105 protein-coding genes, 1 pseudogene and 1 riboswitch (1 of these 107 cut by a window edge) are annotated in these 114,019 nt (G+C 73.7%); of the genes and pseudogenes, 73 read left to right on the forward strand and 33 right to left on the reverse strand.

Annotated features, from left to right (window positions below):
• Window positions 1-198 precede the first annotated feature (198 nt).
• The gene (locus tag ABZ716_RS20465) at window positions 199-717 is read right to left on the reverse strand and encodes a hypothetical protein (protein WP_358960625.1); all 519 of its coding nucleotides are present in this window, start codon (window positions 715-717) and stop codon (window positions 199-201) included.
• A gap of 249 nt (window positions 718-966) precedes the next feature.
• On the opposite strand from ABZ716_RS20465, the gene fmt reads away from it, so the two are divergent.
• The 6 genes from fmt to ABZ716_RS20495 all read left to right on the forward strand — a co-directional run bounded on the left by fmt (window position 967) and on the right by ABZ716_RS20495 (window position 6,256).
• Window positions 967-1,911, forward strand: a complete 945-nt coding sequence (gene fmt / locus ABZ716_RS20470) for a methionyl-tRNA formyltransferase (protein ID WP_358960627.1) — start codon at window positions 967-969, stop codon at window positions 1,909-1,911.
• Between the two features lie 92 nt (window positions 1,912-2,003).
• A complete protein-coding gene (locus ABZ716_RS20475) occupies window positions 2,004-3,470 on the forward strand; it encodes a transcription antitermination factor NusB (protein ID WP_358813388.1) in 1,467 nt (488 codons plus the stop codon).
• 78 nt (window positions 3,471-3,548) lie between these two features.
• Window positions 3,549-4,235: a ribulose-phosphate 3-epimerase gene (rpe, locus tag ABZ716_RS20480; RefSeq protein ID WP_351888734.1), complete on the forward strand. Its 687-nt coding sequence runs from the start codon at window positions 3,549-3,551 to the stop codon at window positions 4,233-4,235.
• A gap of 138 nt (window positions 4,236-4,373) precedes the next feature.
• Complete coding sequence (locus ABZ716_RS20485) at window positions 4,374-5,390, forward strand: sugar-binding domain-containing protein (RefSeq protein ID WP_358813461.1); 1,017 nt, start codon at window positions 4,374-4,376, stop codon at window positions 5,388-5,390.
• A 54-nt stretch (window positions 5,391-5,444) separates the two neighbouring features.
• On the forward strand, window positions 5,445-5,888 hold the full coding sequence (locus ABZ716_RS20490) for a ribonuclease domain-containing protein (protein ID WP_358960630.1): 444 nt from the start codon (window positions 5,445-5,447) through the stop codon (window positions 5,886-5,888).
• Window positions 5,885-6,256 (forward strand): barstar family protein, encoded by a 372-nt coding sequence (locus tag ABZ716_RS20495; RefSeq protein WP_351888728.1) that lies wholly within the window; start codon window positions 5,885-5,887, stop codon window positions 6,254-6,256. The genes ABZ716_RS20490 and ABZ716_RS20495 overlap by 4 nt, the downstream gene beginning before the upstream one ends.
• A 52-nt stretch (window positions 6,257-6,308) precedes the next feature.
• Here ABZ716_RS20495 and ABZ716_RS20500 read toward each other — a convergent pair whose 3' ends face one another.
• From ABZ716_RS20500 to ABZ716_RS20520, 5 genes are all read right to left on the reverse strand, one after another.
• Entirely contained in the window at window positions 6,309-6,788 is a 480-nt protein-coding gene (locus ABZ716_RS20500; protein ID WP_351888725.1) for a group II truncated hemoglobin, read from the reverse strand.
• Complete coding sequence (locus tag ABZ716_RS20505; RefSeq protein ID WP_351888723.1) at window positions 6,785-7,114, reverse strand: antibiotic biosynthesis monooxygenase; 330 nt, start codon at window positions 7,112-7,114, stop codon at window positions 6,785-6,787. Before ABZ716_RS20505 ends, ABZ716_RS20500 begins: the two co-directional genes overlap by 4 nt.
• Window positions 7,115-7,193: 79 nt before the next feature.
• Window positions 7,194-7,685 (reverse strand): hypothetical protein, encoded by a 492-nt coding sequence (locus ABZ716_RS20510; RefSeq protein WP_358960632.1) that lies wholly within the window; start codon window positions 7,683-7,685, stop codon window positions 7,194-7,196.
• Window positions 7,686-7,756: 71 nt separating this feature from the next.
• A complete protein-coding gene (locus ABZ716_RS20515) occupies window positions 7,757-9,487 on the reverse strand; it encodes an FAD-dependent oxidoreductase (protein WP_351888718.1) in 1,731 nt (576 codons plus the stop codon).
• Window positions 9,484-9,756 carry a UBP-type zinc finger domain-containing protein gene (locus ABZ716_RS20520; RefSeq protein ID WP_351888715.1) on the reverse strand — a complete coding sequence of 91 codons (273 nt, stop codon included), beginning with the start codon at window positions 9,754-9,756 and terminating at the stop codon, window positions 9,484-9,486. Before ABZ716_RS20520 ends, ABZ716_RS20515 begins: the two co-directional genes overlap by 4 nt.
• Before the next feature lie 275 nt (window positions 9,757-10,031).
• Here ABZ716_RS20520 and ABZ716_RS20525 point away from each other — a divergent pair, with 275 nt between their 5' ends.
• From ABZ716_RS20525 to ABZ716_RS20660, 28 genes are all read left to right on the forward strand, one after another.
• On the forward strand, window positions 10,032-10,856 hold the full coding sequence (locus tag ABZ716_RS20525) for a type 1 glutamine amidotransferase domain-containing protein (protein WP_358960636.1): 825 nt from the start codon (window positions 10,032-10,034) through the stop codon (window positions 10,854-10,856).
• Between the two features lie 18 nt (window positions 10,857-10,874).
• Window positions 10,875-12,521: a thiamine pyrophosphate-binding protein gene (locus tag ABZ716_RS20530; RefSeq protein ID WP_351888710.1), complete on the forward strand. Its 1,647-nt coding sequence runs from the start codon at window positions 10,875-10,877 to the stop codon at window positions 12,519-12,521.
• A gap of 39 nt (window positions 12,522-12,560) precedes the next feature.
• Window positions 12,561-12,992: a nuclear transport factor 2 family protein gene (locus ABZ716_RS20535; RefSeq protein ID WP_358813392.1), complete on the forward strand. Its 432-nt coding sequence runs from the start codon at window positions 12,561-12,563 to the stop codon at window positions 12,990-12,992.
• 13 nt (window positions 12,993-13,005) lie between these two features.
• Complete coding sequence (locus ABZ716_RS20540) at window positions 13,006-13,461, forward strand: nuclear transport factor 2 family protein (RefSeq protein WP_351888704.1); 456 nt, start codon at window positions 13,006-13,008, stop codon at window positions 13,459-13,461.
• 16 nt (window positions 13,462-13,477) lie between these two features.
• The gene (locus ABZ716_RS20545) at window positions 13,478-13,861 is read left to right on the forward strand and encodes a nuclear transport factor 2 family protein (RefSeq protein ID WP_358813393.1); all 384 of its coding nucleotides are present in this window, start codon (window positions 13,478-13,480) and stop codon (window positions 13,859-13,861) included.
• A gap of 13 nt (window positions 13,862-13,874) precedes the next feature.
• Window positions 13,875-15,491 (forward strand): GMC oxidoreductase, encoded by a 1,617-nt coding sequence (locus ABZ716_RS20550; RefSeq protein ID WP_358813394.1) that lies wholly within the window; start codon window positions 13,875-13,877, stop codon window positions 15,489-15,491.
• Complete coding sequence (locus tag ABZ716_RS20555) at window positions 15,484-16,089, forward strand: DJ-1/PfpI family protein (protein ID WP_351888695.1); 606 nt, start codon at window positions 15,484-15,486, stop codon at window positions 16,087-16,089. The genes ABZ716_RS20550 and ABZ716_RS20555 overlap by 8 nt, the downstream gene beginning before the upstream one ends.
• An 8-nt stretch (window positions 16,090-16,097) precedes the next feature.
• Window positions 16,098-16,520 (forward strand): VOC family protein, encoded by a 423-nt coding sequence (locus ABZ716_RS20560; protein WP_358813395.1) that lies wholly within the window; start codon window positions 16,098-16,100, stop codon window positions 16,518-16,520.
• Between the two features lies 1 nt (window position 16,521).
• Window positions 16,522-18,345, forward strand: coding sequence for an AGE family epimerase/isomerase (locus ABZ716_RS20565; protein WP_358960639.1), 1,824 nt, complete (start codon window positions 16,522-16,524; stop codon window positions 18,343-18,345).
• Window positions 18,346-18,385: 40 nt separating this feature from the next.
• Window positions 18,386-18,730 (forward strand): STAS domain-containing protein, encoded by a 345-nt coding sequence (locus tag ABZ716_RS20570; protein ID WP_351888686.1) that lies wholly within the window; start codon window positions 18,386-18,388, stop codon window positions 18,728-18,730.
• The gene (gene glgX / locus ABZ716_RS20575; protein ID WP_358960641.1) at window positions 18,727-20,859 is read left to right on the forward strand and encodes a glycogen debranching protein GlgX; all 2,133 of its coding nucleotides are present in this window, start codon (window positions 18,727-18,729) and stop codon (window positions 20,857-20,859) included. The genes ABZ716_RS20570 and glgX overlap by 4 nt, the downstream gene beginning before the upstream one ends.
• Window positions 20,860-20,875: 16 nt before the next feature.
• Window positions 20,876-21,187, forward strand: coding sequence for an STAS domain-containing protein (locus tag ABZ716_RS20580; protein ID WP_351888681.1), 312 nt, complete (start codon window positions 20,876-20,878; stop codon window positions 21,185-21,187).
• A complete protein-coding gene (locus tag ABZ716_RS20585; RefSeq protein ID WP_351888678.1) occupies window positions 21,180-21,644 on the forward strand; it encodes an ATP-binding protein in 465 nt (154 codons plus the stop codon). The genes ABZ716_RS20580 and ABZ716_RS20585 overlap by 8 nt, the downstream gene beginning before the upstream one ends.
• Window positions 21,626-22,885, forward strand: coding sequence for a PP2C family protein-serine/threonine phosphatase (locus tag ABZ716_RS20590; protein ID WP_355971855.1), 1,260 nt, complete (start codon window positions 21,626-21,628; stop codon window positions 22,883-22,885). Before ABZ716_RS20585 ends, ABZ716_RS20590 begins: the two co-directional genes overlap by 19 nt.
• Window positions 22,885-23,631 (forward strand): MinD/ParA family protein, encoded by a 747-nt coding sequence (locus ABZ716_RS20595; protein WP_358813396.1) that lies wholly within the window; start codon window positions 22,885-22,887, stop codon window positions 23,629-23,631. Before ABZ716_RS20590 ends, ABZ716_RS20595 begins: the two co-directional genes overlap by 1 nt.
• A 69-nt stretch (window positions 23,632-23,700) precedes the next feature.
• A complete protein-coding gene (locus ABZ716_RS20600; protein WP_351888670.1) occupies window positions 23,701-24,441 on the forward strand; it encodes a type 1 glutamine amidotransferase domain-containing protein in 741 nt (246 codons plus the stop codon).
• A 41-nt stretch (window positions 24,442-24,482) separates the two neighbouring features.
• Window positions 24,483-25,967, forward strand: a complete 1,485-nt coding sequence (locus ABZ716_RS20605; protein ID WP_351888667.1) for an aldehyde dehydrogenase family protein — start codon at window positions 24,483-24,485, stop codon at window positions 25,965-25,967.
• A 37-nt stretch (window positions 25,968-26,004) separates the two neighbouring features.
• Complete coding sequence (locus ABZ716_RS20610; RefSeq protein ID WP_358960644.1) at window positions 26,005-26,613, forward strand: NAD(P)-binding domain-containing protein; 609 nt, start codon at window positions 26,005-26,007, stop codon at window positions 26,611-26,613.
• Window positions 26,604-27,107 carry a (2Fe-2S)-binding protein gene (locus tag ABZ716_RS20615; protein ID WP_358813398.1) on the forward strand — a complete coding sequence of 168 codons (504 nt, stop codon included), beginning with the start codon at window positions 26,604-26,606 and terminating at the stop codon, window positions 27,105-27,107. Before ABZ716_RS20610 ends, ABZ716_RS20615 begins: the two co-directional genes overlap by 10 nt.
• A gap of 5 nt (window positions 27,108-27,112) precedes the next feature.
• Window positions 27,113-29,515, forward strand: coding sequence for a xanthine dehydrogenase family protein molybdopterin-binding subunit (locus ABZ716_RS20620; RefSeq protein ID WP_358813399.1), 2,403 nt, complete (start codon window positions 27,113-27,115; stop codon window positions 29,513-29,515).
• Window positions 29,512-30,339, forward strand: a complete 828-nt coding sequence (locus ABZ716_RS20625) for an FAD binding domain-containing protein (RefSeq protein ID WP_358960646.1) — start codon at window positions 29,512-29,514, stop codon at window positions 30,337-30,339. Before ABZ716_RS20620 ends, ABZ716_RS20625 begins: the two co-directional genes overlap by 4 nt.
• Window positions 30,340-30,379: 40 nt before the next feature.
• Entirely contained in the window at window positions 30,380-31,639 is a 1,260-nt protein-coding gene (locus tag ABZ716_RS20630; RefSeq protein ID WP_358960648.1) for an MFS transporter, read from the forward strand.
• The gene (locus ABZ716_RS20635; protein ID WP_358813402.1) at window positions 31,636-33,102 is read left to right on the forward strand and encodes an ATP-binding protein; all 1,467 of its coding nucleotides are present in this window, start codon (window positions 31,636-31,638) and stop codon (window positions 33,100-33,102) included. Before ABZ716_RS20630 ends, ABZ716_RS20635 begins: the two co-directional genes overlap by 4 nt.
• 51 nt (window positions 33,103-33,153) lie before the next feature.
• Entirely contained in the window at window positions 33,154-33,495 is a 342-nt protein-coding gene (locus tag ABZ716_RS20640) for a nuclear transport factor 2 family protein (protein WP_358960651.1), read from the forward strand.
• Between the two features lie 90 nt (window positions 33,496-33,585).
• Entirely contained in the window at window positions 33,586-34,230 is a 645-nt protein-coding gene (locus tag ABZ716_RS20645) for a TMEM175 family protein (RefSeq protein ID WP_358813404.1), read from the forward strand.
• 121 nt (window positions 34,231-34,351) lie between these two features.
• Entirely contained in the window at window positions 34,352-35,596 is a 1,245-nt protein-coding gene (locus ABZ716_RS20650; protein WP_358813405.1) for a transposase, read from the forward strand.
• Window positions 35,596-36,738 (forward strand): XdhC/CoxI family protein, encoded by a 1,143-nt coding sequence (locus ABZ716_RS20655; RefSeq protein WP_358960654.1) that lies wholly within the window; start codon window positions 35,596-35,598, stop codon window positions 36,736-36,738. Before ABZ716_RS20650 ends, ABZ716_RS20655 begins: the two co-directional genes overlap by 1 nt.
• Before the next feature lie 138 nt (window positions 36,739-36,876).
• The gene (locus ABZ716_RS20660) at window positions 36,877-38,319 is read left to right on the forward strand and encodes a GuaB1 family IMP dehydrogenase-related protein (protein WP_358813407.1); all 1,443 of its coding nucleotides are present in this window, start codon (window positions 36,877-36,879) and stop codon (window positions 38,317-38,319) included.
• Here the strand turns inward: ABZ716_RS20660 and ABZ716_RS20665 are convergent.
• The 6 genes from ABZ716_RS20665 to ABZ716_RS20690 form a co-directional block, all read right to left on the reverse strand.
• A complete protein-coding gene (locus ABZ716_RS20665) occupies window positions 38,316-39,581 on the reverse strand; it encodes a histidine kinase (RefSeq protein WP_358960657.1) in 1,266 nt (421 codons plus the stop codon). The two genes, ABZ716_RS20660 and ABZ716_RS20665, sit on opposite strands and share 4 nt — an antisense overlap.
• Window positions 39,582-39,612: 31 nt before the next feature.
• Entirely contained in the window at window positions 39,613-41,349 is a 1,737-nt protein-coding gene (locus tag ABZ716_RS20670; protein WP_358960660.1) for a cation acetate symporter, read from the reverse strand.
• A gap of 95 nt (window positions 41,350-41,444) precedes the next feature.
• A complete protein-coding gene (locus ABZ716_RS20675) occupies window positions 41,445-41,720 on the reverse strand; it encodes a hypothetical protein (RefSeq protein ID WP_351888626.1) in 276 nt (91 codons plus the stop codon).
• Window positions 41,721-41,986: 266 nt separating this feature from the next.
• A complete protein-coding gene (locus ABZ716_RS20680; protein WP_358960662.1) occupies window positions 41,987-42,814 on the reverse strand; it encodes a LytTR family DNA-binding domain-containing protein in 828 nt (275 codons plus the stop codon).
• Window positions 42,815-42,848: 34 nt separating this feature from the next.
• Window positions 42,849-43,778, reverse strand: coding sequence for an SCO0930 family lipoprotein (locus ABZ716_RS20685; RefSeq protein ID WP_358960664.1), 930 nt, complete (start codon window positions 43,776-43,778; stop codon window positions 42,849-42,851).
• 127 nt (window positions 43,779-43,905) lie between these two features.
• Entirely contained in the window at window positions 43,906-44,919 is a 1,014-nt protein-coding gene (locus tag ABZ716_RS20690) for a GDSL-type esterase/lipase family protein (protein ID WP_358960666.1), read from the reverse strand.
• A gap of 310 nt (window positions 44,920-45,229) precedes the next feature.
• Here ABZ716_RS20690 and ABZ716_RS20695 point away from each other — a divergent pair, with 310 nt between their 5' ends.
• From ABZ716_RS20695 to ABZ716_RS20715, 5 genes are all read left to right on the forward strand, one after another.
• Window positions 45,230-46,699 carry an amino acid permease gene (locus tag ABZ716_RS20695; RefSeq protein WP_351888615.1) on the forward strand — a complete coding sequence of 490 codons (1,470 nt, stop codon included), beginning with the start codon at window positions 45,230-45,232 and terminating at the stop codon, window positions 46,697-46,699.
• Window positions 46,700-46,709: 10 nt separating this feature from the next.
• Complete coding sequence (locus tag ABZ716_RS20700) at window positions 46,710-47,165, forward strand: Lrp/AsnC family transcriptional regulator (protein WP_007262967.1); 456 nt, start codon at window positions 46,710-46,712, stop codon at window positions 47,163-47,165.
• Between the two features lie 52 nt (window positions 47,166-47,217).
• The gene (locus tag ABZ716_RS20705) at window positions 47,218-51,825 is read left to right on the forward strand and encodes a hypothetical protein (RefSeq protein ID WP_358960668.1); all 4,608 of its coding nucleotides are present in this window, start codon (window positions 47,218-47,220) and stop codon (window positions 51,823-51,825) included.
• 173 nt (window positions 51,826-51,998) lie between these two features.
• Window positions 51,999-52,799, forward strand: a complete 801-nt coding sequence (locus tag ABZ716_RS20710; RefSeq protein WP_358813414.1) for a carbon-nitrogen hydrolase family protein — start codon at window positions 51,999-52,001, stop codon at window positions 52,797-52,799.
• Window positions 52,800-52,860: 61 nt separating this feature from the next.
• On the forward strand, window positions 52,861-54,561 hold the full coding sequence (locus ABZ716_RS20715) for an NAD(P)/FAD-dependent oxidoreductase (protein ID WP_358813415.1): 1,701 nt from the start codon (window positions 52,861-52,863) through the stop codon (window positions 54,559-54,561).
• A 108-nt stretch (window positions 54,562-54,669) separates the two neighbouring features.
• Here the strand turns inward: ABZ716_RS20715 and ABZ716_RS20720 are convergent, their stop codons facing one another.
• The 3 genes from ABZ716_RS20720 to ABZ716_RS20730 all read right to left on the reverse strand — a co-directional run bounded on the left by ABZ716_RS20720 (window position 54,670) and on the right by ABZ716_RS20730 (window position 59,276).
• Window positions 54,670-55,335: a DUF5995 family protein gene (locus ABZ716_RS20720; protein ID WP_358813416.1), complete on the reverse strand. Its 666-nt coding sequence runs from the start codon at window positions 55,333-55,335 to the stop codon at window positions 54,670-54,672.
• Between the two features lie 76 nt (window positions 55,336-55,411).
• Entirely contained in the window at window positions 55,412-56,812 is a 1,401-nt protein-coding gene (locus ABZ716_RS20725; protein WP_358813462.1) for a solute carrier family 23 protein, read from the reverse strand.
• A gap of 94 nt (window positions 56,813-56,906) precedes the next feature.
• A complete protein-coding gene (locus tag ABZ716_RS20730; protein ID WP_358960671.1) occupies window positions 56,907-59,276 on the reverse strand; it encodes a chitinase C-terminal domain-containing protein in 2,370 nt (789 codons plus the stop codon).
• Window positions 59,277-59,579: 303 nt separating this feature from the next.
• Window positions 59,580-59,709: riboswitch (FMN riboswitch) on the forward strand.
• A 214-nt stretch (window positions 59,710-59,923) separates the two neighbouring features.
• On the opposite strand from ABZ716_RS20730, the gene ribD reads away from it, so the two are divergent.
• The 11 genes from ribD (at window position 59,924) to ABZ716_RS20785 (ending at window position 69,297) form a co-directional block, all read left to right on the forward strand.
• The gene (gene ribD, locus ABZ716_RS20735) at window positions 59,924-60,988 is read left to right on the forward strand and encodes a bifunctional diaminohydroxyphosphoribosylaminopyrimidine deaminase/5-amino-6-(5-phosphoribosylamino)uracil reductase RibD (RefSeq protein ID WP_358960759.1); all 1,065 of its coding nucleotides are present in this window, start codon (window positions 59,924-59,926) and stop codon (window positions 60,986-60,988) included.
• Window positions 60,989-61,639 (forward strand): riboflavin synthase, encoded by a 651-nt coding sequence (locus ABZ716_RS20740; protein ID WP_358813418.1) that lies wholly within the window; start codon window positions 60,989-60,991, stop codon window positions 61,637-61,639.
• The gene (locus tag ABZ716_RS20745; protein ID WP_351888595.1) at window positions 61,636-62,289 is read left to right on the forward strand and encodes a nicotinamide mononucleotide transporter family protein; all 654 of its coding nucleotides are present in this window, start codon (window positions 61,636-61,638) and stop codon (window positions 62,287-62,289) included. The genes ABZ716_RS20740 and ABZ716_RS20745 overlap by 4 nt, the downstream gene beginning before the upstream one ends.
• Complete coding sequence (locus tag ABZ716_RS20750; protein ID WP_355971827.1) at window positions 62,286-63,590, forward strand: bifunctional 3,4-dihydroxy-2-butanone-4-phosphate synthase/GTP cyclohydrolase II; 1,305 nt, start codon at window positions 62,286-62,288, stop codon at window positions 63,588-63,590. The genes ABZ716_RS20745 and ABZ716_RS20750 overlap by 4 nt, the downstream gene beginning before the upstream one ends.
• 77 nt (window positions 63,591-63,667) lie before the next feature.
• Complete coding sequence (gene ribH / locus ABZ716_RS20755) at window positions 63,668-64,153, forward strand: 6,7-dimethyl-8-ribityllumazine synthase (protein ID WP_042817356.1); 486 nt, start codon at window positions 63,668-63,670, stop codon at window positions 64,151-64,153.
• 78 nt (window positions 64,154-64,231) lie between these two features.
• Window positions 64,232-64,504 carry a phosphoribosyl-ATP diphosphatase gene (locus ABZ716_RS20760; RefSeq protein WP_351888748.1) on the forward strand — a complete coding sequence of 91 codons (273 nt, stop codon included), beginning with the start codon at window positions 64,232-64,234 and terminating at the stop codon, window positions 64,502-64,504.
• A 68-nt stretch (window positions 64,505-64,572) separates the two neighbouring features.
• The gene (gene hisG, locus ABZ716_RS20765) at window positions 64,573-65,421 is read left to right on the forward strand and encodes an ATP phosphoribosyltransferase (protein WP_351888589.1); all 849 of its coding nucleotides are present in this window, start codon (window positions 64,573-64,575) and stop codon (window positions 65,419-65,421) included.
• A 34-nt stretch (window positions 65,422-65,455) separates the two neighbouring features.
• Window positions 65,456-65,920, forward strand: coding sequence for a PH domain-containing protein (locus ABZ716_RS20770; protein WP_358960675.1), 465 nt, complete (start codon window positions 65,456-65,458; stop codon window positions 65,918-65,920).
• 203 nt (window positions 65,921-66,123) lie between these two features.
• Window positions 66,124-67,527, forward strand: a complete 1,404-nt coding sequence (locus tag ABZ716_RS20775; RefSeq protein WP_358960678.1) for a hemolysin family protein — start codon at window positions 66,124-66,126, stop codon at window positions 67,525-67,527.
• On the forward strand, window positions 67,524-68,585 hold the full coding sequence (locus ABZ716_RS20780; RefSeq protein ID WP_358813422.1) for a hemolysin family protein: 1,062 nt from the start codon (window positions 67,524-67,526) through the stop codon (window positions 68,583-68,585). Before ABZ716_RS20775 ends, ABZ716_RS20780 begins: the two co-directional genes overlap by 4 nt.
• Window positions 68,586-68,724: 139 nt before the next feature.
• Complete coding sequence (locus ABZ716_RS20785; protein ID WP_358960681.1) at window positions 68,725-69,297, forward strand: XRE family transcriptional regulator; 573 nt, start codon at window positions 68,725-68,727, stop codon at window positions 69,295-69,297.
• Between the two features lie 16 nt (window positions 69,298-69,313).
• On the opposite strand, the gene ABZ716_RS20790 is transcribed toward ABZ716_RS20785, so the two are convergent.
• Together ABZ716_RS20790 and ABZ716_RS20795 are read right to left on the reverse strand one after the other, a co-directional pair.
• A complete protein-coding gene (locus ABZ716_RS20790; protein ID WP_358813424.1) occupies window positions 69,314-71,278 on the reverse strand; it encodes an AAA family ATPase in 1,965 nt (654 codons plus the stop codon).
• Between the two features lie 366 nt (window positions 71,279-71,644).
• Entirely contained in the window at window positions 71,645-72,262 is a 618-nt protein-coding gene (locus ABZ716_RS20795; RefSeq protein WP_358960762.1) for a hypothetical protein, read from the reverse strand.
• 167 nt (window positions 72,263-72,429) lie between these two features.
• Here ABZ716_RS20795 and ABZ716_RS20800 point away from each other — a divergent pair, with 167 nt between their 5' ends.
• From ABZ716_RS20800 to ABZ716_RS20820, 5 genes are all read left to right on the forward strand, one after another.
• A complete protein-coding gene (locus ABZ716_RS20800; protein WP_358960684.1) occupies window positions 72,430-73,788 on the forward strand; it encodes a C39 family peptidase in 1,359 nt (452 codons plus the stop codon).
• A 91-nt stretch (window positions 73,789-73,879) separates the two neighbouring features.
• Window positions 73,880-74,320 carry an SPW repeat protein gene (locus ABZ716_RS20805; RefSeq protein WP_358813426.1) on the forward strand — a complete coding sequence of 147 codons (441 nt, stop codon included), beginning with the start codon at window positions 73,880-73,882 and terminating at the stop codon, window positions 74,318-74,320.
• Between the two features lie 129 nt (window positions 74,321-74,449).
• The gene (locus ABZ716_RS20810) at window positions 74,450-74,605 is read left to right on the forward strand and encodes an SCO1431 family membrane protein (protein ID WP_358813427.1); all 156 of its coding nucleotides are present in this window, start codon (window positions 74,450-74,452) and stop codon (window positions 74,603-74,605) included.
• 108 nt (window positions 74,606-74,713) lie between these two features.
• Window positions 74,714-75,406 (forward strand): TetR/AcrR family transcriptional regulator, encoded by a 693-nt coding sequence (locus ABZ716_RS20815; RefSeq protein WP_358960687.1) that lies wholly within the window; start codon window positions 74,714-74,716, stop codon window positions 75,404-75,406.
• 156 nt (window positions 75,407-75,562) lie between these two features.
• Complete coding sequence (locus ABZ716_RS20820) at window positions 75,563-76,735, forward strand: acyl-CoA dehydrogenase family protein (protein WP_358960690.1); 1,173 nt, start codon at window positions 75,563-75,565, stop codon at window positions 76,733-76,735.
• Between the two features lie 60 nt (window positions 76,736-76,795).
• On the opposite strand, the gene ABZ716_RS20825 is transcribed toward ABZ716_RS20820, so the two are convergent.
• From ABZ716_RS20825 to ABZ716_RS20840, 4 genes are all read right to left on the reverse strand, one after another.
• Window positions 76,796-77,668: a ribosome-inactivating family protein gene (locus tag ABZ716_RS20825; protein ID WP_358960693.1), complete on the reverse strand. Its 873-nt coding sequence runs from the start codon at window positions 77,666-77,668 to the stop codon at window positions 76,796-76,798.
• Between the two features lie 56 nt (window positions 77,669-77,724).
• Window positions 77,725-78,606, reverse strand: coding sequence for a Crystal protein ET79 (locus ABZ716_RS20830; protein WP_358960696.1), 882 nt, complete (start codon window positions 78,604-78,606; stop codon window positions 77,725-77,727).
• A 44-nt stretch (window positions 78,607-78,650) separates the two neighbouring features.
• Entirely contained in the window at window positions 78,651-78,914 is a 264-nt protein-coding gene (locus ABZ716_RS20835) for a hypothetical protein (protein ID WP_358813431.1), read from the reverse strand.
• Window positions 78,915-79,155: 241 nt separating this feature from the next.
• Entirely contained in the window at window positions 79,156-79,437 is a 282-nt protein-coding gene (locus ABZ716_RS20840) for a hypothetical protein (RefSeq protein ID WP_358960699.1), read from the reverse strand.
• Between the two features lie 173 nt (window positions 79,438-79,610).
• Between ABZ716_RS20840 and ABZ716_RS20845 the strand changes: the two genes are divergently transcribed.
• A complete protein-coding gene (locus ABZ716_RS20845; RefSeq protein WP_358960702.1) occupies window positions 79,611-81,251 on the forward strand; it encodes a LuxR C-terminal-related transcriptional regulator in 1,641 nt (546 codons plus the stop codon).
• Between the two features lie 55 nt (window positions 81,252-81,306).
• Here the strand turns inward: ABZ716_RS20845 and ABZ716_RS20850 are convergent, their stop codons facing one another.
• Window positions 81,307-81,576: a hypothetical protein gene (locus tag ABZ716_RS20850; protein WP_358960705.1), complete on the reverse strand. Its 270-nt coding sequence runs from the start codon at window positions 81,574-81,576 to the stop codon at window positions 81,307-81,309.
• 861 nt (window positions 81,577-82,437) lie between these two features.
• Here ABZ716_RS20850 and ABZ716_RS20855 point away from each other — a divergent pair.
• On the forward strand, window positions 82,438-83,571 hold the full coding sequence (locus ABZ716_RS20855; protein ID WP_358960707.1) for a hypothetical protein: 1,134 nt from the start codon (window positions 82,438-82,440) through the stop codon (window positions 83,569-83,571).
• 40 nt (window positions 83,572-83,611) lie between these two features.
• The gene (locus ABZ716_RS20860) at window positions 83,612-84,700 is read left to right on the forward strand and encodes a phosphotransferase family protein (RefSeq protein WP_358960710.1); all 1,089 of its coding nucleotides are present in this window, start codon (window positions 83,612-83,614) and stop codon (window positions 84,698-84,700) included.
• 15 nt (window positions 84,701-84,715) lie between these two features.
• Here the strand turns inward: ABZ716_RS20860 and ABZ716_RS20865 are convergent, their stop codons facing one another.
• A complete protein-coding gene (locus tag ABZ716_RS20865) occupies window positions 84,716-85,168 on the reverse strand; it encodes a hypothetical protein (RefSeq protein ID WP_358813437.1) in 453 nt (150 codons plus the stop codon).
• Between the two features lie 218 nt (window positions 85,169-85,386).
• Between ABZ716_RS20865 and ABZ716_RS20870 the strand changes: the two genes are divergently transcribed.
• From ABZ716_RS20870 to fxsA, 4 genes are all read left to right on the forward strand, one after another.
• Window positions 85,387-85,827, forward strand: a complete 441-nt coding sequence (locus ABZ716_RS20870) for an Lrp/AsnC family transcriptional regulator (RefSeq protein WP_030011705.1) — start codon at window positions 85,387-85,389, stop codon at window positions 85,825-85,827.
• Between the two features lie 38 nt (window positions 85,828-85,865).
• A complete protein-coding gene (locus ABZ716_RS20875) occupies window positions 85,866-87,491 on the forward strand; it encodes an amidohydrolase (protein WP_358960713.1) in 1,626 nt (541 codons plus the stop codon).
• Between the two features lie 328 nt (window positions 87,492-87,819).
• The gene (locus tag ABZ716_RS20880) at window positions 87,820-88,587 is read left to right on the forward strand and encodes a polyprenol monophosphomannose synthase (RefSeq protein WP_351888526.1); all 768 of its coding nucleotides are present in this window, start codon (window positions 87,820-87,822) and stop codon (window positions 88,585-88,587) included.
• 74 nt (window positions 88,588-88,661) lie between these two features.
• Window positions 88,662-89,273: an FxsA family membrane protein gene (gene fxsA, locus ABZ716_RS20885; protein WP_358813440.1), complete on the forward strand. Its 612-nt coding sequence runs from the start codon at window positions 88,662-88,664 to the stop codon at window positions 89,271-89,273.
• 90 nt (window positions 89,274-89,363) lie between these two features.
• Here fxsA and ABZ716_RS20890 read toward each other — a convergent pair whose 3' ends face one another.
• From ABZ716_RS20890 to ABZ716_RS20900, 3 genes are all read right to left on the reverse strand, one after another.
• The gene (locus tag ABZ716_RS20890; RefSeq protein WP_007262928.1) at window positions 89,364-89,738 is read right to left on the reverse strand and encodes an RNA polymerase-binding protein RbpA; all 375 of its coding nucleotides are present in this window, start codon (window positions 89,736-89,738) and stop codon (window positions 89,364-89,366) included.
• A 302-nt stretch (window positions 89,739-90,040) separates the two neighbouring features.
• Window positions 90,041-91,423 (reverse strand): MFS transporter, encoded by a 1,383-nt coding sequence (locus tag ABZ716_RS20895; RefSeq protein ID WP_358960722.1) that lies wholly within the window; start codon window positions 91,421-91,423, stop codon window positions 90,041-90,043.
• 67 nt (window positions 91,424-91,490) lie between these two features.
• Window positions 91,491-92,261 (reverse strand): glycerophosphodiester phosphodiesterase family protein, encoded by a 771-nt coding sequence (locus tag ABZ716_RS20900; RefSeq protein WP_358813442.1) that lies wholly within the window; start codon window positions 92,259-92,261, stop codon window positions 91,491-91,493.
• A 202-nt stretch (window positions 92,262-92,463) separates the two neighbouring features.
• Between ABZ716_RS20900 and ABZ716_RS20905 the strand changes: the two genes are divergently transcribed.
• On the forward strand, window positions 92,464-93,963 hold the full coding sequence (locus ABZ716_RS20905) for a PLP-dependent aminotransferase family protein (RefSeq protein ID WP_358960725.1): 1,500 nt from the start codon (window positions 92,464-92,466) through the stop codon (window positions 93,961-93,963).
• Between the two features lie 7 nt (window positions 93,964-93,970).
• Here ABZ716_RS20905 and ABZ716_RS20910 read toward each other — a convergent pair whose 3' ends face one another.
• Window positions 93,971-95,608 (reverse strand): ATP-binding protein, encoded by a 1,638-nt coding sequence (locus ABZ716_RS20910; RefSeq protein WP_358960728.1) that lies wholly within the window; start codon window positions 95,606-95,608, stop codon window positions 93,971-93,973.
• A 31-nt stretch (window positions 95,609-95,639) separates the two neighbouring features.
• Window positions 95,640-95,834, reverse strand: coding sequence for a hypothetical protein (locus tag ABZ716_RS20915; protein ID WP_030706611.1), 195 nt, complete (start codon window positions 95,832-95,834; stop codon window positions 95,640-95,642).
• Between the two features lie 356 nt (window positions 95,835-96,190).
• On the opposite strand from ABZ716_RS20915, the gene ABZ716_RS20920 reads away from it, so the two are divergent.
• Together ABZ716_RS20920 and ABZ716_RS20925 are read left to right on the forward strand one after the other, a co-directional pair.
• Window positions 96,191-96,592, forward strand: a complete 402-nt coding sequence (locus ABZ716_RS20920) for an ankyrin repeat domain-containing protein (protein WP_351892575.1) — start codon at window positions 96,191-96,193, stop codon at window positions 96,590-96,592.
• A gap of 340 nt (window positions 96,593-96,932) precedes the next feature.
• Window positions 96,933-98,330, forward strand: a complete 1,398-nt coding sequence (locus ABZ716_RS20925) for a HEAT repeat domain-containing protein (RefSeq protein ID WP_358960731.1) — start codon at window positions 96,933-96,935, stop codon at window positions 98,328-98,330.
• Between the two features lie 273 nt (window positions 98,331-98,603).
• Here ABZ716_RS20925 and ABZ716_RS20930 read toward each other — a convergent pair whose 3' ends face one another.
• From ABZ716_RS20930 to ABZ716_RS20940, 3 genes are read right to left on the reverse strand one after another with little or no spacing between them, the layout of a single operon-like run.
• A complete protein-coding gene (locus tag ABZ716_RS20930) occupies window positions 98,604-99,476 on the reverse strand; it encodes a biotin-dependent carboxyltransferase family protein (RefSeq protein WP_358813446.1) in 873 nt (290 codons plus the stop codon).
• The gene (locus ABZ716_RS20935) at window positions 99,473-100,102 is read right to left on the reverse strand and encodes an allophanate hydrolase subunit 1 (RefSeq protein ID WP_358960734.1); all 630 of its coding nucleotides are present in this window, start codon (window positions 100,100-100,102) and stop codon (window positions 99,473-99,475) included. The genes ABZ716_RS20930 and ABZ716_RS20935 overlap by 4 nt, the downstream gene beginning before the upstream one ends.
• On the reverse strand, window positions 100,099-100,878 hold the full coding sequence (locus ABZ716_RS20940; protein WP_358813466.1) for a 5-oxoprolinase subunit PxpA: 780 nt from the start codon (window positions 100,876-100,878) through the stop codon (window positions 100,099-100,101). The genes ABZ716_RS20935 and ABZ716_RS20940 overlap by 4 nt, the downstream gene beginning before the upstream one ends.
• 106 nt (window positions 100,879-100,984) lie before the next feature.
• On the opposite strand from ABZ716_RS20940, the gene ABZ716_RS20945 reads away from it, so the two are divergent.
• Genes ABZ716_RS20945 through ABZ716_RS20960 form a run of 4 tightly spaced genes read left to right on the forward strand, consistent with a single transcriptional unit; the run spans window position 100,985 to window position 108,395 of the window.
• Window positions 100,985-102,523, forward strand: a complete 1,539-nt coding sequence (locus tag ABZ716_RS20945; RefSeq protein WP_358813448.1) for a hypothetical protein — start codon at window positions 100,985-100,987, stop codon at window positions 102,521-102,523.
• Entirely contained in the window at window positions 102,520-102,723 is a 204-nt protein-coding gene (locus ABZ716_RS20950; RefSeq protein ID WP_358960737.1) for a hypothetical protein, read from the forward strand. The genes ABZ716_RS20945 and ABZ716_RS20950 overlap by 4 nt, the downstream gene beginning before the upstream one ends.
• Window positions 102,720-103,619, forward strand: coding sequence for a hypothetical protein (locus tag ABZ716_RS20955; protein ID WP_358960740.1), 900 nt, complete (start codon window positions 102,720-102,722; stop codon window positions 103,617-103,619). The genes ABZ716_RS20950 and ABZ716_RS20955 overlap by 4 nt, the downstream gene beginning before the upstream one ends.
• A 54-nt stretch (window positions 103,620-103,673) precedes the next feature.
• On the forward strand, window positions 103,674-108,395 hold the full coding sequence (locus ABZ716_RS20960) for a hypothetical protein (protein WP_358960743.1): 4,722 nt from the start codon (window positions 103,674-103,676) through the stop codon (window positions 108,393-108,395).
• A 183-nt stretch (window positions 108,396-108,578) separates the two neighbouring features.
• Here ABZ716_RS20960 and ABZ716_RS20965 read toward each other — a convergent pair.
• Window positions 108,579-108,896: pseudogene (locus ABZ716_RS20965) on the reverse strand (hypothetical protein); the annotation flags it as partial.
• Window positions 108,897-109,231: 335 nt separating this feature from the next.
• Here ABZ716_RS20965 and ABZ716_RS20970 point away from each other — a divergent pair.
• The 4 genes from ABZ716_RS20970 to ABZ716_RS20985 are packed head-to-tail and all read left to right on the forward strand — an operon-like array spanning window position 109,232 to window position 113,657.
• Window positions 109,232-112,165, forward strand: a complete 2,934-nt coding sequence (locus tag ABZ716_RS20970) for a nitrate- and nitrite sensing domain-containing protein (protein ID WP_358960746.1) — start codon at window positions 109,232-109,234, stop codon at window positions 112,163-112,165.
• Complete coding sequence (locus tag ABZ716_RS20975) at window positions 112,162-112,599, forward strand: roadblock/LC7 domain-containing protein (protein WP_100865124.1); 438 nt, start codon at window positions 112,162-112,164, stop codon at window positions 112,597-112,599. Before ABZ716_RS20970 ends, ABZ716_RS20975 begins: the two co-directional genes overlap by 4 nt.
• Window positions 112,600-112,609: 10 nt before the next feature.
• Entirely contained in the window at window positions 112,610-113,050 is a 441-nt protein-coding gene (locus tag ABZ716_RS20980; RefSeq protein WP_351892819.1) for a DUF742 domain-containing protein, read from the forward strand.
• Window positions 113,031-113,657, forward strand: a complete 627-nt coding sequence (locus ABZ716_RS20985; RefSeq protein ID WP_358813453.1) for an ATP/GTP-binding protein — start codon at window positions 113,031-113,033, stop codon at window positions 113,655-113,657. Before ABZ716_RS20980 ends, ABZ716_RS20985 begins: the two co-directional genes overlap by 20 nt.
• Window positions 113,658-113,886: 229 nt before the next feature.
• Here ABZ716_RS20985 and ABZ716_RS20990 read toward each other — a convergent pair whose 3' ends face one another.
• Window positions 113,887-114,019 carry the final stretch of a lipid-transfer protein gene (locus ABZ716_RS20990; RefSeq protein WP_358813454.1) on the reverse strand. 1,058 nt of this gene lie beyond the right edge of the window, so only the last 133 of its 1,191 coding nucleotides appear in the window; the start codon falls outside the window, past its right edge; it ends in the stop codon at window positions 113,887-113,889.

A 114,019-nucleotide genomic window follows, 5' to 3' on the forward strand; every position in this document is an offset into this window, starting at 1 on the left:
GGTCGCCGACGAGGGCGAACTGTCCAACGCCGTCCTGGTGCTGGAGACCTTCCTCGGCTGTTCCACCCAGCAGGCCGCCGAGACCACCAACGACCGGGGAACGGGGGAAGGGCGGGTAGGGGAGAGCCCCGCAGGGTTGGCCTTGGGGCGGGGCCTGCGGGGCTCGGTCGTCGGGGGTCGGCGTCCCGGCGGTGGGGGTCAGGCGTTGCGGGGGCCGGGGAAGGCGCCCTGGCGGGGGGTCGTGTCCTCGCGTACCGGTTGCGGCGGTACCGAACGGGCCGCCGGGATGGTGGGCAGGGGACCCAGCGTCCGCGTCGCGGCGGCGGCGGCCGCGCCCTCGGCCAGCGGATCCGCCGCCTCGGCGGCCTGCGCGCGCCGGGCCCCGTACCGGCGGTGCACGGCCTGCTTGGTGACCCCGAGCGCCGAGCCGACCGCGTCCCAGGAGAAGCCGAGGGACCGGTCGAAGTCCACCGCGGCGGTGACGAGCGTCTCGACGCTGTCCCGCAGCTCCTGGGCGAGCCGGACGGTCGGCGCGGGGGCCCGGCCGTAGACGACGAAGCCCGTGGAGGGCCCGGAGCGGCGCGGGCGGTACACGTTGCCGAGCTGGGCGGTGAGCGTACGCAGTGCGTCCACCTGCCGGCGAACCCGCTCGATGTCCCGCACCAGGAGGTGCAGGCTGGCCCGTGCTTGGGCGTCATGGGTGGCGTGGTCGGCCATGGAGAAGCCTCTCGAACCGGTGCTGAAGAGCGGATCGGGCCGCAGACACCGTTCAGATTCGCGGCCCGTTTCGGTCAATCTCTCTTGACCAACGCTCCGACATGCCCCCAGGTCACGCCCTGGGGGCGTGTCGGCATATGCGAGAGGCGCGTGTGTGTGCGTACGCCCCCGCCTCCCGCGGGCGGGCGCGCGGGGCCCCGCACCCTAGACTGGACCGTTGCTGATGCCGAGATAGCGAGGTAGGACCCAGTGAAGCTGGTCTTCGCAGGCACCCCCGAGGTCGCCGTGCCCGCCCTGGACGCCCTGATCGCCTCCGGGCGCCACGAGGTCGCGGCCGTCGTCACCCGGCCCGACGCACCGGCCGGCCGTGGCCGCCGGATGGTCGCCAGCCCGGTCGCCGAGCGCGCCGAGGAGGCCGGTATCGAGGTCCTCAAGCCCGTACGCCCGCGCGACCCGGAGTTCCAGGAGCGGCTGCGGGAGATCGCCCCGGACTGCTGCCCCGTCGTCGCCTACGGCGCCCTGATCCCCAAGAGCGCCCTGGACATCCCCGTCCACGGGTGGGTCAACCTGCACTTCTCCCTGCTGCCCGCCTGGCGCGGCGCCGCCCCCGTCCAGCGGTCGATCATGGCCGGTGACCAGGTCAGCGGGGCCTCCACCTTCCGTATCGAGGAGGGGCTCGACACCGGCCCGGTCTTCGGGGTCCTCACCGAGGAGATCCGCCCGACCGACACCAGCGGCGACCTGCTGACCCGCCTCGCCTTCGCCGGCGCCGGGCTGCTGACCGCGACCATGGACGGCATCGAGGACGGCAGCCTGCGCGCCGTCGAGCAGCCCGCCGAGGGCGTCTCCCTCGCGCCGAAGATCACCGTCGAGGACGCCCACGTCGACTGGAACGCCCCCGCGCTGCGCGCCGACCGCGTCGTGCGCGGCTGCACCCCGGCGCCGGGCGCCTGGACCGTCTTCCGCGGGGAGCGCCTCAAGCTGATCTCCGTCGGGCTGGTCCCCGACCGCACGGACCTCGCGCCCGGCGTGCTGGCCCCGGCCAAGAACAACGTGTACGTCGGCACCGGCTCGCACGCCGTCGAGCTGCTCTGGGTGCAGCCGCAGGGCAAGAAGCCGATGAAGGGCGCCGACTGGGCCCGCGGGGTGCGCATCGCTCCCGGTGAGCGCCTGGGCGCGGCCGACGTAGGCTGAACCCGTCCGCGTCCCCGCCGTGCCGGGGCGCCGCGGTACCCCGCAGGCCCGCAGTACCCCGTAGCACCTCGTACCTCCGGAGCACCTTCCACGTGAGCGAAAAGTCCCCCCAGCCCCGTCGCAGCCCCGCCGCGGGCGGCCGGTCGGCCAAGCCCTACCGCCGTCCCCAGAAGGACCCCGTCCGGATGCTCGCCTTCGAGGTGCTGCGGGCGGTGGACGAGCGCGACGCGTACGCGAACCTCGTCCTGCCCCCGCTGCTGAAGAAGGCCCGCCAGGACGAGAGCTTCCAGGCGCGCGACGCGGCCCTGGCCACCGAGCTGGTCTACGGGACCCTGCGCCGCCAGGGCACCTACGACGCGATCATCTCCGCCTGCGTCGACCGGCCGCTGCGCGAGGTGGACCCGCCGGTCCTGGACGTCCTGTCGCTCGGCGCGCACCAGCTCCTGGCCACCCGCATCCCCCCGCACGCGGCGGTCTCCGCGAGCGTGGAGCTGGCCCGGGTGGTGCTCGGCGACGGGCGGGCGAAGTTCGTGAACGCGGTCCTGCGCAAGATCACCGCGCATGACCTGGACGGCTGGCTGGAGCGGGTCGCGCCGCCGTACGAGGAGGACGCCGAGGAACACCTCGCCGTCTACCACTCCCACCCCCGCTGGGTGGTCAGCGCCCTCTGGGACGCCCTGGGCGGCGGCCGCGCCGGGATCGAGGACCTCCTGGAGGCCGACAACGAGCGGCCCGAGGTCACGCTGGTGGCCCGGCCCGGCCGGTCCACCCCCGAGGAGCTGGTGGAGGCGCTCGGCGAGGAGTCGGCGCTGCCCGGCCGCTGGTCCCCGTACGCGGTCCGGATGGCCGAGGGCGGCGAGCCGGGCGCGCTGGAGGCGGTCCGCGAGGGGCGCGCCGGCGTCCAGGACGAGGGCAGCCAGCTGGTGGCCATGGCCCTGGCGGCGGCCCCGGTCGAGGGCCGCGACGAGCGCTGGCTGGACGGCTGCGCGGGCCCGGGCGGCAAGGCGGCGCTGCTGGGCGCGCTCGCCGCGCAGCGCGGGGCCTTCCTGCTGGCCTCGGAGAAGCAGCCGCACCGGGCGCGCCTGGTGGAGCGGGCGCTGGCCGGCAACCCGGGCCCGTACCAGGTCATCGCCGCCGACGGCACCCGTCCGCCGTGGCGGCCGGGCTCCTTCGACCGGGTGCTGGTGGACGTCCCCTGCTCCGGCCTGGGCGCGCTGCGGCGCCGCCCGGAGGCCCGCTGGCGGCGGCGCCCGCAGGACCTGGAGGGCTTCGCGCCGCTCCAGCGCGGCCTGCTGCGCGAGGCCCTGGCGGCGGTGCGGGTCGGCGGCGTCGTCGGCTACGCGACCTGCTCCCCGCACCTGGCGGAGACCCGGGTGGTGGTGGACGACGTCCTCAAGGGCCGGGGCGCGGGCCGGCTGCCGGTGGCGGCCGAACTGATCGACGCCCGCCCGTACATGGAGGGCGTACCGGCCCTCGGTGACGGCCCGGACGTCCAGCTGTGGCCCCACCTCCACGGCACGGACGCCATGTACCTGGCCCTCCTGCGCCGCACCGCGTAACGGCGGGCGGCGCCGGGGGCCCGGCGGACTTGCGGGGGCGTGGCCTGAAGTGGCCGGGGGCATGGCAGGCTTGGGGGCATGGCCGTTCAGATCAATCCCAGCATCCTGTCCGCCGACTTCGCCCGTCTCGCCGAGGAGGCCAGGGCCGTCGCGGGGGCCGACTGGCTGCACGTCGACGTCATGGACAACCATTTCGTCCCGAACCTCACCCTCGGCGTGCCGGTCGTGGAGTCCTTGAGCCGCGCCACGGACATCCCGCTCGACCTGCACCTGATGATCGAGGACCCGGACCGCTGGGCGCCGCAGTACGTGGAGGCGGGCGCCGGCTCGGTGACCTTTCACGCCGAGGCCGCCGCCGCCCCGGTGCGCCTGGCCCGTGAGATCCGGGCCCTGGGCGCCCGGGCGGCGATGGCGCTCAAGCCGGGCACGCCGATCGAGCAGTACGAGGACATCCTCCCCGAGCTCGACATGGTGCTGATCATGACCGTCGAGCCCGGCTTCGGCGGCCAGTCCTTCCTGGACATCATGCTGCCGAAGGTCCGCCGGACCAGGGAGCTGATCGCCAAGCACGGACTGGACCTGTGGCTCCAGGTGGACGGCGGGGTCTCGGCCGGCACCATCGAGCGGGCCGCGGAGGCCGGCGCGGACGTGTTCGTGGCCGGCAGCGCGGTCTACGGGGCGCCCGATCCGGCCGCCGCGGTGCGGACGCTGCGTGACCAGGCGGGTGCGGCGATCGCCGCGGCGCCCTGGGCCTGCGACCACTGAGCCAAGCGTTGGTGAACAGCTCGGTGAACGGATGTCGTCCAGGCTGATCAATGGCCGTTGGATCTGACAGGATGAACGGCGAGTCGAGAGTGTGAACACGACAGTGTGAACAGCAGTGAGGAGAGCGCGGTGTCTGCAATGTCGGCGGGACGGTCAGCCCTGCGGATGGGACCCGCGGAGCTGGTGCAGGCGGCGGCCATGGCGCGCCGCTTCTACCTGGAGGGCAAGTCCAAGATCCAGATCGCCGAGGAGTTCGGCGTGAGCCGCTTCAAGGTGGCCCGGGTCCTGGAGACCGCCCTCGAACGTGACCTCGTGCGCATCGAGATCCGGGTACCGGCGGAACTGGACGCCGAGCGCTCCGACGCGCTCCGCGCCCGGTACGGGCTGCGGCACGCCGTCGTGGTCGAGTCCCCGGCCGACGCCAGCGAGGACGCGCCCGACCCGGAGAACCTCGGGGCGGTCGCGGCCGATCTGCTGGGCGAACTCGTCAACGAGGGCGATGTCCTCGGGCTGGCCTGGGGCCGGTCGACCATCCACATGGCCGCCTCCCTCCACCGGCTGCCGCCCTGCACGGTCGTCCAGCTGACCGGGGTGTACGACGCGGGCACCGCCGAGCGCGGCTCGGTGGAGGCCGTCCGGCGTGCCGCGCAGGTCTCCGGCGGGGACGCGCACCCCATCTACGCGCCGATGCTGCTGCCGGACCCGGCGACGGCGTCGGCGCTGCGCAGCCAGACGGGCATCGCGCGGGCCTTCGAGTACTTCGACAAGGTCACCGTGGCGGCCGTGTCCATCGGCTCCTGGGAGCCGGGCATCTCCACCGTGCACGACATGCTCACCGACGAGGAGCGGGCGCACTACGCCTCCCTGGGCGTGGCGGCCGAGATGTCGGCCCACCTGTTCGACGCGGAGGGCCGCCGGGTCGGCCGCGACCTCGGCGAGCGGTGCATCACCGTCGAGGCCGACCGGCTGCGCCGGATCCCCGAGGTCGTGGCGATCGCGGGCGGGCTGCGCAAGGCCGCCGCGATCGGGGCGGTGCTCCGCTCCGGGCTCGTGACCAGCCTGGTGACGGACACGGCGGTGGCGGACTACCTGCTGACGGAGTCCGCCCCGGGGCTGCGTCCGGCGCTGGAGCGGGCCGACCCGGACGACCTCTAGACGGGGCCCGCCCGGCGACTCGCCCGCCACCCGCATCTTTGGCACGATCGGCGCATGATGCTTCGGAGCGTGCCCCGGTCGGCGCTGCGCGTACTGGGCGCGCTGTTGCTGTGCCTGGCCCTGGCCGGGGTCGCCGCCTGCGGCGGCGGCTCCCGGCCGGCCGCGCCCGCCGGTACGCGGGCCGGCGCCAGCAGTGCTCCCGCCCCCGCGTGGGCGAAGGGGATGGCCACCGTACGGGCCGGCGCGCTGCCGCCGCAGGCACGCGAGGTGCTCGCCCTGATCGACCAGGGCGGCCCGTACGCCTACCGGCAGGACGGGACCGTGTTCGGGAACTTCGAGAAGGTCCTGCCGCAGCGCCGGCGCGGCTACTACCACGAGTACACGGTCAGGACCCCCGGGGAACGCGACCGGGGGGCCCGCCGGATCGTCACGGGCCAGGGCGGGGAGTTCTACTACACGGACGACCACTACCAGACCTTCAAGGCGGTTCTCCGATGACCCTCGACCCCCGGCCGCTCGACCCCGCCCTGGCCGCCGCCGAGGAGGCCGGCTGGAGCACCGTACGGCTGGACCTGGACGGCGTACGGAGCAAGGCGGCGCTGATGCGGCGCTGCGCGGCGGCGCTGCGCGTGCCGGAGTGGTTCGGCGGGAACTGGGACGCGCTGGCCGACGCGCTGGCCGACCTGTCCTGGCTGCCGGACGCCCCCGGGCGGCTGCTGGCGGTGACCTCCTGGCGCGGGTACGCCGCCGAACGCCCCGAGGACTGGGCCACCCTCCAGGAGATCCTCCAGGAGGCGGCGGAGTTCTGGCGGCGGCAGGACGGAGCGCCCGGGCTGACGGTGCTGCTCGCCGGCCCCCCGTCGTAGGACCGCGACGCCGGGCGGGGGCCGGCCACGAGGCCGGCCCCCGCCCGGGGCGTCACTCCGCCTGGGCCGCCTTCGGGATCCAGGGCGGGGTCTGGCCCCAGCCCCAGACCGGCACCTTGGCCGCGTCCACCGGCGGCGGGTTGGGTCCCGAGTAGATCAGGGCCATCCGGGTGCCCCACTCGATGTAGTAGACGAACACCGCCCGGAACTCGGGGTCCGTCGGGAGGCCGACCTCGTCGGCCGTGTCCAGCAGCAGGTCCACCCAGCGGCGTCGCTGCTGCTCGGTGATGCCGCGCCCCAGGTGCTTGGTGGCCATGTGCATGTGGCCGCCGTGGTGCGCGGAGTAGTCGGCCGGGCCGCCGAAGACCTCCGACAGCCAGACCGCGACGTGCTGCGGGTGCTCCGCGTCCATGCCCGCGAAGACCGGGGCCAGGATCTCGTCCTGCAGGGCGTGCGCGTAGAAGACGTCGGTGAGCCGCCGCATGGCCTGCTCACCACCCATCCACTCGTAGATCGTGGGCGTGGTGCTCATGACTGGCCGGCGGCCTTTCCCGGGCCGACGACGTCGGTGACGGAGTAGTGCTGCATCTCCTCGATCTGCGTCACGTACGGCCGGATCGCCTGGAAGAACGCCGGGAAGTGCTCGCCCTTGCGGAAGCCGTTGAGGTGGGCGTCGACCGAGGTCCAGCGGATCCGCAGGATGTACCGCTCGGTGTCCTCGGTGTTGTGGGCCAGCTCGTAGTCGATGCACTCGGGCGCGGCGGCCAGGGCCTCGGCCGCGCGCGCGTACGCCTCCTCGAACGCCTGCTGGTCCTGCGAGGCGATCCGGTAGCGGATGTACTCGACGGTGGTGGTCATGTGTGTGCGTGCCTCTCCCTGGGATCAGGTCGTCCCCCGGATCCTCTCCGGGATCATCGGTACCCGGTGCGCAATCGCGTCACTCCGGCTGAGACTTCTGGAGGTCGGGGCCCTGCGCGCGGACGCGGCGGACCTCGTCGAGGGACTCGCGCAGCTCCCGCAGCCACGCGTCGGTGTTCTCCCCGACGAGGCGGACGCACCAGGCCAGGGCGTCCGCCCGGCTGCGCGCCACCCCGCCGGCGACCAGGGTGTCGAGCACCTGGCGCTCGGACTGGCGCAGGCGGGTCATGACGGGGACCGCGAGGTGGGTGAAGAGGACGGTCTCCTCACCCGCCCGCACGCCCCAGGCGACCTTGCGCCGGTAGAGCTCCTCGGCCTCGCGGGCCACCTCCACGCGCTGCTCGCGGGTGCGCTCGCGGAACTCCGCGACCGACTCGGAGGCGGGGAGGGTCCCGACCACCGTGATCTCCTCCCGGTCGACGGTGACCGAGACGAGGGACTCGTAGACGTCCACCGGCAGGCGCTCGGCGAACCACGCGCGGAGCTTCTCGCTCTGTTCGGCTGTAATCATGTAATCAACGTTGCATCCGCTCTCCCTGTGATCGCAAGGGTCCGGCGCCGTACGGGTCCTCGCGTTCGCTCTCAGCCCATCGAGCGGTAGCGGTGGACCAGCGAGACCGCCATCGCCCCCTCGCCCACGCCCGAGGCGACCCGCTTGACCGAGTGGGCCCGTACGTCGCCCGCCGCGAAGACCCCGGGGACGCTGGTCTCCAGCGGGTAGGGCGCGCGCTCCAGGCTCCACTCCGCCGGGAGTTCCCCGCCGTTGGCGATCAGGTCGGAGCCGGTGAGGACGAAGCCGTACTCGTCGCGCTCGACCACCCCCGCCAGCCAGTCCGTGTGCGGGCGGGCGCCGATGAAGGTGAACATGAACCGGGCCGGGACCTCCCGGTCCTCGCCGGTGTCGGCGTCGTGCAGGGTGATCCGCTCCAGGTGCTCCCCGCCGTCCAGGGCGGTGACGGTCGTGCGGACCTTCACCTCGATGTTCGGGGTGCGCTCGATCTCGTCGATCAGGTAGCGGGACATGCTCGCGTCCAGGGAGGCGGCGCGGACCAGGATGGTCACCCGGGCCGCGTACTTGGCGAAGTGCACCGCCGCCTGGCCGGCCGAGTTGGCGCCGCCCACGATGAACACGTGCTGGGAGATGCAGGCCGAGCTCTCCGTGGTCGCCGCCCCGTAGTACAGGCCCGCACCCTCGAAGCGGTCCGCGCCGGGCGCCTGCAGCCGGTTGTACGAGACCCCGGTCGCCAGCAGCACCGTCTCCGCGCTGATCTCCGTACCGTCCGCCAGGGTCAGGATCTTCGCCGGGTCGTCCCGGGTGAGGGAGACCACCTCCACCGGGTGCAGGATCTCGGCGCCGAAGCGGGCGGCCTGGATGGTGGCCCGGCGGGTCAGGTCCCCGCCGGACAGGCCCGAGGGGAAGCCGAGGTAGTTCTCGATCAGGCTGGAGGTGCCGGCCTGGCCGCCCGGGGCGCGGGAGTCCAGCATCAGCGTGGACAGCCCCTCGGAGGCGGCGTACACGCCGGCGGCCAGCCCCGCCGGCCCGGCGCCGACGATCACGCATTCGTAGTGCGGGCGGGAGGCGGTGGTGGCCAGGCCCAGGTGGCGGGCGAGTTCGGTGTCGGTGGGGGCGGAGAGCACCGAGCCGTCCGGGAAGCGCACCAGCGGCAGCGCGGCCCCGGCCTGCGCGTCGGCGATCACGGTCAGCGCCTCGGGGTCCCGCTCGACGTTCAGGAAGCGGAAGGGCTGCCCGTTGCGGGTGAAGAAGTCCCGGACGGCGTGGGTGCCGGGGGAGACCAGGTGGCCCGCGACGATGATCCCGTCGTAGGCGGGGCGGTAGGTGGCCAGCCAGTCCGAGAGCAGGTCGTCCAGCACGGGGAAGAGCCGCTCGTGCGGCGGGTCCCAGGGCTTGAGCAGGTAGTAGTCCAGCCGGACCCGGTTGATGGCCGTGATGGCCGCGTCCGTCTCCGCGTACGCCGTCAGCAGCACCCGGCGGGCGTCCGGGAACCGGCTGACGGCCTCCAGCAGGAACTCCACCCCGGTGACGTCGGGCATCCGCTGGTCGACGAGGAACAGCGCGGGGTCGTGGCCGCGCTCGTCGAGGGAGTCCAGGATCTTCAGGGCGTCGGCCGCCGAGGAGGCGCCCAGCACCCGGTAGCGGTCTCCGTAGGCGCTGCGCAGGTCCCGGCGGACGGCCCGCAGTACCTGCGGGTCGTCGTCCACGGCCAGGATCACGGGCTTGCGGCTCTCGGCCCGCTCCGGGGAGGCCGCGGCGGCCCTGGCGGGGGAGGCGGGGCTCCCCTGGGCCGCGTTCACGCCGGCTCCAGCATCAGCTGGTCGGCATAGCACCAGGCCCAGTCCTCACCGGGCTCGTGCGAGGCCGCGATCGGGTGGGCGGTGGCCCGGTAGTGGCGGGTGGCGTGGCGGTTCCTGGAGGAGTCGCAGCATCCGACGTGCCCGCAGCTCAGGCACATCCGCAGGTGCACCCAGACGTCCCCCAGGCGCAGGCACTCCTCACAGCCCGCGGCCGATGGCTCCACCGCACGTATCTGGTCGACATGTGTGCACATCAGGTCCTTCGTCATCGTCCCCGTCCCTCTCCTGCCCGCTCCTGACCCAGCGCGCCCCCATCCTCATGGCGCGTCCAGACCATAAATCGGGGATCTTGAAATGGTTCAGCGATCCGGCCGAGGTCAGGAAGTCCGGCGGGTACTTCCTGACCTTCCCGGACTACTAGGTGAGGTGTCGTCACCACCTTGCCCGCTACCTCACGAAGTAGTGTTCGGGCCCTTTGACGCGGGCTCTTGCCGCACGCAGTGTGGGGAACGCAAACGACAACAGGCCGCGCCTGGAGGAATCTGTGAGCAGAAAGATTCTGGTCATTGTCTCCGAACACGGTTACTGGTCCGAGGAACTGATCGGTCCCGTTTCCACGTTCGACGAGCAGGGCTACGAGATCACATTCGCCACACCGACCGGAAAGCGCGCCCACGCGCTCCCGCCGAGCCTCGACCCGAGCTACGTCGACCCCCCGCTGGGCCGTTCGGTCACCTCGGAGGAGAACGCCCGGCTGGGCCGGGAGTTCGAGCAGTCCAACCGTCTCGACTCGCCCCTCGACATCGAGGCGTGGGTACCGGAGCGCCCGTACACGAGCGACCCCGACTACCTGCGCAAGCTGGAGCAGTACCACCGGGACCTGGACAGGCTCGAAGCCGATATCGCCGGCTACGACGCGGTCCTCATCGTCGGGGGCAGCGGTCCCATCGTCGACCTCGCCAACAACGAGCGGGTCCACGCCCTGATCCTGGCCTTCAAGAACGCCGGCAAGGTCGTGGCCGCCGAATGCTACGGCGTGGCCTGCCTGGCCTTCGCCCGCGACTGGGGCGACCGCAAGAGCATCATCTGGGGCAAGCACGTCACCGGCCACTGCAAGGAGTACGACTACAAGGACGGCACCGGATTCCTCGGCACCGACTTCAACATGGGGCCGCCGCCTTACCCGCTGGAGTACATCCTGCGCGACGCGACCGGGCCGCGCGGCGCCTATCACGGGAATTTCGGCCACCCGCTTTCGGTGATTGTCGACTATCCCTTCGTCACCGGCCGCTCCACCCCCGACTCGTACCTCACGGGGCAGAAGATCGTGGAAGTCCTGGAGAACGGTCTCACCCGTTACGGGTGGTAGGGGAAGAGGGGGAGTCCGATGAATTCCGAAGCCACTCCCGGACGGGAAAGGCTGATCGAGCAGTTCAAGGCCGACGGCCTGACGGTGATGTTCGGAAATCCGGGAACGGTGGAACAGGGATTCCTCGACGCGGTGGACGCGGCGGCGGACTTCCAGTACGTCCTGGCCCTCCAGGAGACCGTGGCCGCCGGCATCGCCGACGGCTACGCCCGGGCCACCGGGGGTGCGGCCCTGCTCCAGCTGCACTCCGGCGTCGGGCTGGGCAACGGCATCGGGATGCTGTACCAGTCGCTGCGCGGCCACACCCCGCTGGTCGTGGTCGCCGGCGACGCCGGGGTCCGCTACGACGCCATGGACGCCCAGATGGCCTGCGACCTGGTCGCCATGGCCAAGCCCGTCACCAAGTACGCGACCCGGGTCACCGACCCCCGGTCCGTACTGCGCACCATCCGGCGCGCCGTGAAGATCGCCCTCACCCCGCCGCGCGGCCCGGTGTTCGTGGCCCTGCCGATGGACGTGCTGGACGAGCTCAACTCCGAGCCCGTCCTGCCCGCCACGGTGCCCCTCACCGACGTCGCGCCCTCGCCGGCCTCCGTGGGGCGGGCGGCCGAGCTGCTCGCCGCCGCCGAACGCCCGCTCGTCCTCGTCGGGGACGGGGTCTCGCTCTCCGGGGCCCAGGCCGAACTCGCCGCCGTCGCCGAGCTGCTGGGCGCCGACGTCTACGAGGTCGACTCCTCCGAGGTCAACATCGCGGCCTCGCACCCGCTGCGACGCGGCCAGAGCGGCCACATGTTCGGCCCGCACAGCAAGGAGCTGGTCGCCGGGGCGGACGGGGTGCTGATCGTCGGCACCTACGTCTTCCCCGAGGTGTTCCCCGAACTGGAGAGCCCCTTCCGGCCCGGCGCCAAGGTCGTGCACATCGACCTGAACGCCTACGAGATCGCCAAGAACCACCCCGTCGACCTCGGGCTGGCCGCCGACCCGCGCCAGGCGCTGCGCGCGCTGGCCGGCGTACTGGAACAGCGGCTCACCCCGGCCCGGCGGGCGGCGGCGGCCGCGCGGCTGGAGGCACGCGTCCAGGAGCGGGACCGCGCCGCCCGGCAGCCGTCGCCGGACGACGACACGCCGATGGCCGTCTTCCTGCGCACGCTGGCGGAGCGCACCCGCGGGGACCTGATCGTCTTCGACGAGGCGCTGACCACCTCCCCGCTGGTCACCCGCTACCTCCCGCCGGAGCGCCCGGGCGACTACCACCTCACCCGCGGCGGCTCGCTGGGCGTGGGCTTCCCCGGCGCGGTCGGCGCCAAGCTGGCCCGCCCGGACCGGCTCGTCGTCGGCTTCGCGGGCGACGGCGGGTCGATGTACACCTACCAGGCGCTGTGGACGGCGGTCCGGCACGGGATCGACGCCAAGTTCGTGGTCTGCAACAACCGCAAGTACCGGCTGCTCGACGACAACATCGCCCAGTACTGGCGCGAACGGGACATCGCCGAACACCCCTTCCCGGGCTCCTTCGACCTCTCCCGTCCCGAGATCGACTTCGCGGGGCTGGCCCGGGCGCTGGGCGCCGACGGGACGCGGGTGGAGAAGCCGGACGAGGCGGCGGCCGCCGTGGACCGGATGCTGGCCCACCCCGGCCCGTTCCTCGTCGACGTCCAGATCTGAACCGACCGGACCCACCGAACAGGAACAGGAGGAGACCGCATGCCCGCCGAGCGGCTGACCGAGGACGCGATCCGCACCTTCGCCGAGAACTGGTACGTGGCCCTGGACCGCCACCTCCCGCTGGAGCAGGTCCTCGCCCTGATCACCGAGGACCTGGAGTTCAAGGTCCCCGAGGACACCTTCCTCGGACACCAGGGCTTCGGCCGCTGGTACGAGGCCGTCACCCACCGGTTCTTCGACGAGGTGCACACGGTCACCAAGGTGGAGCCGGTCATCGAGGGCGACCGGGCGATCGTCCGGGTCCTCGTCAACTGGCAGGCCAAGATCTGGGACCCGCCGGCCGCCCGCAGCCAGTGGCTCGGCTTCGACGCCGACCAGACCTGGACGATGGTCGCGGGCGCGGACGGACCGCTGATCAAGCAGTACACCGTCAACGAACTGGCGCCGATGCCCGGTTCCGGCTCGCTCTGAGGGGGCGGCGGAGATGACCGAAGTGACCCGCGAACGGGTCGAGGCGGCCTACCGCGCCCTCGGCTCCGGGGACCGCGCGCGCATCCTGGAGTACTACTCCGAGGACCTGCGCTGGCTGGTGCCCGGCAACCACCCGCTGGCCGGCTGGTACGAGAGCCTGGACGCCTTCCTGGAGCTGATGGGCCAGACCCACAAGCTCACCGGCGGCACCTTCCGCATGGAGCTGGAGGCCGTCCTCACCGGGGAGGACTGCAGCGCCGACGTCTGCCGCAACACCGCACTGCGGGACGGCGCGGACCCGTCCGGCACCTCCCCGTACGAGCGGATGGACTACCCGGTCTTCCACTTCATGCGGTGGCGGGACGGGCGGATCGTCGAGGGCCGCGACGGCCTCTTCGGCGACACGGCCAGTGCCTTCAGCCAGTTCTGGGCGCCCTTCGCGCCGGACGGCACCCGCAGGGACCGATAGGGGGATGAGAGACGCGATGGACGCCCGAGAGAGCACGACCGAAGTCCTTCGGAAGTACTACGAGTACGCCAACGCCGGCGACTGGGACCGCTGGTGCGACCTGTTCGCCGAGGACCAGGTCATGGACGAGCAGCTCGCCGGACACATCGAGGGCCTGGAGACCCTGCGCTCGATGATGAAGGGCATGGGGGCCATGTACCGGGTCTTCCGCAACGAGCCGGTGCACTTCCTGGTCGACGGGGAGAAGGCCGCGGCGGTCTCCCACATCACCGCCGTCAGCCCCTCCGGCCGGGCCATCGAGGCCGAGGTCATGAACTTCTTCCGGATCGTGGACGGCCGGATCGCCTACATGGCGAACTACCACGACACCGTCCCCTTCCAGGTGCTGAGCCAGGACTGAGGGGAGGCGACCCGTGGCCACAGAGCAGTACGACTACGTGATCGTCGGCTCCGGCACCGCCGGCAGCGTCCTCGCCCACCGCCTCTCCGCCGACCCGGACGTCTCCGTCCTGGTCCTGGAGGCCGGCGGCGACCGCATCCCGCCCGAGGTGGACGACCCGTCCTCCTGGTACAAACTGCTCGGCGGACCCGTCGACTGGGGCTACACCAGCGTCCCGCAGCCGGGCCTGGGGGGCCGCCGCACCTACGAACCGCGCGGCAAGGCCGCCGGCGGCAGCAGCAACCTCTACATCATGATGCACATCCGGGGCCACGCCTCGGACTTCGACAACTGGGCCTACCAGGGCGCGGCCGGCTGGGCGTACGAGGACGTGCTGCCGTACTTCGCGCTCCTGGAGGACCAGGAGGACGTCACCGCCCCGACCACCGGCACCGGCGGACCCCAGCGCGTCACCAACGCCGGGCGGCACGGCCCCAACCCGGTCTCCCGCGCCTTCATCGACGCCGCCGTGGAGCTCGGCCACGAGGAGATCGCCGACTTCAACACCGACGGCCCCCGGCGCGGCCTCTTCGGCGCCGGCTGGCACCACATCGACGTGGCCGACGGCCGCCGCCAGGGCGCCCTCGCCGCCTACCTGGAGCCGGCCCTCGACCGCCCCAACCTCACCCTGCGCACCCACGCGCAGTCCACCCGCCTGATCATCGACGGGGACACCTGTACGGGCGTCGAGTACGTCCAGCTGCGGCCCCCGGCCGCAGTCCCGGGCCGTACGGTCCGCGACGGGCACAGCACCGCCCCGGCGCCCGGGCCGCACACCGTACGGGCCCGCCGCGAGGTGATCGTGGCCGCGGGGGCGATCGAGTCGCCGAAGCTGCTGCTGCTCTCCGGCATCGGGCACCCCGAGCAGCTGCGCGAGCACGGCATCGCGGTGACCGCGGCCCTGCCCGGGGTCGGCGAGAACTTCCACAACCACGTCCTGACCGGGCTGATGGCCGAGGTCACCCAGGAACTCCCGGCGCCGGCGCAGAACCTGTCGGAGAGCGCGCTGTTCCTGTCCTCCCGGCCCGGGCTGCCCGCCCCGGACCTCCAGATCGCCTTCGTCCACGTCCCCTTCGACGTGATCGTCGGCCAGAACCACCCGAACACGGTCTCCATCCTCCCCGGGGTCGTCCGCCCGGTCTCCCGCGGCTGGATCCGGCTGGCGAGCGCCGACCCGCTCGCCCACCCCCTGATCCACCCCAACTACCTGGGCGACCGCTGGGACCTGGAGCGGATGGTGCAGGGCGTCAAGCTGGCCCGGGAGATCTTCGCCACCTCGGCCTTCTCGCCCTGGTACAAGCAGGAGCTCCAGCCGGGGCCCGGCTCCGTCACCGACGAGGACCTGCGGACCTTCGTCCGGCAGAAGGCGGAGAGCTACCACCACCAGGCGGGCTCCTGCCGCATGGGCGTCGACGACCTCGCCGTGGTCGACCCCGAGCTGCGCGTGCACGGCGTGCGGGGCCTGCGGGTCGCCGACGCCAGCGTCATGCCGGCCGTCCCGTCGGGCAACTGCCACACCGCCATCGCGATGATCGCCGAGCGCGCGGCGGACTTCCTCACCGGACACGACAGGGGGGCCCGACGTGCCTGACGCCGTACTGCGCGAGGGCGCGCTCAGCGGGACCCGGATCGCGGTCCTGGTCGAGAGCGACTTCTACGAGCCGGAGATCTTCTACTACCAGCACCGGTTCGCCGAGGAGGGCGCCGAGGTCGACTTCCTGACCCGGCTGTGGGGCAACGACTCCATCACCTTCACCGGCCACGAGTACCGGGCCCCCTTCACCGCGAACCGGTCCCTGGAGGGCATGGACGACGAGGAGCTGCGCGGCTACGCCGCCGTCATCGTCCCCTCGGGCATGGTGGCCGACCGGCTGCGCTACACCGAGGACGTGGACGTCCTGGCGCCGGCGACGGAGTTCCTGCGCCGGGCGTTCGAGGAGCCGACCGTCCTCAAGGGGATCATCTGCCACGGCATGTGGCTGGCCTCCTCCATCCCCGGGAAGGTCCGCGGCCGCAAGGTGGTCTGCCACAACAACCTCATCGGCGACGTCCGCAACATGGGCGCCGAGTACGTCAACGAGGACGTGGTGGTCGACGGGGACCTGGTCACCGGCCGCACCGGCGCCCACCACCACCTCTTCGCCCGCCGGATCATCGAGCTGATCGCGGCGGGCCGGGGGAACCGGTGACGGGCCGGATGGTCTGGTCGCACGTGGGCCTCAACTGCGCCGACCAGAAGACCACCGAGGAGTTCTACACCCGCTACTTCGGCTTCGCCCGGGCCCGGGTCGTCGACCTCGGGGAGACCCGGATCGTGTTCCTGCGCAAGGGGGACGCGTATCTGGAGCTCTTCGAGTCGGCGGCCGGCCCGGCGCGGCCGGCGAACGACGACGGCCCGCCGGCCCCGGGCCGGATACGCCACCTGGCCTTCCAGACCGACAGCGTCGACGCGTTCCTCGCGGAACTGGGCGACGCGGCCGACGTGACCCTGGGGCCGATGGACTTCGACGACTTCGTCTGCGGCTGGCGGACCGTCTGGGTCCGCGATCCCGACGGGGTGATCGTCGAGGTCAGCCAGGGATTCGAGGACGACCGCTCACACGACAAGGACGGTGCATGACATGGCGGGCACGCCTGGCTTCTCCTTCTCCGACACGATCGCGGGCTATGTCGTCCGCTTCGACTCCTCCTCACGGCTGCTGCGGCTGCGGACCGCCGACGACCGGGAGTTCGACATCTCCCTCGCCTCGGGCCCCAGCGCCGAGCTGGTGCGCAACCTGGACGAGCCGTACGTCGACGCCTCCGGGCACGTCGACGAGATGCTCTCCCCGGGCCGGCTGCTCTTCGCCTACGGGGTCCACTACCCCGACCAGGGCGGCACCTTCGACGCCAAGCGGCTGGTGTTCCTCGGCCGCAGCGCCGAGGACTACCGCTTCGAGGAGGCCGGCTGGTGGGTCAAGCAGATCGAGTCCCTCGCCGACTTCTACAAGCGGGCCCAGTTCGGTGACGGGCCGGTGGACTTCGACCTGTACCGCACCGAGATCCGGCTCGGCGGCGACAAGACCGCCAGCCACGTCCAGGAGACCGACACCATCTCCCGCCTGGTCTACGGCATGGCCTCGGCCTACCTGCTGACCGGCAAGGACGAGTACCTGGAGATCGCCGAACGCGGCACCGAGTACCTGCGCAAGCACATGCGGGTCGTGGACAGCGAGGAAGACGTCGTCTACTGGTACCACGGCATCAGCGTCGACGGGGACAGCGAACGCAAGCTGTTCACCTCGGAGTTCTCCGACGACTACGACGCGATCCCGATGTACGAGCAGATCTACGCCCTCGCCGGCCCGATCCAGACCTACCGGATCACCGGCGACGCCCGGATCAGGAACGACGCCGACGCCACCATCCGGCTGTTCGACAAGTTCTTCCACGACGCCGAGCAGGGAGGCTACTTCTCCCACATCGACCCGATCCTCTTCAGCCCCGACCACGAGTCCCTCGGCGAGAACGCCGAGCGCAAGAACTGGAACTCGGTCGGCGACCACGCGCCCGCGTACCTGATCAACCTGTACCTGGCGACCGGCGAGCAGAAGTACGCCGACTTCCTGGAGTACACCTTCGACACCATCGCGGACAAGTTCCCGGACTACAAGAACAGCCCCTTCGTCCAGGAGCGCTTCTTCCGCGACTGGTCGCACGACACCGCGCACAGCTGGCAGCAGAACCGCGCGGTCGTCGGGCACAACCTGAAGATCGCCTGGAACCTGATGCGGATGAACTCGCTGAAGGCCAAGCCCGCCTACGAGGAACTCGCCCGGAAGATCGCCGAGACCATGCCGGCCGTCGGCAGCGACCGCCAGCGCGGCGGCTGGTACGACGTCGTGGAGCGGGTCAAGGAGGGGGACCAGGAGACGTATCGTTTCGCCTGGCACGACCGCAAGGCGTGGTGGCAGCAGGAGCAGGCGATCCTCGCCTACCTCATCCTGAACGGCACCGTCGGCGGCGAGGCGAACCTGCGCGAGGCACGCCAGGCGCAGGCGTTCTACAACACCTTCTTCCTCGACCACGACGAGGGAGCCGTGTACTTCAACGTGCTCGCCAGCGGCACGCCGTACCTGCTCGGCACCGAGCGGCTCAAGGGCAGCCACTCGATGTCCATGTACCACTCGGCGGAGCTGTGCTACCTCGCCGCCGTCTACAACAACCTGCTCATCAACGGCCGGGAGATGGACTTCCACTTCCAGCCGGACCCCACCGACCTGCCCGGCCGGACCCTGCGCGTCTCGCCCGACCTGCTGCCCGCGGGCTCGGTGCGGATCGCGTCCGTGGAGATCGACGAGAAGCCGTACGAGGAGTTCGACGCGGACGAGCTGACCGTCCACCTCCCCGACGTCCAGGGGAGGGTCAAGGTCAAGGTCCGGCTCCGGCCGGTGGTCCGGAAATAGTGCCCAACGGGGGGCGCCCCAACCAGAGGGGAAGCACGACATGAGTCTGAACCTGAAGGAACGCCGCAACAAGGCGGCGACGGTGCTCGTCGCCACCGGCGAGATCAACAGCGAGACCTCCGGCGCCCTGCTGGAGACCCTCCTGCCGCTGGTCCGCGAGGGCCGGCCGCTGCGCATCGACCTGACCGCCGTCACCTACGTCTCCAGCGCCGGCCTGCGCACCCTGCTGGTCGTCTACCGCGAGGCCCAGCACGCCGGGGTCGCCGTCACCCTCTACGGGGTGAGCGAGGAGGTCCGGTTCGTCATGTCGGCCACCGGATTCCTCGACTTCTTCTCCACCGGCGAGGCCGCGGCCGCCGCCGGCCGGGCCAAGGCCGTGCGATGAGCGAGGCCCGCTCCGAACGAGTGCTGCGCGTGGACGCGTACCCGACCCACGAGGTGGGCGGGTACCGCGTCCGCGCGGGCAAGCCGTTCCCCTTCGGGGCCAACGTGGTCCCCGGCGGGGTCAGCTTCTCCGTCTTCTCCGACCAGGCCACCTCCATGACCCTGGTCATCTACAAGCGCGGAGAGCCCGAGCCGATGGCCGAGCTGCGGTTCCCCGAGGAGTTCCGCACCGGCAGCGTCTTCTCCATGACGGTCTTCGGCCTCGACCACGAGAACATCGAGTACGGCTACCGGGCCGACGGCCCCTACGACCCGGTCACCGGCCACCGCTTCGACGCCCGCCAGGTCCTCTCCGACCCCTACGCCCGGCTGATCGCCGGCCGGGACGTGTGGGGCGTGGAGCCGGACCGCAGCCGCGGGTACCAGTACCGCTCGCGGGTCTGCCTCCAGGACTTCGACTGGGGCGACGACACCCCGCTGGGGATCCCCGCCGAGGACCTCGTCGTCTACGAGGCCCACGTGCGCGGCTTCACCCGGCACCCCTCCTCGCAGGTCACCGCCCCCGGCACCTTCGCGGGGCTGCGCGAGAAGATCCCGTACCTCAAGGAGCTCGGGATCAACTGCATCGAGCTGCTCCCCGTCTTCGAGTTCGACGAGAGCGACAACCCGCGCAGCAACCCGGAGACCGGCGAGAAGCTCTACGACTACTGGGGCTACAACACCGTCTCCTTCTTCGCGCCCAAGGCCGGCTACGCGGCCACCGGACGCTACGGGATGCAGGGCGACGAGTTCCGCACCCTGATCAAGGACCTGCACGCGGCCGGCATCGAGGTCATCCTCGACGTCGTCTTCAACCACACGGCCGAGGGCAACGAGCAGGGCCCGACCATCTCCTTCAAGGGCCTGGACAACGCCACGTACTACATGCTCACGCCCGAGGGGTACTACTTCAACTTCAGCGGCACCGGCAACACGGTCAACTGCAACCACCCCGTCGTGCGCAACTACGTGCTCGACTGCCTGCGCCACTGGGTCGCCGACTACCACATCGACGGCTTCCGCTTCGACCTCGCGGCCATCCTCGGCCGGGACCTGGACGGCACCCCGCTGCCCAACCCGCCGCTGCTGGAGATGCTCGCCTTCGACCCCGTCCTGCGGCACACCAAGCTCATCGCCGAGGCGTGGGACGCGGGCGGCCTCTACGAGGTCGGCAACTTCCCGGCCTACGGACGCTGGGCCGAGTGGAACGGCAAGTACCGCGACACCGTGCGCCGCTTCCTCAAGGGCGACCCGGGCGTCACGGGGGAGCTGGCCACCCGGATCGCGGGCTCGCCCGACCTCTACTCCAGCCGGGGGACCACCGCCTCCGTCAACTTCCTGACGGCCCACGACGGTTTCACCCTGGCCGACCTGGTCTCGTACAACGACAAGCACAACGAGGCCAACGGCGAGGGTAACAACGACGGGGCCAACGACAACAACAGCTGGAACTGCGGGGCCGAGGGCCCCACGGACGACCCCGGCGTCAACGCCCTGCGGCTGCGGCAGATGAAGAACGCCCTGGCCATCCTCCTCACCAGCCAGGGCATCCCGATGCTGCTGTCCGGGGACGAGGTGGCCCGCACCCAGCAGGGCAACAACAACACCTACTGCCAGGACAACGAGCTGTCCTGGTTCGACTGGGACCAGGTCGACCAGAACGCCGAACTGCTCCGGTTCACCCGCGAGCTGATCGCCTTCCGCGGCCACCACCGCGAGCTGCGCTCCACCACCCACCCCACCGGCCGGCTCCGCGACGGCCTCGGGCTGCCGGACATCAGCTGGCACGGGGAGCGGGCCTGGCAGCCCGACTGGTCGGCCGACAGCCGCCTGATCGCGGTGGCCCGCTGCGGCACCTCCGACGAGGACGTGGTGTACGTGGCCATGAACTCCCACTGGGAGGCGCACGACCTGGAACTGCCCGCCCTGCCCCACGGCCGCAGCTGGCACCTGTTCGCCGACACCAGCGCCGAGGCCCCGTACGACATCCGCACCCCGGGGGCGGAGCAGGAGCTCGACAACGCCGGCAAGTACCTGATCGGCCCGCGCTCGGTCGTGATCCTGGTCGGCCGCGCCAACGACCCCGAGTGACCGAAGGAGACCTGACATGCCGCTTTCCGTGTCCCTGAGCATCGAGGGCGACACCACCGTGATCGAACTGACGGGCGAGCTGGACGCCAAGACCGCGCCGGAGTTCCACCAGACCATCGAGAAGGCCGCCGGTCACGGCACCAGCACCGTCGAGATCCGGATGGCCGGCGTCGGCTACATGGCCAGCGCCGGGCTGCGCTCCCTGGTCTTCGCCCAGCAGAAGGTCGCCGACCACGTCACCATCAAGGTGGTCGGCGCCATCGAGCCCGTCTCGCGGACCATCCGCACGGCCGGGCTCGACCGCAGCATCCTGCTCGCCGATGACTGAGAGGTCCGCACTGGCGAAGAAGCCCGCCGTACTTCAGGTGCCCGCCACGCTGGGGGCACTGGGCGAGATCGCCGCGTTCGTCCTGCGGCTGGCCGGCCGGGCCCGCCTGGGCACCCGGGCGACGTACCGGATCCGGCTGGCCGTGGACGAACTCGCCACGAACATCGTGATGCACGGCTACCGGGGCGGCGAGGGACGGATCACCGTCCTGGGCCGCTCCGGTCCCGACGGGGTGCGGATCACCATCGAGGACTCCGCCCCCGCGTTCGACCCCGTCGCGGGCCGCCTGCCGCCGGATCCCGGGGTCCCCCCGGAACGGCGGCGGGTCGGCGGCCTCGGCATCCACCTGGCTCTGACCAGCGTGGACGCGTACACCTATGAACGCAGGGACGGTCGCAACATCAGCACGCTGACCGTCAAGGCCGAGGGGACGGACGCATGCCATCCACAACCGTGATCATCCTCGACGTGGATCCGCTGCCGCCCGCCGAACTGCTCGAATCCCTGCGGCTGATGGACGCGGAACTCGTCACGCCCACCCTCGCGGAACTGCTGCGCGGCCGGCTGGACGCGCCGCCCGCCGGGGACGTGCTGCTGGTCCCCGCCGACGCGGACGCCGACACCGTCCGTACCGTGGTCCGCCGGCTGCGCCGGTGGGCCGGGGCACCGATCGTGGTCGCCTGGACCGTGGAGGACTTCCCCGCGCTGGAGCGGCACGTCCGCCTCGGCCACGACTACCTCGTCCCGCCCTTCCTGCCCGCCCTGGTCGCCGCCCGGCTGCGCAGCTGCACCGAACGGGCCGGGCTCGGCCGTACCGTGCAGGAGGCCGACGCACGCGCCGAACTCATGGGCTACGAGAAGGAACTGGAGATCGGCCGCGAGATCCAGGCCGGCTTCCTGCCCGAATCGCTGCCCGTCCCCGCCGGCTGGGAGATCGACGTCCGCTTCCGGCCGGCCCGGCAGGTCGCGGGCGACTTCTACGACGTCTTCGAGATATCCCGGGGCCGCAGACTGGCCCTGGTGGTCGCCGACGTCTGCGACAAGGGGGTGGGCGCCGCCCTGTTCATGGCGCTCATCCGCTCCCTGCTCCGCCACACCGCCGAGAACAGCGGCCTCCAGCACCTGATGGCCGCCGGACGCACCGGGGGCACCCGGCGCACCCCGGTGGTCGGTGCGACCCCGCTGCTCAACGCGGTCACCGCCACCAACGGCTACCTCACCCGCAACCACCTCCGGCAGGGCTACTTCGCCACCCTCTTCTTCGGCGTCCTGGACCCGCGCACCGGCAGCCTCGTCTACATCAACGGCGGCCACAACCCGCCGCTGCTGCTCTCCGGCGACGGCTCCGGAACCCGGACCCTGGAGGTCACGGGACCGGCCGTCGGGGTCCTGCCCGACTGTGTCTACACCCTCGGATACGCCCAGCTGGACCCGGGCGACACCCTGTTCGTGTTCACCGACGGAGTGCCCGAGGCACGCTGTCCCGACGGTGGCTTCCTGGGCGACGAGCGGATGCTCGAACTGCTCGCCGGCCCCCCGGCGAGCGGCCGGGACGTGGTCGACCTGATGGACCGGGCGGTGCGCGAGCACACCGGCACCGCAGAGCAGCACGACGACGTCACCATGCTGGCCCTGCACCGGCCACGTGCGGCGCGGGGGCCGCATGCGGACGGCGACGGCTACCGGGTGGTGGCGTGATGACCCGGACCATCGTGGTGCACTCGCACCGCGGCGGCACCGGGAAGTCATCGGTGCTGGCCAACCTGGCGCTGCTGCTGGCAGCCGCCGGCCGGCGGGTCGGGGTGGTCGACACCGACCTCCAGTCGCCCACGCTGGACCTGCTGTTCGGAGCCGCGCCGGGCGCCGGCTCGCTGGCCGACTACCTGCTCGGCCGCTGCGAGATCGAGGCGGCGGCCCGGCGCACCGCGGTGCCCGGCCTGTACCTCGTACCGGCCCGGACACGAGCCGCGGACCTGCGCGAGCTGATGGCCACCGGGTACGACGTCGGACTGCTCCCGGAGGGTTTCGAGCGGCTGGCGCGCAAGCTCGCGCTGGACGTCCTGCTCCTCGACACCCACGCCGGGCTCAACAACGAGTCGGTGACCGCCATGGGCAGCGCCGACGTCGTACTGATCATGACGAGGGCGGACCGCGTCGACCTCGCCGGGGTCGAGGAGACCCTCGCCCTCTCCGGGCGGCTGGCCTGCCGGCGCGCCCTGGTCCTGAGCATGGCGCCCGAGGGCGTCGACCACGAAGCCGTCTGCCGGCGCGCGGAGGAGGTATACGGCACCCCCCTGGCCGGAATCCTCCCGTACGTGCCGGAAATGGCGGCCCTCTACGGTGAACGCATATTCGCCGAAGCCTTCCCCGGCCACCCCCTGGTCGGTGAATTCCGCTCCATCCTCTCGGCGTTGGACGCACGTGACGAAGTATCGCGGGCCTGACGTCTCCCCCTTACGCCCCTTCAGGGGGGCGTGTTGAATCGGCAGCGAATCCAGAACAAGGAGAGAACCATGCGGATTCTCGTCGTCATGACGGCAAAGGCCACCCTCCATCTCCTGGACGGGGAGCAGCACCCCTCGGGCTTCTGGGCCGAGGAATTCGTGGTCCCCTACACGCTCTTCCGGGCCGCCGGCCACACCGTCGACGTAGCGACGATCGGGGGCGCCGCACCCACCGTCGACCAGACGAGCATCGACCCCCAGTTCCTCCAGTACGTCCGCCCGGCGGGCTCCCCCGACGAGGACGCCGCCAACGCGGCCGAGTACGTACGCGTCATCGAGCAGACCCCCCAGCTGCGCAGCCCCCTGGCCATCGAGTCCCTCGGGGAGAAAGACGTCGCCGGATACGACGCCCTCTACATCAGCGGCGGCCACGGGGCCATCGGCGACCTGCCCAAGTCCGACGAGCTGGCCCAGGTCCTGCGCTGGGCCATCGCCCAGGACAAGCCCCTGGCCACCGTCTGCCACGGCCACACCGCCCTGCTCGCGCTGCGCGACGGAGAGGGCCGCTGGCCCTTCGAGGGCTACCGGATGACGGCGTTCTCGCACGACGAGGAACTGGTCACCAACATGGCCGGCCGGCTCCCGCTGATCCTGGAGGCCGAGCTCACCCGGCTCGGCGCCCGCTACGAGAAGGCCGACGCGATCTGGGACTCGCACGTCGTCGTCGACCGCAAGCTCACCACCGGCCAGAACCCCTACTCCTCCAAGGCCCTCGCCGAGACGTTTCTGCGGCAGCTCGAAGAAGGCTAGCCCCCGCGACACCTAGCCCCCGGACACCGGAAGGTGCAGGCATGACCAAGCGCGAGCTCAGCGGCCACCCCCTGGCCCACCCCGGGAAACTGTTCATCGGCGGTCAGTGGGTCCCCGCCCGGGACGGCCGTACGGAACCGGACATCAGCCCGATCGACGGACAGGAGATCGTGCCGGTGGCGCAGGCCGCCGCGACCGACGCCGACGCCGCCGTCGCGGCCGCCCGCACGGCGTACGAGGAGGGCCCCTGGAGCCGGCTGTCGGCCCAGGAGCGCGCGCTGCGGCTGAACCGCGTCGGTGAGCTCATCGAGCGGGACCTGGAGGAGATAGCCCTGCTGGAGACGGTGGACATGGGCAAGCCGTTCGCCTTCTCCAGCACCGTCGACGCACCCATGGCCGCCCAGCTCATGCACTACTACGCGGGCGCGGTCACCCGGGTCGACGGCTCCTCCAGGGCCCCCGCCGGCGGCCAGCTCGCCTACACCCTGCGCGAGCCGCTGGGCGTGGTCTGCGCCATCACCCCGTTCAACTTCCCGCTGCTGCTGTCGATGACCAAGATCGCCCCGGCCCTCGCGGCCGGGAACACGGTCGTCCACAAGCCCTCCCCGGCCACCCCGCTCACCGCCCTGAAGATCGCCGAGCTGTTCCAGGAGGCGGAGATCCCCGACGGGGTGCTGAACGTGGTCACCGGACCCGGCGTGGAACTGGGGGAGACCCTCACCGGCCACCCCGGCATCGACAAGATCGCCTTCACCGGCTCCACCGCCGTCGGCCAGTCCATCATCCGCAAGTCGGCCGGCACCCTGAAGAAGGTGACGATGGAACTCGGCGGCAAGTCCGCCAACATCGTCTTCGCCGACGCCGACCTCGACGCCGCCGAGGAACTCGCCTTCTTCGGCATCTACTACAACAAGGGCGAGATCTGCACCGCCGGCTCCCGGCTGCTGCTCCAGCGCCCCGTCCACGACGAACTCGTCGAACGCCTGGTCCGCCGGGCCGCGGCCCTCAAGCCCGGGGACCCGCGCGACCCGCAGACCCTGTTCGGGCCGCTCGCCCACCGCGCCCAGTTCGACAAGGTCAGCTCCTACATCGAGGTCGGCGAGAAGGAAGGCGCGATCCTGCGCACCGGCGGCACCGGCTGGACCCCCGAGGGGGCCTCCAGCCAGGGCCTGTACTTCCTGCCCACCGTCTTCACCGGCGTCGACAACGGGATGCGCATCGCCCAGGAGGAGATCTTCGGCCCCGTCCTGTCGATCATCCCCTTCGACACCGAGGAGGACGCCGTACGCATCGCCAACGACAGCGCGTACGGCCTCGCCGCCGGGGTCCACACCAAGGACCTGCGCCGGGCCCACCGGGTCGCCTCGCAGATCAAGGCCGGCACCGTCTGGGTCAACTGCTACAACCAGTACGACCCCTCCGTCCCCTACGGGGGCTACAAAGCCTCCGGCTACGGCCGCGAGTGCGGCCCGGAGTCCCTGGAGAGCTACACCCAGACCAAGTCGGTCTGGATCGGCATGGACTGACGTCCGGCACGCCGGACCGAGCGATCGAGGAGCCTCAATGCGGACAGGCGTCATCGGCACCGGGCGGATCGGCTCGGCCCTCGCGAGGATCCTGGTGGCGGCAGGCCACGAGGTGGTCCTCGCCCATACCGGCGGGCCGGAGTCCCTCGCGCCCCTGGTCGGCGAACTGGGCCCCGCCGCCACCGCGGCGCGGCCCGTCGAAGCGGCCGGCCGGGCCGCACTCGTGGTGCTGATGGTGCCCTTCGCGAGCGTGCGCGGGCTGCTGCCCCCGCACGTCGTGCAGGACAAGGTGCTGGTGGACGCCACCAACGCGTTCAGCGGCCCCGGTACCCCCGCCGATCTCGGCGGCCGCGGCTCCAGCGAGCTGGTCGCCGAGTGGTATCCCGGCGCCCGGGTCGTGAAATCCCTGAACACCATGCATTACGAAACCCTCGCCGTCGCCGGGAAAGCCTCGGGGGAGCGTCTCGCGCATTACACGGCGGGCGACGACCCGAAGGCGAAGGAAATCGTCGCGGGAATCATCACCGATCTCGGATTCGCCGCCGTCGACACCGGACCACTGCATTCCGGAGGAATTCTCCAGCAGCCCGGCGGCCCCCTCTTCAACCGGTCGCTCACGGAAGCGCAGGCGCTCGCATGGATCTGACACCCGCCCCCACCCTGACCCTCCACGTCAACGGAAGACCCGAGGAGTTCGCGGCACGGCCGAGCGAACTCCTCGTGGAACGGCTCCGCGACGGACTCGGCCTGACCGGTACCAAGGTCGGCTGCGACACCGGACAGTGCGGGACCTGCGTGGTCCGCCTGGACGGCCGGTCCGTCAAGAGCTGCCTGGTCCTGACGGCCTCCGCCGCCGGCTCCGAGGTCACCACCATCGAGGGGGTGTCCGAGCGGGGCGGCGAGCTGACCGGCCTCCAGGAGGCCCTGCGCCAGGAGCACGGCACGCAGTGCGGGTTCTGCACCCCGGGCATGGTCATGGCCCTCGGCGAGCTCGTCGAGAACACCGCCCCCGGAACGGCGCCCACCGAGCCCGAGATCCGCGAGTGGCTCACCGGCAACCTCTGCCGCTGCACCGGCTACCACAGCGTGGTCCGCGGCGTGCAGCGCGCCTGCGCCGCGCCGACGGCAGAGGGGCGGTGACGGGCATGACCACCGTGACGGGGGAGAGCACCACCGGCGGCGGGGTCCTCGGACAGCCGCTCGACAGCCGCGAGGACCCGCAACTGCTGCGCGGCGAGGCCGTGTACGTGGCCGACATCGACCTGCCGGGCACCGCGCACATGGCCATCCTGGGCAGCCCGGTCGCCCACGCCCGGATCCTGTCCATCGACACCGGGGACGCCGGACGGCTGCCCGGCGTCCTGAAGGTGGCCACCGCCGCCGACTTCACCGACGTCATGCCGCTGCCCTGCATCTGGATACCCGGCGGGGTGGAGAGCCACTTCCCGCCCCACCCCTACGGACTGCCCGGGGCCCGGCCGGTCCTCACCGGCGACACCGTCCGCCACGTCGGCGACCCGATCGCCGTCGTCGTCGCCGAGACCCCGCGCCAGGCCGCCGCCGCCCTCGCCGCCATCCGCGTCGAGTACGAGCCGCTGCCCGTGGTCACCCGGGCCGACGAGGCCCTCGCCGAGGGCGCCCCGCAGCTCCACGAGGCCGTCCCCGGCAACCTCAACGCGTACTGGACCTGCGGCGACAAGGACCGCACCGACGCGGCCATCGCCCGCGCCGAGGTCACCGTCGCACTCGACCTCGTCAACCAGCGCACCATCAACAGCCCCATCGAACCGCGGGGAGCCGTCGGCGACTACAACGCCGCCACCGGCGAGTACACCCTCTACGCCTCCACCCAGGGCCCGCACAACCACCGGTTCCTGCTCTCCGCGCTGGTCCTCGGCATCCCCTTCAACAAACTGAGGGTGATCGCCCCGACCGTCGGCGGCAGCTTCGGCACCAAGGGCTACCTCTACCCCGACATGGCGCTGGTCCTGCTGCTCTCCAAGGCGCTCGGCCGGCCCGTCAAATGGGTGGACACCCGCACCGGGCTGATGAACTCCACCGTCCAGGGCCGCGACCACCGCCAGCACGTCACCCTCGCCGGCACCCGCGACGGCCGGATCACCGCCCTGCGCTGCACCAGCTACGCCAACCTCGGCGCCTACCCCTCCACCATCGGCCCCGGTGTCGCCACCGCCCTGATGGGCCGCTCCATCAGCGGCATGTACGAGATCCCCGCCTCCTTCTGCGAGGTGTACGCGGCCTTCACCAACACCGTCCCCCTCGGCGCCCAGCGCGGCAGCGGGCGCGCCGAGGCGGCCTTCCTGATGGAGCGCCTCGTCGACCGCTACGCCGCCGAGATCGGCATGGACCCGGCGGAGGTCCGCCGCAGGAACCTGGTGCCGCAGGAGAAGTTCCCGTACGACAACGGCCTCGGCTGGACCTACGACTCCGGGAACTACGGGCCCAACTTCGAGCGCGCCCTGGAACTGGCCGGCTACGACGCCATCCCCGCCCGCAAGGCGGCGGCCCGGGCCCGCGGCAAACGCCTCGGCGTGGGCATCGCCACCTACGTGGCCATCTGCGGGGTCGGCCCCTCCACCCGGATGTCCCAGGAGGGCATGCTCGGCGGCACCTGGGAGAGCGCCAACATCCGCGTCCACCCCACCGGCGAGGTCGCCGTCACCGTCGGCTCCGCCTCCACCGGCCAGAGCCACGGCACCGTCTTCGCGATGGTCGCCGCCGACGAGCTCGGCATCGACCCGGCGCAGGTCCAGGTGTACGAGGGGGACACGCTCAAGGCCCCGTACGGGCAGGGCACCTACGGCTCCCGCTCCTACAGCATGGCCGCCCCCGCCGTCGCGCTGACCGCCCGCAAGATCAAGGCCAAGCTGATCAGGGCCGGGGCCGTCTTCCTGGGCGTCCCCGAGGACAAGGTGGTCTACGAGGGCGGGGGAGTCCACGAGGCCGGCAACCCGGAGAACGCCAAGACCTTCTCCGAGCTGGCGATGGCCATGTGGTACGGCTGGGGCCTGCCCCCCGAGATCGAACCGGCCCTCGACGAGACCACCCATTTCGACCCGCCGGACTTCAACTACCCCTTCGGCACGCACGTCGCGGTGGTCGAGATCGACGAGCTCACCGGCGAGACCGAGGTGGTGGACTACACCGCCGTGGACGACGCCGGGAACATCGGCAACCCGAAGATCGTCACCGGCCAGATCGAGGGCAGCATCGTCCACGGCCTGGGCCAGGCCCTGATGGAGGCCGCCGAATACGACGAGAACGGCATCCTCCTCAGCTCCGACCTGAACCACTACGCCCTGCCCCGCGCCGCCGACGTGCCCTTCTTCACCCTCGACCGGACCGTCACGCCCTCCCCGCACAACCCGCTCGGCGCCAAGGGGGCCGGGGAGATCGCCACCGTGCCGCCCGCGGCCGCCGTGGTCAACGCGGTGGTCGACGCCCTCGCCGACCTGGGCGTCCAGCACATCGACATGCCGCTGACCCCCGAGAAGGTCTGGCGCGTACTCGAAGGAGGCGCCCGGTGATCCTCACCGAGTTCGACTACGTCCGGCCCGCCTCCCTGGAGGAGGCCCTCGCCCTCCTGGCCGGCACCCCGGGAGCCCGGGTGCTGGCCGGCGGGCAGAGCCTGCTGCCGGAGCTGCGCGCCGGCACCGAGCGGGCCCGCCTGCTGGTCGACGTACGCCACCTCGCGCCGCTGCGGGGGGTCGCACCCTCCGGCGGGGAGCTGCGGATCGGGGCGCTGACCACCCTCGGCGAACTCGCCGCCGACCCGCTGGTGCTCGCCGGGGCGCCGGAGCTGGCCGCCGCGGCCCGCGCCAACGGCGACCCCCAGGTCCGCAACCTCGGCACCGTCGGCGGCAACCTCGCCGTCACCGGGCGCCCCACCGACCTGCCCGTCGCCGCCCTCGCCGCCGGTGCGAGGGCCGAACTGGCCGGACCCGCCGGGACCCGCACGGTCACGGCCGAGGAACTGGCCGGCTCGGGGGTGCCCGACGGGGAGGTGCTCACCGCCCTGGTCGTGCCCGCCGCCGGCGGGGCGGCCGCCTTCGAGAAGACCGCCGACCGGGCCACCCGCTACCCGCTGTGCGCCGCCGCCGTACGGATCACCCCCGACGGGCCGCGGATCGCGGTCACCGGAGCCACCCCCCGCGCCGTGCGCCTGCGCGGGGTCGAGGACCGGCTGCGCGGGGGCCCCTGGACGACCCAGGCGGTGCTCGCGGCGTTCCGCGCCGAGCCCAGGGAGCTCTTCGTCCCCGGGCGCGGTACCTCGGCCGAGTACCTCGGCCATCTCGCGGGGGTGCTGACCGCCCGCGCGCTGGCCAGGGCGGCGGCCCACAGCAGCGCCTGAATCGGCCCGCCGGGCAGGGCGGGGGAGTGGAGTTGAGAGCGTGCCCGAACCGAACGAGACGACGACCACGGGAGACCTTGCGCATCCAGCCGGCCGCGCGGCGGCCGGTCCGAGACCGTCCGGCTTCTGGGTGGTGGGCGCGGTCCTCGTCCTGCTGATGCTCTCCTCCTCCGTGCCCTCCGCCCTCTACGTGCTCTACCAGCAGCGCTGGGGGCTGTCCTCCGGCGTGGTGACGGTGGTCTTCGCCGTGTACGCCGTCACCGTCCTCGCCGGGCTGCTGCTGTTCGGGTCGCTCTCCGACACCGTGGGGCGCCGGCCCGTCCTCGCCGCCGGGCTGGTGCTGGCCATCGTCTCCATGGGCCTGTTCGCCGGGGCCCGGGGGCTCGGCCTGCTGCTCGCCGCCCGCGCCGTGCAGGGGCTCGCGGTGGGCCTGGCCACCGGGGCGATGGGCGCCGCCCTGCTGGAACTCAGCCCCCGCTCCCGGCCGGCCCTCGGGGCGCAGGTCAACAGCGCGGGACCGACCGTGGGCATCGGCCTCGGCGGGCTGGGGGCGGGGCTGCTCGTCCAGTACGCGCCCGCCCCGACCGTGCTCAGCTACCTGCTGCTGGTCGTCGCCTTCGCGGTCACCCTGGCCGGGGTGATCCGGATGGGCGAGAGCGCGCCCGGGGCGGGGGGCCCGCTGAGGGTGGTACCGCACCGGATCCGGGTACCGGCCGCCGTGCGGGGGAGGTTCGCCGTGCTGGTGCTCACGGTGGTGGCCGTCTGGACGGTCGGCGGCTTCTACCTCTCACTGGGACCGCACCTGGCCCTGTCCCTGCTCCACTCCACCAACTACCTCGCCGGCGGGGCCACCGTGGCCCTGCTCGCCGGCTCCGCCACCTGCGCCCAGCTGCTGCTGGGCCGCACCGCACCGCTGCGCACCGCCGTACTGGGGCTGCTCGGGCTGCTCGCCGGACTGGCCCTGGTGCTGCTGGCCCTGGGCACCGGTTCGGCGCCCGTGTTCCTCGTCGCCACCGCCGTCCTCGGCAGCGGCTGGGGAGCGGCGTTCCTCGGCTCCTTCCGCGCCATCAGCCTGCTGGCCGAGCCCGAGCACCGCGGTGAACTCACCGCCGCCGTCTACGTCTTCGCGTACCTGGCGATGAGCGTCCCGGCGGTCCTCGCCGGACTCCTGACCAATATCCACGGCCTGCAGCGCACCTCCGTCGGCTTCATGGCCGCCGTCGCCGCGGTGTGCGCGCTGGCCCTGTTCACGACCCTGCGGCTGGCGGCGCGCACCAGGGCAGAGGGGAGCGCCTCGTGACCACGCGTCCCGGGAACACCATGAGCACCAAAGAGCTGCGGACGGCTCTGCAAGGGCTGGAGATCTTCGCGGCGATCACCGAGGAGCAGCTGGACTGGCTGGTCTCGGTCTCCGAGCCGCGCGTCCTGGCCGACGGGGAGGTCCTCTTCCGTGACGGGGACGAGGCCACCTGCTTCCACGTGCTGGTCTCCGGCGGGCTGGTCGTCACCAAGGTCGTCGACGGCCGGGAGGAGGTCCTGACCCGCCACTCCACCGAGGAGGAGGACGCCGCCGCCGAGGAGCACGACGGCAAACCGCGCGCCGCGCACCGGTTCACGGGGGAGCTGCCGCTGCTGACGGACGGCTCCTACGTGGCCACCGCGTCGGCGAGCGGCCCGGCGACCACCGTCGTCGCCTATCCGAAGCCGGTGTTCTTCGAGATGCTGACCCGCTGCAACGGGGTGGCGGCCGTGCTGATCCCCGTGCTGGCCTGGCGGATCAAGTCCTCCGAGGTCCAGGCCCGCAAACGGGCCACCGTCGAGGCCCTCGGCACCCTGGCGGCGGGCCTCGCGCACGAGCTGAACAACCCCGCCGCGGCCGTGGCCCGGGCCGCGCAGGAGCTGGTGCCCGCGCTGGACCGGCTGACCGCCACCGCCTACGCCTGGGGCGCGGCCGCCACGGAGGCGGAACGCGGCGCCCTGGAGCGGCTGGCCGGCGAGCTGGACCGGCTCCCGCCGCCGGAGACCACCGACCCCCTGGCCCAGGCCGACGCCGAGGAGGAGATCAGCGACTGGGCGCAGGACGCCGGCGCGGCCCGGGCCGGCCTGCTCGGCTCCGGGGCCTCCGACCTCGGGCTGGAGCTGCCCTGGCTGCGGGAGCGGCTGGAGGGCATCGGCGCGGCCGCGCTGCCCGCCGCCCTCGACCACCTGGCGGCGCTGCTGGAGGCCCGCTCCCTGGCCGCCGAGCTCCGGGCGGCCGGCCCCCGTATCTCCCAGCTGGTCGCGGCCACCCGGGACTACGCCAACCTCGACCGGGCCCCCGAGCAGCGGTTCGCGGTGACCGACGGCCTGGAGAACACCCTGGTGGTGCTCCGCTCCAAGCTCTCCGGGATCACCGTCGTGCGCGCCTACGACCCGGACCTGCCGGAGCTGACCGGCTACCCCGGGGAGCTCAACCAGGTGTGGACCAACCTGGTCGACAACGCGGCCGAGGCCATGGAGGGCGCGGGGACGCTGACCCTGCGCTGCTACGCCGAGGGGGTCTGCATGGTCGTGGAGATCACCGACACCGGTCGGGGCATCCCCGAGGACGTCCTGCCGCGCATCTTCGAGCCCTTCTACACGACGAAGGACGTCGGCAAGGGCACGGGCCTGGGGCTGCACCTCAGCTACCGCATCGTGACCCAGCGCCACCACGGGTCGCTCACGGCCCGCTCCCGCCCGGGCGAGACCCGGATGCTCGTACGCCTGCCGCTGGCGGCCTGAGCCCGTCACCCCACGAGCCGTCACCCGCTCCTACCGAAAGGAAGTCCGAACATGGCTAAATACGACATCTCCGCGCTCCACCCCGTCTTCGTCCGCCAGATGGAGGCCCTGGCCGCGCTGGACATCGAGGCGGTGATGAAGAACTACACCGAGGACGCCGTCCTGCTCCGCTTCGAGGGCGCCTCGGTGGGGATCGACGCCGTTCGCGAGACGTTCACCGGATATCTCACCCTGAAGCCCGCGCTCGTCGAACTCCAGGAGTACGTCGAGACCGACGACACCATCTTCTACCGCGCGATCATGAACCTGAACGGCGCCCCGGAGCACGCGTTCGGGACACTCGTCGTCCGCGATGGCCGGATCTGGCGCCAGACGGCCGGCTTCGGCAGCTGACCGCCCGTTCGTTCGTGGGTAGCGTGAGCGGGGAGGGCGCCAGCCAGCGCCCTCCCCGCCCATGCGTGAGGGATCGGTGAAGGGGAGGCCATGGAGCAGGAAACCAACCGGGTCGAGGCGTTCAGTGACGGCGTATTCGCCATCGTGATCACCATTCTGGTGCTGGAGTTAAAGGTTCCGGAAGAGGGCGGGACGGCCCTCTTGCACGGACTCGCACAACAATGGCCGCACTATGCGGCGTATCTGGTCAGTTTCCTCATCATCGGTGTGATGTGGGTGAACCACCACACCATCTTCAGTCACCTCAAGCGGGTCGACCGGCCCCTGTTGTTTCTGAATCTCCTGGTGCTGATGGTGGTTTCTGTGATTCCCTACACCACCAATGTCCTCGCCGAGCATCTCACCGACGAGGATTCGGCCAATGTCGCGGCCATCCTTTACAGCTCCTGGACCGTGGTGTACGCCCTCGCGTTCCTGGCCTTCTGGTGGTACGTGACCCAGGTCGGCCACCTCTTCCACGAAGCCGTGGACAAGGAGGGTGCCCGGGCGACGCGGGTCCGGTTCGGACTGGGGGCCGTCGCCTACCCCTTGACGGTCATCCTGTCCTTCTTCTCCGCACCTCTCACTCTCGTCGCACACTTCCTGATCGCCCTCTACTACGCGGCGAACCAGATCCCCATCCCGCTCGTGGTAGAAGAAGAGCGGCTCGAATCTGGCAGCGACCTCAGGAAGTAGCCGCAGGGCCCTACGGCCGTTCTGAGCGCTCAAGTAGGGTCAAGGTCGGATCTGGTCGCGGGGGAGGCTCCAGATGGTTCGTGCTGTACTGCCGGAAGATTCCAGTACGGAAATCTCCGAATTGATCGACGTACTGATCTCGCTATTCTTCGAGTCATTACCCCGGCGGGACCAGCGCAACTGGGCCCGCGTATATCTCAACGGCCTGGTGCGGACCAGCGGGAAGAAAACCATCCGCAACATCGCGGGCACGGGGGCCAGCTCCGTCGAACAGAGCCTCCAGCAGTTCATCAGCAAGTCCCCCTGGGACTGGACCCCGGTCCGGCGGTCCCTCGCCCAGCACCTGGAACGCACCGCCCAGCGCCCCCTGGCCTGGGTGGTGCAGCCCATGGTCATCGAGAAGGCCGGCGACCGGTCGGTGGGAGTGGGCCGGCAGTTCGTTCCCCAGCTCGGCCGCACCGCCAACTGCCAGCAGGCCGGGGGGATCTGGCTCGCCTCCAGCGAGGCCAGCTTCCCCGTCGAATGGACCCTCACCCTGCCCGGCCCCTGGACCAGCGAACTGCTGCGCCGGCGCCGGGCCGGGATCCCCGACACCGCACGCTCCCAGACCCCCGCGCTGGACGCCGTGCACGCCGTCCAGCGCATGGCCGCGACCTGGCAGCTCCAGCGCCGCCCGGTCGTCATGGAGGTCTCCAACAGCGACCTCGCACCCGTCCTCGACGCCTTCGCCCTCCAGGACATCCCCTTCGTCCTCAAGGTGGACGGCTCCCTGCCCGTCTCCTTCGGCGGCGCCGGCCGTCACAAGCCCGGCCCGTACACCGCGCCCGCCCGCGAGCTGATCGACTCGCTGCGCTCCCAGCGCCGCGTCGTCGAATGGACCCGGCACGGCAGGTCCGAGGGAGCGGTCACCCTGCTCACCTCGGCGCACATCCTCGCCACCCCCGCCGAGGACCGTCCCACGGCCGTCCCGCCCGCCCCGCTGCTGCTGATGGGCGCCTGGACGGAGGCGTCCCTGCTGCCCTCCGAGTTCTGGATCACCAACATCGGCGACCGGCCGCTCGCCCAGCTGTTCCTGCTCGCCAAACTCACCGACCGGGTCGCCCTGGACTTCACCGAGACCTGCGAACCCGTCGGCATCCGCGACTTCGAGGGCCGCTCCTTCCGCGGCTGGCACCACCACGCCACCCTCGCCAGCGTCGCCCACGCGGCCCGGCTCCTGAGCACCGGCGGACGGACCTCCGACCCGGTCTCCCTCGCCTCGGCCGCCCGCTACCCGGGCGGACACGCCACCGCCCGGCCGCCCGCCGTCCTGCCGCCCAGGCCCCTGATACCCGGCCAGGCCGCGCGCCGCGCCTACATCCGCTGATGCTCGACATCGCCGGACCGCTGCGCGGCTGGTGCGCCGAGCGCCGCGAGTTCGCCCTGGCCACCGTGGTCGCCGTCAGCGGCAGCGCGCCGCGCGGCCCCGGCGCCAGCCTGGCCGTGGACGCCGGCGGCACCGCGCTCGGCTCCCTGTCCGGGGGCTGTGTGGAGTCCGCCGTCCACGAGCTGTGCCTGGAGGCCATCGCCTCCGGCCGCGGCGGCGTCCACCGCTTCGGCTACAGCGACGACGACGCCTTCGCGGTGGGGCTGACCTGCGGCGGGATCCTGGACGTGCTGGTCACCCCGGTGCGCGGCCAGGACCCCGTCCGCCCCGTCCTCGGCTCGGTGCTCGACGCCGCCGCCGGCGGGGGCCGCGCCGCGCTGGCCCGGGTGGTCTCCGGACCGCCCGGCCAGCTCGGCAGGGCCCTCGCCGTCCACGCCGACGGCTCCTGGGAGGGCGGGCTCAGCGGCGGAGCCGCCCTGGACCGGGCCGCCGCCGAGCGGGTGCGGGCCCTGCTGCTCGCCGGGCGGACCGGCACCGCCGAGCTGGGCACCGCCGGCGGGCTGTGCGGGGAGCCGCTCACCCTGCTGGTGGAATCCGCCGCGCAGCCGCCCCGGCTGATCGTCTACGGGGCCGTCGACTTCGCCTCCGCCCTGGTCCGCGTGGGCGCCTTCCTCGGCCACCGGGTCACCGTCTGCGACGCCCGGCCGGTCTTCGCCACCCCCGAGCGCTTCCCCGGCGCCGACGAGGTGATCGTGGACTGGCCGCACCGGCACCTCGCCGCGGAGGCGGACGCCGGGCGCCTGGATCCCCGTACGGCCGTATGCGTCCTGACCCACGACGCCAAGTTCGACGTCCCCGTCCTGGCCCTGGCCCTGCGGCTGCCGCTCGCCTACGTCGGGGCCATGGGCTCGCGGCGCACCCACGCCGAGCGCACCGGACGGCTGCGGGCCGAGGGGGTGACCGAGGCCCAGCTGGCCCGCCTGAGCTCCCCCATCGGCCTCGACCTGGGCGGACGCACCCCGGAGGAGACGGCCCTCGCCATCGCCGCCGAGCTCACCGCCGTCCGCCACGGGGCTTCCGCGGCCCGGCTGACCGGGACCCGCGGCCCCCTGCACCGCCCCGTGCGGGACCGCGTCTCGTAGGAAAGGACCACCCGGCCCGGAATGTCCTGGACGATCGGCCCGGGCGGTGTGAACGCCGGGCCGTGGGAGAATGAAGTACGTGCGTTTCCTCGGCTGTCTTCTGTCGAGGTACCTCCGATCGACTGGGATGTTCAGCACGTGCGTTTCCTCAATGACCTGAAGCCGCCGTACGACCTGACGTACGACGATGTGTTCATGGTGCCGAGCCGCTCCGCGGTCGGCTCCCGCCAGGGCGTGGACCTCTCCTCGCCCGATGGCACCGGAACCACCATCCCGCTGGTGGTGGCCAACATGACCGCCATCGCGGGCCGGCGCATGGCCGAGACCGTCGCCCGCCGCGGCGGAATCGTCGTCATCCCGCAGGACATCCCGATCGAGGTCGTCACCGACGTCATCTCCTGGGTCAAGACCCGCCACCTCGTGCTCGACACCCCGATCACGCTGGCGCCCACCCAGACCGTCGCCGACGCGCTGTCCCTGCTGCCCAAGCGCGCCCACGGCGCCGGCGTCGTCGTCGACGGCGAGGGCCGCCCGGTCGGCGTCGTCACCGACCACGACCTGACCGGCGTGGACCGCTTCACCCAGCTCTCCGAGGTCATGTCGAAGGAGCTCCTGCTCATCGACGCCGACATCGACCCGCGCGAAGCCTTCAACCGGCTCGACGCCGGCCACCGCAAGCTGGCCCCCGCCGTCGACAAGGACGGCAGGCTCGTCGGCATCCTCACCCGCAAGGGCGCCCTCCGCGCGACCCTCTACACCCCGGCCACCGACGCCAAGGGCAAGCTGCGCATCGCCGCCGCCGTCGGCATCAACGGCGACTTCGTGGGCAAGGCCAAGCAGCTCCTCGACGCCGGCGTGGACACGCTCGTCATCGACACGGCCCACGGCCACCAGGAGTCGATGATCAGCGCGATCAAGGCCGTCCGCGCCCTGGACCCGCAGGTCCCGATCGTGGCCGGCAACATCGTCGCCGCCGAGGGCGTCAAGGACCTCATCGACGCCGGCGCCGACATCATCAAGGTCGGCGTGGGCCCCGGCGCCATGTGCACCACCCGCATGATGACCGGCGTGGGCCGCCCGCAGTTCTCCGCGGTGCTGGAGTGCGCCGCCGAGGCCAAGAAGTACGGCAAGCACGTCTGGGCCGACGGCGGCGTCCGCCACCCGCGCGACGTGGCCATGGCCCTCGCGGCCGGCGCCTCCAACGTCATGATCGGCTCCTGGTTCGCCGGTACGTACGAGTCCCCCGGCGACCTCCAGCAGTCGGCCGAGGGCCGCCTGTACAAGGAGTCCTTCGGCATGGCCTCCGCGCGCGCCGTGCGCAACCGCACCTCGGAGGAGTCCGCCTACGACCGCGCCCGCAAGGCGCTGTTCGAGGAGGGCATCTCCACCTCGCGGATGTTCCTCGACCCGCAGCGCCCGGGCGTCGAGGACCTGATCGACTCGATCATCGCCGGCGTCCGCTCCTCCTGCACCTACGCGGGCGCGGCCTCCCTGGCCGAGTTCGAGGAGAAGGCCGTCGTCGGCATCCAGTCCGCCGCCGGCTACGCCGAGGGCAAGCCGCTGCACGCCAGCTGGAGCTAGACCTCCCGGGCCTGTGACGCCCCGCCCCCTGCCGGACCGGCCGGGGGGCGGGGCGTCGTCGTGTGCACCCCCGCCCGGTACTTGGGGATCCGGACCGTGATCTTCATGCCCGCGCCCACCCCCGTCTCGATGACCAGCCCGTACGCGTCCCCGTACACCTGGCGCATCCGCTCGTCCACGTTCGGCAGCCCGAGGCCCGACGAGGAACCCGACCGGTCCCCGGCCAGGATCCGGCGCAGCCGGGCCGGGTCCATGCCGACCCCGTTGTCCTCGATGGTCAGCACCGCCTCCGCGCCCGCGTCCCGGGCCGCGATGGTGATCAGGCACTCCCCGGCGGAGTCCTCCACCCCGTGCTTGACGGCGTTCTCCACCAGCGGCTGGAGGCACAGGAACGGCAGCGCCACCGGCAGCACTTCCGGCGCCACCTGGAGGGTCACCTTCAGCCGGTCACCGAACCGGGCCCCGGCCAGCGCCAGATAGCGCTCGATCGACCGCAGCTCCTCCGCCAGGGTGGTGAACTCCCCGTGCCGGCGGAAGGAGTAGCGGGTGAAGTCCGCGAACTCCAGCAGCAGCTCCCGCGCCCGCTCCGGATCGGTCCGTACGAACGAGGCGATGGCGGCGAGGGAGTTGAAGATGAAGTGCGGGGAGATCTGCGCGCGCAGCGCCTTGATCTCCGCCTCCATCAGCCGGGTCCGGGCCCGGTCCAGCTCCGACAGCTCCAGCTGGACGGAGACCCAGCGGGCGACTTCCGTCGCCGCCCGCACCAGCACCGCCGACTCCCGCGACCCGTACGCGACGAGCGCCCCCAGCACCCCGTCCTCACCGGTCAGCGGGGCGACCACCGCCCACTTCAGCGGGCACTCCGGGCGCGGGCACTCCGTGCGCACGCTCTGGCTGCGCCCCGACTCCAGCATCACCGCCACCCGGGCCATCGCCCGCCGCTGGTGGTGGTCGGCGCCCGGGCCGTCCCAGGCCAGCACCGCCCCCCGGTCCGTCAGGCAGAGCGCCTCCGTGCCCAGCAGCGACCGCAGCCGCCGGGCGGCCTTGCGGGCGGCGTCCTGCGTCAGCCCGGCCCGCAGCGGGGGCGCGGCCAGCGAGGCGGTGTACAGGGTGTGGAACGTCGCCCGCTCCACCGGAGTTCCCAGGTCCGGCCCCGCCGCCCGCTCCGCCCGTCCGGCCTGCCACCGGCCGGCCGCCCAGCCCAGCCCCAGCAGCACCGCCGCCCCGGCCGTCGCCAGTACCGCGAGCACCGCCCCGGTCACCACGCGCCCCGTACCGCGTCCGCCGCCCCGCTCACCACGCGCCTCCGCCGGCCGCCCGTACCCCCGCCACGTCCTCCGGGAGGTGCAGCCGGGCCAGCGCCGCGGCCGTCCCGGCCGGCACCCGGGCGCGGGTGGCCAGGGACACCCCGACCATCGTCAGGAACCCCAGCGGTACCGACCACACCGCCGGCCACGCCAGCAGCGCGTGCCCCCACCCCCGCGGCACCAGCCCGCTGCGGGTGGCCACCACCGCGCCCAGCGCCGCCCCGCCGCCGGTGAGCAGCCCGGCCACGGCGCCGGGCGGCGTCAGCCCGCGCCACCAGATGCCCAGCACCAGCAGCGGACAGAAGGAGGACGCCGACACCGCGAAGGCCAGCCCGACCGCGTCCGCCACCGGCACCTGGGTGGTGACGAAGGCGCCCGCCAGCGGCACCGCCATGGCCACCGCCACCGCCAGCCGGAAGCTGCCCACTCCGCGCCGGGGCAGCACGTCCTGGTGCAGCACCCCCGCCACCGCCATCGTCAGCCCCGAGGCCGTCGACAGGAACGCGGCGAACGCGCCCCCGGCCAGCAGCGCCCCCAGCAGCTCCCCGAGCAGCCCGCCCAGCATCCGCTCCGGCAGCACCAGCACCGCCGCGTCCGCGTCCCCGGTGAGCACCAGCTCGGGCGCGTAGATCCGGCCGAGGGTCCCGTACACCTGCGGCAGCAGGTAGAAGACCCCGAGCAGGCCGAGCACCACCAGGGTGGTGCGCCGGGCGGCCCGTCCGTCGGGGCTGGTGTAGAAGCGCACCGCCACGTGCGGCAGCCCCATGGTGCCGAGGAAGGTGGCCAGGATCAGCCCGTACGTGGCGTACAGCCGGTGCTCCCGCCCGCCCCCGGACAGCGGGTCGGACCAGCCCGGCGCGTCCCGGCCGGCCCTGGCCGCCGGGTACGGGACGGCCGAGCCGGCGGCGAACTCCAGCCGGGTGCGCGCCTGGACCATATGCCGTCCGGCCGTCAGCGTCAGCGGGGCCTGCCGGAAGGCGCGCCCGTCCACCCGGCCGGTCACCTTCAGGGTCAGCGGCTCGCGCACCGACAGCCGGACGTCCCGGCCGAGGGTGACGGCGGTGTGCTCGCGGAAGACGGCCGGGGCGTCGAAGGAGGCGCGGGGCGCGCCGTCGCCCGCCCAGGCGGCCAGCAGGAAGAAGGCGGGCACCAGCAGGGCCGTGAGCTTGAGCCAGTACTGGAACGCCTGGACGAAGGTGATGCTGCGCATCCCGCCGGCCCCGACGGCCGCGGTGACCACGCAGGCGACGACCAGGCCGCCCACCCAGTACGGGGCCCCGGTGAGCACCTCCAGCGTCAGCCCGGCACCCTGGAGCTGCGGCAGCAGGTACAGCCAGCCGACGCCGAGCACGAACAGCACCGCGATCCGCCGCACCGCCTGCGACTGGAGCCGGCCCTCGGCGAAGTCGGGCAGCGTGTACGCCCCCGAGCGGCGCAGCGGGGCGGCGACGAACACCAGCAGGACGAGGTACCCGGCGGTGTACCCGACGGGGTACCAGAGCATCTCCGGCCCCTGGAGCAGCACCAGCCCGGCGACCCCGAGGAAGGAGGCGGCGGAGAGGTACTCGCCGCCGATGGCGGCCGCGTTCAGCCGGGGGCCCACGGTGCGCGAGGCCACGTAGAAGTCGGAGGTGGTCCGCGATATCCGCAGCCCGAGCGAGCCGACCAGCACGGTGGCCAGGACGACGGCGGTGACCGAGGTCAGCGCGTACGTCTGGTTCACCGGCGGTCCTTCGGGCGGGGGAGGGGGCCCTGGGAGTGTACGCAGCCCCCCGCCGCCCCGAACAGGCGTGTTCCGGCCCCCCGGCGCCCGCCGCGTCAGAAGGCCGGGTCGCGGTGTTCCGCGCAGTCCCGCAGGGCGATCTCCAGTTCCACGTACGACTCCTCGGCCCGCCGGAAGGCCAGCGTCAGGGCCGCCGCCGCGCTGGGCGGGAGCTGCTCGCGGGTGCCCTCGCGGGCCTCGTACAGCACGTCCGCCCAGCGGGCGGCCGCACTGCGCAGCCGGGCCAGCAGCGCCTCGGCCTCGGCCGGTCCGGCGGCCCGGGTGCGGGGCAGTCCGGTCAGCGCCGCCAGCAGCGCCTCGATCTCGGACATGTCGCTCCTCCAGGGGCCGGAAGATCCACGATAGAGCGGCCCGGGCGGCGGCGGGCCGGTGAGCCGCTCCCCGTGCGGCCGACGGGCCCGGAGGATCGCCGTACGCCCCTCGCCGCGCGACGAACGGCGCCTTGGTACGCCGGACGGTCGTCCGGGCGCGGGGGCGCGAGCCGGTCGCACGGGAGGGCGCGCGGCGGCGGGAGGGTCAGCGGTGGCGGTAGGCGCGGCAGCGGTGGCCGGGCCGGGGCGGGTGTGCGGCGGGAGGGTCAGCCGGTGGCGCGGCGGATCAGCAGCTCGCGCAGCTGCCGGGCGTGACGGCGGCTCACCTGGAGTTCGGCCGCGCCGATCCGGACGCTGGTGGTGCCCGCGTCCACGCGGAGCTCGTCTATCCGGTCCAGCGCCACCAGATGGCGCCGGTGGATGCGGACGAACCCGCGGGCCGCCCAGCGTTCCTCCAGGGTGGACAGCGGGATCCGCACCAGGTGGCTGCCCGCGTCGGTGTGCAGCCGGGCGTAGTCGCCCTGGGCCTCGACGTACGCGATGTCCGCGACGGCCACGAACCGGGTGACACCGCCCAGTTCGACGGCGATCTGCTCGGGCGCGCCGCCGCCGGCGCTCCCCGCGGCGGCCTGCGCCGGGAGCGCCTGCGCCGGGACGGCCGGCGGCGGACCGTCGCCCGCCGGGGCAGCCGCCTCGCGCGGGCCGCCGAGCAGGGCCCGGGCCCGCCGTACGGCCTCGGCGAGCCGCTCCGGCCGTACGGGCTTGAGGACGTAGTCCACCGCCTTCAGGTCGAAGGCCCGTACGGCGAAGTCCTCGTGCGCGGTGACGAACACGATCAGCGGCGGCCGCGCGAAGCCGGCCAGCAGCCGGGCGACGTCCAGCCCGGTCAGCCCGGCCATCTGGATGTCCAGGAAGACCACGTCGATGGCGTCGGGCCCGTCGGGGCCGCTCTCCACCGCCCGGGTGATCCGGCGCAGCGCCTCGGTGGCGTCCGAGGCGCCCTCCGCGCTGAGCACCCGGGCGTCGGAGCGCAGCAGGTAGAGGAGCTCCTCCAGCAGGGGCAACTCGTCGTCGACGGCCAGTACGCGCAGCATGGGCCGAGTGTAGGCAAGGTCCGAAAGGGACGGCCTAGGAGGCACCGAGGAGCTTGCCGTCGGGGGCGACGGCGTACCAGGTGCCGCCCACGCCCTGCCCGTTGGTGTCACCGGGCTTCTTGTCGCCGGTGAAGGTGTAGACGGGCCAGCAGTTGACCGTCTGCTGCTTCTTGCCGTCGGGACGGTCGAGGACCAGGTAGTTCTTCTCGGTGATCCCGTCGCCCCGCTGGGCCGGGGGGACGGCCGGCCACTTCGCCAGGCAGTCGCCGGTGCAGCGGGAGACCATCGGCCAGGCGGTGTCGGGCTTGAACCGGTAGACGGTCATGCCGTTGCCGTCGACGACGTGCTCCCCGAGCTTGGGGTCCTTGGCCACGGTCAGGGCGCCGGTGGCCTGGCCGGCGGCTGCCGGGGCGGGGGCCGCGGCCTTCGCCGCCTTCTTCCCGTCGGGCGCGAGGGCGAACCAGGTGCCGCCGACGCCCTGGCCGTTGATGTCGCCGGCCTTGGTGTCCTTGGCGTAGCGGTACGCGGGCCAGCCGGCCACCGTCAGCTGCTTGCCGCCGTCCGCGCGGACCACCTCGCCCAGCAGGGCGGGGTCCATGCCCGCCGCGGCGCTCGCGTCGCCCGCCGGGACCGGCGGCCAGGCTTTCGCGCAGTCCCCGTCGCAGTGGGAGGCCGGAGGCTGGGCGGTGTCCTTGTCGAAGCGGTAGAGGGTGGACCCGGCGCCGTCGGTCAGCACCGGCCCGAGCCGGTCGGTGGTGGAGACGGCGAGGGTCCCGGCCGGCTTGGCCCCGGACCCGGCCCCGGCCTGCGCGGCGTAGGGGTCGGCGGCGGGGGCGGATGAGGCGGCCCCGGCCGGCTTGGCCGCGTCGGCCTTGCCGGCCGTGTCCTCCCCGTTGCAGGCGGTCGCCGTCAGGACGACGGCGACCGCGACCGCGGCCAGGGTGGTTCCGCGCTTGATGCCCATGGTGTGCTCTCCCGTGTGTGTGTCCGCCGGAGCCGGGGTCCGGCCCTTCGCCGGACCCCGTCGACTCGTGCGGAACACGGGCTCGCGGGAGCGTTCTGTTCAGGGGCGGCGGTATGGCGAGCCTCACTCAGCCGCCGTCGAACCCGGCCCGCCGCAGGGCCGTGACCACAGCGAGGCCGAGGATCCGGTGTCCGGCGTCGTTGGGGTGCAGTCCGTCGGCGAGGTGCTCGGGTCCCAGCAGGTCCCGGCCCGGCAGCAGGGCGAGCCGCCCGTCCCCGGCGGCGATCCGGTCGCGGACGGCCCGCTCCATGGCCTCGCGCAGGGCGCCGAGGGTGGCGCCGAGCCGGTTCGGGGTCCGTTCGGCGTCGGGGCGCAGCACGGGGGAGACCAGCAGGAGCGGGGTCCGGGGGTGGCCCTGGCGGACCAGGTCGAGGAAGACGCGGGTGGTCTCGTACAGCAGGGGCGCCGTGTGGGGGACGCGGGTCCAGCAGTTGGTGCCGAACGCGAGGGTCAGCGCGTCGGCGGGGAGCGCGGCGAGCTGTTCGGCGGTGGCCGGCTCACCGCGCCCGGCGCCCGCGTAGCCGAGGTTCACGGTGTCCCAGCCCAGCGCCCGCCCGGCGACGGCGGGCCAGCCGTGGGCGGGACGGGTGGACCACCAGCCCTCGGTGATGGAGTCGCCGTACACCACCCACCGCGGCGCGGGCGGGGCGGGCGCGAGGGCCCCGCCGACCCCGCGCACCCCCAGGATCCGGGGCGAGCACGCCTCCGGGGGGTGGACGGTGTAGGGCCCGGCGCCGTCCGGCAGGGGGATGCGTACGACGGCCTCGGGGGCGGGGTCGGTGAACACCTCGCGGACCATCCCGTGGCGGTCCCAGAGGGAGAAGCCGTGCGCGAGGTCGCGCAGGGCGTCCGTGGGGCCGGGGACGTCGGCCCGGTAGCGGATCTCCACGGCGTGCGCCCCCTGGGCCAGGAACTCCACGCGGACCCCGATGGGCAGGGCGGCCCGCTCGCCGGTGTCCCAGGGGAGCCGCTCGGTGTCGTCGGGGTCCGCCCGTACCGGCCGGTCCTCGTCCAGCCAGGCGATTCCGCGCAGGTAGGGGCCCGGAGCGAGCCAGTCCGGGTGCGTGCTGTCGGCGTCCATGGCGGCACGCTGCGGGATTTCTGATGGGCTGTCAAGAACGACCGGAAAAGGTGCTCGCGCATTGATCGATCATCCGCGTGCAACAAAGGACCCTCTAGGACAGATCCGCGCAACGATCGTGCGCCAATGTGCAAGGATGGTGCATTACGGGCGGTATCCCTCAGCTCGTAGGCTCACCCCCTGTACGTGGAGTGGCGCGCACCGCCTGCTCGGCGGTCCCCCCATGCCCAGACTCCCGTCTGTGTCCTGCCCGGATCGCTGCGGTCGACGCCCGAACCGTCCCCATCCGCAGTGTCAAAGGAGTCCGCACGTGCTCGATCAGGGCCAGGCACCCCCGCTCTCCCCGGAGACGCGCAAGCCCGTGAACCCGCTGCTGCGCCGCAAGCCGGTCGAGCGGCTCGTCGCCGAAGGCGGCCAGGGCGAGGGCGGCACGCTGCGCCGCTCGCTCACCATGTGGCAGCTGACCATGATCAGCATCGGTGCCACCCTCGGCACCGGCATCTTCGTCGTCCTCGGCACCGCCGCCCCCAAGGCCGGCCCCGCCGTGACGATCTCCTTCGTCATCGCGGGCCTCACCGCCCTGTTCTCGGCCCTCTCCTACGCCGAGCTGGCCGGCTCCGTCCCGGTCTCCGGCTCCTCGTACTCCTACGCGTACGCCACCATGGGTGAGCTCATAGCCTGGATCTGCGGTTGGTGCCTGGTCCTGGAGTACGCCGTCTCCGTCGCGGCCGTCGCCGTCGGCTGGGGCCAGTACCTCAACGAACTGCTCGACGGCACCATCGGGATCACCATTCCCGGCTCCGTCTCCGCGCCGCTGGGCGACGGCGGGTTCATCAACCTGCCGGCGCTGGTCGTCGTCCTGCTGTCGATGGTCTTCCTGATGCGCGGCGCCAAGGAGAGCGCCACCGTCAACTCGATCATGGTCGGGGTGAAGATCGTCACCCTGCTGCTCTTCATCGGCATCGGTGTCATGGGCATCAAGTCCGGCAACTACACCCCGCTCGCCCCGCTGGGCATGAGCGGTATCAGCGCCGCCGCCTCCACCCTGTTCTTCTCCTACATCGGCTTCGACGCCGCCTCCACCGCCGGTGAGGAGGCCAAGGACCCGAAGAAGGACCTGCCGCGCGCGATCATGCTCTCGCTCGCCATCGTCACCGTCCTCTACGTGCTCGTCGCCTTCGTCGCCGTCGGCGCCATGCCGTGGCAGGACTTCGAGGGCACCGAGGCCGCGCTGGCCCAGATCATGACCGACGTCACCGGCACCAGCGTCTGGGGCGTCATCCTCGCCGCCGGCGCCGTGATCGCCATCTTCTCCGTGGTCTTCGCCGTCCTCTACGGCCAGACCCGCATCCTCTTCGCGATGTCCCGCGACGGCCTCGTCCCCAAGGTCTTCGCCAAGGTCGACGAGAAGACCGGCGTCCCCCGCGCCAACGTCGTCCTCGTCTCCCTCTTCTGCGGCCTCCTCGCGGCCTTCATCCCGCTGGGCAAGCTCGCCGACGCCACCAGCATCGGCACCCTCTTCGCCTTCGGCCTGGTCAACGTCGCCGTCGTCATCCTGCGCGTGAAGCGTCCCGACATGCCGCGCACCTTCAAGGTGGCGCTGTTCCCGGTCACGCCGATCCTGGGCTTCCTCGCCTGCGGCTACATGATGTTCAGCCTCGATACCGCCACCTGGCTCGTCTTCGGTGGCTGGATGGCCGTCGGCCTCGTGATGTACTTCTGCTACGGCATCCGCCGCTCCCGACTGGCCACGGAAGAAGTGGCCACAGCAGAAAAGTGATCCGCCCGCAGTGCGACTGAACGATCTCGACGAACGCATCGTGCACGCCCTCGCCGAAGACGCCCGCCGCTCCTACGCCGACATCGGCTCCGAGGTGGGCCTCTCCGCCCCCGCCGTCAAGCGGCGCGTGGACCGGCTGCGGGCCGAAGGCGCCATCACCGGGTTCACCGTCCGCGTCGACCCGGCGGCCATGGGCTGGGAGACCGAGGGCTTCATCGAGATCTACTGCCGCCACAACACCTCGCCGGACGACATCCGGCGGGGCCTGGAGCGGTACCCCGAGGTGGTGTCCGCGTCGACCGTCACCGGCGACGCGGACGCCCTCGTCCAGGTCTTCGCCTCCGACATGCGCCACTTCGAGCGGGTCCTGGAGCGCATCGCCGGCGAGCCCTTCGTCGAACGGACCAAATCCGTCCTGGTCCTCAGCCCGCTGCTGCGCCGCTTCACCTCCGGGGCCCCCGCGTAGGGGACGCACACCCGCGCGGGCGCTGTCACCGGCGCGTGCCACCATCGCCCGCATGAAGATCCAGATCCCGCTGCCGGCCGACCCGCACACCTCGACCGTGTACACCGACTGGGCCCGCGCCCACGACCCCGCCGCGCAGCCCGCCGCCGTCGCCCTGTTCGACGAGGTCAGGCGCACCATCCACCAGGCGTACGACAAGCCCGGACGGTTCGTGGACGGCCTGGAGCGGCGGGTACGGGAACTGGACCCCGCCCACCTGCCCTGGTTCTGGGACACCGCCGGCCACCGGCTCATCGGCTGGCACCTGCGCTCCGCCGCCCGCGCCTACTCCCTGGCCCGCAAGGCCGAGCGCACCCACCGGCTGCCCGTCGACCCCGACTGGCACCGCGCCAACCTGCTGCTCTTCGCCCGCGCCGGGGCGCTGCCCGCCGCCGAACTCAGCGGCCACCAGAGCTGGCTGGCCACCGCCCTGGAGCCCGCCGCCGCGCACGAGGAGTACGTCCGCGTCCTGAGCGCCTGGGCCGCCTCGCCCGGCGAGCTCCCCGCCGACCTGGCCCGCCGCATCCGGCTCTCCGCGCGCGCCGCCGGGCTCCCCGCCGCCGAGGAGGCCCGCGTCCTGGGCCTCGTCCTGGCCGCCGCCCGGCACAAGGAGGTCCCCGACCGGCTGCTGGACGCCGCCACCCCGCTGCTCACCGCGCACCCCCCGGCCGAGGACACCGCCCTCGCCCTCCTCGACCTCTTCCCCGAGAGCCGTACGGACGCCTCCGCCTGGCTGCGCCTGCTCCTCGGCTGCGGCGCCGCCGACGCCGCCGCGGCCGGCCGGATCGTTCCCGAGGGCGGACTGACCGGCTGGCTCGCCCAGTACACCCGCCGCTTCGGCCACGGCCGCTGCGCCGGCGGCGGCGTCTCGCGCCGGCCCATGCCCGCCGAGCTGTTCGAGCTGCTCACCCGCTGGGCCCCCCGGCTGCGCGCCGCCGAGGCCCCGCTGCGCCTGCACGAGGACCGCTACCACCACCCGGGGCTCGACGCCGACCTGCTCGACGCCTGCCTCGCCGAGGGCATCGCCGTCGAGGACCCCGGCGTCGCCGTACGGCTGCACTTCTGGGACGAGCGCTCCCGCCGCGACCTCAAGGCCCTCGCCGCCGACCCGGTGTTCGGCCCCCGCCTGGAGGGCACCGTCCACGCCGGACCGCGCCGGTCCGGGACCGCCATCACCCGCCTGCCCGGCAACGCCGGCATCGCCGCCGAGGTCCACGGCCGTATCGAAAGCCTGCTGTCGGCCCTGCGCGGCGGCGGCCTCGCTGCCGCCGACGAGGCCGTCGAGGAACTCGACGCCCTCCTCGACCGGCCGACCGCCCTCGCCCTGGACGGCATCGAGGAGGCCCTCGACGCCCTCGACCTCACCGGCCCGCTCGGCCGCGCCCTGCGCGCCGGACTCCCCGAGGAATGGGCCTGGCCCGCCCTGGAGGAGGCCGTCACCGCCCTCGGCGGACCCGGGGCCGTCACCGGCGTCACCTGCACCTGGCCCGTCCTCACCGTCTACGGCCCCGACCTGGCCCTCGCCGTCGACCACGCCGGCCGCCGCGGCTCCTGCTCCTTCCGGCTGCCCGACGAGGCCACCACCCACACCGTCCACTGGACCGGCGGCCACTTCCTGATCGGCTTCGCCACCACCCCCGGCGCCTCCTTCGGCACCCACGCCTTCTGGGCCGACCGCCCCGAGGACGTCTTCGAACCCGAGGGGAAGCTGGGCCTGCGCCGCTACGGCGGCATGATCCAGGGCGGACTCGGCTACCAGTTCGCGACCCCCGACGGCGGACGCCTGGAGGAAGGACGGGTCCTGCGCCCCGGCGACCGGCAGGGCATCGGCTCCCACGACGTCCAGATGAGCGACGGCGAGCGGTTCTGGGCCACCGGCGTCCACGACGAGTGGCGCACCTGGTCCCGCCTCGACCCCGCCACCGGTACCGCCCTCCCAGGACACGACGCCCCCGCCTTCCACACCGCCGCCCCGCTCCCGCCCGGCACCGCCCACTCCGGCGACCTCCAGACCCTCGCCGCCCTCCCCGACGGAGCCCCCGCCTCCCCGCTCGGCCAGGACGGCCGCCTCGTCGGCTTCCGCGTCCTGCACCGCATCCCCTACCCCGGCCCCTCGCCGAAGGAGTTCGTCCTGGAGGGTGTCGACGGCCGCCGCGCCGGCTACCGCAGCCGCCGCTGGGGCAGCCGCCCCTGGGCCGTGATCCGTATGCCGCAGGGCGGTGAGGAGGCGGTGCTCGCCGAACAGGAGTCCATCCGCTGCCACGCCGCCGAGGACAACTCCCTCCTGTGGCAGGTAGAGGGATTCCCCGGCTCCGGCCGGCGCCGCACCCCCGGCTTCGGCTCCGGCGCGGGCCCCGTCCCCCCGCCCGCCTACTGGCACTTCCTCACCGAGCGCTGCCCCGCCTCCTCCCGGGCCCTGCGCACCGTCACCGGCACCGCCGTACGGGCCCTGCTCGACGCCGCCCTCGCCGGCGACCCGGCGCCCGCCCTGCCGGCCCCCCTCGACCCGCGCGTCGCCGAAGGCGTGGCCCGGGCCGCGGCCCTCGCCGCCGATGTGCTGCGCCGCCGCCGGGAGCTGTCCCGCCGGATCGCCGTCATCCGCTCCGGCCCCGTCGTCTCGCTGCGCACCGAGGCCCCCGACAGCGTGCTCGTCCCCGCCCTGTACGGGCTCGTGCCCCACCGCCGGAGCGCCCACGACGAGCCCTCCATCGCACCGCAGCCCGCCCTCCAGACCGCCGTCGCCGCCGACGGACGCCACCTGCGCGGCGAGATCGACGACGAGACGCGCGTCCTGGCCCGGCCCGCCGTCCCCGAGACCTGGGAGCCGCTGGTCGGCGGCATCGGGGCCGTCGCCTGGCGGGCCGCCGTCGCCACCACCCCGGAACAGGAGCGGGAGGCGCTGGCCGCCCTGCTGGAGACCTGGAGCGGGCAGCCCTTCGCCGAGCCGGGCACCGCCTGGCGTGCCGGCCGGGCGGCCGAGGAGGCCCTCGCGGGCTCCCGGGCCGCCGGGCAGACCCTCGCCTCCGGCCCCGTCCGCGGCGGCCGGGCCTGGTTCCTCCAGCGGGCCGCCGATCCCGCACCCGACGGGGCCGAGGACTGCGCGGTCCGCTCGGTCGACGCCGACGACTCCGCGCGCCTGCCCCGGCTGCTGGAGCTGCTCGCCGAGCGCGGCCCGCTGCCGGTGCCTGCGGCGGTCCGCGAGACCTTCGCCCGGCTGACCGGGGTCCGGGCCCCGGTCGCCGCCCTGGTCCTCGCCGGGTTCCCCGGCCGTGAGCACTACGGGCACCACCTCAAACTGCTGGCTTCAGCCCCCTTCAAGGCGAACAGGGAGATGGCCGACCGGTACGACGCCCTCTGCCGCGCCCTCGGCGAGGCGGGACGCCGCGCGGTCCTGGCCGCAGGGGTGCCCGAGGACCCGGCCGAGCTGTGGGAGCCCGGCGGGACGACGGCCGCGGCCGAGCGGATGGCCGCCGTCTGGAACGGGCTCGTCGGCGCAGCGGAGTACACCGACGAGGAACTGGCCGGCGCACTGGAGGCCGAACTGGGCCTGCCCGACGCCTGGGCCCGCGCCCTGCCCGCCGGGCGGCCTCCGGCCGGTGCTCCCCTGGGCGAGGACGGCCTCGTACTCGTCGGCAGCCGCACCGGGGGCGTCGACCTGCACCACGCCGCGCCGGACGGCGCCGCCGGGGCGCTGGTGGACCCCCGCCTGCCGGCGCACCACCTGGCCGCCTCGGTCATCGCCTGGGCCCTGACCGAGCGGCCCGTCGGCGACCCGGCCGCCCGGGGCGCCCTGGCCCTGTACGGGAGGCTGCGGGCCCAGCTGGAGCGCCCGGACGCGCTCGTCCCGCTGGGCGGATTCTTCGCGGAGCTGGCCGGCATCGCCGCGGCCGACCCGGCCTTCACCCCGTACGCGGGGACCGTCCTGCCCTGTCCGCAGCCGCCGGGAGACGGCGTCCCCGACCCCTCCACCGTCCTCGACGACGGGCTGTTCGTGGTGGCCGTGCCCCGGGGGGACTCCTTCCTGCGGCCGGCCGCCCTCGCCGATCCGGAGCGGATGGCGCGGGCCGAGCGGATCGCCGCCACCGTCCGGGAGGGCTACCTGCTGACCGTCCTGCGCAGGCACCGGGACCTCCTCGACGGGCTGGCCCGGCTGGCCGCACGGGCCAGCCGCACCCCGGTCCCCGAAGGCGGCTACGAGGCCGACCCGGCCCTGAGCGCCCCGGCCCTCGTCGCCGAGGTGGCGGCCGCGCTGGGGACCGGCCCGGACGCCGCCGCCCTCCACCTCCAGCTGCTGGCCCTGGCCCGCCCCACCGACCGGGCCGTACGCCGCTGGAACGGCTGGACGCCCGCCCGGCACAAGGCCGCCCAGGCGGAGCTGCTGGCGACGGGCGCCGTGGAGAGCGGCAAGCGGGCCCGCGCGGGCCGCACGCTGTTCGCCCCCGGCGAGTGGACGGAGGCCAAGGCCCCGCACCTCCCCGTGGAGACGGCCAAACTCGACGCGTACCTGGCGTCGGCCTCGGGCACCACCCTCCACCTGCCCCTGTGGCGCCTGCTCGCCCCGGTCCCCCCGCACGAACTGTTCGCCCGTGCCTGGGCGGAACGGGGCCGCCCCCGGGCCTGAGACGGACGTCACCGTTCCGGCCGCCGCACCACGCCCGCGCAACGAATCGCCGCCAAGCGGCCGGAACGCGCAACACATCGATGAGCCCAGCGCAACGGTGACGGCTTGTCCCGGTCGAACGCCAGAACGTACCGTTTTACGACCCCCACCCCACCTGTCACAGAGGTACGCCCATGCCCCCGCTGCGCACCGCACTCCTCCAGAGCTCCGGACGGCTCGGCGACACCGCCGAGAACCTGAAGCGGCTCGACGAGGCCGCCGCGCGCGCCGCACAGAGCGGGGACGGGCTCCTCGTGACCTCGGAGATGTACCTCACCGGCTACGCGCTGGACACCGAGGACATCGCGGGCCTGGCCGAGCCGGCGGACGGCGAGTCCGCCCACGCCGTCGGGGGCATCGCCCGCCGCCACGGGATCGCCGTCCTCTACGGCTACCCCGAGCGCGACGGCGACACGGTCTACAACTCGGCCCAGCTCATCGGCCCCGACGGGGCCCGGCTGGCGAACTACCGCAAGACCCACCTGTTCGGCTGCTTCGAGCAGGAAGCCTTCACCCCCGGCGACGTCCCCGTCGTCCAGGCGGACCTCGGCGGCCTCCGCGTCGGCATCATGATCTGCTACGACGTGGAGTTCCCCGAGAACGTACGGGCCCACGCGCTGGCCGGGACCGACCTGCTGCTGGTCCCGACCGCCCAGATGCACCCCTTCCAGTTCGTCGCCGAACAGCTGGTCCCCGTACGGGCCTTCGAGAACCAGATGTACATCGCGTACGTCAACCGCACCGGCCCCGAGGGCGAGTTCGAGTTCGTCGGCCTCAGCTGCCTCGCCAGCCCCGACGGGGTCACCCGCACCCGCGCCGGCCGCGGCGAGGAGATGGTCCACGGCGAGGTCGACCCCGAGCTGCTGCGCCTCTCGCGCGAGACCAACCCGTACCTGCGCGACCGCCGCCCCGGGCTCTACGCCTCCCTCGTCTGAGCCCCGCCCCGCCCCCCGCCCGCCCAGCCCTGCCTGCTCTGCCGCAAGGAGACGTACCCCCATGACGTCCACGGTGCCCACCACCGCCGTTCCGCACGGCGACGGACAGCTCCCGCCGATCACCATGTTCGGCCCGGACTTCCCGTACGCGTACGACGACTTCCTCGCCCACCCGGCGGGCCTGGGCCAGATACCGGCGACCGAGCACGGCACCGAGGTCGCCGTCATCGGCGGCGGGCTTTCCGGCATCATCTCCGCCTACGAGCTGATGAAGATGGGCCTCAAGCCCGTCGTCTACGAGGCCGACCAGATCGGCGGCCGCCTGCGCACCGTCGGCTTCGAGGGCCCGGGCACCGAGGGCCTCACGGCGGAGATGGGCGCCATGCGCTTCCCGCCCTCCTCCACCGCCCTCCAGCACTACATCGACCTCGTGGGCCTGCGGACCCAGCCCTTCCCGAACCCGCTCTCCGAGGCCACCCCCTCGACGGTCGTGGACCTCAAGGGCGAGACCCACTACGCCGAGACCATCGCCGACCTCCCGCAGATCTACCGCGACGTCGCCTCCGCGTGGAACGCCTGCCTGGACGAGGGCGCCGACTTCTCCGACATGAACCAGGCGATGCGCGAGCGGGACGTCCCGCGCATCCGCGAGATCTGGGCCAAGCTCGTCGAGAAGCTCGACAACCAGACCTTCTACGGCTTCCTCTGCGACTCGGAGGCGTTCAAGTCCTTCCGCATGCGCGAGGTCTTCGGCCAGGTCGGCTTCGGCACCGGCGGCTGGGACACCGACTTCCCGAACTCCATCCTGGAGATCCTGCGCGTCGTCTACACCGAGGCCGACGACCACCACCGCGGCATCGTCGGCGGCTCGCAGCAGCTGCCGCTGCGCCTGTGGGAGCGCGAGCCCGAGAAGATCGTCCACTGGGCCCAGGGCACCTCGCTGTCCTCCCTGCACGAGGGCGCCCCCCGCCCGGCCGTGACCCGCCTGCACCGCACCGCCGGCAACCGCATCACGGTCACCGACGCGGGCGGCGACATCCGCACGTACCGCGCCGCGATCTTCACCGCGCAGTCCTGGATGCTGCTGTCGAAGATCGAGTGCGACGACACCCTCTTCCCGATCGACCACTGGACGGCGATCGAGCGCACCCACTACATGGAGTCCAGCAAGCTCTTCATCCCCGTGGACCGGCCGTTCTGGCTGGACAAGGACGAGGACACGGGCCGCGACGTCATGTCGATGACCCTGACCGACCGCATGACCCGCGGCACCTACCTGCTGGACAACGGCCCCGACCAGCCGGCCGTCATCTGCCTGTCGTACACCTGGTGCGACGACAGCCTGAAGTGGCTGCCGCTGTCCGCGAACGAGCGGATGGAGGTCATGCTGAAGTCCCTCGGCGAGATCTACCCCAAGGTCGACATCCGCCGCCACATCATCGGCAACCCGGTGACCGTGAGCTGGGAGAACGAGCCGTACTTCATGGGCGCGTTCAAGGCCAACCTGCCGGGGCACTACCGCTACCAGCGCCGCCTGTTCACCCACTTCATGCAGGACAGCCTCCCCGAGGACAAGCGCGGCATCTTCCTCGCGGGCGACGACATCTCCTGGACGGCCGGCTGGGCCGAGGGCGCCGTCCAGACCGCTCTGAACGCGGTCTGGGGCGTCATGCACCACCTCGGCGGCTCCACGGACGCCACCAACCCCGGTCCGGGCGACGTGTACGACGAGATCGCCCCGGTGGAACTCCCGGAAGACTGATCCTCTTCACGCGCCGCTCGCACGGCTCGGGCCCCACCCCCTGACCACGGGCCGCCCCCGCGTATCCCCCCACGCGGCGGCGGCCCGTTCCCATGTCCGGGAACGGGGTCACATGCGGCAGACCGGTGCGGGGACGGGCACGGGGGTCAGCAGGCAGCGGCCGACCAGGCCGACGCCCGCGTCGAGGGACTCCTCGAACTCCTCCGCCAGGCCGGGGGAGCGGCGCAGGGTCCACAGCAGGCGGGCCGCCGCCCAGGCGCCCGCGCGGGCGCGCTCCAGGCTCCAGGAGCCCAGCAGGTGCGTCAGGGGGTCGGCGATCTCCAGCAGGTCCGGGCCCGGCATCAGGTCCTCCCGGATGCGCTCCTCCAGGGCGACCAGGGTGTCGCCGACGCGGTGGAAGTCGGCCTCCAGGGCCGTCGGCGGGCAGTCCAGCACCCGGCAGGTGGACACCACCGCCAGGGCCAGGTCGTACCCGATGTGGGCGTTGATCCCGGCCAGCGCGTACTGGAGCGGGCGCACCCCCGGGTGGCGCCGGTACTGCAGGAGCGGGCGCCAGCTGGCCGGCGCCCGCTCCGACTCCACCGCCGTCAGGTACCGCTCGGCGAACCGGACGCTCAGCGTCTCGGCCCGCCGGGGCTCGGGGAAGGCCCCCCGCTCGATCCGCTCGTGCAGGGTCTGCGTCACGGTCAGGTAGACCCGGTTGAAGACGGCCACGCCGTCCCGCGCCGGCAGCCGCTCGTCGAGGACGCGCATCCGCGCGAGTACCGCTTCCATGGAGGACAGCGTCACAGCCGCGGCGCCCCGCGCGGGGAACTTGGCCGCGCGCTTCGCCGGTTCGGGCGAAACGGCGTCAACCCCGCTTGTCGCGGGGCTCCTCGGTGCTGTCGTCGTAGGCGGAGGTGCCCGAGTCCAGCAGCGGCTCCTGCCGCTTGAGGTGCTCCGGCGCGAAGTAGCGCAGCGCGTGGTAGCCGGTGATCACCACGAGGGTGCCGAGCGCGATCCCGCCCAGCTCGAAGGTGTCGCTGAAGCGCAGCTTCACCCCGCCGACGCCGATGATGATGCCCGCGGCGGCCGGGACCAGGTTCAGCGGGTTGCGCAGGTCCACCCGGCCGTTCAGCCAGATCTGCGCGCCGAGCAGGCCGATCATCCCGTACAGGATCACGGTGATGCCGCCCAGCACCCCGCCGGGGATCGCGGCGACGACCGCGCCGAACTTCGGGCACAGGCCGAAGAGCAGCGCGAAACCGGCGGCCGCCCAGTAGGCCGCCGTGGAGTAGACCCGGGTGGCGGCCATGACGCCGATGTTCTCGGAGTACGTGGTGTTCGGCGGGCCGCCCACCGCCGTGGACAGCATGGACGCCGCGCCGTCGGCGGCGATGGCGGTCCCGAGCTGGTCGTCGAGCGGGTCGCCGGTCATCTCGCCCACGGCCTTGATGTGGCCGGCGTTCTCGGCGATCAGCGCGATGACCACCGGCAGCGCGATCAGGATCGCCGACCACTGGAAGGACGGCCCGTGGAAGGCAGGCAGCCCGATCCAGTCCGCCTTGGCCACCCCGGAGAGGTCGAGCCGCCAGTGGTCCACGGCCTCGGTCCCGCCCGCCGGGGAGTGGATCTTGCCGAAGATCAGGTCGAGGACCCAGGAGAGGGCGTACCCGAAGACCAGGCCCAGGAAGATCGCGATCCGCGACCAGAACCCGCGCAGGCACACCACGGCCAGACCGGTGAACAGCATGGTCAGCAGGGCCGTCCACTGGTCCTGCGGCCAGTACGTCGCCGCCGTCACCGGAGCCAGGTTGAAGCCGATCAGCATCACGACCGCGCCCGTCACCACCGGCGGCATCGCCGCGTGGATGATCCGCGCGCCGAAGCGCTGGACGGCCAGACCGGCCAGGAACAGCGCCGCGCCGACCACGAACACCGCGCCCGTGACCACCGCGCTGTCCCCGCCGCCGGCCCGGATCGCCGCCGCCACGCCCACGAAGGAGAGCGAGCACCCCAGGTAGGAGGGGACCCGCCCGCGCGTCGCGAGCAGGAAGACGGCGGTGGCGATGCCCGACATCATGATCGCCAGGTTCGGGTCCAGGCCCATGAGGACCGGGGAGACGAAGCTCGCCCCGAACATGGCGACCACGTGCTGGGCGCCGAGACCGGCGGTGCGCGGCCACGACAGCCGCTCGTCCGGCCGGACCACCGCGCCGGGGGCGGGGGTCCGCCCGTCTCCGTGCAGGGTCCAGCGCAGGCCGAAGCCCATGGTCCACCACTTCCGTTCCGCCGAGGGGCCGAGGTTCACGACCGCAGGGCGGCCAGCCATATCGTACGGCCGGAAAGCGGCTGGTCCGGCGGGCTCAGCAGGCGCCCAGGTCCTTCCAGACGCCCCACTCGCCGGTGGTGCCGGGCTCCTCGTCGCGGGTCCACCACTGGGCCTTCCAGGTGTGGCCCTTGTGGGAGACGAGGCTCCCGCTGTTGTAGACCGTGCCCGCCGCGTACGCCGGGCTGGTGCAGGTCCCGCCCGGGGGAGTGGTCGGCGGGGTGGTCGGGGGAGTCGTCGGCGGCGTGGTGGGCGGCGTCGTCGGGGGAGTGGTCGGGGGCTGGGTGGTGCCCGGCTCCGTCAGGGTGGTGCCGCGCGCCAGGTCCCCGGCGAGGGCGTAGGTGGTGCCGGAGATGTTCACCGTCCAGTTGGAGGGCGTGGAGACCGGCAGGTAGTAGTTGAAGGCCAGGTCGACCGTGGCCCCCGGGGCCAGCGTCTGCCAGGCCGGGAGCTTGAGCGAGACCCGCTGGAAGTCACCCTTCAGGCCGCCCGCGTTGCTGCCGGTGTGCCCGCTGCTGATCACCTTCGTGCCGAAGCCGGACTGGTCGGAGGCGTTGTCGGGGGCCGAGGTGCCGTAGTCGAACTGGAACTCGGTGCCGCCGGGCAGCGTGGTCCTGGTGTTGTTGGTGATCCTCAGCTTGGGGGTGATCGGGTAGTTGGAGTCGCCCAGCTTGAAGTCCGTGAACTCCGTCCGGATGTCCACCGCCTGCGCCGGCGGCGCGCCCCCGGCCTTCTTCGCCCCGTAGGGGGTGGCCGCCTTGAACTTGTCGTACATCAGTGAGGTGAGGGTGGAGCCCATCTCGTACTGGCCCTTGGCCGCGTTGTAGGAGTAGTCGCCGGCCAGCTCCCAGACCATGGTGCCGCCGATGCCCTTGTTCACCACGTAGTCGGCCTTGGCGGCGACGGACTGCTCGTCCTCGGTCGACAGGAAGACCTTCTTCTGCGCGTTCCACAGCCACGGCGCCACCAGCGTGGAGTCGTACTTGCGGGCGTAGGTGCCGGTCAGCGTGGTGTTCGCGGGGAAGCCGTACTTCGTGACGTAGTCGCCGACGACGCCCTTCTCCAGGTTCTTCGCGTGCCACATCGGGTTCGAGCCGGCCGGGGACTCGACGCCGTTGGCGTCCAGGTCGTGCCAGAGGTTGTCGATGCCGACCGCCCCGTCACCGCACTTGGTCAGGCCGGCTCCCGCCGGGCAGCTGGTGGCCGGCGCCCGGCCCCACAGGCCGTCGGTGCCGCCCTGCACGTTCTTGAAGCCGCGGGTGTAGTACGGCAGGCCGATGTTGATCCGGCCCGGGGGCATCGAGCCGCGGAAGTAGTGGTAGGCCCAGTCGGTGTTGAGGTAGCCGATGCCGCCGTACTGGGAGGTGGAGTAGACGCCCGCGGCCGCCAGTTCGGCGTCCTTGCCGTCGTCGAAGAGGGAGGCGTTGGGGCCGACGTACTCGTTCCAGGCGCCGTGCAGGTCGTAGGACATGATGTTGACGTAGTCCAGGTACTTCTGCATCTGGAACGTCTCCATGCCCCGCAGCAGGTAGCCGGAGGAGGGGGCGGCGACGGACAGCAGGTAGTGCTTGCCGTCGGCGGCGCCCGCGCGGTCGAGCTTCTCGCGCAGCGACTTCATCAGCGCCGCGTAGCCCTGTACCAGCCCGGCCCGGCGGGCGTTGGACAGCTGCCAGTCCAGCGGGTTGCCCGCGTCCTTCATGGTCGTCGGGTACTCGTAGTCGATGTCGACGCCGTTGAAGCCGTAGGTGCGGATGAACTCGACCGAGGAGTTGGCGAAGGTGTCGATGCCCGCCTGGTTGACGGAGCCGTCGGCGTTGGTGGCCATCGAGTAGAAGCCGCCCGAGGCCACCCGGTTGCCGTCGGCCCCGAAGTAGCCCCCGGTCTCGGCCCAGCCGCCCACCGAGATCAGCGTCTTGACGTTCGGGTACTGCTTCTTGAACTTGCCCAGCAGGTTGAAGTGGCCCTTGTAGGGCAGGGCCGGGTCCATCTCGGCTCCGGCGACGCCCGGCCAGGTCATCCCGGTGGCGGCGTTGTCCGGGCCGTCCGCGCCGACCGAGATCTTGTTGTCGGAGCCGACGTGGGCGAAGGCGTAGTTCAGGTGGGTGACCTTGGACCACGGGACGTTGCCGGCCAGGTAGGCGGGGGCGCCGTCCTTGCCGGTGCGCCAGCCGGTGAAGTAGCCGATGACCCGGCGCTGGTGGTCCGCGCCCATCTTCTCGCGGCCTTCGGAGTCGTAGACGGAGCAGTACGGGACGTCCACGCCGGGGGTCTTGTACAGCCCGTCGGGGCGGCAGCTCTCGTTGTCGGCGGCGTGCGAGACGCCCGCGGAGAGCCCGCCGACCAGCAGGCCGGCGATCGCTGCGCCGGATGCCAGGAGCATCGCTCTCGTACGTGTGGGGGACGGCATGGTGCCTCCTGGGGAGGGGAGGGTGGGGCCAACGTGCGGCAACTGGCGGAAGGGTGGCGCTGGTTGGCCCGTGACGTGCGCACGTCGACAGGCCGCTCCCGGGAAGATGAAGGGAACGTTAAGAGGACTAGACCAACCCGTCAATAGGTCTGGACCAACCTGGGGCCCGGTCCGGACCGGGCGCGTCCGCGCCACCGCCGGCGCAAGAGGAACACTCAAGGACGGGGGCTTGTGAGCCAGGCCACAGCGGTTCACCCGCATGGCCGCCGAGGCACCGTGGCACACTGGCCCTAGTACCAGTAGCAGCGCACTCCGGGGTCGGTGTAATTCCGAACCGGCGGTATAGTCCGCGACCCGTCCGCAGCCAGCGGCCGGTTGACCAGGTGAAATTCCTGGACCGACGGTTAAAGTCCGGATGGGAGGCAGTGCGCGGCGGGCAGTCACGGTACGCCGCCGTCGGCGGTCCACCGGCGTATCCCCAGGGGATACGTCCCGGAAGGACTGGGTTCCCGGCCCCGGCGTCCCCGTGTGCTTTCCCGCTTCTTCTGTCGTATCCCGACAGGCCCCGGAGTCCGTGCCCGATGAGGCAGGAGGACCCGGTGGCGACCCACACCGCGCAGGCAGCACCCGACCCGGACATCACCGCGATGCGCCGGGCCATCGAGCTGGCCTCCCGCGGACTCGGCTCCACCAGCCCCAACCCCGTCGTCGGCTGCGTCCTCACCGACCCCGCCGGCACCGTGGTCGGCGAGGGCTGGCACCAGCGGGCCGGCGGCCCGCACGCCGAGGTCCACGCCCTGCGCGCGGCCGGGGACGCCGCCCGCGGCGCCACCGCCTACGTCACCCTCGAACCCTGCAACCACACCGGGCGCACCGGCCCCTGCGCGCAGGCGCTCATCGACGCCGGCGTCACCCGCGTGGTCTACGCCGTCCCCGACCCGAACCCGCAGGCCACCGGGGGCGGCGCCACCCTGCGCGCCGCCGGGATCGACACGACGGCCGGCCTCCTCGCCGACGAGGCCGAGCAGGGCAACGCCGCCTGGCTGACCTCCGTCCGCCTCGGCCGCCCCCACGTCACCTGGAAGTACGCCGCCACCCTCGACGGCCGCAGCGCCGCCGAGGACGGCACCAGCCGCTGGATCACCTCCGCCGAGTCCCGCGCCGACGTCCACCGGCTGCGCGCCGAGGCCGACGCGGTCCTCGTGGGCGCGGGCACCCTGCGCGCCGACGACCCCCACCTGGCGGTCCGCGGGACCGACGGGGCCACCCAGCCGCTGCGCGTCGTCCTCGACGCCCGCGCCGGCCTGCTCCCCACCGCCCGCGTCCTCGACGACGCGGCCCCCACCCTGATCGTCACCGGCGAGGACGCCGACACCCGCCACCTGCCCGGCGCCGACCTGCTGCGGCTGCCGCTGCACGAGGGCCGGATCCCGCTCCACCCCCTCCTCACCGAGCTGTACGCCCGCGGGGTGCGCTCCGTCCTCCTCGAAGGCGGACCCACCCTCGCCGGAGCCTTCCTGGAGGCCGGCGCCGTCGACCGCGTCATCGGCTACATCGCCCCGGCCCTCCTCGGCGCCGGCCCCGCCGCCCTCGCCGGAGCCGGCATCACCACCATCGCCCACGCCGTACGCCTCGACATCACCGAGGCCGTGCGCAGCGGCACCGATCTGCGCATCACCGCCGTTCCCGCCAACGCCCCCAAGGAGCACTGAGTGTTCACCGGAATCGTCGAAGAGCTGGGCGAGGTCACCGCCGTCGAGCAGCTCGCCGAAGCCTCCCGCTTCCGCCTGCGCGGCCCGGTGGTGACCGAGGGCGCCAAGCACGGCGACTCGATCGCCGTCAACGGCGTCTGCCTGACCGTCGTGGAGACCGCCGACGGCGAGTTCACCGCCGACGTCATGCAGGAGACCCTCAACCGCTCCAGCCTCGGCGCCCTCGCCCAGGGCTCCCGGGTCAACCTGGAGCGCCCCATGGCCCTCGGCGGCCGGCTCGGCGGGCACCTGGTCCAGGGCCACGTGGACGGCACCGGCGAGATCCTCTCCCGCACCCCCTCCGAGCACTGGGAGCTCGTCAAGATCGCGCTCCCGGCCGCCCTCGCCCGCTACGTCGTGGAGAAGGGCTCCATCACGGTGGACGGGGTCAGCCTCACCGTCGTCGAGGCCGCCGCCGACTACTTCACCATCAGCCTCATCCCCACCACCCTGGCGCTGACCACCCTGGGCATCAAGCAGCCCGGCGACCCGGTCAACCTGGAGGTGGACGTCCTCGCCAAGTACGTCGAGCGCCTGCTCGCCGCCGGCGTGGACCCCCTGACGCCCAGCGCCGCCCCCACCGCCGACGCAGCGAAGGAGAACCACCGGTGAGCGCCCTGACCTGGCTGAACTCCGAGGCGTTCACCGCCTTCGGCCAGAAGATCATCTGGTCCGACGCGATCGGCAACACCATGGGCCTGATCGCCCTCGCCCTCGGCTGGCGCCGCTCCCTGTGGACCTGGCCGACCCAGTTCCTCTCCGGCGTCATCCTCTTCGTCGCCTTCGCCGCCGGCCACCTCTCCGGCAACGCCGGCAAGCAGGTCGTCGTCATGGTGGTCGCCCTGTGGGGCTGGGCCCAGTGGACCCGCGGCAAGCGGCAGGCCCAGGACGCCTCCCTCGCCGTCCGCTTCGCCACCTGGCGCGAGCGCGGCCTGCTGCTGGGCGCCGCCGCGGCCGGCACCCTCGCCGTCACCGGGCTGTTCACCCTCTACCCCTGGATGTCCTGGAACCCGCTGCCGGACGCCTACATCTTCGTCGGCACCGTCGTCGCCATGTACGCCCAGGCCAAGGGCCTGGTCGAGTTCTGGTTCGCCTGGCTGCTCGTGGACGCCGTCGGCGTGCCCCTCGCCTTCACCAGCGGTTACGCCTTCTCCGCGTTCGTCTACGTGATCTACGGAGCGCTCGTGCTCTGGGGTGCCTACGACTGGTACCAGCGCTCGCGCACCGCCCCCGCCCCGGCCCTCGAAGGAGCAACGGCATGACCCCCTTCCTCAAGCCCGTGCCCGACCCGGCCGACTCCGGCGCCGAGGAGTCCTTCCGCCTCGACCCCGTCGAGCAGGCCATCCGCGACATCGCCGCCGGCCGGCCCGTGGTCGTCGTCGACGACGAGGACCGCGAGAACGAGGGCGACCTCGTCGTCGCCGCCGAGAAGGCCACCCCCGAGATCGTCGCCTTCATGATGAGCGAGTGCCGGGGCCTGATCTGCGCGCCGATGGAGGGCCCCGAGCTGGACCGCCTCGAACTCCCGCAGATGGTCCGCGACAACACCGAGTCGATGAAGACCGCCTTCACCGTCTCCGTCGACGCCGGCGCCGCGCACGGCGTCACCACCGGCATCTCCGCCGCCGACCGCGCCACCACCCTGCGGCTGCTCGCCAACGGCACCTCCGAGCCCGGCGACTTCGTCCGCCCCGGCCACGTCTTCCCGCTGCGCGCCAAGCCCGGCGGCGTCCTGGCCCGCAACGGCCACACCGAGGCCGCCGTCGACCTCGCCCGCCTCGCGGGCCTGCGCCCCGCCGGCGCCATCGTGGAGATCGCCGGCGAGGACGGGGTCATGCTGCGGCTGCCCGAGCTGATCCCCTTCGCCCGCAAGCACGGACTGACGATCATCTCCATCGAGGACCTGATCGCCTACCGCCGCTCCGCCGAGCCCACCGTCCGCCGCGAGGCCGAGGTCAGCCTGCCGACCGCCGCCGGCGAGTTCACCGCGTACGGCTACCGCTCCACCGTCGACGGCGTCGAGCACGTCGCCCTCGTCCACGGAGAGATCGGCGACGGCCGCGACGTCCTCGCGCGGATGCACTCCGAGTGCCTGACCGGGGACATCTTCCAGTCCCAGCGCTGCGACTGCGGCCCCCAGCTCCAGGCCGCCATGGCCCGGGTCCAGGCCGAGGGCCGCGGGGTCATCGTCTACCTGCGCGGGCACGAGGGCCGCGGCATCGGACTGCTGTCCAAGATGCGCGCCTACGAACTCCAGGAGCGCGGCCGCGACACCCTGGACGCCAACCTGGAACTCGGCCTGCCCGCCGACGCCCGCGACTACGGCGCCGGCGCCCAGATCCTCGCCGACCTGGGGGTGCGCACCGTCCGGCTGCTGACCAACAACCCCGACAAGGCCGCCGCCCTGGAGGACCACGGCATCTCCGTCGCCGGCCGCGAGCCCATGCCCGTCCAGGCGGGCGAGCACAACCTGCGGTACCTGCGCACCAAGCGGGACCGGATGGGCCACGACCTGCCCTGGCTGGAGGGGGCCGTACCCACCTCCGCCTGCGGCAACCAGTAACCACGCACGACACAGACACCACACCCGTTACACCCGTCAACCCGGCACCAGGCCGGACCCCCCTGAGGAGCAGAGCTGTGAGCGGCAAGGGCGCACCCGTACTGAGCGTGAAGAACTGCGGCGACCTGCGAGTCGCCGTCATCGCGGCCCAGTGGCACGAGAAGGTCATGGACGGCCTGGTGGACGGCGCCCTGCGGGCCCTGCACGAGCTGGGCATCGACGAGCCCACCCTGCTGCGCGTCCCGGGCAGCTTCGAGCTCCCCGTCGTGGCCAAGGTGCTCGCCGGGCGCGGCTACGACGCCATCGTCGCCCTCGGCGTGGTCATCCGCGGCGGCACCCCGCACTTCGACTACGTCTGCCAGGGCGTCACCCAGGGCCTGGTGCAGGTGTCCATCGACACCGGAGTCCCCGTCGGCTTCGGCGTCCTGACCTGCGACAACGACGAGCAGGCGCTGGACCGGGCCGGCCTGGAGGGCTCGAACGAGGACAAGGGCCACGAAGCGGTCACCGCCGCCGTCTCCACCGCCATGACCCTGCGCACCGTCAGCGAGCCCTGGCGCTAGCGGGCACCCCCGGCCCCCCGTCCACGGAGTGAACCCCGGCACCGGGGGAGCCGGGTGAACCCGTACCCTAAGGGCATCATGGCGAACAAGACCTTTGAAGAGCTCTTCTCCGAGCTCCAGCTCAAGGCCGCCGACGGCGACCCCAGCACCTCCCGCACCGCCGAGCTCGTCGGCAAGGGCGTCCATGCCATCGGCAAGAAGATCGTCGAGGAGGCCGCCGAGGTCTGGATGGCCGCCGAGTACGAGGGCGCGGACGCGGCCGCCGAGGAGATCTCCCAGCTGCTCTACCACGTCCAGGTGATGATGGTGGCGCGCGGGATCTCCCTCGACGACGTCTACTCCCACCTCTAGGCCGGAGCTCTTCACCGCGGGCCCCCCGCCCACACACCCCTTACGCATCTACGCACGAAGGAAGCCCCATGCTGCGCATCGCCGTCCCCAACAAGGGTTCGCTCTCCGGACCGGCGTCGGAGATGCTCCATGAGGCCGGCTACCGCCAGCGCAAGGAGTCCAAGGAACTCGTCACGGTCGACCCCGACAACGAGGTCGAGTTCTTCTACCTCCGCCCGAAGGACATCGCGATCTACGTCGCGTCGGGCAAGCTCGACATCGGCATCACCGGCCGCGACCTGCTGCTGGACTCCGGGGCCAACGCCGAGGAGATCCTGCCGCTGAACTTCGGCCGCTCCACCTTCCGCTACGCCACCAAGCCCGGCACGGCGACGGGCCCCGAGGACTTCGGCGGGATGACGATCGCCACCTCCTACGAGGGCATCGTCGCCAAGCACCTCGCCGACCTCGGCGTCGACGCCTCCGTCGTTCACCTGGACGGCGCCGTCGAGACCGCCATCGAGCTCGGCGTCGCCCAGATCATCGCCGACGTGGTCGAGACCGGCACCAGCCTGCGCAACGCCGGGCTGGAGGTCATCGGCGAGCCGATCCTCAAGTCCGAGGCGACCGTCATCCGCCGCACCGGCGCCGGCGACGACGACCCGAAGGTCGCGCAGTTCCTGCGCCGCCTCCAGGGCGTCCTGGTCGCCCGCAGCTACGTGATGATGGACTACGACTGCCGCGCCGAGCACCTGGAGCGCGCGGTCGCCCTCACCCCGGGCCTGGAGTCGCCGACGATCTCCCCCCTCCACAACGAGGGCTGGGTCGCCGTCCGCGCCATGGTCCCCGCCAAGGAGGCCCAGCGGATCATGGACGACCTGTACGAGCTCGGCGCGCGCGCGATCCTCACCACCTCGATCCACGCCTGCCGCCTCTGACCGGCCGGCCCGTCCCCGAAGGCATCACCGCACCATGAGCGAGTCCGCCGCCCGGCCCGTACCGCCCGCACTCCCGGTCACCTTCCGGCCGCACCGCACCCGGGCGGTGCTGCTGGGCGCCGGCTTCGTCATCTTCGTCACCATCGGGGCCATCGCCCTGCTGCTGGAGAACCTCAGCCCCGGGGAGCGGATCAGCTTCGTCGTCACCGCCGCCCTGATGGCCTCCGTCCTCGTCCTGCTCAGCCGCCCCAAGGTGGTCGCGGACGAGGACGGGGTCACCGTGGTCAACCTCACCACCAGCCGCCGCCTGGAGTGGGCGCAGATCCTGCGCGTCAACCTCCGCCCCGGCGACCCGTGGGTGTTCCTCGACCTCAACGACGGCACCAGCCTGCCCGCCCTGGGTATCCAGCCCGGCATCGCCAAGGCCCAAGCCATCGGCGACGCCCGCGCCCTGCGCGCCCTGGCCGAGACCCGCGGAACCGGCGCCGCGGACCACTGAGCCCGCCGCAACCTCGCCGCTGCGTCCCATTGCGGCGGCGATCTCAATGACTACCCTGGTGGGGCGGCGCACCACAGCGCCCACCCACCGGCCCCGGGACCCCGTGGCCCGTGGGCACCCCTGCGACCAGAGGAGTGACTCCCTCCAGCAATGGACGGATCGTCCGGTAGTACCCGCGCCGCCCTCCCCCCGGAGGCGGCGGCATGACCACCCCGCTACTGCTTCTCGTGGCGGCGTTCGCCCTGATCCTCGCCAACGGTTTCTTCGTGGCGGCCGAGTTCGGCCTCGTCACGGTCGAGAGACCCGAGGCCGAACGGGCCGCAGCCGACGGTGACCGCCGTGCCCGCACGGTGGTCGCAGCCCTGCGGGAGCTGTCCTTCCAGCTCTCCGGCACCCAGCTCGGCATCACCATCACCTCCCTCGTCGTCGGCATGCTCGCCGAACCGGCCCTCGCCGCGCTGCTGTCCAGGCCGCTCGCCGCGACCGGGCTGCCCGGCGGGGCCGTCCCCGGCGCCGCCGTCCTCCTCGGCATGCTGCTCGCCTCCGCCGTCCAGATGGTCGTCGGCGAGCTCGTCCCGAAGAACTGGGCGGTCTCCAAGCCGCTCCAGGTGGCCAGGTTCGTCGCCGGGCCGCAGCAGACCTTCTCCCGGGCCTTCCGGCCCGTCATCGCCGGCCTCAACTCCGTCGCGAACCGCCTCGTGCGGGCGCTCGGCGTCGAGCCCGCCGAGGAGATGGCCTCGGCCCGCACCCCCGGCGAACTGGTCTCCCTGGTCCGCCATTCGGCCCAGGCCGGCGCCCTCGAACAGGACACCGCCGACCTCTTCGTGCGGACCCTCTCGCTGGGCGAGCTCACCGCCCAGCACGTCATGACCCCCCGGGTGAAGGTCAGCGCCCTCCAGGACTCCGCCACCGCGGCCGACGTCCTGAACCTGACCCGCGCCACCGGCCTGTCCCGCTTCCCGGTCTACCGCGAGCGCATCGACGAGATCACCGGGGTCGTCCACCTCAAGGACGCCCTTGCCGTGCGCGAGTCCGAGCGCGCCCGCACGAGCGTCGGCCGGATCTGCGTCGCCCCGCTGCTGGTGCCCGGCTCCCTGCCGGTGCAGCCGCTGCTGGAACGGCTGCGCAGCGAACAGCCGATGGCCGTGGTGGTCGACGAGTACGGCGGCACCGCCGGCGTGGTCACCCTGGAGGACATCGTGGAGGAACTCGTCGGCGAGGTCCGCGACGAGCACGACCTCGCCGAGGACGACGGGCCCGAACTGGCCCCCGGCCCCGCCGAGGACGGCCGGCCCTCCTGGGAGGCCGACGGCAGCTGCCGCGTGCACACCCTGCGCCGCATAGGCATGGAGGTGCCCGAGGGCCCGTACGAGACCGTCGCCGGCCTCGTCGCCGACCTCCTGGGCCGGATCCCCGCCCCCGGGGACCGGGCCGAGCTGCCCGGCTGGCGGCTCTCCGTCCGCCAGGTCCGGCGCAACCGCGCCGAACGGGTGCGGCTGGTCCGCCTCACGGGGCTGCCGCAGGCCGCCCCCGGGTTCGACCTCGGCCCGCAGGCATCCCGGGTCACCGGCCGGCAGCGGTCCGAGCTGGAAGGCGCCTCCCTGTGAACGCCCTCCAACTGCTGTTCGCCGCGCTCCTGGTCCTGGCCAACGGCTTCTTCGTCGGCGCCGAGTTCGCGCTCGTCTCCGTACGCCGCAGCCAGATCGAGCCCCTGGCCGCCGCCTCCAAGCGCGCCCGCCAGGTGCTGTACGGCCTGGAGAACCTGCCGCGCATGATGGCCGCCGCCCAGTTCGGCATCACCCTGTGCTCGCTGACCCTCGGCGCGGTCGCCGAGCCCACCGTGGCCCGGCTGCTGGAGCCCGTCTTCGAGGCCGTCCACGTCCCGGAGGGCCTGGTCCACCCGCTGGGCTACGCCCTGGCGCTGGCCGCGGTGGTCTTCCTCCACCTGGTCATCGGCGAGATGGTCCCCAAGAACCTCGCCATGGCCGCCCCCGAGAAGACCGCCCTGTGGTTCAGCCCCGGCCTGGTGGCCTTCGCCCGCGTCTGCGGGCCGGTCACCACCGCCCTGGGCGCCTGCGCCGCGCTCGTCCTGCGGCTGTTCAAGGTGGAGCCCAAGGACGAGGTCGAGGCCGTCTACACCAGCGCCCAGCTCGGGCGGCTGGTCAAGGACTCCCGGCAGGCCGGGCTCCTCGAACCGATGGAGCAGGAGCGCCTGGAGGACGCCCTGGAGCTGGGCAGCCGCCCGGTCACCGACGTCCTCCTGGCCCCGGGCCGCCTCGTCACCGTCGGCCCGGCCGTCACACCGCGCCAGATCGAGCAGCTGACCGTACGCACGGGCTACTCGCGCTTCCCGGTCCGCTCCGAGACCGGGGCCTTCATGGGCTACCTCCACGTCAAGGACGTCCTGGACCTGGAGAACCGCGAGCGGGCCGTCCCGCAGCGGGTGTGGCGCCGGATGACCACGCTGTCCTCCACCCTCCCGCTCGACGACGCCCTCACCGTCATGCGCCGCGACGCCACCCACCTGGCCCAGGTCGCCGACCCCTCCGGGCGGGTTCTGGGCCTGGTGGCCCTGGAGGACGTCCTGGAAATGCTGGTGGGCGAGGTCCGCGACCCCTCCCACCGCATCCCACCCCGCCGAGAGGACCGCGCCCTGACCGCCTGAGACGGCGGAGGTCCCCTCCCCACCCTTCGCCCGTTCCTCCCCCAGCGGTAGCCGGGGGAGGAACGGTGGAAGGGCGGGTAGGGGACGGCCCCGCGCAGCGGCCCCCCACCCGCACCCGGAACACCGGCACAATGACCCCGTGGACCCGGAAACGGAACAGGTCGTCACCGCCATCGCCCCCCGCCTGCGCACGCTCCGCCGCACCCGCGGCCTCACCCTGGAGGCCCTCGCGGCCGAGACCGGGATCTCGGTGAGCACCCTCTCCCGCCTGGAGTCCGGCAAGCGCCGCCCCACCCTGGAGCTCCTCCTGCCCCTGGCCCGCGCGCACCGCGTCGCCCTGGACCAGCTGGTCGGCGCCCCGCCCACCGGCGACCCCCGGGTCCACCTCGAACCCCTCGGCAAGCACGGCACGGTCATCGTCCCCCTGACCCGCTACCCCGGCCGCATCCAGGTGTTCAAACAGGTCCTGACCCCGCGCGAGCCCAGGCTCGTCACCCACGAGAGCTACGAGTGGTGCTACGTCCTCGCGGGCGAACTCCGCCTGCTCCTCGGCGACGAGGAGCACATCCTGCGCCCCGGCGAAGTGGCCGAGTTCGACACCGGACGCCCCCACTGGTTCGGCCCCGCCGGCGACCAGGCCGTGGAGATCCTGCACCTGTTCGGCCCCCGCGGGGACCAGGCCGTCGTCCGCGCCGGCCCCACGCCCGGCTGACGGCCCCGCCCGCGCCCTACAGCGCCGGCGGCTCCGGCCGCTCCTGGGGCCCCCGCCCCGACAGCACCTCCCCGTACGCCTGCATCAGGTCCGCCAGCCGCAGCGTCGCCAGGTCCTCGCGCGAGGGATCTCCGGGGAAGCCGGACAGCCGCAGGTCCCGGTAGGCGCAGCTCTTCTCGTACAGGGTGCGCAGGAAGCGCCCGTTGCCGAGCTCGTCGATCCAGCCCTGCTCCACCACGTGGCCGCTGATGCTGCGCAGCTCCTCCAGTGCCTCCTCGTCCCAGCCGTCGCCGTTGGCGTCGGCCAGGACCTCCCCGATCGCCGTCAGTTCCGCCGGGCGGTAGCTGGGGAAGTCCACCCGGGTGGTGAACCGGGAGGACAGGCCCGGGTTGGCGGCCAGCAGCCGGTCCATGCCCGCCGGGTAGCCCGCCAGGATCACCACCAGGTGGTCCCGGTTGTCCTCGGCGCGCTTGAGCAGTACCTGGAGGGCCTCGTCCCCGTACGCGTCGCCCTTGCTGTAGCCGGAGTTGGACAGGCTGTACGCCTCGTCCACGAACAGCACCCCGCCGATCGCCGAGTCGATCAGCTCGTTCGCCTTCACCGCGGTCTGCCCGAGGAACTCGCCGACCAGGTCGGCCCGCTGAGCCTCCACCAGGTGGTCCCCGCCCAGCAGGCCCAGCGCGTAGAACACCCGGCCCAGGATCCGGGCCACCGTGGTCTTGCCCGTCCCCGAGGGTCCCGAGAAGACGAAGTGCCGCTTCGGCGGCTGCACCGGAAGCCCCTGGGCCGCCCGCAGCCGGGCCATGTGCAGCTGCGCCGAGAGCGCCTTGACCTGCCGCTTCACCGGCTCCAGCCCCACCATCCGCTCCAGCTCGGCGAGCGCCTGCGCCAGCGCCCGGGGATCGGCCGGCCCGGCGGGCAGCCCGGCGGGGGCGCCCTGCGGGGGAAGGGGCGACTTGTGCCGTACGCCGTCCAGCCGGCCCGTCCCGGCCGGCGGCCCGAAGCGCGGGTCCGGCGGCTCCCCGGGCGTCGGCGGGTCGGCGTCCACCTGCCCGTCCGGGGCCACGTCCTGGACGGGCCCGCCGCCCGCGCCCCCGCCCAGCGAAGCGACCGCCGTGTAGTCCCCGCCGGCCGGGGAGAGCCCGTGCCCGGCGAAGCCCTCGGACAGGTGGCCGCCGTACCCGGCGTACCCGGCGGTGTCCGCCATCCCGGCCATGTCGTCGAAGTCGTCGCTGTCCTCGATCGCGGTCAGCCGCGCCGCCGTGTCCATGAACGCCGGGTCCACCCGGTGCACGGCCCGGTACAGCGGCAGCGCCGCCGCGCTGCGCCCGGTGCCCTCGCGGGCCCGTGCCAGCCAGTACCGCAGTTCCTTGCGCTGGGGCTGCTCGCTGCGGCAGCGCATCAGCGCCGCCGACAGCATCGGCTCCGCCTGCCCGTACATCTCCAGCCGGACCCGGGCCATCCCGCCGAAGAGGCCCGCCTCGATGCCCAGCAGCGGATCGTGGACCAGCGGCTCGGTGTGCCGGACGAGCTGCTCCCAGTCCTTGACCAGATAGGCCCGGCAGGCGTGCAGGAACCGCACCTGCGGGTCGGTGTCCACCGGCGGCAGCGCGGCCAGGGCCTGGTCCAGCTCGGGGACGTGGCGGCCGTCCAGCCAGTGCGAGGCGTGGGCCAGCAGCAGGTCCCGCCGGCTCTCCAGCACCGGCTGGACCCACCAGCCCAGCCAGTACCAGGAGTTCAGGGTCCGCCGGTGGCGGGTGCGCTGCTCGCCGAAGCGGTCCCGGTGCGCGTACATGCGCAATAACGCGTTGGTGGTGTCCACGCGCAGCGCGTGCAGCCCCAGCCAGGCGTCGGCCATCGACGGGTCCAGGCCGACGGCGGTGCGGAACTCCTCCTCGGCCTGCGGATAGGCGCCCATGGTGCAGGCGTCGACCCCGCGCAGCCAGGCGAGTTCGGCCGGGGCGTGTGCGCTGCCCGGCATGGCGAAGTCCATCACGTCCCCCACAAGCCTGCCCGTGGCGCGCGGCAACCCCCGCGCCGAGCACGCGAGTTGTCCACCCGGCCGATGAAATCAGGGATGCATCGTACCTGCGGTGACGCACCTTACCCAGGGTGCGGTGGACACCGGTCGGGGCTGCGCCCCGCAGGGGTGCGGTGACGCAGGGTGAGGGGCGGGAGGGGCCGGGACCGGCCCGGGGCAGAACGAAGCCCCCGGTCACGGGGGAACAACCGGGGGCTTCGCGTCCGCGGCGGCCTTCGCAGACCGCGCATTCAGAACGTAAGGCCGCATCCGGGCCCGGGTCAAGCGGCTCGGGGAAGCCCTCCGGCGTCCGTCGAGCGGAAGGGCTCAGGCCCGGGGGAGCCCGTCACCGTCGGTGATCGTGGAGGGCGCTCCGGGCGTCGCAGAAACCTCGGAAGTCCACTCGTATCCCGTACCCCTCTGGCGCACCAGCGTGTGCGCGAAGGGGCGCGAAGGGTCATCCGCGAAGTGCGCGAGCTCCGCGCGCTCCCATCCGTCCCAGAAGGCGGAGAGTTCGCGCCCGTCCCGCCTCCGTCCCCGCCCCCAGGAGGTCTCCCGCGGGGTCTCCATCCACAGCAGCCGCGCCAGATGCGGGCGCAGCGCCCGCAGCCCGGCCCCGACGCCCTCGATGATCAGCACCGGCGCCGGCTCCAGTACCCGCTCGGGGCCGAACCGGCGCGCGGTCCAGTCGTACGGGCTCCAGCGCGCGGGCCGCCCGGCGGCCAGCGGCTCCAGCACCTGGGCGCGCAGCCGGCCCCACCAGCCGAACAGCTCGGCGTGGCTGGCCACGTCGTCGAGGTGGAGCACGGGCGCCTCGCCCAGGGCCGCCGCCAGCCGGTCGGCGAAGGTGCTCTTGCCCGACCCGGCGTGCCCGTCGACCCCGACGACCCGGACGGGCCCGAGGGAGGGCGGCAGCGCGGCGAGCTCGCGCGCGAGGGTCTCCAGTGAGGCCGGTGCATCCACCCGCCCAGCCTAGGGGGTGCCGGGCCCGGCCTGTTTCCGGGCGGCGGTACCCGTTCCGACACGGGCCCCGGCTTCAGCGTCCTGCCCCTCGGGAACTGGAAGGGTGGGCGGGACGATCCGCCGTACCGACCTCCTGGGGGAGCACGCCGATGACCGCACCCACCCCGCGCCGGGCCCTGCTGGCCGTCGCCCTCGCCGCCGCCACCGCGGCCGCCCTGCCCGCCGGCGCCCGGGCCTCCGCCGCCACCGGGGCCTCCGCCGCGGCGGGCGGGACGGTGGACAACCGGTTCTGGTACTCCCACGCCCACTGGCGGGCCGGCACCCACCACGGCACCACCGCCGTCGACGGCGCCCGCCCCGGCCTGGAGATCGCGACGCCCGCCGGCCGCACCGAGTACACCGACCCGCACACCGACCGCACGTCCGCCTGGGAGTACGCCACCTGGACCTCCCCGGTGCACCGCTCCACCGTCCCCGCCACCGAGGCCATCGCCTCCTGGAACGCCCGCACCCCCGCCGGCAGCTGGATCCAGACCGAGCTGCGCGTCACCTACCCCGACGGCACGGTCGGCCCCTGGTACGTGATGGGCCGTTGGGCGGCCGGGGACGGGGACATCCGCCGTACCTCGGTCGAGGGCCAGGCCGACGGCCGGACCACGGTATGGACCGACACCGTCGCCGTGGACGGCCCGTCCGCGGCGGCCGGCGTACGGATCACGCACTGGCAGCTGCGCCTGACCCTCTACCGCAGGCCGGGCGCCGCCGCCGGGCCCACGGTGTGGCTGGCCGGGGCGATGGCCTCCGCCGTCCCGGACCGGTTCACCGTCCCCGCCTCCGTCCCCTCGGGCAGGGCCCACGAGCTGAGGGTGCCGCGCTACTCCCAGGAGGTGCACACCGGCCAGTACCCCGAGTACGACAACGGCGGCGAGGCATGGTGCAGCCCCACCTCCTCCCAGATGGTCATCGAGTACTGGGGCCGCACACCCAGCGCCGCCGACCTGGCCTGGGTGGACCCGGGCTACGCCGACCCCCAGGTCTGCCACGCGGCCCGCTCGACCTACGACGCCGCCTACCAGGGGTGCGGCAACTGGCCCTTCAACGCCGCCTACGCCGCCACCTACCGCGACCTGGCCGGCGTGGTCACCCGGCTCCGCTCCCTCAACGACCTGGAGACCCTGGTGGCCGCCGGTATCCCGGCCATCACCTCCCAGTCCTTCCTCCGCGAGGAGCTGACCGGCGCGGGCTACGGGACCGCGGGCCACCTGATGGCCGTGGTCGGCTTCACCGCCGCCGGGGACGTCATCGCCAACGACCCGAACTCGCCGCACGACGCCGCCGTCCGCCGGGTCTACCGGCGCCGGGAGTGGGAGAACATCTGGCTGCGGACCAAGCGCCACAACGCCGAGGGCAAGACCGTTCCGGGCAGCGGAGGCGTCTGCTACCTCTACGCCCCGGCCCGGCCCACGCAGGCCCAGACCGCGGCGCTGCGGACGGTCGGGGTGCTGTGAGGAAAAACAGGAGAACCTTCCCGAAGTCGGATTAAACGGTTGAATCTGGGCATAAGGTCCGTGTAAGGCTTCTCACAGGAGGCAGCCCACCATGACCACGCACCCCACCCATTCGAGCATCGAACACCACCCGGACCTCGCCGAAATGCGGACTCGGTTCGAGCGGGTGACGGCCACTCCCGCCGCCCAGGCCGTCGAGGCCATGGCCCTGATCACGGGCTTGTACCTGGCGGCTTCGGCGTGGATCGCCGGGTTCAGCGCGCTGACCCCGCTGGCCATCAACAACCTCATCGCCGGCGCGGCCTTCTGCCTGTGCATGGGCGGCCTGGGCTCGGCGTACGAACGTACGCACGCGATGGCCTGGACCGCGGTCGCGATCGGCGCCTGGACCGTCGTGGCCCCCTGGGTCATGGCCGGTGCGATGGACACCACCCGCAGTGTCGTCAGCAACGTCATCACCGGCGCGGTCGCCCTGTGCCTCGGCCTGGCCATGGTGGCCATGGGCGGACGCCCGAGGACGCCGACCGCCTGACCGGGACGCACGTCCCGCCACCGCCGGGCCCCGGCCGCCCCTCCGCACCAGCGGAGCCGGCCGGGGCCCGGCGGTGTGTGACCGTTGCCATATACCGCGAACGGGGCGAACGCTGGCACATTGGACGGCATGACCGCACACACCGCCGCCCTCACCGCCCGCGCCCGTGCCCGGCGCCTGGTCGCGACCGGCGGCCCCAGGGATTCCTCCTGGCTGGAGCACGTGCTCGGCTGGACCCTGGTGGTCGTCGTGGCCATGTTCGTCACCCAGCTCGGCTGGCTCTAGCCCCCCGCCCCGCCGCCGGGGACGCCCCCGCCGCCCCTCCAGGACCCTCCCGTACACTGCGGGAAATCCTGTGGCAGACAGTGTGACGCTTCGAGGCCAGGGCCCGGTTTGAACCAAAGTCAACAGCGCGGCGCGAGCACCCGATCGCAGCTCCGCAGAGCCGAACTCATAGCCGTCGGACGGAAGTTGTTCGCCGACACCCCCTACGACGCCCTCTGCATGGACGACATCGCCCAGCAGGCGGGCGTCGCCAAGGGGCTCGTCTACTACTACTTCACGAGCAAGCGCGGCTACTACCTCGCCATCGTCGAGGACTCCGTCGCCCAGCTCCTCGCCCGCGCCACCGGCGAGCCCGACCTGCCCGGCGCCGAACGGCTGCGCCGCACCGTCGACGGCTACCTCCACTACGCCGAGCACCACCAGGCCGCCTACCGCACGATCGTCACCGGCGGGGTCGGCTCCGACGCCGAAGTGCTCGCGATACGCGACGCCGTCCGCGAGGAGCTCCTGGCCGCCATCGCCGAGGGGGCCTACGGGCGCCGCACCCTCCCGCCGCTGGCCCGGCTCGCCCTCGTCGGCTGGCTCTCCGGGGTCGAGGGCGCCACCCTCGACTGGACCGGCTCACCCGGCGCCGGGGACCGGCCGGACCGCGCCGCGCTCGCGGGTCTCCTCGTACGCCAGCTGCGGGCGACCTTCACCGTGATCGAGGAGCTCGTCCCGGGATGTCCCGCTCCTCCGGTCTCCCCCGAGGAGGCTTCGAGCACCCCGGATGATCATGGCAATCCTGTACCGGTGACGTAAAGCGCCTGATCGGGCATACTCAAGCCGCCGCAGCCGCTGTTCGAGCCCTTCCGCGACCCGGGAGGGCAGCATCGGCTGTGAGAGCACCGAGATCCGGCGGCGCGTACCACACCTCACGCGTCGCCGCCGTGCCCGATGAGGGAGATGAGCGCCGCCATGACCGACCGCGCCCCGCAGCCGGTGGACCGTCAGCTGCCCACCGAGGAGTCCCGGGACCTGCTCGCGCTCGTGCGCGAGATCGCCCAGCGGGAGGTCCGCCCCAAGGCCGCCGAGGAGGAGGACGCCGGGCGCTTCCCGCGCGAGGTCTTCACCCTGCTGTCCGAGTCCGGGCTGCTGGGCCTGCCGTACGCGGGAGAGTTCGGCGGCGGTGAGCAGCCGTACGAGGTCTACCTCCAGGTCCTGGAGGAGCTCGCGGCCGCCCGTCTGACCGTCGGCCTCGGCGTCAGCGTGCACTCCCTGGCCTGTCACGGCCTGGCCAGCTACGGCACCAAGGAGCAGCGCGCCGCCCACCTGCCCGACATGCTCGGCGGCGGGCTGCTCGGCGCCTACTGCCTCTCCGAGCCGGCCTCCGGCTCGGACGCCGCCTCGCTCACCACCAAGGCGGTGCGCGACGGCGACCACTGGGTGATCACCGGCACCAAGGCGTGGATCACCCACGGCGGGGTCGCCGACTTCTACACCGTCCTCGCCCGTACCGGCGCCGCCGGCGCCAAGGGCATCACCGCCTTCCTCGTGCCCGGTGACGCGGAGGGCCTCACGGCCGCCGTCCCGGAGAAGAAGATGGGCATGAAGGGCTCGCCCACCGCCCAGATGCACTTCGACGGCGTCCGCGTCCCCGACTCCCGGCGGATCGGCGAGGAGGGGCAGGGCTTCACCATCGCGCTGGCCGCCCTCGACGCGGGCCGCCTCGGCATCGCCGCCTGCGCCATCGGCGTCGCCCAGGCCGCGCTGGACGAGGCCGTCTCGTACGCGCAGGGCCGCAAGCAGTTCGGGCACCCGATCGCCGACTTCCAGGGGCTGCGGTTCATGCTGGCCGACATGGCGACCAAGATCGAGGCGGGCCGGGCCCTCTACCTCGCCGCCGCCCGGCTGCGCGACGCGGGCAAGCCGTTCTCCCGCCAGGCGGCGATGGCCAAGCTGTTCTGCACGGACGCGGCGATGGCCGTCACCACGGACGCGGTCCAGATCCTCGGCGGCTACGGCTACACCGCGGACTTCCCGGTGGAGCGCCTGATGCGCGAGGCGAAGGTGCTCCAGATCGTGGAGGGCACCAACCAGATCCAGCGCATGGTCATCGCCCGCCACCTGGCCGGCCCCGAGACCCGCTGACGGCGAGGGGGCCGCGCCGGCTCCCGGCCGGCGCGGCCCCCTCGTGCCATCAGGCCGCCGTCATCCCGGCCGCTTGACCATCGAGACCAACTCGGCCATCTCGTTGAAACCCCGGAGGGTGACGCCGCCGAGGGTGAACGAGCCGCCCGAGCCCGGGCGGGCCGTCTCGTTGAGCATGTACTGGGAGCCGTCACCCCAGTCGTTCTCCTCCTGGGCCTCCTGCGAGGTGATGGTGGAGGACGAGGCGATCCCGCTGCGCACGGTGCCCTCGATGTTGCGGTAGCGGGTCCCCTCGCCGACCGCGGCGATCGTGTGGACGAGGGCGCGCCGCACGGCGTCCCGGTTCTGGTCGCCGTTGTCCGCGTGCCGCCACAGCGTCTGCAGATGGCCCTGGAGCCCGGCCAGGCTGATCTGCAGACGCCTGTTGTTGGCGTCGCCCACCTCCAGGCCCTGGTTGCCGTTGCTGTTGCCGTAGCTGCCGCTGTAGCCGAGATTGGTCGCGTTGCGGCCGAGTACCTGGCCGAGGTTGTATTCCGGATCGGTGAACTGGAAGACGAGACCGCCGCCCCCGGTGACCGCGAAACCGCGCAGGTACAGGTCCCGGGCCGTCACGTAGAGGCTGAGCCGACGCTCCCCGGGCAGCGCGACGACCACCTCGATGACGTCGTTGCTCGCGCGGGTCTGCCAGACGGTGCGGTTGCCCTGGCCCCGCAGGATGGTGCCGGTCTCGTGCAGCGAGCGGATGAAGCGGGTGTACTCGGCAGCGGCCTCGCGCTGGTTGCCGCTGAGGTTCCAGTGGAGCTGCTGTACCTGCTGGATCGCCGGGGGCTGGGCGGCGGCCAGGGCGGGCGGTGCCTCGGTGGCGGCCTGGGCGGGGGCCGCGGCGGCGAGGAGGGCGAGGCCGAGCACGGCGGCGGGAAGGGTCTTGCGCATGGGAGTCCTCCGTACGAGGGGGCGGTCGTCGGGCGGGATCGCAGCGGGCGCCGGCATCAGTTCACGGCGAAGGTGACGTACGCGTTGTCGCCGCCCCCGCCCGAGGTGGTGCAGCGGTGCGGCGCGGGCACCTGGCACTGGTACTTGTTGCTGCCGGAGAAGGGGTTGTCCCAGCGGATGGAGACCGTGCCGCCGCCCGCCATCGTGTAGTTCGCGTAGCCCTCGGTGCCGGTCATGACGCCCTCCGACTCGCTCTCCCACGTGGCGGAGGCGCCCGGGTCGATCAGCGACGGGGGAAGGCTGTTGCCGGTCCAGATGCCGTGGGACAGCCCCGCTCCGGTCCTGGCGAGCAGGGTGCCGCTGTTGTTGACGACCCGGACGGCGGTGCTGCGGGCGGCCTGGGCCTTCATCCCCGCCGAAGCGGCCTTGGCCGACAGCGCCGCAGGGCCGCCGGTCAGTGTGAAGGTGGCGGTGGCGTTGTCGCCGCCCCCGCCGGAGCGGGAGCAGGAGTAGCCGGCCGGCACCTCGCAGGCGTAGCTGTTGGAGCCGGCGTACGGATTGTTCCAGTGGATCTTTATCTGCTGACCGGTCGCCGTGACCCGGTAGGTGGTGTATCCCTCCGTCCCGGTGAGCATCCCGCACGAGCGGCTGCCCCAGGAGGTGGTGATCCCCTTGGCGATGTAGTCCGGGGGCAGGGCGTCGTTGTTCCAGCAGCCGTGCGGCAGGGAGGAGCTGACGCGGGTCAGGTGCTGGCTGGTGCTGTTGCTGAAGACGACGTCCGTGCTGCGGGCCGAGGACGCCGCGACGGGCGACGGGCCAGCGGCCGGGGCGGCCGGGGCGGCCTGGGCGGACGGGGCGAGAGCGGTGGCACCCGCCGCCAGAGCGGCGGTGGCGGTGAGCGCGGCGGCCCACCGGGCCCGGGAACGGGTCGGCTGCATGGGGTGTGTCCCTTCGTGTCGTGAGCGGGGTCAGGCGGGGCGGATCAGCTGACGTAGAACAGCTGGTACTCGTTGCCGTCCCAGGCCGGGTTGCACTCGTAGCGGCTGTACAGGCCGAGCGCGACGCTCAGCGAGCCGGCCTGGACGCACTGGGAGAAGGACGCGTACGTCCCGCCCGGCACCCGGTAGCCGGGCGTGGCCGCCTGGGCGGTCGCGGCGCCGCCGGCGCCGAGCAGCAGGACGGTGGCCGCGCAGACGGCGGCGGCGAGGCCGCGGCGCCGGGTCGTGGCGGCGGTGGCTGATCTCATACGGATTCCTTTCGGGCATGCCTCATCGCGCCGCGGCGGTGCCGGGCTCGGGGAGGGGAGGGAGAAGAGGGGAGGGAGACTGGGTCGGGCCCGCATCCACCCAACCGACGGCGGATGGAGCCCGCCGCCCCCGCGCCCGGTCTCCCGGGGGGTCCAGGGGGGTTCAGGGGGTGTCCGGCGGATCAGGGCCGGGCCCGGGGCGGGCTGTCCGGCCCTGATCCGCCGGCCACCCCTGGTTCGACTAGTTCAACGGCTTGCCGGGGCAGAGCGCGTCGCCCCAGGCCGTGGTCACGGGGCAGTGGTCGTGGTCGCCGTGGTGCCCGTCGCCCCTGCCGTGCCCGTCGCCCCTGCCGTGCCCCGTGCCCCGCCCGTCGGCCTGGGCGGCCGTCGCCACGGCCCGGGTACCGGAACCGGAGGCACCGTCCGCCGTGGCGCCGCCGTCTGCGCTGACGGCGGCGCCGCCCAGCCACAGGCCGACTCCGGCGGCCAGTCCCGCCGTCACACGCAGGGTGTTCACGATCATGCCAACTCCTCGGTCAGGCAGGGGTTTCCACGGCTCCAGGCGGAGGCCGGCGCCGCCGCTTCCGCCGGTTCCGGCTGTCCGCCGGCGACGAGGACGACTCTGCCAGGGGCCGCTGGCCCCCGGCAGGCATGGAAGGGATCATGTGTATGCCATGCATCTTTAGGAGGTATGCGATGACCGTGGACGCTGACGGCGAATCAGGCGTGCCCCGTATCGATGAACCGGCGGCCCTGTTGTACCGGTGGACCCTCGTGCACGGGCGGCTCGCCCCCGCGACGCTGCCGCGCGCCGCGGCCGAGACCGGCCTGAGCGAGGACGCCTGCCGCGAGGCGGTCGCGCGACTCTGCGACCTGTGCCTCTTCCAGCCCCTGTCCGGCGCCGACGGCGGTGAAGGGGAAGCGGAGTTGGGCTGGCGGGCCGTCAGCCCGCAGTCGGCGGGCGCCCGCGTCCTCGCCGAGAAGGAGACCGAGTTACGGGCCCAGGAGGCGTCCCTGCGGGAGCGGCGCGAGGGACTCCAGCGGCAGCGCGACGGATTCAACGCGCTCGTCCCCGTCTACCTCCAGGCCCGCCGGGACGCCTTTCCCGAGGGGACCATCGACCACCTCCCGGACCAGTTCGCGGTCCGCGCGCTGCTCACCGAGGTCATCGACACCTGCCGCAGCGAGGTCCTGGTCTCCAAGCACGGAGGCTCCTTCCCCCCGGCCGCCCTGCGCGAGGCGCTGCCGCGGGACCTGGCCCTGCTCGCCCGGGGGGTGCGGATGCGCAGCCTCTACCAGCACGCCACCCGGTTCGACCAGCCGACCCGGGAGCACGCCGAGAGACTCGTGGCGGCCGGTGCCGAGATCCGCACGCTGCCCGAGGTGCTCCCGCAGATGATCCTGGTCGACGGCCGGCTGGCCCTGCTGCCCGCCCGGTCCGGTGGAGCGCTGGTCATCCGCGAGCCCGACCTGATCGGGTACCTCCTGGACGTCTTCCAGCGGGACTGGGCGAATGCCGCCCCCTTCGCGACGGGTCCCCAGGCGGCCCACGGCGTCTCGGAGGCCATGAAGCGGAGCATCCTGGTGCTGCTGGCCAAGGGGCTCAAGGACGAGTCCATCGCCCGGCGGCTGGGGGTCTCCCTGCGGACCTGCCGCCGCCACGTCTCGGAACTCCTGGAAGGTCTCGGCGCCCACAGCCGCTTCCAGGCGGGCGCGATAGCCGAACGCCACGGCCTGACCACCCACCCGACCCCGCCGCTACCCCCCTCCCCGCCCGAAGCCACCCGTCCGGAGACCCGACGCCGGGAACGCCCCGCGAGATCCGGAACCGAGGCCGGGGCCGAATCCGGGACTGGGACCGAGACCGGGACCAAGACCGGGGTTGGAGCCGAGTCACGGACCGCGGCTGAGGCGGGAGCGGGGGTCGGGGCTGTGGCTGAGACCGGGGCGGGGGCCGGAGTCGGGACCGAGGCCGATACCGGGGCGAGGGCCGGTACCGTGCCCCAGTCGCGGACCGGGGCCGATACCGGGGCGAGGGCCGGTACCGTGCCCAAGTCGCGGACCGTGGCTGAGGCGGGGGCCGGGGTCGGGGCCGTGGCTGAGGCCGGGGCCGAGACCACGGCCGGGACCGGGACCGATACCGGAGCCGGGACCGATACCGGGGCCGGGTCCACGGCCAAGACCGGTGGGCCGGCCTGTTGCCCGGGCTGTGATCGTCCGCTTCCTGTAGCCGCCGTCCAGCGGGCGGGGCGGCCGCCGCGCTACTGCTCGGCGCCCTGCCGCTCGCGCGCCTATCGAGCCCGGCTCAAGGCCCGACCCGCCCCCGAGGCCCCGTGACGTAATCGCGGGTAGTGACACGAAAGTCGGTGAACCGCTCGCACGGCGTGAGCCCTCAGCCGCCGTAGAGGGGGCCGGACGGCCAGATCGGGGCGGAGGCGATCCGGGACCACTCCGGGTCGCGCCGGCCCGGCAGCGTCCGGCCGTCGAATGCCCAGCGGGCGAGCAGGGCGGTGTAGATCGGCGGGTCTGGATGGCCCCGGTAGCCCGGCGGCCCCGGCCGGGGCCTCTCGCGCGTGACCTGCTGAACCGATTCTTCGTAGCCCGGCAGGGTGGGGCGGCGCCTGTGCCCCGCCCTGGGGGAGGGCGTTTCGAGAGTGGTCATGCCCCGCCAACGCGGCATGCGGAGCGCGGGTAACCCCTCCCCGCCCGCGCCCATCCGTTCGACCCGTCCCGCGTCCGAGCCCACCACCCCCGCCGACCACCAGCGCCCGCGCCCCGCCCCGCCGCCCGCGCCCCGCCCCGCCGCCGCGCCCCGCCCCGCCGCCCGCGTCCGAGCCAGCCGGCCGCCCGGAGCCAGTCGGCCGCCCCGCGCCCGTCGGCCTTCCGGCGCCTGCGCCTGTCGCCGCCGACCGCCGTGCCCCCCGGGTACACGCCCGCCGGTCCTGCGGCTTCTGCGCTTGCCGCCGCCGACCGCCGTGCCCCGTCGGGCCGCCCGGGTACAGGTGGGGGTGCGGAGTACCGAGCCGCCCCGGAAGCACGCCCGCCACGGCTCCCACACCTGCGCCCGCCGGTCCTCCGGTGCCTGCGCTTGCCGGGCTTGCCGGCCCCCTCGGCGCCGGCGCCTGCCGCCCCGCCGCGCCTGGCTCTCCCGGGCCCACCCCCAGGTCCCTCGGCTCTCCCGCGCTGGCGCACGCCGCATCCGCCGCGTCTGCCGGTCCCCTCGGCGCCGGCGCTTGCCGCCCCGCCGCGCCCGGGCCCACCCTCAGGCCCCTCGGCTCTCCCGCGCCGGCGCACGCCGCATCTGCCGCACCCTCCCGCCCGTCCGCGCCGTCTCGCCCGCCTGCCGTCCCCACCCGCACCCCCGCCCCCGCACGGCCCGCCGTGACGTGTCGGTTCCGCCCGGTGGCCAAGGGTGTCGGGGTGGCAGGGTGTGCCGGGACTCTGGTCGGGGGCGGCGAATCTGACGTACCGTCATATCCGCTCGGCCGGCGCCGTGCCGGTACCCGTGCCCCGGAGGTTCGTCATGCCCGCCGACCGTCCCGTGCCCCTCGACGAGTACCCCGTCCACCAGGCCCCACTGTCGATGAAGCACCTGGTCACGGGCGACCGCAACGCCTACGACCGCAGCATTTTCCACGTCTTCGACCACGCCGGTCGCGCCGTCCTCGTCCTCGGCCTCGGCGTCTACCCCAACGCCGGGGTCATCGACGCCTACGCCACCCTGCGCCTCGGCGACGAGCTCCTCGCGGTCCGTGCCTCCGACGCCCTCACCGACGACCGGATGAACCTCTCGGTCGGCCCCCTGTCGATCACCGTCGACGTCCCCCTCAAGCGGCTCACCCTCCACTGCGACCCCGACCCCGGGGACCCGCTCGGGCTCTCGTACGACGTCACCTGGACCGCCGCCTTCCCCGCCGTCTGGGAGCCCCACCACATCCAGCGCCGCGGCGACCGCCTCATGCTGGAGGGCCGCCGCTTCGTCCAGGCCGGGCACGTCACCGGTACCGTCCGGGCCCGCGGCGAGGAGTTCACCCTGGCCCCGGGGGAGTGGACCGGTACCCGGGACCGCAGCTGGGGGGTGCGCCCGATACCCGGCGAGGACGGCGGCCGCGCCGCCGAGGAGCTGCGCCCCGAGGGCTTCCACTGGCTCTGGATCCCCGTCCGCTTCGAGGACCGCTTCCTGATGGTCATCGCCCAGGAGGACGCCGACGGCCACCGCACCCTGAGCGAGGCCGTCCAGGTCTTCCCCGAGGGAAGCGGCCGCCCCGACGTCCAGCTCGGCTGGCCCCACACCGAGATCCGCTACCGCCCCGGCAGCCGCCACCCCGAGAGCGCCGTCGTCCACCTCACCGACCCCTCCCGCAAGCTCCTCGAACTCGGCGTGGAGATCCTGAACTCCTCCCCGCTCGCCGTGGGGGCCGGCTACCCGCCCGCCGCCGACTGGCAGCACGGCACCTGGCAGGGCCGCGGCTGGACCGACCGCCGCGCCTACGACCTCTCCGACCCCGCCGCCCACCCCATGGCCGCCTTCGGGGTCACCGACCACTCGGCCCGCTTCACCCTCGACGGCCGCACCGGCTTCGGGATCTTCGAACACGGCAGTTTCGGCCGCCACGACCCCAGCGGCTTCACCGACTACACCTCCGTCGCCCCCTGACCCGCCCCCGCCCGGAAGCCACCACGCCGAGGAGCACCGCATGACGCCGCCCCGCCCCCGTACCTCCACCCGCGAGCCCGAGGAACTCGGCCGGCGCCTCACCGCCTGGCTCGACCGCCGGCTGCCCGGCGCGAAGGCCACCGGCACGCGCGTGCCCGGCTCCAACGGCATGTCCAGCGAGACCCTGCTCTTCGACGTCGAGCACCCCGACGCCCCCGTCCGCGGCTGCGCCCTGCGCCTGGCCGCCGACCCGGCCGCCTACACCGTCTTCCCCGCCTACGACATGCCCCGCCAGCACCGCGTGATGTCCCTGGTCGCCGAGCACACCGACGTCCCCGTCCCCCGCGTGCTCTGGCTGGAGGAGGACCCGGCCCCGCTGGGCGCGCCGTTCTTCGTGATGGCCCGCGCCGAGGGCCGCGTACCGCCCGACGTCATGCCCTACACCTACGAGGGCAACTGGCTGCACTCCGCGACCGACGCCGAACGCGCCGAGCTCCAGGAGGCGAGCATCTCCCTCCTCGCCCGCCTGCACGACCAGTTCCCGGCGAAGGAGGCCGCGTTCCTGCTCCCGCCGGGCGAGGGCAGCCCGCTGCGCCGGCACGTCGAGGCTCAGCGCGAGTACTACGCCTGGGTGGTGGACGGGCTGGCCCGCTCGCCCCTCCTGGAGCGCGCCTTCGACCGGCTGGAGGAACTCTGGCCGGCCGACGAGGGCGACCCGGTCCTCGCCTGGGGCGACGCCCGCATCGGCAACATCGTCTACGACGGTTTCCGGCCCGCGGCGGTCCTCGACTGGGAGATGGCCGCCTACGCCCCGCGCGAGGTCGATCTCGGCTGGACCGTCTACCTGCACCGCTTCTTCCAGGACCTGACCGTGGGCTTCGGCCAGCCGGGCCTGCCGGACTTCCTGCGCCGCGAGGACCTGGAGCGCCGGTACGCCGAACTCACCGGGCACACCCCGCGCGACATGGAGTTCCACACCCTCTACGCCGCCCTGCGGCACGGCATCGTGATGCTGCGCATCGCCTACCGGCAGGCGTATTTCGGAGAGGTCGAGGTCCCCGCCGACCCGGACGGCCTCATCCTGCACCACGCCAGCCTGGCGGCCATGGTGCAGGGGACCTACTGGTAGCGGAGGAAGCGCAGCTCAGGCTGCCTGCGCGTGCTCGCGCTCCTGCGGCGGCACCACCGCGGCCGCCACCCGCACCGGACGCGAGCCCGGACCGCCGACGTGCGAGAAGGGCTGCGTCCGCCAGTCCAGTCCCTGCGGCAGCGTCAGGTGTACGACGGGCTCCAGCTCCGGCTGCTCCGACGGGAGCACGCCCACCGTCGCCAGCGCGTCCGAAACCGGCCGGCCCGTACCCGCGCACACGGTGAGCCCGAACGGGTTCCACGGGGTCAGGCACAGGGCGTGCTCCGGGAGCCGCTCCTCGTCCTCGACCAGGGCGATCGACTGCCCGCAGTCGGGGCAGACCGCGTGGTGGACCTCGAAGTCACCGGCGCCGGCGGGTTCGAGGTAGTCGTCGTCGTCCGCGTACTCGGCGGAAAGCGGTTCCAGGGGCTCCGGTTCGGTGCGACCGGCGCGCTTGGTGTTCAGCATGGATGTACTCCCCCTTGGGTGGGCCGGGCGGGCAAGGTTCTTCAGCCACGGCCACAGCAAGCACTTCCCGCCGCGCGGCACGCGTAACCACAAGAGCGGGGTGTACGCCCGTACATGCCTGTGGCTTTCGTCACATGCCCGCCGCAGGTGCCCCTTCTGCGTGGACACCGCTGTGCCTGGAGCGGTCCTGGGCCTTAGGTTGAGCGGCTATGAGCGCAATGGAGGAGCTGGACCGCCAGATCGTGGATCTGCTCGTACGGGACGGGCGGATGAGCTACACGGACCTGGGCAAGGCCACCGGCCTGTCCACGTCGGCGGTCCACCAGCGAGTACGCCGCCTGGAACAGCGCGGAGTCATCCGCGGCTACGCGGCCGTGGTGGACCCCGAGGCCGTCGGGCTGCCGCTCACGGCCTTCATCTCCGTCAAGCCGTTCGACCCGAGCGCGCCGGACGACATCGCGGACCGGCTGGCGGGCGTACCCGAGATCGAGGCGTGCCACAGCGTCGCGGGCGACGAGAACTACATCCTCAAGGTGCGCGTGGCGACCCCCCTGGAACTGGAGGACCTCCTGGGCCGCCTGCGGGCCCTGGCGCACGTCTCCACCCGTACGACGGTGGTCCTCTCCACCCCCTACGAGGCCCGCCCGCCCCGGGTCTGAATTCCTGCCCCGCCCTCCCCAGGGGCGAGACTGACCCCATGACCGACCGCACCGCCCCCGCACCGGGCGCCGACGCGCCCACCCGCACCGTCCTCCTGCGCGGAGGCGAGGTGCACAGCCCCGCCGACCCCTTCGCGACGGCGATGGTCGTCGAACGCGGCCACATCGCCTGGGTCGGCTCCGAAGGCGCCGCCGACGCCTTCGCCCCGGGCGTGGACGAGGTCGTCGACCTCGGCGGGGCGCTCGTCACCCCCGCCTTCACCGACGCGCACGTCCACGCCACCTCCACGGGCCTGGCCCTCACCGGCCTCGACCTCACCACCGCACGCTCCCTCGCCGAGGCCCTGGACCTCGTCCGCGCCCACGCCGCGCGCCGCCCCGCCGACCGGGTGCTCCTCGGCCACGGCTGGGACGCCGCCCGCTGGCCCGAGCGCCGGGCCCCGCGCCGGGCCGAGCTCGACGAGGCGGCCGGGGGCCGCCCGCTCTACCTGAGCCGGATCGACGTCCACTCGGCGGTGGTCACCACGGCCCTCCTGGACCTGGTCCCGGCCGTCCACCCGCGCGGCGACGAGCCCCTCACCAAGGACGACCACCACGCCGTCCGCCGCGCCGCGCTCGCCGCCCTCACCCCCGCCCAGCGCGCCGAGGCCCAGCGGGCCGCCCTGGACCGGGCCGCCTCCCTCGGCATCGGCTCCGTCCACGAGTGCGGCGGGCCGGAGATCTCCTCCGCCGAGGACTTCTCCGGCCTGCTGGCCCTGGCCGCCGAACACCCCGGCCCGCGCGTCCACGGCTACTGGGCCGACCGCGACCTGGACCTCGCCCGCGAGCTGGGCGCGGTGGGAGCCGCCGGCGACCTGTTCGTGGACGGCGCCCTCGGCTCGCACACCGCCTGCCTGCACGCCCCGTACGCCGACGCCGCGCACACCGGCACCGGCTACCTGGACGCCGACGAGATCGCCCGGCACGTGGCGGCCTGCACCGAGGCGGGGCTCCAGGCCGGGTTCCACGCCATCGGCGACGCGGCCCTCACCGCCGTGGTGGAAGGCGTCCGCGCCGCCGCCGAGAAGGTGGGCCTGGACCGTGTCCGGGCCGCCCGGCACCGGGTCGAGCACGCCGAGATGATGACCCCGCGCACCATCGCCGCCTTCGCGGAGCTCGGCCTGACCGCCTCCGTGCAGCCCGCCTTCGACGCCGCCTGGGGAGGCGAGGACGGCATGTACGCCGACCGGCTCGGCGCCGACCGGGCCCGCACCCTCAACCCGTACGCGGCGATGCTCAAGGCGGGCGTGCCGCTGGCCTTCGGCTCCGACGCCCCGGTGACCCCGCTCGACCCCTGGGGCACCGTCCGCGCCGCCGCCTTCCACAGCACCCCCGAGCACCGGATCTCGGTCCGGGCCGCCTTCACGGCGCACACCCGGGGCGGCTGGCGGGCGCTCGGCCGGGACGACGCGGGCATCCTCGTCCCCGGCGCGCCCGCCGACTACGCGGTCTGGCAGACCGGCGAGCTCGTGGTGCAGGCCCCCGACGACCGGGTGGCCCGCTGGTCCACCGACCCCCGCTCGGGCACCCCCGGCCTGCCGGACCTCAGCCCGGGCCGCGAGCTGCCCGTGTGCCTGAAGACGGTCGTGGGCGGCCGGGAGGTATTCGTACGGCCACAGGGGTGATCCAGCCGCCATCGGCTCGGCCCCGGGGGCCCCGCCCGGATAGGTTCGCCCGGGTCCACCAGCAGGACGCCGGACCGGAGGGAGCCGACCGCCCACCGCACCCGAGCCTCGGGGGCGGGGGGAAGGTTTCGCTGGGGCGGCGGTGGCACCCGATCGCGCCCGGCGCTCCAGTAGACAACGGTCACGGAGGCCCGCAGCCAGCGGGCCCGGGGTCCGGACCGAAGGACCGCCGGGCCCGATCGCTGTTCTAAAATCATCCTGCTGCGATGTGCTGGACGAGGGCGGTCCGCAGCGGACCGACTCGGCGAAAGAGACCCAAGGGGAACCGGTGAGCAACGGCGGACAGCGGACCTCAGGGCCGCTCGGCACCACGCTGGTGATCATTCCGACCTACAACGAGGCGGAGAACATCAGCCGGATCGTGGGCCGGGTCCGTACGGCGGTGCCCGAGGCGCACGTCCTCGTCGCGGACGACAACAGCCCCGACGGCACCGGCAAGCTCGCCGACGAGCTCGCGGCCGGGGACGAGCAGGTCCACGTCCTGCACCGCAAGGGCAAGGAGGGCCTCGGCGCCGCCTACCTGGCCGGCTTCGCCTGGGGCCTGGAGCACGGCTACGGGGTCCTCGTGGAGATGGACGCCGACGGCTCCCACCAGCCGGAGGAGCTGCCCCGCCTGCTCACCGCCCTGGCCGGGGCGGACCTGGTCCTCGGCTCGCGCTGGGTGCCGGGCGGCCGGGTCGTGAACTGGCCCAAGAGCCGTGAGTTCCTCTCCCGCGGCGGCTCCACCTACTCCCGGCTGATGCTGGACGTCCCCATCCGCGACGTCACCGGCGGCTTCCGCGCCTTCCGCCGCGAGACCCTGGAGGGGCTCGGCCTGGAGGAGGTCGCCTCGGCCGGCTACTGCTTCCAGGTGGACCTGGCCCGCCGGGCGGTCCGCAAGGGCTTCCGCGTGGTGGAGGTGCCGATCACCTTCGTGGAGCGCGAGCTCGGCGACAGCAAGATGAGCAAGGACATCGTGGTGGAGGCCCTGTGGCGGGTCACCCAGTGGGGCCTGGGGGAGCGCGCCGCCAAGCTCCTGGGCAGGCGTCCTTCCTGAGCCCCGTCCCTTAGGGGGTGCCCGGTACCTCCGGCTGAGGCCGCTTTTATCCGGGCCCGGGCACACTGGGTGGTATGAGTACCGGCACTGGTTCGTCGAGGACCGGCAGACCCACAGCCCCCCGGCGGCGTTCGTCCGCCCGTACGTTCCTCCCCCTGGCGGTCGCCGCCTGGCTGATCCTGGAGATCTGGCTGCTGAGCCTGGTCGCCGGAGCGGCCGGCGGGTTCACCGTGGCCGCGCTGCTCGCGGGCGGGCTCGTCCTGGGCGTGGTGGTCATCAAGCGCGCGGGGCGACGGGCCTTCAAGAACCTCACGCGGACCTTCCAGCAGGCGCAGGAGCAGGCGGCGGCCGGCGCGATGCCCTCGGCGCCTCCGCCCGGCCGGGGCTCGGGCAACGGTATGACCATGCTGGCCGGGCTGCTGCTGATCCTGCCCGGGCTGCTGTCCGACGTGGCCGGGCTGCTCCTGCTGCTGCCTCCGGTCCGCGCCTTCGCCGCCCGCCGGGCCGGGCGCACGCTGGAGCGGAGGATGACCGCCGCCCCGGGAGGCTTCGGCGACGCGTACACGCAGGCCCGGATCCACTTCCCCGACGGCAAGGTGGTCCCGGGCGAGGTGATCCGCGAGGACGGCTCCCCGGCCGGGGAAAGCGGCCCGGACACCGGCCACCGCCCGCCGCTGGCGCGGTGAGAACAACAACGACGGGCTGGACGCACCAAGCCGAGGGGCCCCGCCACATCAGTGGCGGGGCCCCTCGGCTTGTGCTCCGTGCCTCGCGGATCAGGCGGACTTGCGGCTGTCCCGCGGATGCACGGCGATGTTCATGGCGCCGGAACGCAGGACGGCCAGCCGTTCGGCCAGCACCTCCTCCAGCTCCTCGCGGGTGCGTCGCTCCATGAGCATGTCCCAGTGCGTTCGCGCAGGCTTGCCCTTCTTCTCTTCGGGCCCGTCCCCGTCCACCAGGAGTGCCATGGCGCCGCACGCCTTGCACTCCCACTCCGGCGGAATCTCCGCCTCTACCGAGAACGGCATCTCGAATCGATGTCCGTTCTGGCATGCGTACTCCACCGCCTGGCGCGGGGCCAGATCGATGCCGCGGTCCGTCTCGTAGCTGGTAACCACGAGCCGCGTACCGCGGAGAGCTCGCTCACTCATGAATCGTGCCTCCCGGGCTTGTCGCCCACAGGACAGGTGTCGCTGTCGTCGTCATCCGGTCAACGTCCGGTCGGCGGTATAGATTCCCGCTCCGGGTCAATGCGTCGCCCGTCGTGCCGCCCCTTGTTGTACCCACCAGTGCCCGTTTTGTCACATCTGGCAGCAGATGTCACCCAACGTCTCTAGGCAGTGAACGCGCAGTAACGGTCCCCCTGGCAGGCCAAAGGCGTACACTACCGGCCGATCGCCGCCACGGCGAAATTCGTTCGGAACTCGTTCACGGATCCGGGCCCGGTCCCGCCTCAGACGCGTACCGGAACAGGATTGCCCGCCGCCTCCACCGCACGCCGCACCGGCACTCGCGCGAGCAGGGCGAAACCCAGTGCGAAGAAGACCACCAGCGAGATGATCGCGTCCCGGTAGCTGCCCGTGACCTGGTACGTCAGCCCGAAGACCAGCGGTCCCACCCAGCTCAGCCCCCGGTCGCTCATCTCGTACGCCGAGAAGTACTCGGCCTCCTTGCCCGCGGGCACCAGGTGCGAGAACAGCGAACGCGACAGCGCCTGGCTGCCGCCCAGCACCAGCCCGATCATCGCCGCGAGTGCGAAGAACCACACCGGGGTCCTGGCCGGCAGGAAGTACCCCGCCCCCAGGGTCAGCCCCCACGCCGCCAGCGAGCCGAGAATCGTCCGCTTCGCCCCGTAGGCGACCGCCAGCCGGCCCATCGCCAGCGCCCCGACCACCGCCAGGACCTGCACCAGCAGCACGGCCACGATCAGCGTGGACTGCTCCAGCTCCAGCTCCTCCGAGCCGTAGACCGACGCCTGGGAGATCACCGTCTGGACGCCGTCGTTGTAGACCAGGTAGGCCAGCAGGAACGACAGGGTCAGCGGGTAGCGCCGCATGTCCTTGAGCGTGGCCACCAGCTGCCGCCAGCCGCTCACGGCCGGGGCGGCACCCGCCTCCCGGACCACCGCCCGGTCGCGCAGACGGCGCAGCGGGATCACCGCGAAGGCCCCCCACCACAGGCCCGCCGAAGCCAGGCAGATCCGCACCGCCGCGCTCTCGGAGAGGCCGAAGGAGTCGTGCCCCTGGAAGAGCACCAGGTTCAGCACCAGCACGAACGCGCCCGAGGTGTAGCCGAAGGCCCAGCCCCGCGAGGAGACGGTGTCCCGCTCGTCCGGAGTGGAGATCTGCGGCAGGAAGGCGTTGTAGAGCACCATCGAGACCGCCAGCGAGGCGTTCGCGACGACCAGCAGGACCCCGCCCAGCAGGTAGCGGTCCCCGTCCAGGAAGAACATCCCGGCGGTCGCCGCCGCACCCGTGTACGCGGCCGCCGCCAGCAGCGGCTTCTTGCGGCCGGTCCGGTCCGCCGCCGCGCCCGCCAGCGGCATGACCAGCACCGCGAGGATCACCGACAGGGACACCGTGTAGGCGAAGAACGACCCGGCCCGCACCGGGACGCCCAGCGGGTGGACGTAGCCCTCGGCATCGGCCGCGGCCTTGGCCACCGCCGTCAGGTACGGGCCGAGGAACACCGTCAGCACGCTCGTCGAGTACACCGAGCACGCGAAGTCGTAGAAGTACCAGCCGTGCTGTTCGCGCCTGCGCGCCGCGGCCGTCTCGGCGGCGGCTCTGCCGCCCTCCGCGCCGGATTCCGCTTCGTTTTCCGTACGCTCGGTCATGAGCGCCCCCTCGTGTTCCCCGTAGGACGCCGGCCCCCGCGACCGGGCGCGGGGGCCCGCGGGCCGCTCAGGCCCAGGCCCCGCGCCGGTCCAGCACCGTGCGCAAGATGTCGATCCGGTCGGTCATGATGCCATCGACACCCAGGTCGAGGAGACCCTCCATACGTTCCGGTTCGTTCACGGTCCAGACGTGCACCTGAAGCCCCCGCTCGTGCGCGGTCCGTACGAAGCGCCGGTCGACCACCCGGATCCCGCCCTGGCTCTCCGGCACCTGGGCCGCCACCGCCCCCGCCCGCAGCGCCGCGGGGATCGCCCAGGACCGCAGGCGCAGCCCCAGCACGCCCCGCACCCCGTACGAGGTCGCCAGCCGGGGGCCGGCGATCTTCTGGGCCCGCGCCACCCGGCTCTCCGAGAAGGAGCCCACGCAGACCCGGTCCCAGATCCCGGCCCGCGCGATCAGGTTCACCAGCGGGTGCAGGGCGGACTCGTCCTTCACGTCCACGTTCCAGCGGGCGTCCGGGAACTCCTCCAGCAGCTCCTCGAACAGCGGCAGCGGCTCGCTGCCGGCCACCCGCGCCTCGCGCACCCGGCTCCACGGCAGCTCCCGGATCCGGCCCGTGGCGTCGGTGACCCGGTCCAGGGTGGCGTCGTGGAAGGCCACCAGTTTTCCGTCGGCGGTGGCGTGCACATCGGTCTCGAAGTACCGGTAGCCCGCGCCGGCCGCCCTGCGGAAGGCGGCGGCGGTGTTCTCCAGCCCGTCCGCGGCCCCGCCCCGGTGGGCGAAGGGGATCGGGGCCGGGTGGTCCAGATAGGGGTGGCGATGGCGTACGTCAGTCACCGGCGCAGTATGCACGCTGGGCCTGCTGGGGCGGGAGTGGCCGGATGGACGGGCGGTGAACGACCCCGCCCGGCCGGGACGACAGCGCCCCCACCTGGCCCGGGTGGACCCGGCCATGACACCCTGGCGGCGCGCAGCCAATCCAATCCCGGCCCCGGCCCCCGTCGGCCGAGGCCAATCCGAGGAAGGTGGACCGGACGCCATGGCTCAGTGGACCTCAGCGGTCGGCACCGCGCAGCTCGCCCGGCTGATCACCTCCCAGCAGGGGCGGCCCGCCGTGACCGGAGCCCGCAAGTCGCCCGCCTACCGCACGCTCGCCGACGGCATCCGGCTGCTCGTCCTGGAGGGCCGGGTCCCCGTCGGGGCGCGGCTGCCCGCCGAGCGGGAACTGGCCGTCGCCCTCTCCCTCAGCCGTACCACCGTCGCGGCCGCCTACGAGGCCCTGCGCGGCGAGGGCTTCCTGGAGTCCCGCCGGGGCGCCGGCAGCTGGACCTCCGTACCCGCCGGGAACCCGATCCCGGCCCGGGGCCTGGAACCGCTCCCGCCCGAGTCCCTCGGCTCCATGATCGATCTCGGCTGCGCGGCCCTCCCGGCGCCCGAGCCCTGGCTGACCAAGTCCGTCCAGGGCGCCCTGGAGGAACTCCCGCCGTACGCGCACACCCACGGCGACTACCCGGCCGGCCTGCCCGCCCTGCGGCGGATGCTCGCCGACCGCTACACCGAGCACGGCATCCCCACCATGCCCGAGCAGATCATGGTCACCACCGGGGCCATGGGGGCCATAGACGCCATCTGCAGCCTCTTCGCCGGCCGCGGCGAGCGGATCGCCGTCGAGTCCCCCTCCTACGCCAACATCCTCCAGCTGATGCGCGCCGCCGGGGTCCGCCTGGTGCCCGTGGCCATGGCGAGCGGGCTGAGCGGCTGGGACATGGACGTCTGGCGCCAGGTCCTGCGCGACTCGGCCCCGCGCCTGGCGTACGTGGTCGCCGACTTCCACAACCCGACCGGAGCCCTGGCCTCCGAGGAGCAGCGCCGCGCCATGGTCGAGGCCGCCCGCTCCGCCGGCACGGTGCTGATCGCCGACGAGACCATGGCCGAGCTCCAGCTCGACCCCGAGCCGGCCATGCCCCGCCCGGTCTGCTCCTTCGACCCGGCCGGCTCCACGGTGATCACCGTGGGCTCGGCCAGCAAGGCGTTCTGGGCGGGCATGCGGATCGGCTGGGTCCGCGCGGCCCCCGACGTGATCCGCAGCCTGGTCGCGGCCCGCGCCTACGCCGACCTCGGCACCCCGGTGCTGGAGCAGCTCGCGGTGAACTGGCTGATGCGCACCGGGGGCTGGGAGGAGGCCGTCGGGATGCGCCGCGCGCAGGCCCGGGAGAACCGGGACGCCCTGGTGACGGCGGTGCGCAGGGAGCTGCCCGACTGGGAGTTCGAGGTGCCGGGCGGCGGGCTCACCCTGTGGGCCCGGGCGGGCGGGCTGTCCGGGTCGCGGCTGGCGGAGGTGGGGGAGCGGGTCGGCGTCCGCGTCCCCTCGGGGCCCCGGTTCGGGGTGGACGGGGCCTTCGAGGGGTACGTCCGGCTGCCGTTCACGGTCGGCGGGCCGGTGGCCGACGAAGCCGCCGCGCGGCTGGCGGCGGCGGCCCGCCTGGTCGGTACGGGGGCGGGCGGCGGGGCGGAGCCGCCGCGCACGTTCGTGGCCTGATCCGCCGCTACGGGGCCTCGGCCGGGACCTCCGGGAGCTCCTCGGCGCCGACCGCGCCGCCCTGCGCCGGCGGCTGGTCCTTGAGGGGCCCGGCGGGAGCCGGTGCGGCCTCGCCGCCGCCCGGGCCGTCCGCCGCCGTCTGCCGCTCGGGCAGCAGCTCCAGTACGGCGTGCCGGTGCGCGGGGTGGGTGGCGTCGTCGTACGGGTCCGGGGTGGCGGGCACCTGGAGCCGGTGGACCGGGCCCGTGCCGAGCCGGGCGTAGCCGCGGCCCGGCGGGAGCTGCGGGGCGGGGGTGGTGTGCGGGGGCAGCCCGAGGACGTCGGTGAGCTGCTGGACGGGGGCGGGCCCGAGGAAGACCCGGGCGCGGGTGTGCTGCCAGACGGCGTCGCCGATCAGCTCCAGGTGGTCGCAGTGCTCGGCGACCACCACCGTGACGTGCGCGGCCCGGCCGTGGCGCAGGGGCACCTGGAGCTGGGCCAGGGGGTCGGGGCGGCCCTCGGCGGTCGCCAGGTGCGCGAGCACGCTGGGCCGGTCCAGCAGGATCCACAGCGGGCGCCGGGTGTCCTCGGGCACGGGCCGCCCGGCCTCGCGGGCCCGGTGGGCGGCGATCAGGCGCCGCTCGGTCTCGTGCGCCGCCCATTCGACGGTGGCCAGGGCCCCGGTCGGCCCGCACTCGACGGCGAGCACCCCCGCGCGTCCGGCCAGGCAGGCGTACTCGTTGCTGCCGCCGCCCTCGACGATCATCACGTCGCCGCCCTGGCGCAGGGCCTGGAGGGCGATCGAGCGCAGCAGGGTGGTGGTGCCGGCCCCCGGCTGGCCCACGGCCAGCAGGTGCGGCTCGGCCGAGGCGGGGCCGGTGCGCCAGATCACGGGCGGCAGGTCGCGCGGCTCCTCGCCCTCCAGCACCGGCAGGGTGCGCTGCACCCCGGAGGGGTCGGTGAAGCCGAGGACGTACTCGCCGGGCGAGGTCACGAACGGCTGGGCGGCGATCCCGGTGGGCAGCGCCTCCAGGACGCTCATCTCCAGCCGGTTGGCCTCCTCGTCCCAGTCGAAGAGGTACTCCCGCCCCCGCCCGGACTTGGCGTGCAGCAGGGCCTCGATCCGGGCCCGGGAGGCGGGCTCCCCGTCGGTGAAGTACGCGGGGTAGCGGATCCGGAGCCGGCTGACGCGGCCCGCGGCGTCGAAGGCGTAGTCGCTGAAGGCGTCGTCGAAGGCGCCGCCGTGGGAGAAGAGCGGGGCCGGGTCCTCGGGGGCGGAGAAGTAGGGCACGAGCGCCTCGTACAGGGAGCGCAGCCGGTCGGTCTCGGCGTCGCTGGGCCCGGTCTTCACCGGGGTGCGGTCGCGCCCGTGCCAGCCCGCCGCCGCCATCAGGGCGAGCAGCGCGGTGAGCGGCCCGTACGGGACGAGCGCGACCACGAGGACGCAGGCCGCCCCCAGGAACAGAGCGGGCCCCCGCTTGTCCTTGGGGGTCGCGGCCCACTTCCGGCGGCCCGCCGCCGCCAGGACGCGCAGCCCCCGCCCGATGACGAGCAGCGGATGGAGGACGTCCGTGGCGTTGTCGGCCGCCGTACGGGCGAGATCGCGGCCCCGGGCGAGCGAGGTGCTGCCACTGGTGAGGATGCGGGGAAGTGGGCGCCGGGCCACGGTCGTCTCCTGGTGGGTGGGCGGGGCGGGGCTAGAGCTTGATCCCGCCGAGCAGGCTCGCGAGGCTCGCCGTGCTGGCGGTGATGCTCGGGGCGATGGCCGAGCCGGCGAGGAAGAAGCCGAAGAGCGAGCAGACGAACGCGTGCGAGAGCTTCATGCCGTCCTTCTTGAAGAACAGGAAGCAGATGATGCCGAGCAGCACGACGCCTGAGATCGACAGGACCATGGGAGTTCTCCTGAGAGCGGGACGGTCGGGAAGGTCACCATCAGTTGTTCCAGGCTCACAGGAAGTATCAATGCGACAAAAGGTGCATACGGGTGAATCTTCTGGATTTTCACTTGACCGGACCCTCCCGGCTGGCGCCCGCGCCCCGCACGGTGTCGGATGCCCCGGCCGGGGACATCCTTGCCTCGGCCTGGCCCCCTCATGTCCCTGACCGGGCGCTACCCTGGCGATTCACCCGTACGGACGCAGCGCCGGGCACCCCTTGCCCGCCCGGCCTGGGCAGACTCCTGCGCGAGACGGCCGGCGCCGGGCGGTGAGCCGACGACACCCGAGAAGAGCGGAAGGCGGTACGACCGATGAGCGAGCACCAGGACGCACCCGACGAGGACGTCATCGAACTGGCCACCAAGATCTTCGACCTCGCCCGCCAGGGTGAGACCGCGACCCTGGCCGCCTACCTCGACGCCGGGGTCCCGGCCAACCTCACCAACGACCGCGGCGACACCCTCGTCATGCTCGCCGCCTACCACGGCCACGCCGACGCCGTCACCGCCCTCCTCGCCCGCGGCGCCGAGGCCGACCGCGCCAACGACCGCGGCCAGACCCCGCTCGCCGGAGCCGTCTTCAAGGGCGAGGAGACCGTCATCCGCGCCCTGCTCGCGGGCGGCGCCGACCCCCACGCCGGGACCCCCTCCGCGGTGGACACGGCCCGCATGTTCCACAAGGCCGACCTGCTCGAACTCTTCGGAGCCAAGTAATCCGCTTTTTTGCCCGCCCGGCCCGGGCCGGGACGGGTCCGCGACCTCACGGCTTGGTCACGACGCCTTTAAATGTGGTCGCGGTGCACAAACCGCCTGGGTCATCATGGCGTCGGATTCGATTCGCGGACATGACGGACGGGCAGGACCGGGCTGGACACGACGGGTGTCCCCACCCCCCTGCCACACCGGCCGGCACGGTCGCGAAGCACCGACGAGAGTGAGAAGGCAATGGTCTACATCGAGCGGAACATGACGGCGGACGTCCTCACATGCTGTTACGCGGCCCTGTGAATCCCGATTCCCGGTTGCGTCCCCAGCTTGATTTGAGGCCATTCCCATGTTCGAACCAGTCATAGCGCCGAGCGGCACCTTGCTCGGCCTCCTCCAGCGGGGTCGTGGCGACGGCACGCTGCACGCCCTCGCGGCGCCCCGGACCGAGGCCCTCGCGGCCCTGAACCAGTGCGTGACCCGTGACCCGCGGCAGGACTGGCAGGTCGAGAACCGGTCGCTGTACTACGCCCGCCTGTACCTGGACCTCGACGGCCCCCTCGGGGAGATCGAGGCCCACCTCTTCGGCGCGGACGACCTCCTCGACGAGGAGGACCACCGCACGGGCCTCGCCCTGTCCGTCCTCGGACACCTGGCCTCGTACGGCCGCGACGACGCGCTCATGCTGCTGCGCCGCTACGCCGCCTCCGGCGCCAACTGGGCCTGGGCCCTGGACGAGCTCGCCCTGCGCGACGACGACGAGGGGCTGCGCTCCCTCGCCGCACCCGTCCTCGCCCGCTTCCCGGCCACCGCCGAGGGCGAGGCGCGGCTGGCCGCCGCCGTCCGCGACGCCTACGAGCCCCGCCCGTGGAGCCTGTGGGAGGAGCTGCCCCCGCACGGGCCGCGGCTGCGCGCCGCCCGCCAGCAGGGCTCCTTCGACCGCTGGCAGCGCCAGCTCGACCCGAGCGGGCCCCGGCCCGGCTGGGGCGTCCAGGCCGTCTTCGACTGGGCCGCCGACGGGCTGCGCCGCGGCACCCCGCTCCATGTGCCCGCCGCGCGCTGTCTCGCCGCCGTGGCCGCCCCCGAGGACCGCTCGGCGATCCTCGCGGCCGCCGCCGGAGCCCAGGGCGAGGCCGCCCGGGCCACCGCCCTGCACCACCTGGTCCTCGCGGAACCGGAGAACCCGGCCGTCCTGGACCTCATCGAAGCCGCCGGCGACGAACCCGCCGTCGCCGCCTACGAGCGCATGTGCGGCCCCGCGGCCCTCGAACGCGCCCGGCTGTGGGTCCACCGCCCCGACGCCCTCGGAGCGGCCGCCGCGGCCCTCCTGGCGGCCGGTGGCGGCCCCGAGGACACCGGCCTGGTCCTGGGCGCCCTCCGCGACACCGTCCGCGGCTGCGGCCCGGACTCCGGCCGCCTCTTCACCCTGGTGGACGGCGCTGGCCGGCTCTCCATCGGCTGCGCCGCCCCCGTGCTGCGCCACATCTACCGCGAGACGGCCTCCTCCCACCTGCGCGGCCGCGCCGCCCGGGCCCTGGCCAGCACCGATCCCACCTTCGCGGCGGGCTTCGCGGTCGAATGCCTCTGGGACTGCGAGGAGACCACCCGCGAGGTCGCGGCCCGCCACGCCGAGACGGCCGACGCCCGCGTCGCCCCGCGCCTGCGCCGCCTGGCGGCGGACCCGGCGGAGGAGGAAGACGTCCAGTCGGCGGTCCGCAGCCGCATCGCCCCCGAGTCGACGGTGTAGCCGCCGGCCTGGCCGGCCCTGCGCTGCGCGGGGCGGGTCCCCTACCCGCCCTTCGCCCGTTCCCTGGGGGCTCCGCCCCCAGACCCCCGCGCCTCCATCGCCGGCGGGGCTACAGCCAGCCCCGCCGGCGATTGCGGCGCGGGCGCGGTAGCGCCGTGTCCGTAGCCGCGCCGGCGACTGAAGTGGGGGGCACCTCCCAGCGGTAGCCGGAGGAGAACGGAGGAAGGGCGGGCAGGGGACCAGCCCCGCCCCCGACGGCCGGATACGGCAACGTCAGGCCCCCGCAGGGACGAAGCGGAGCCGGACCCCCGGGCGGGCCTGGGCGGCGGCGTCCAGGGCGGGGCCCGGGGGGACCACCCCGACCACCGGGTACCCGCCCGTGACGGGGTGGTCCGCCAGGAACACCACCGGCAGCCCGTCCGCCGGCACCTGCACGGCCCCCAGCACCACCCCCTCACTCGGCAGCTCCCCACCCCGCACCCGCACCAGCCCCGGCCCGCCCTCCGTCCGCAGCCCGATCCGGTTGGAGGCCGCCGCCACCCGGTACCCGGCCGACAGCAGCCCCGCCACCGAGCCCGGGGTGAACCAGTCCGCCCGGGGCCCCAGCCACAACGGCAGCACCAGCTCCGCCACCGGCGGCCCCGGCACCCGCAGGGCGTCCGCCCCGGCCACGGGAGACGGCCCCGCGACGCCCACCTCCAGCACCGTCCCGTCCGACAGGACCGGCGGCCCCAGCCCCGACAGCAGATCCGTCGAACGGCTGCCCAGCACCGCCGGCCCGGCGAACCCGCCCCGTACCGCGACATAGGACCGCACCCCGGCCGACGCACGCCCCACGTCCAGCTCCGCCCCCGCCCGCAGCCACACCGGCGCGCCCCATGCCGCCGGGCGCCCCGAGACCCGTACCGCGCACGGCGCGCCCGTCACCGCCACCGTCACCGGCGCCAGCGCCCGCAGCCGGATCCCGTCCAGGGTGGTCTCCACCGTGGCGGCCCCCGCCGCATTGCCGACGAGCCGGTTGGCCAGGGCGTGCGCGGCGGTGTCCAGCGCCCCCGACCGGGGCACGCCCAGGTGCGCGTGCCCCGGCCGCCCCAGATCCTGCACGGTGCTCAGCGCTCCGGCCCGCACCACCAGCAGCCCGCTCACCCCCGCACCCCCGCCCCCGCCTCCACGAACCGCACCCGTACCCCCGGTGCGAACAGCGCCGCCGGCTCCCGGCCCGGGTCCCACACCGGCACCTCGGTGGAGCCGATCAGCTGCCAGCCGCCGGGGGAGGAGCGCGGGTAGACCCCCGCGTACTCCCCGGCCAGCGCCAGCGACCCGGCCGGGACCGCCGTGCGGGGCGTGGCCCGGCGCGGGAGCCACAGCCGCTCCGGAAGGCCCGTCAGATAGCCGAAGCCGGGCGCGAACCCGCAGAACGCCACCCGGAACTCGATCCCCCCGACCAGCCCCGCCACCTCCCGCCCGGCGACACCCCAGGCCGCGGCCACCTCCGCCAGGTCCGGCCCGTCGTACCGCACCGGCACGGTGACCAGCGGTCCCTCGGCCCGCGCCAGCGGCGGCACCGGCCAGCGGGCGATCCGCGCCGCCAGCGCCGCCGGCTCGCGCACCCCGTCCAGCAGCACCGTCCGCGCCGCCGGCACCAGCTCCCGTACGGCGCCCAGCTCGCCCGCCTCCCGCCGGCGCACCAGCTCCGCGTGGAGGGCGGCCACCTCCGCCGCCGAGTCCACCTCCAGCAGCAGCGCCTCCCGCCCCACCGCCAGCGCCCTCACGCGAAGGCCCCCACCCGTACGCCCGCCGCGCCCAGCGCCTCCCGGACCCGCACCGCGAGCCCCGCCGCCCCCGGGGTGTCCCCGTGCAGGCACAGGGAGCGCGCGCGGACCGGTACAGGCGACCCGTCGGCGGCCGTGACCTCCCCCTCCGCCGCCATCCGCACGGCCCGCGCCACCACCGCGTCCGGATCGTGCAGCACCGCGCCCGGCGTCCCGCGCGGCACCAGCGTGCCCCGCGGGGTGTAGGCGCGGTCGGCGAAGGCTTCCGGTACGGCCTCCAGCCCGGCCTCGGCGGCGGCCTCCAGCAGCAGCGACCCGGGCAGCCCCAGCACCGGCAGCCCCGCTTCCCCGGCGGCCAGCCGCACCCCGGCGACCACCGCCCCGGCCTGTTCGGCGTCGTGGACGGTGCGGTTGTACAGCGCACCGTGCGGTTTCACGTACGACACCCTCGACCCGGCCGCCCGGGCGAACACCTCCAGCGCCCCGATCTGGTACGCCACCTCGGCCGCCAGCTCCGGTGCCGGCACGTCCATCGCCCGCCGCCCGAAGCCCGCCAGGTCCCGGTACGAGACCTGCGCGCCGATCCGTACGCCGCGCGCGGCGGCCAGCTCGCACACCCGGCGCATGATCGACGGATCGCCCGCGTGGAAACCGCAGGCCACGTTGGCGCTGGTGACCACCGACAGCAGGGCCTCGTCATCCGTGAGCGTCCACCGGCCGAAGCCCTCGCCGAGGTCGGCGTTGAGGTCGATCGCGGCCGCGGAGGGTGTGATCATGGAAGCCATGCGGCGAGCGTAGAACAGCGCACCGGCCGCGCGCCGCAGACCCCGTCCGCGGCCTTCCCGGAGCCGGGGACGATCCGGCCGAACCCTGCCGTTTGGGATGTTGTCCGTGACACCGCCTAATCTTTGCGACGTGACTCTCCCTGCCCCGGCGAAGACCCTCCCCTCCCCGGCGCCGGGCCCGGCCGCCGACGAGGGCCTCGCCCGGCGGCTGCGCGCCCTCGCCTGCACCGCCCCGCTGCACGACCTCGACGTCCGCAAGGCCAATCTGGCCGGCGAGTACGGGGTCTACGCGATGGCGGAGGTCGCGCTGGCCGCGATCGACCTCGTCACACTCAACATGGACTTCGACACGGGCGCCGACCACGAGCAGATAGTGGCCCGCCTGCTGCCGCGCGTCGCCGCCCAGACCCCCGGCCGGCCCGCCGCGGAGCACGAGCGGGTCGCCCGCTGGGTGCTGGAGAACCTCATCAACGTCGGCAGCGTCGACCGGGGCTTCCGCGCGATCTACGGAACCTTCGGGCCCGACGGGGTCTACGTCCGCCGGGACTACGACTTCAAGCTGATCGAGGAGGTGCCGGGGTACGGCGGCGGGGTGTACCTGCGCACCACCGACGAGGCCGTCAACGTCCTGGTCGGCGCCCTCGACACGGACGTCACCAGCGCGCAGATCGCCGCCGAGGTCAAGCTGGAGGTCCTGATCAGCCGGGGCCGGCTCGCCGACGCCCAGCTCGCCGCCGAGCAGGCCCGCTACCGCACCGTCCAGTACGCCGAGACCCTGCGCCGCACCCTCGACGCCACCCGGCGCAACGTCCGGGCCGTGGACTGGCTCCAGGCCGTCCCGGACATGATCGCCGAGGCCCTCGACCACGTCGCCGACCGCTACCGGCACGAGAACGCGATCCTCACCAACATCCGCAAGGCGCGCGACGAGGCCGAGGACCCCGAGAACAAGCGGCGCGCCGCCGAGCTCGTCGACATCGTCAAGGACTGCATCCGGCGGCACACCCAGCTCCAGTCCCGGCTGCTGGACGCGGGCCCGCTCTTCCGCGCCGAACAGGACCGCCAGGCGTTCGCCGCGCCCGCCGCGCGCGCCGGGATCGACCTGTACGGGCAGCTCATCGCCCCGCTGCTGCCGCTGCCCGTGGAGCACGCCACCCGGGTCACCGACGCCTTCTTCGCGGCCGGCACCGGGCTGCGCACGCCCGTCTCGGTGCGGGTGGCGGACCTGGTGGAGATCCTCCTCACCCCGCCCGTGGAGCGCGAGCACCTCGGGGCCGAGATGCCCGAGCCCGACCTCATCGCCACCCCGGACGACAGCCGCTTCAGCGAGGAGCAGCTCGCGGCCGCGACCCGCCTGCTGGACCTCCCGCACGACGCCCCGCGCCGCCTGTCGGGCCTGCTGGCCGAGGCCCGCCGCGCGGACCCCGACCTCCCGTACCTGGTGGCCCTGCTCGCCGTCCACGCGGCGAGCCCGCCGGTGGGCACCGCGTACCGGCAGGGGGAGGAGCGGCTGCTGTTCGCGGTGGACGACGGCACCGAGCTGGAGGACCCGGAGTTCGGCGGCGCCGACCTCATCGTCGGCACGGCCCTCCTGGACGCGGCCGGCATGGCGGCAGCCCGCACGGACCCCTCATGACCCGCCCCGCCGCCACCCCCGCAGCCCCCGCCCCGGGCCGCAGCACGCCGCCGGGCCACCCCGCCGCGCCCGCGCCCACCCGCCGGGCCGTCCCCCTGGGGACGGGCCCGCACATCGACCCCGTCGACCGGCCTCAGCCCCGCCGGCAGGCGGCGGGCCTGCCGGAAGACCACCGCACCGCCGAGGAGACCCACCCGTGAGCGACCACCACGCCGAGCAGCCCGCGTGGAGCGAGGGCGACGGTACGCCCGCCGGGCCCGTGGCGGCCGGAGCCGCGCTGACGCCGGCCGACGCCGCCGACGCGGCCCGGCTCGTCGGGTTCGGGCTCCAGCCCAAGCTGCTCCCCGCCCGCGACGCCGAGTACGCCGAGCTGCTGCGCCGCTACCGCGAGGACCCCGCCTTCGGGCGGCTCGCCGACGCCGTCGCCACCGGCCTGGGCCTCGTCGTCCTGGAGGTGTCCCCCCGCGCGGGGATGGCCGTCGCCGCTGGCGAGGACTCCGTCTTCGCCGTCCGCATGGGCGACTACGCCCGCCGCACCGCCGCCGACGGCGGCGACCGCTTCCTCCACGGCCTCGCCCACCTCGCCATCGCCGCCCTCGCCTTCCCCCGCCCCGAGGACCTCGCCGACGACGGCTACATCGGCCGGATCACCGTCAACGGCGTCGACGCCTTCGTCCGGCAGACCTGCCGCCGCCTGGAGGAGCGCGCCGAGGAACTCGGCGAGAACACCGACCCCGCCTCCGACGCCCCCGCCCTGGAGGCCGCCTGGCGCGTCTACGCCCGCCGCAGCGCGACCGGCGCCACCAAGGACGCCCGCCGCCTCGCAGGGTCCACCACCGGCATCGTCGGCAAGGCAGCCGCCTTCCTCACCGACTCCGGCTTCCTCCAGCGCACCGGCGACGACGCCGGCGGCACCTACCGCACCACCCCCCGCTACCAGCTCCAGGTCCGCGACATGGCGGGCAGCGCGGCCATGGCCGAACTCCTGGAGCTGGGCGTGGTACCCGTCGGCGACGGCACGGCCACCCTCCTGCCGCCGCCCGAGGGCGACGACCTGGAGCTCGCCGCCGACGCCGGCCTGCCCTTCCACGCCTGAGCCCCGCGCCCCGATCCCCGTACGCACCACGAGAGACCGCGAGAACCCGCCGCCATGTACGAGCTGTCCCGGATCCGCCTCTACTCCATCGGGCCCGCCGGCGCACGCTACGCCGACACCGTGCTCGACCTGCGCGGAGTCGGCGAGCCGGTGCCCCATCCGGCGCCCGCCCAGGCGGAGTTCTTCGAGGACGAGCCCACCGGCCCGCCCCGGCGCCCCGCGCCCGCGGGCGTCCTCTTCCTGGAGAACGGCGGCGGCAAGTCCGTCCTCCTCAAGCTGATCTTCTCGGTGATGCTCCCCGGACACCGCAACACCCTCGGCGGCGCCAGCTCCGGCGTCCTGCGCAAGTTCCTGCTCGCCGACGACTGCGGCCACGTCGCCCTGGAGTGGCAGCACACCCAGACCGGCGAGTGCGTCGTCGTCGGCAAGGTCAGCGAGTGGCGCGGCCGCCAGGTCTCCAACGACCCCCGCAAGTTCGCCGAAGCCTGGTACTCCTTCCGCCCCGGCCCCGGCCTGAGCCTGGACAACCTCCCCGTCGCCGAGGCCACTTCCGTGCGCCCGCCCGTCGAGGGCGCCTCCGGCGCCCAGGGCCGCCGCCGCACGATGAAGGGCTTCCGTGACGCCCTCACGGAGGCCGGCAAGGTGTACCCGCACCTGGACGTGGTCTGGGAGGAGATCCACGACCGCTGGAACGAGCACCTCACCGAACTCGGCCTCGACCCCGAACTCTTCCGCTACCAGCGGGAGATGAACGCCGACGAGGGCGAGGCCGCCGGCCTGTTCGCGGTCAAGAAGGACTCCGACTTCACCGACCTGCTGCTGCGCGCCGTCACCGACACCCGCGACACCGACGGCCTCGCCGACCTCGTCCACGGCTTCGGCAGCAAACTCGGCCGCCGCGCCGAGCTGATGGCCGAACGGGACTTCACCGCCGGCTCCGTCGACCTGCTCACCCGCATCGTCGAGGCCGCCGAGGCCCGCGCCCGGCTGCGCGACGTCCACGCCGGCGCCGAACGCCGCACCCGCACCCTCGCCCGCCGGCTCTCCGCCCGCGCCGCCGAGGAACGCGGCCGCGCCGCCGAGCTCGCCCAGCAGGTCACCGGCGCCGCCCACGCCGTGACCGCCGCCGAGGAGCAGCGCGCCCGCAGCGCCGCCGTCTCCGCCGAACTCGCCTACCGGCACGCCTCGCTGGCCCTGACCGTCGCCGACAAGGCCGCCGCCGCCCAGCGCCGCGAGCTCCTCGAAGCCCGCACCCTGCACTCCGCCTGGCAGGCGGCCGAGACCGTCCTGCGCCACCGCGCCGCCGCCGACCGCTCCGCCCGCGTCGCCGCCGCGATCCGCGAGGCCGAACGGGACGCGGCCCCGGCCCTCGCCGCCCGCGCCACCGCCGCCGCCGAGCTCGTACGGGCCCTGCACACCGCCGCCGAACAGGGCGAGCGGGCCGCCAACGAGGAGGAGGAGCGTTCCGCCGAGCTCCAGGCCGTCGGGGAGAGCGCCCACCGCGACGCCACCTCCGCCGCCACCGCCGCCCAGCGCGCCCGCAGCGAGGCCGAACACCTCAGGGCGCGCCTGGCGGAGGTCCAGCAGGAGACCGCCGAGGCCGTCCGCGCCGGCTGGCTCGACGACACCGCGCCCGACGCCGACCCGGCCCGCGCCGCGCTGGCCGCCAGCGACGCCGAGAAGAGCGCGGTGGCCGCCTGGGACGAGGCCCGCGAGGCCGCCCGGACCGCCGCCGAGGCCGCCCGTGAGGCCGCCGCCGCCGAGTCCCGCGCCGAGCTCACCGCCGCCCGCGCCGCCGACGCCGCCGACGCGGCCGAGGCCGCCCACACCGCCGAACGGCGCGCCGCCGAGTCCCTGGCGGCCGCGCCCCGCCTGGCGGAGCTCCTGGGCCTCCCGTCGGCCCCCGACACCTTCCTGCCCCACCCCCGCACCGGAGGCCCCGCCGACGCCGCCCCGGCCCGGCACACCACCGCCGCCCCTGGCACCGCCCCCGGGCACTACGCCGCGACGCAGGCCGCCGCACACCAGGCCGCCACCGCCACCGCCGGAGCCCGCACCGCCGGAGCCCTGACCGCCGAGGACCTCGACCGCAACGCCGACACCCTCGCCGAGCTCCTGGCCGACACCGTCGGCTCGGCCGAACGCCAGCTCTTCGAGCTGCGCACCGCCGCCGCCGACGACTCCCGCATCCTCGGAGCCCTCGGCGACGGCGGCCTCCTGCCGCCCGGCCCCGACGTCCTCGCCACCGTCGAGTACCTCGGCGAACACGGCATCCCGGCCCTGCCCGGCTGGCGCTACCTCGCCCAGTCCGTGGACCCCGCCGACCACGCCGCCGTCCTCGCCGCCCGGCCCGAACTCGTCGACGGCGTCGTCATCACCGACCCCGACACCCACAGCCGCGCCCGCGAGGTGCTCTCCGCCGCCGCCCTGCTGCCCCGCTCCACCGTCGCCGTCGGCACCGCCGCCGCCCTGCTGGCGCCCGTACCGCCCGCCGACGGCACCGACCAGGTGTTCCTCGTCCCGCCGAACCCGGCCATGCACGACGAGCACGCCGCCGACGAGGAACGCCAGGCCCTGCGCGCCCGCGCCACCGCCCGCGACACCGAGATCCGCGAGCTCGCCGCCCGGCTCGCCGGAGACCGTGAACTTGCCGCCCGCCTCACCTCCTGGCGCACCGGCTGCCCGCCCGGCCGTCTCGCGGAGCTCGCCGAACGGGCCGCCGCCGCCCGCGCGTTCGCCGAGGAGGCCGACGCCGAGCTCGCAGAGGCCCGTACCGTACGCGCCGAGGCCGACGAGGCCGCCGCCGACGCGTCCCGGGTCCGCGACGAGCGCCAGGAGACCGCCCAGCGCGCCCGCCGGACCGCCGACGCCCTCGCCGGCCTCGCGCACCGCCTGCGCGAGCGCTCCGGCTGGCAGGCCAGGGTCCGCGAACTCACCGACGAGGCCGCCGCGTCCGAGGCCCGCGCCGAGGCGTGCCTGGACCGGGCCCGCGCCGCCGACGAGGACCGCCGCGCCGCCCAGCGCGCCGCCGACGACGCCCGCCGCACCGCCCGCGCCCTGCGTGCCGAACGCGCCGAGATCGCCGGAGCCCCCGACCAGCTCCCCGCCGACGACGGCCCCCGCGCCCCCCTGCCCGACCTCCGCGAGGCGTACCGGGCCGCCTCCCAGCTGTACGAGAAGGTCGGCGTCGGCGCCGACCTGCGGGCCGAGCAGGCCCGCGCCGAGAGCGACGAGAGCGCCGCCCTCGCCGAACTCGACCGCCTCACCAACAAGGTCCGCACCCGCGCCGCCCAGCTCCTCGAAGGCACCGACGGAGCCGACGGCCCCTCCCGGCAGGCCGCCGCCGCCCGCGCCGAGGCCCTCGTACAGATGCTGGAATCCCGTGCCTCCACCGCCAGCGAGCAGCTCGGCCGGCTGCGCGGCGAGGCCGAACGCCTGGCCCCCGCCGACGGCGAGGCCCACACCGAGCTGCCGGAGGAACTGGTCCCGGCCGACGTCGAACACGCCCAGGGCCTGCTGCGCACCGCCACCGCCCAGCTCGCCGCGCACTCCGCCGCCGTGGAGAGCGCCCGGGCCGCCCACGCCGACCTGCTGCGCGCCCACCGCACCGCAGAGGAGGGCGCCGGCGGCTTCGAGGAGACCGCCGCCCTCCTGCGGGACCTGCTGCGCGACCACACCCACCCCGACGACGAGCAGGAGCCCGCGCCCCACCGCGGCACCCTGGAGGAGGCCCGCCAGTCGGCCACCGACACCCGCCGCTCACTGCGCGCCTGCGCCGCCGACCTCTCCGCCGCCGAGGCGGCCCTGCGGGAGGCCGGCGACATCCTCGTCCGGCACGCCAACGCCACCCGCTACGAGCAGGTACGCACCCCCGCCCGCCAGCAGATCCGCGAACTGCCCGCCTCCGCCCTCCCCGAGCACGCCGCCGCCTGGGCGGCCGCGTTCGCCCCGCGCCTGCGCGTCCTGACCGACGAGCTCGCGCAACTGGAGCGCAACCGCGACAGCATCGTGGACCGGCTGCGCGGCCTGGTGGAGTCAGCCCTGGCCACCCTCCGCTCCGCCCAGCGCCTCTCGCAGCTCCCCGAGGGGCTGGGGGAGTGGTCGGGCCAGGAGTTCCTCCGCATCCGCTTCGAGGAACCCGACCAGGCCACCCTCACCGAACGCCTCGGCGAGGTCATCGACGAGGCCACCCGCACGGCGGTCAGGAAGAACGCCGCCTTCGGCGAAGGCCGCCGCGACGGCATGTCCCTGCTGCTGAGGGGCGTCCAGGCGGCGCTGGAGCCCAAGGGCATCGCGGTGGAGATCCTCAAGCCGGACGCGGTCCTGCGGGCCGAACGCGTCCCCGTCGGCCAGATGGGCGACGTCTTCTCCGGCGGCCAGCTGCTCACCGCCGCCATCGCCCTGTACTGCACGATGGCGGCCCTGCGCAGCAACGACCGGGGCCGCGACAAGCACCGCCACGCGGGCACGCTGTTCCTGGACAACCCCATCGGGCGCGCCAACGCCACGTATCTGCTGGAACTCCAGCGCGCGGTCTCCGACGCCCTCGGCGTCCAGCTCCTGTACACCACGGGCCTCTTCGACACCACGGCCCTTGCGGAGTTCCCGCTGGTGATCCGCCTGCGCAACGACGCCGACCTCAGGGCGGGGCTGAAGTACATCAGCGTGGAGGAACACCTGCGCCCGGGCCTGCCGCAGCCCACCCCGGAAACGGAAGGCATCCACGGCGAGATCACCGCGACCCGCATGTTCCGCCGGACTCCCACCCCCTCCTGACCCGGCGCATCCCGCGTCCCGCGGCGCAGGGCGCGGGCGGCGTACGGGGGGTCCGGGGCCTGCCCCGGGAAACGCTGAAAGGGCGGGGCGGGGAGACGGCTCCGCGCAGCGGCACCCCGCCACGCGCGCACCCCCGGACGGCCCCCACCCCCGCCCCCGGCGCGACTAGCGCCACCGCACCGCGCTGCTCGGCTCCGACACCACCCCGTGCCGCTGGTTCCACATCTGCCGCGTGATCCACACGTCCAGCACCGCCCACGTGGCCACCACCGTCCCCGCTATCCCCCCGAGGACCATCGGCAGCGCCAGCCACGACCCCGACAGCACCAGGAAGAACGCCGCCGAGCCCGCCGTCAGCGTCACCGCCACGATCAGCACCGCCCGCACCGCCGACGCCCGCACCGGATCCGGCATGCGCCGCCGGCGGGCCGGCTCCTCCACCCACAGGCCCCGCCCGCGCGCCTCGGACACCGATCCGTCCTCTTCGTCGTACATCCTCATGGTCCGCTCCGCCCGCCTCCCGAGCCCAACGACCGCCCCCCGTCCGCAGGTTCCCGCATCCTGGACGGCGATCCACCACCGGCGGCGCGGACCGGGGAATTCCAGCCATCCCTCCGGAGACGGGAACCGACACCCCACCGAGTGTCATCTGCCACATACCGGGCGGGACGTGACCGGAAGTGTCGGACAACTGGTGATCTTCGTCCAGGGGTCAGGCCGAAAACGTCCGGACACGCCTTCGAGGCCGCTCCGTGGCAGTAGTAGGCTCACGCCGTTTAAATGACGGAACACCGACCCCCCACCACGGGGTTGAGCTGGGGGAGGCTGGGGAGGCCATGCGCTTTCGCGGGAAGTCGATCCGCCGGAAGATCGTGGCGTTGCTCCTGGTGCCGCTCGTCTCCCTGACCGCCCTGTGGGGCTTCTCGACGGTCATCACCGGCCGCGAGGCCCTCCAGCTGCTCGACGTCGCGTACGTCATCGACAAGGTCGGCTACCCCATCGAGGACGTCGTCCGCGTCGTGCAGAAGGAGCGCCGCCAGACCCTCGTCGTCCTCGGCGACCCCCGCGCCGCCGCGGCCACCGCCGAGCTCTCCAGGAGCCGCGCCGCCACCGACGGCATGGTCCGCAAGATCACCGCGAACGCGACCGACCCCGAGGTCCTCGAGGAGCTCAGTCCCGCCAACAAGCAGCGCCTGAGGTCGATCCTCGACGCCCTCCACGGCATCGCCGCCCTGCGCCGCTCCGTGGACACCGGCAGCCTCGACCCGACCCAGGCCCTCGACCTCTACAGCCGCCTGGTCGACCCCAGCTACGACTTCCTCATGAACCTCCACGCCCTGGAGAACGTGGAGATGGACAAGCAGGGCCGCGCCCTCGTCGGCATCACCCGCGCCCGCGAGACCCTCTCGCGCGAGGACGCGGTCATCGCCTCCGCCCTCGCCGCCGGAAACGTCGCCACGGGCGACGTCCGCCGCGTCTCCGCCTTCGTCGCCAACCGCGCCCTGCTCTACGAGTTCAACCTCGCGATCCTCCCGGCCGAGGACCGCAAGCTCTTCGAGCAGTACTGGAACGGCCCCGAGAGCAAGGCCCTGCGCGACACGGAGGAACGGTTCATCACCGCGGGCGCCGTCAAGAACCCGCGCACCGTCACCGCCGCCCAGTGGGACGAGGCCGCCCGCAAGGTCCTCGACGACCTCGCCACCATGGGCACCGCCGCCGGAGACCGCTACCAGAAGCGCGTCGAACCCGTCGCGATGGACGTCCTCGTGCAGGCCGCCGTCGCCGGCGTCCTCGGCTTCCTCGCCCTCGCCTTCTCCCTCTTCCTGTCCGTGCGCATCGGCCGCGACCTGATCCGCGACCTCTCCCAGCTCCGCAAGGACGCCACCGAGGCGTCCGGCGTCCGCCTGCCCAGCGTCATGCGCCGCCTCGCCGCCGGCGAGACCGTGGACGTGGAGACCGAGGCGCCCCGCCTGGAGTTCGAGAAGGACGAGGTCGGACAGGTCGCCCTCGCCCTCAACAGCCTCCAGCGCGCCGCCGTCGAAGCCGCCGTCAAGCAGGCGGAGCTGCGGCGCGGGGTCTCCGAGGTCTTCGTCAACCTGGCCCGCCGCAACCAGGTGCTGCTGCACCGCCAGCTGACCCTGCTCGACACGATGGAACGGCGTACCGAGGACACCGAGGAGCTCGCCGACCTCTTCCGCCTCGACCACATGACCACCCGCATGCGCCGCCACGCCGAGGGCCTGGTGATCCTCTCCGGAGCCGCTCCCTCCCGCCAGTGGCGCAAGCCAGTCCAGCTGATGGACGTCGTACGGGCCGCCGTCGCCGAGGTCGAGGACTACGAGCGCATCGAGGTGCGCCGGCTGCCGCGCATCGGCATCGAGGGCCCGGCCGTCGCCGACGTCACCCACCTGGTCGCCGAACTCCTGGAGAACGCCACGGTGTTCTCGCCGCCGCACACCGCCGTCCAGGTCCACGGCGAGCGCGTCGCCAACGGCTTCACCCTGGAGATCCACGACCGGGGCCTCGGCATGAACCCCGAGGCCCTGCTCGACGCCAACCTCCGGCTCGCCGAGAACCCGGAGTTCGAGCTCTCCGACACCGACCGCCTCGGCCTGTTCGTCGTCAGCCGCCTCGCCCGGCGCCACAGCATCAAGGTGGCCCTCCAGCCCAGCCCGTACGGGGGCACCACCGCGGTGGTCTTCCTCCCGGCCGAGCTCCTCACCGACGCCCCCGACACCAACGGCAGCGGCATCCGCCTCGACGCCGTACGCGCCGCCCGGGGCCCCGCCGCGGTCAAGGGCGTCAAGGCCGCCCCCGGCTCCCGGGGGCCGGGCCGCACCGCGCCCAGCACCTTCGACCGCACGTCCTCGGCCCGCCCGCTGCCGGCCGGCGTGCTCAACGGACCCGTGGAACTGGAGGGCCCGCTGGGACTCCTCGGCCTGGAGGGGCAGGAGGGGCTCGACGACATGGAGGACACCATCAGCGGCATCGCCGGCGTCGGCGGCCGCCCGCCCATGGCCAGCCTCGACGACGAGACCCCGCCCGGCGGCACCCCGCGCAGCGCCCTGCTGGGCCTGGGCTCCGCGGGCCGCGCCGACGCCGCCCGGCGCGGCGGCGAGCGCGGCACCTGGAAGGGCGACCGGGCCGGCGACAACAGCGCCGAGCGCCACCGCGACTGGGGCCGCCCCCGGGACACCGGCCCGGAGCCGGCCGGCGCCCGCGCCCGCACCACCGGCCCGGAGGCCGCCCGGGCCCGCGCCGACCGCGACCCCTCCGCACCCACCGGCCCGGTCCGCGCCGACCGCCCGCACCTGGACGCGGTCCGCCCCGACGGCCCCCGCCCCGCGGGAGCCGTCCCGCTGCCCCGTCGGCGCACCACCCCGACCCTGGTCGCCGAGCACGGCCGCCGCGTCGAGCCCCGCCCGGCCGGAGCCAGGACCCCGGACCGGCCGCGGACCGACCCCGAGGAGCCCCGCACCGCGGCCGGCCCGGGGGGACTGCCCCGCCGGGTCCGCCAGGCCAACCTGGCGCCGCAGCTGAAGAACGCTCCGGCCCCCGCCGAGCCCGAAGCCCCCGCGGCCCCGCCGGCCGACCGCGACGCGGACGACGTACGCGCCCGTATGTCCGCCCTCCAGCGCGGCTGGACGGCGGGCCGCAAAGAGTACGCAGACCAGCAAGACCGGCAACACGCACCGCAGCAGTCCGAGACCGGGGCCGGCACCTCCGCCGCCACCGGTCCCGCGCACGAGAACGAAGGGGACGGTCGATGACCGCACCGCAGAACGGAAACGACAGCAGGGGCCGCGGCCCCGGCCCGCTCAACTGGCTCCTGGACGAACTCGTCGACAAGGTCGCCAGCATCCGCAAGGCGGTGGTCCTCTCCGGCGACGGCCTGCCGACGGGCAGCTCCAAGGACCTGACCCGCGAGGACAGCGAGCACCTGGCGGCCGTGGCCTCCGGCTTCCACAGCCTGGCCAAGGGCGTCGGCCGGCACTTCGACTCCGGCCGGGTCCGCCAGACCGTGGTCGAGCTGGACGAGGCGTTCCTGTTCGTCATGGCCGCCGGTGACGGCAGCTGCCTGGCCGTGCTCTCCGACTCCGACTCCGACGTCGGCCAGGTCGCGTACGAGATGACCCTCATGGTCAAGCGCGTCGGCGACCACCTGGCGACCGCCCCGCGCACCGGGCTGCCAGCCGGAGGGTGAGTCGGACCGTATGAGCGATCCAGGCCACGACCACCTCCCGAACTTCCCGGAACCCGGGCCGGCGCACGGGAGCGGCCACCCGCACTGGTTCGACGACGAAGCCGGGCCCGTCGTCCGCCCGTACGCCATGACCCGCGGCCGGACCAGCCATGCCGCCCAGCACCGCCTCGACCTGATCGCCCTCGTCGTCGCCGAACCGGCGGCCGACGATCCGGTCTGGGACCTGACCCTGTCCCCGGAACACGCCCACATCCTCGGGCTGTGCCGGGAACGCCCCCAGTCCGTCGCCGAGCTCGCCGCGGAGCTGGACCTCGCCATCGGCGTGGTCCGGGTCCTCATCGGTGACCTCGTCGACGACGCCCTGGTCCATGTGACCCGGCCGGTCCCCCCGGCCGAACTGCCCGACGAATCCATTCTGCGAGAGGTGATCGATGGCCTTCGGGCGCTCTAGCCGCACCGGTGCGATGCACGCCGTCTCACCGGTCGAGCCGCTGACCTTGAAGATCCTGGTCGCGGGGGGCTTCGGGGCGGGCAAGACCACCCTGGTCAGCGCGGTGAGCGAGATCCGTCCCCTGCGGACCGAGGAGACCCTCTCCGAGCCGGGTGCCGCCATCGACGACACCGGGGGAGTGGAGGCGAAGAGCACCACGACCGTGGCCATGGACTTCGGCCGCATCACCCTCCGCGAGGACCTGGTGCTCTACCTCTTCGGCACCCCCGGACAGGACCGCTTCTGGTTCCTGTGGGACGAGCTCTCCCAGGGCTCGCTCGGCGCCGTCGTCCTGGCCGACACCCGCCGGCTCGCCGACTGCTTCGCCGCCATCGACTACTTCGAGCGGCGCGGCCTGCCCTTCCTCATCGCCGTCAACTGCTTCGACGGCGCCGAGCGCCACCCCGTGGTCACCATCCGCGAGGCCCTCGACCTCGACCCCGAGGTGCCGGTGCTGCTCTGCGACGCCCGCGACCGCGAGTCGGTCAAGGACGTACTGGTGGGAGTCGTGGAACACGCCATGTCACTGGCCCGGGCCCGCCGGGCCGGCCTGAGCGCCGGAGCCTGACCGAGACGGCGCGCAGGGAGGCGGCCCGTACCCCCGCCGACTGGGGTACGGGCCGCGGCTCTCATGGGGGGCTACGAAGGGTCCCGGGGCCGTGGCCCGGGACCGTGGGGAGAGTGTGAACCCGCCACCGGGGAGCGTCAAGCACCACGGCGACCGCACTTGTGCCCCTCCGCCCCGCCCGCTGGTGGGGGCGCCCCGCAGCTTGCGCGCACCCCCGGGCGTCCGCCCCTCAGCGCACCGCCACGACCGCCGAACCGTGCCCGAACAGCCCCTGGTTCGCGGTGATCCCCACCCGTGCCCCCGGCACCTGCCGCGCCCCCGCCGTCCCCCGCAGCTGCCAGGTCAGCTCGCACACCTGGGCG

It is taken from the genome of Streptomyces sp. NPDC006687 (genome assembly GCF_040636215.1).
GTDB lineage: Bacteria > Actinomycetota > Actinomycetes > Streptomycetales > Streptomycetaceae > Streptomyces.

Coding starts and splice junctions, on each gene's coding strand:
- ABZ716_RS20535 (WP_358813392.1), top strand. CDS start 12,561: ATGCCCGCCGAGCGGCTGACCGAGGACGCGATCCGCACCTTCGCCGAG.
- ABZ716_RS20465 (WP_358960625.1), bottom strand. CDS start 717: ATGGCCGACCACGCCACCCATGACGCCCAAGCACGGGCCAGCCTGCAC.
- ABZ716_RS20725 (WP_358813462.1), bottom strand. CDS start 56,812: ATGGGCTTCGGCCTGCGCTGGACCCTGCACGGAGACGGGCGGACCCCC.
- ABZ716_RS20985 (WP_358813453.1), top strand. CDS start 113,031: ATGGCCTTCGGGCGCTCTAGCCGCACCGGTGCGATGCACGCCGTCTCA.
- ABZ716_RS20680 (WP_358960662.1), bottom strand. CDS start 42,814: ATGCTGCGCGTACTGGCCGTCGACGACGAGTTGCCCCTGCTGGAGGAG.
- ABZ716_RS20585 (WP_351888678.1), top strand. CDS start 21,180: ATGACTGAGAGGTCCGCACTGGCGAAGAAGCCCGCCGTACTTCAGGTG.
- ABZ716_RS20490 (WP_358960630.1), top strand. CDS start 5,445: ATGATGCTTCGGAGCGTGCCCCGGTCGGCGCTGCGCGTACTGGGCGCG.
- ABZ716_RS20645 (WP_358813404.1), top strand. CDS start 33,586: ATGGAGCAGGAAACCAACCGGGTCGAGGCGTTCAGTGACGGCGTATTC.
- ABZ716_RS20830 (WP_358960696.1), bottom strand. CDS start 78,606: ATGCAGCCGACCCGTTCCCGGGCCCGGTGGGCCGCCGCGCTCACCGCC.
- ABZ716_RS20800 (WP_358960684.1), top strand. CDS start 72,430: ATGACCGCACCCACCCCGCGCCGGGCCCTGCTGGCCGTCGCCCTCGCC.
- ABZ716_RS20545 (WP_358813393.1), top strand. CDS start 13,478: ATGGACGCCCGAGAGAGCACGACCGAAGTCCTTCGGAAGTACTACGAG.
- ABZ716_RS20685 (WP_358960664.1), bottom strand. CDS start 43,778: ATGGGCATCAAGCGCGGAACCACCCTGGCCGCGGTCGCGGTCGCCGTC.
- ABZ716_RS20655 (WP_358960654.1), top strand. CDS start 35,596: ATGCTCGACATCGCCGGACCGCTGCGCGGCTGGTGCGCCGAGCGCCGC.
- ABZ716_RS20565 (WP_358960639.1), top strand. CDS start 16,522: ATGGCGGGCACGCCTGGCTTCTCCTTCTCCGACACGATCGCGGGCTAT.
- ABZ716_RS20715 (WP_358813415.1), top strand. CDS start 52,861: ATGACGTCCACGGTGCCCACCACCGCCGTTCCGCACGGCGACGGACAG.
- ABZ716_RS20620 (WP_358813399.1), top strand. CDS start 27,113: ATGACCACCGTGACGGGGGAGAGCACCACCGGCGGCGGGGTCCTCGGA.
- ABZ716_RS20950 (WP_358960737.1), top strand. CDS start 102,520: ATGACCCGCCCCGCCGCCACCCCCGCAGCCCCCGCCCCGGGCCGCAGC.
- ABZ716_RS20600 (WP_351888670.1), top strand. CDS start 23,701: ATGCGGATTCTCGTCGTCATGACGGCAAAGGCCACCCTCCATCTCCTG.
- ABZ716_RS20970 (WP_358960746.1), top strand. CDS start 109,232: ATGCGCTTTCGCGGGAAGTCGATCCGCCGGAAGATCGTGGCGTTGCTC.
- ABZ716_RS20940 (WP_358813466.1), bottom strand. CDS start 100,878: ATGATCACACCCTCCGCGGCCGCGATCGACCTCAACGCCGACCTCGGC.
- ABZ716_RS20890 (WP_007262928.1), bottom strand. CDS start 89,738: ATGAGTGAGCGAGCTCTCCGCGGTACGCGGCTCGTGGTTACCAGCTAC.
- ABZ716_RS20810 (WP_358813427.1), top strand. CDS start 74,450: ATGACCGCACACACCGCCGCCCTCACCGCCCGCGCCCGTGCCCGGCGC.
- ABZ716_RS20790 (WP_358813424.1), bottom strand. CDS start 71,278: ATGCCGGGCAGCGCACACGCCCCGGCCGAACTCGCCTGGCTGCGCGGG.
- ABZ716_RS20615 (WP_358813398.1), top strand. CDS start 26,604: ATGGATCTGACACCCGCCCCCACCCTGACCCTCCACGTCAACGGAAGA.
- ABZ716_RS20760 (WP_351888748.1), top strand. CDS start 64,232: ATGGCGAACAAGACCTTTGAAGAGCTCTTCTCCGAGCTCCAGCTCAAG.
- ABZ716_RS20530 (WP_351888710.1), top strand. CDS start 10,875: ATGAATTCCGAAGCCACTCCCGGACGGGAAAGGCTGATCGAGCAGTTC.
- rpe (WP_351888734.1), top strand. CDS start 3,549: ATGGCCGTTCAGATCAATCCCAGCATCCTGTCCGCCGACTTCGCCCGT.
- ABZ716_RS20945 (WP_358813448.1), top strand. CDS start 100,985: ATGTTGTCCGTGACACCGCCTAATCTTTGCGACGTGACTCTCCCTGCC.
- ABZ716_RS20710 (WP_358813414.1), top strand. CDS start 51,999: ATGCCCCCGCTGCGCACCGCACTCCTCCAGAGCTCCGGACGGCTCGGC.
- ABZ716_RS20825 (WP_358960693.1), bottom strand. CDS start 77,668: ATGCGCAAGACCCTTCCCGCCGCCGTGCTCGGCCTCGCCCTCCTCGCC.
- ABZ716_RS20570 (WP_351888686.1), top strand. CDS start 18,386: ATGAGTCTGAACCTGAAGGAACGCCGCAACAAGGCGGCGACGGTGCTC.
- ABZ716_RS20675 (WP_351888626.1), bottom strand. CDS start 41,720: ATGTCCGAGATCGAGGCGCTGCTGGCGGCGCTGACCGGACTGCCCCGC.
- hisG (WP_351888589.1), top strand. CDS start 64,573: ATGCTGCGCATCGCCGTCCCCAACAAGGGTTCGCTCTCCGGACCGGCG.
- ABZ716_RS20690 (WP_358960666.1), bottom strand. CDS start 44,919: ATGGACGCCGACAGCACGCACCCGGACTGGCTCGCTCCGGGCCCCTAC.
- ABZ716_RS20605 (WP_351888667.1), top strand. CDS start 24,483: ATGACCAAGCGCGAGCTCAGCGGCCACCCCCTGGCCCACCCCGGGAAA.
- ABZ716_RS20840 (WP_358960699.1), bottom strand. CDS start 79,437: ATGATCGTGAACACCCTGCGTGTGACGGCGGGACTGGCCGCCGGAGTC.
- ABZ716_RS20850 (WP_358960705.1), bottom strand. CDS start 81,576: ATGACCACTCTCGAAACGCCCTCCCCCAGGGCGGGGCACAGGCGCCGC.
- ABZ716_RS20845 (WP_358960702.1), top strand. CDS start 79,611: ATGACCGTGGACGCTGACGGCGAATCAGGCGTGCCCCGTATCGATGAA.
- ABZ716_RS20865 (WP_358813437.1), bottom strand. CDS start 85,168: ATGCTGAACACCAAGCGCGCCGGTCGCACCGAACCGGAGCCCCTGGAA.
- ABZ716_RS20495 (WP_351888728.1), top strand. CDS start 5,885: ATGACCCTCGACCCCCGGCCGCTCGACCCCGCCCTGGCCGCCGCCGAG.
- ABZ716_RS20500 (WP_351888725.1), bottom strand. CDS start 6,788: ATGAGCACCACGCCCACGATCTACGAGTGGATGGGTGGTGAGCAGGCC.
- ABZ716_RS20875 (WP_358960713.1), top strand. CDS start 85,866: ATGACCGACCGCACCGCCCCCGCACCGGGCGCCGACGCGCCCACCCGC.
- ABZ716_RS20520 (WP_351888715.1), bottom strand. CDS start 9,756: ATGACGAAGGACCTGATGTGCACACATGTCGACCAGATACGTGCGGTG.
- ABZ716_RS20750 (WP_355971827.1), top strand. CDS start 62,286: ATGACCCCCTTCCTCAAGCCCGTGCCCGACCCGGCCGACTCCGGCGCC.
- ABZ716_RS20905 (WP_358960725.1), top strand. CDS start 92,464: ATGGCTCAGTGGACCTCAGCGGTCGGCACCGCGCAGCTCGCCCGGCTG.
- ABZ716_RS20485 (WP_358813461.1), top strand. CDS start 4,374: ATGTCGGCGGGACGGTCAGCCCTGCGGATGGGACCCGCGGAGCTGGTG.
- fxsA (WP_358813440.1), top strand. CDS start 88,662: ATGAGTACCGGCACTGGTTCGTCGAGGACCGGCAGACCCACAGCCCCC.
- ABZ716_RS20980 (WP_351892819.1), top strand. CDS start 112,610: ATGAGCGATCCAGGCCACGACCACCTCCCGAACTTCCCGGAACCCGGG.
- ABZ716_RS20610 (WP_358960644.1), top strand. CDS start 26,005: ATGCGGACAGGCGTCATCGGCACCGGGCGGATCGGCTCGGCCCTCGCG.
- ABZ716_RS20705 (WP_358960668.1), top strand. CDS start 47,218: ATGAAGATCCAGATCCCGCTGCCGGCCGACCCGCACACCTCGACCGTG.
- ABZ716_RS20505 (WP_351888723.1), bottom strand. CDS start 7,114: ATGACCACCACCGTCGAGTACATCCGCTACCGGATCGCCTCGCAGGAC.
- ribD (WP_358960759.1), top strand. CDS start 59,924: ATGCGCCGGGCCATCGAGCTGGCCTCCCGCGGACTCGGCTCCACCAGC.
- ABZ716_RS20820 (WP_358960690.1), top strand. CDS start 75,563: ATGACCGACCGCGCCCCGCAGCCGGTGGACCGTCAGCTGCCCACCGAG.
- ABZ716_RS20775 (WP_358960678.1), top strand. CDS start 66,124: ATGACCACCCCGCTACTGCTTCTCGTGGCGGCGTTCGCCCTGATCCTC.
- ABZ716_RS20590 (WP_355971855.1), top strand. CDS start 21,626: ATGCCATCCACAACCGTGATCATCCTCGACGTGGATCCGCTGCCGCCC.
- glgX (WP_358960641.1), top strand. CDS start 18,727: ATGAGCGAGGCCCGCTCCGAACGAGTGCTGCGCGTGGACGCGTACCCG.
- ABZ716_RS20860 (WP_358960710.1), top strand. CDS start 83,612: ATGACGCCGCCCCGCCCCCGTACCTCCACCCGCGAGCCCGAGGAACTC.
- ABZ716_RS20720 (WP_358813416.1), bottom strand. CDS start 55,335: ATGGAAGCGGTACTCGCGCGGATGCGCGTCCTCGACGAGCGGCTGCCG.
- ABZ716_RS20580 (WP_351888681.1), top strand. CDS start 20,876: ATGCCGCTTTCCGTGTCCCTGAGCATCGAGGGCGACACCACCGTGATC.
- ABZ716_RS20510 (WP_358960632.1), bottom strand. CDS start 7,685: ATGATTACAGCCGAACAGAGCGAGAAGCTCCGCGCGTGGTTCGCCGAG.
- ABZ716_RS20770 (WP_358960675.1), top strand. CDS start 65,456: ATGAGCGAGTCCGCCGCCCGGCCCGTACCGCCCGCACTCCCGGTCACC.
- ABZ716_RS20870 (WP_030011705.1), top strand. CDS start 85,387: ATGGAGGAGCTGGACCGCCAGATCGTGGATCTGCTCGTACGGGACGGG.
- ABZ716_RS20595 (WP_358813396.1), top strand. CDS start 22,885: ATGACCCGGACCATCGTGGTGCACTCGCACCGCGGCGGCACCGGGAAG.
- ABZ716_RS20915 (WP_030706611.1), bottom strand. CDS start 95,834: ATGGTCCTGTCGATCTCAGGCGTCGTGCTGCTCGGCATCATCTGCTTC.
- ABZ716_RS20560 (WP_358813395.1), top strand. CDS start 16,098: ATGGTCTGGTCGCACGTGGGCCTCAACTGCGCCGACCAGAAGACCACC.
- ABZ716_RS20920 (WP_351892575.1), top strand. CDS start 96,191: ATGAGCGAGCACCAGGACGCACCCGACGAGGACGTCATCGAACTGGCC.
- ABZ716_RS20925 (WP_358960731.1), top strand. CDS start 96,933: ATGTTCGAACCAGTCATAGCGCCGAGCGGCACCTTGCTCGGCCTCCTC.
- ABZ716_RS20540 (WP_351888704.1), top strand. CDS start 13,006: ATGACCGAAGTGACCCGCGAACGGGTCGAGGCGGCCTACCGCGCCCTC.
- ABZ716_RS20855 (WP_358960707.1), top strand. CDS start 82,438: ATGCCCGCCGACCGTCCCGTGCCCCTCGACGAGTACCCCGTCCACCAG.
- ABZ716_RS20835 (WP_358813431.1), bottom strand. CDS start 78,914: ATGAGATCAGCCACCGCCGCCACGACCCGGCGCCGCGGCCTCGCCGCC.
- ABZ716_RS20895 (WP_358960722.1), bottom strand. CDS start 91,423: ATGACCGAGCGTACGGAAAACGAAGCGGAATCCGGCGCGGAGGGCGGC.
- ABZ716_RS20960 (WP_358960743.1), top strand. CDS start 103,674: ATGTACGAGCTGTCCCGGATCCGCCTCTACTCCATCGGGCCCGCCGGC.
- ABZ716_RS20640 (WP_358960651.1), top strand. CDS start 33,154: ATGGCTAAATACGACATCTCCGCGCTCCACCCCGTCTTCGTCCGCCAG.
- ABZ716_RS20730 (WP_358960671.1), bottom strand. CDS start 59,276: ATGCCGTCCCCCACACGTACGAGAGCGATGCTCCTGGCATCCGGCGCA.
- ABZ716_RS20975 (WP_100865124.1), top strand. CDS start 112,162: ATGACCGCACCGCAGAACGGAAACGACAGCAGGGGCCGCGGCCCCGGC.
- ABZ716_RS20805 (WP_358813426.1), top strand. CDS start 73,880: ATGACCACGCACCCCACCCATTCGAGCATCGAACACCACCCGGACCTC.